The 115,343-nt window shown below is 61.9% G+C and carries 98 protein-coding genes and 5 pseudogenes (2 of these 103 running past the window's edge); 59 read left to right on the top strand and 44 right to left on the bottom strand.

Annotation, left to right across the window (positions count from 1 at the left end):
• The 6 genes and pseudogenes from KI609_RS19095 to KI609_RS19070 all read right to left on the bottom strand — a co-directional run.
• Positions 1 to 3,530: the 5' portion of a tetratricopeptide repeat protein gene (locus KI609_RS19095; RefSeq protein WP_226445121.1), read on the bottom strand. It extends 1,711 nt beyond the left edge of the window; the window shows 3,530 of its 5,241 coding nt (coding positions 1-3,530); its start codon is at positions 3,528 to 3,530; its stop codon lies off the left edge, out of view.
• Positions 3,527 to 5,410, bottom strand: a complete 1,884-nt coding sequence (locus tag KI609_RS19090; RefSeq protein WP_226445120.1) for a glycosyltransferase — start codon at positions 5,408 to 5,410, stop codon at positions 3,527 to 3,529. The genes KI609_RS19095 and KI609_RS19090 overlap by 4 nt, the downstream gene beginning before the upstream one ends.
• 108 nt (positions 5,411 to 5,518) lie before the next feature.
• Positions 5,519 to 6,367 carry a FecR domain-containing protein gene (locus KI609_RS19085; RefSeq protein ID WP_226445119.1) on the bottom strand — a complete coding sequence of 283 codons (849 nt, stop codon included), beginning with the start codon at positions 6,365 to 6,367 and terminating at the stop codon, positions 5,519 to 5,521.
• Between the two features lie 61 nt (positions 6,368 to 6,428).
• Positions 6,429 to 7,820 carry a tetratricopeptide repeat protein gene (locus tag KI609_RS19080; protein ID WP_226445118.1) on the bottom strand — a complete coding sequence of 464 codons (1,392 nt, stop codon included), beginning with the start codon at positions 7,818 to 7,820 and terminating at the stop codon, positions 6,429 to 6,431.
• 324 nt (positions 7,821 to 8,144) lie between these two features.
• Positions 8,145 to 8,267, bottom strand: a pseudogene (locus KI609_RS19075) (transposase); the annotation flags it as partial.
• Between the two features lie 89 nt (positions 8,268 to 8,356).
• Positions 8,357 to 10,246, bottom strand: a complete 1,890-nt coding sequence (locus KI609_RS19070) for a hypothetical protein (RefSeq protein ID WP_226445117.1) — start codon at positions 10,244 to 10,246, stop codon at positions 8,357 to 8,359.
• A 357-nt stretch (positions 10,247 to 10,603) separates the two neighbouring features.
• Between KI609_RS19070 and KI609_RS19065 the strand changes: the two genes are divergently transcribed.
• The 3 genes from KI609_RS19065 (at position 10,604) to KI609_RS19055 (ending at position 12,088) form a co-directional block, all read left to right on the top strand.
• The gene (locus tag KI609_RS19065) at positions 10,604 to 10,783 is read left to right on the top strand and encodes a hypothetical protein (protein ID WP_226445116.1); all 180 of its coding nucleotides are present in this window, start codon (positions 10,604 to 10,606) and stop codon (positions 10,781 to 10,783) included.
• Positions 10,784 to 10,795: 12 nt separating this feature from the next.
• Positions 10,796 to 11,779: an FAD-binding protein gene (locus tag KI609_RS19060; RefSeq protein ID WP_226445115.1), complete on the top strand. Its 984-nt coding sequence runs from the start codon at positions 10,796 to 10,798 to the stop codon at positions 11,777 to 11,779.
• A 66-nt stretch (positions 11,780 to 11,845) separates the two neighbouring features.
• The gene (locus KI609_RS19055; protein ID WP_226445114.1) at positions 11,846 to 12,088 is read left to right on the top strand and encodes an SDR family NAD(P)-dependent oxidoreductase; all 243 of its coding nucleotides are present in this window, start codon (positions 11,846 to 11,848) and stop codon (positions 12,086 to 12,088) included.
• Positions 12,089 to 12,121: 33 nt separating this feature from the next.
• Here KI609_RS19055 and KI609_RS19050 read toward each other — a convergent pair whose 3' ends face one another.
• The 7 genes from KI609_RS19050 to KI609_RS19025 form a co-directional block, all read right to left on the bottom strand.
• On the bottom strand, positions 12,122 to 12,313 hold the full coding sequence (locus KI609_RS19050; RefSeq protein WP_226445113.1) for a hypothetical protein: 192 nt from the start codon (positions 12,311 to 12,313) through the stop codon (positions 12,122 to 12,124).
• Between the two features lie 175 nt (positions 12,314 to 12,488).
• A complete protein-coding gene (locus tag KI609_RS19045) occupies positions 12,489 to 12,719 on the bottom strand; it encodes an acyl carrier protein (RefSeq protein WP_226445112.1) in 231 nt (76 codons plus the stop codon).
• Between the two features lie 98 nt (positions 12,720 to 12,817).
• Positions 12,818 to 13,756 (bottom strand): WcbI family polysaccharide biosynthesis putative acetyltransferase, encoded by a 939-nt coding sequence (locus KI609_RS19040; RefSeq protein WP_226445111.1) that lies wholly within the window; start codon positions 13,754 to 13,756, stop codon positions 12,818 to 12,820.
• 293 nt (positions 13,757 to 14,049) lie between these two features.
• The gene (locus tag KI609_RS23100; RefSeq protein ID WP_413463443.1) at positions 14,050 to 14,163 is read right to left on the bottom strand and encodes a hypothetical protein; all 114 of its coding nucleotides are present in this window, start codon (positions 14,161 to 14,163) and stop codon (positions 14,050 to 14,052) included.
• A gap of 468 nt (positions 14,164 to 14,631) precedes the next feature.
• Positions 14,632 to 14,928 carry a hypothetical protein gene (locus tag KI609_RS19035; protein ID WP_226445110.1) on the bottom strand — a complete coding sequence of 99 codons (297 nt, stop codon included), beginning with the start codon at positions 14,926 to 14,928 and terminating at the stop codon, positions 14,632 to 14,634.
• Positions 14,929 to 14,960: 32 nt separating this feature from the next.
• The gene (locus KI609_RS19030; RefSeq protein WP_226445109.1) at positions 14,961 to 15,119 is read right to left on the bottom strand and encodes a hypothetical protein; all 159 of its coding nucleotides are present in this window, start codon (positions 15,117 to 15,119) and stop codon (positions 14,961 to 14,963) included.
• 13 nt (positions 15,120 to 15,132) lie between these two features.
• Complete coding sequence (locus KI609_RS19025) at positions 15,133 to 16,554, bottom strand: mannose-1-phosphate guanylyltransferase/mannose-6-phosphate isomerase (protein ID WP_226445108.1); 1,422 nt, start codon at positions 16,552 to 16,554, stop codon at positions 15,133 to 15,135.
• A gap of 357 nt (positions 16,555 to 16,911) precedes the next feature.
• Here KI609_RS19025 and KI609_RS19020 point away from each other — a divergent pair.
• Positions 16,912 to 17,705, top strand: a protein-coding gene (locus KI609_RS19020) for an IS5 family transposase (protein WP_226445107.1) whose coding sequence is annotated in 2 segments (ribosomal slippage) — positions 16,912 to 17,203 and positions 17,203 to 17,705 — 795 coding nt in all. Because the reading frame shifts where the segments join, the coding sequence is not laid out codon by codon here.
• A 326-nt stretch (positions 17,706 to 18,031) separates the two neighbouring features.
• On the opposite strand, the pseudogene KI609_RS19015 reads toward KI609_RS19020, so the two are convergent.
• From KI609_RS19015 to KI609_RS19005, 3 genes and pseudogenes are all read right to left on the bottom strand, one after another.
• Positions 18,032 to 18,752: pseudogene (locus KI609_RS19015) on the bottom strand (glutamine amidotransferase).
• Entirely contained in the window at positions 18,749 to 19,564 is an 816-nt protein-coding gene (locus KI609_RS19010; RefSeq protein ID WP_226445106.1) for a YggS family pyridoxal phosphate-dependent enzyme, read from the bottom strand. The pseudogene KI609_RS19015 and the gene KI609_RS19010 overlap by 4 nt, the downstream one beginning before the upstream one ends.
• Positions 19,557 to 20,813, bottom strand: a complete 1,257-nt coding sequence (locus tag KI609_RS19005) for a benzoate/H(+) symporter BenE family transporter (protein WP_226445105.1) — start codon at positions 20,811 to 20,813, stop codon at positions 19,557 to 19,559. The genes KI609_RS19010 and KI609_RS19005 overlap by 8 nt, the downstream gene beginning before the upstream one ends.
• 110 nt (positions 20,814 to 20,923) lie before the next feature.
• Between KI609_RS19005 and KI609_RS19000 the strand changes: the two genes are divergently transcribed.
• Entirely contained in the window at positions 20,924 to 22,408 is a 1,485-nt protein-coding gene (locus tag KI609_RS19000; RefSeq protein ID WP_226445104.1) for a PLP-dependent aminotransferase family protein, read from the top strand.
• A 48-nt stretch (positions 22,409 to 22,456) separates the two neighbouring features.
• Positions 22,457 to 22,818 (top strand): annotated as a pseudogene (locus KI609_RS18995) (IS3 family transposase); the annotation flags it as partial.
• Positions 22,819 to 23,017: 199 nt separating this feature from the next.
• On the opposite strand, the gene KI609_RS18990 reads toward KI609_RS18995, so the two are convergent.
• The 3 genes and pseudogenes from KI609_RS18990 to KI609_RS18980 form a co-directional block, all read right to left on the bottom strand.
• Entirely contained in the window at positions 23,018 to 23,437 is a 420-nt protein-coding gene (locus KI609_RS18990; protein ID WP_226450536.1) for a cupin domain-containing protein, read from the bottom strand.
• Positions 23,438 to 23,520: 83 nt separating this feature from the next.
• Positions 23,521 to 24,348, bottom strand: a complete 828-nt coding sequence (locus tag KI609_RS18985) for an AraC family transcriptional regulator (RefSeq protein ID WP_226445103.1) — start codon at positions 24,346 to 24,348, stop codon at positions 23,521 to 23,523.
• Positions 24,349 to 25,346: 998 nt separating this feature from the next.
• Positions 25,347 to 25,682: pseudogene (locus KI609_RS18980) on the bottom strand (IS66 family transposase); the annotation flags it as partial.
• Between the two features lie 274 nt (positions 25,683 to 25,956).
• Between KI609_RS18980 and KI609_RS22935 the strand changes: the two are divergent.
• The gene (locus KI609_RS22935; RefSeq protein WP_264181391.1) at positions 25,957 to 26,079 is read left to right on the top strand and encodes a hypothetical protein; all 123 of its coding nucleotides are present in this window, start codon (positions 25,957 to 25,959) and stop codon (positions 26,077 to 26,079) included.
• 394 nt (positions 26,080 to 26,473) lie between these two features.
• Here the strand turns inward: KI609_RS22935 and KI609_RS18975 are convergent, their stop codons facing one another.
• From KI609_RS18975 to KI609_RS18965, 3 genes are read right to left on the bottom strand one after another with little or no spacing between them, the layout of a single operon-like run.
• Entirely contained in the window at positions 26,474 to 29,554 is a 3,081-nt protein-coding gene (locus tag KI609_RS18975; protein WP_226445102.1) for an efflux RND transporter permease subunit, read from the bottom strand.
• The gene (locus tag KI609_RS18970; RefSeq protein ID WP_226445101.1) at positions 29,551 to 30,729 is read right to left on the bottom strand and encodes an efflux RND transporter periplasmic adaptor subunit; all 1,179 of its coding nucleotides are present in this window, start codon (positions 30,727 to 30,729) and stop codon (positions 29,551 to 29,553) included. Before KI609_RS18970 ends, KI609_RS18975 begins: the two co-directional genes overlap by 4 nt.
• A complete protein-coding gene (locus KI609_RS18965) occupies positions 30,726 to 32,174 on the bottom strand; it encodes an efflux transporter outer membrane subunit (protein ID WP_226445100.1) in 1,449 nt (482 codons plus the stop codon). The genes KI609_RS18970 and KI609_RS18965 overlap by 4 nt, the downstream gene beginning before the upstream one ends.
• A gap of 132 nt (positions 32,175 to 32,306) precedes the next feature.
• Here KI609_RS18965 and KI609_RS18960 point away from each other — a divergent pair, with 132 nt between their 5' ends.
• A complete protein-coding gene (locus tag KI609_RS18960; RefSeq protein WP_226450534.1) occupies positions 32,307 to 33,002 on the top strand; it encodes a response regulator transcription factor in 696 nt (231 codons plus the stop codon).
• A gap of 5 nt (positions 33,003 to 33,007) precedes the next feature.
• Entirely contained in the window at positions 33,008 to 34,069 is a 1,062-nt protein-coding gene (locus tag KI609_RS18955) for an ATP-binding protein (protein WP_226445099.1), read from the top strand.
• A 199-nt stretch (positions 34,070 to 34,268) separates the two neighbouring features.
• Here the strand turns inward: KI609_RS18955 and KI609_RS18950 are convergent, their stop codons facing one another.
• Positions 34,269 to 35,066, bottom strand: a complete 798-nt coding sequence (locus tag KI609_RS18950; RefSeq protein WP_226445098.1) for an IclR family transcriptional regulator — start codon at positions 35,064 to 35,066, stop codon at positions 34,269 to 34,271.
• 162 nt (positions 35,067 to 35,228) lie between these two features.
• On the opposite strand from KI609_RS18950, the gene KI609_RS18945 reads away from it, so the two are divergent.
• The 8 genes and pseudogenes from KI609_RS18945 to KI609_RS18910 all read left to right on the top strand — a co-directional run bounded on the left by KI609_RS18945 (position 35,229) and on the right by KI609_RS18910 (position 45,930).
• The gene (locus KI609_RS18945) at positions 35,229 to 36,227 is read left to right on the top strand and encodes a tripartite tricarboxylate transporter substrate binding protein (protein WP_226445097.1); all 999 of its coding nucleotides are present in this window, start codon (positions 35,229 to 35,231) and stop codon (positions 36,225 to 36,227) included.
• 17 nt (positions 36,228 to 36,244) lie between these two features.
• Entirely contained in the window at positions 36,245 to 37,045 is an 801-nt protein-coding gene (locus tag KI609_RS18940; RefSeq protein WP_226445096.1) for an enoyl-CoA hydratase/isomerase family protein, read from the top strand.
• 5 nt (positions 37,046 to 37,050) lie between these two features.
• Positions 37,051 to 39,135: an acetate--CoA ligase family protein gene (locus tag KI609_RS18935; RefSeq protein WP_226445095.1), complete on the top strand. Its 2,085-nt coding sequence runs from the start codon at positions 37,051 to 37,053 to the stop codon at positions 39,133 to 39,135.
• On the top strand, positions 39,135 to 41,198 hold the full coding sequence (locus KI609_RS18930; protein WP_226445094.1) for a 3-hydroxyacyl-CoA dehydrogenase NAD-binding domain-containing protein: 2,064 nt from the start codon (positions 39,135 to 39,137) through the stop codon (positions 41,196 to 41,198). The genes KI609_RS18935 and KI609_RS18930 overlap by 1 nt, the downstream gene beginning before the upstream one ends.
• 205 nt (positions 41,199 to 41,403) lie before the next feature.
• Positions 41,404 to 42,609 (top strand): 3-oxoadipyl-CoA thiolase, encoded by a 1,206-nt coding sequence (gene pcaF / locus KI609_RS18925; RefSeq protein WP_226445093.1) that lies wholly within the window; start codon positions 41,404 to 41,406, stop codon positions 42,607 to 42,609.
• Positions 42,610 to 42,705: 96 nt separating this feature from the next.
• Positions 42,706 to 43,682: pseudogene (locus KI609_RS23095) on the top strand (Bug family tripartite tricarboxylate transporter substrate binding protein).
• 45 nt (positions 43,683 to 43,727) lie between these two features.
• On the top strand, positions 43,728 to 44,570 hold the full coding sequence (locus tag KI609_RS18915) for an alpha/beta fold hydrolase (RefSeq protein WP_226445092.1): 843 nt from the start codon (positions 43,728 to 43,730) through the stop codon (positions 44,568 to 44,570).
• A 1-nt stretch (position 44,571) separates the two neighbouring features.
• Positions 44,572 to 45,930: an MmgE/PrpD family protein gene (locus KI609_RS18910; protein ID WP_226445091.1), complete on the top strand. Its 1,359-nt coding sequence runs from the start codon at positions 44,572 to 44,574 to the stop codon at positions 45,928 to 45,930.
• An 85-nt stretch (positions 45,931 to 46,015) separates the two neighbouring features.
• Here the strand turns inward: KI609_RS18910 and KI609_RS18905 are convergent, their stop codons facing one another.
• Complete coding sequence (locus KI609_RS18905) at positions 46,016 to 46,912, bottom strand: LysR family transcriptional regulator (protein ID WP_226445090.1); 897 nt, start codon at positions 46,910 to 46,912, stop codon at positions 46,016 to 46,018.
• A 185-nt stretch (positions 46,913 to 47,097) separates the two neighbouring features.
• Here KI609_RS18905 and KI609_RS18900 point away from each other — a divergent pair, with 185 nt between their 5' ends.
• Positions 47,098 to 47,733: an FMN-dependent NADH-azoreductase gene (locus KI609_RS18900; protein WP_226445089.1), complete on the top strand. Its 636-nt coding sequence runs from the start codon at positions 47,098 to 47,100 to the stop codon at positions 47,731 to 47,733.
• Between the two features lie 183 nt (positions 47,734 to 47,916).
• Positions 47,917 to 48,828: a bestrophin family protein gene (locus tag KI609_RS18895; protein WP_226445088.1), complete on the top strand. Its 912-nt coding sequence runs from the start codon at positions 47,917 to 47,919 to the stop codon at positions 48,826 to 48,828.
• A 74-nt stretch (positions 48,829 to 48,902) separates the two neighbouring features.
• On the opposite strand, the gene ruvC is transcribed toward KI609_RS18895, so the two are convergent.
• From ruvC to KI609_RS18880, 3 genes are all read right to left on the bottom strand, one after another.
• Entirely contained in the window at positions 48,903 to 49,451 is a 549-nt protein-coding gene (gene ruvC, locus KI609_RS18890; protein ID WP_226445087.1) for a crossover junction endodeoxyribonuclease RuvC, read from the bottom strand.
• Positions 49,452 to 49,508: 57 nt separating this feature from the next.
• Positions 49,509 to 50,501, bottom strand: a complete 993-nt coding sequence (locus tag KI609_RS18885; RefSeq protein ID WP_226445086.1) for a phosphatidate cytidylyltransferase — start codon at positions 50,499 to 50,501, stop codon at positions 49,509 to 49,511.
• A gap of 75 nt (positions 50,502 to 50,576) precedes the next feature.
• Entirely contained in the window at positions 50,577 to 51,356 is a 780-nt protein-coding gene (locus KI609_RS18880) for a lysophospholipid acyltransferase family protein (RefSeq protein WP_226445085.1), read from the bottom strand.
• Between the two features lie 167 nt (positions 51,357 to 51,523).
• Between KI609_RS18880 and KI609_RS18875 the strand changes: the two genes are divergently transcribed.
• Positions 51,524 to 52,171: a DsbA family oxidoreductase gene (locus tag KI609_RS18875; RefSeq protein ID WP_226445084.1), complete on the top strand. Its 648-nt coding sequence runs from the start codon at positions 51,524 to 51,526 to the stop codon at positions 52,169 to 52,171.
• 126 nt (positions 52,172 to 52,297) lie between these two features.
• Here KI609_RS18875 and KI609_RS18870 read toward each other — a convergent pair whose 3' ends face one another.
• From KI609_RS18870 to cphA (KI609_RS18860), 3 genes are all read right to left on the bottom strand, one after another.
• On the bottom strand, positions 52,298 to 52,792 hold the full coding sequence (locus tag KI609_RS18870) for a CreA family protein (RefSeq protein WP_226445083.1): 495 nt from the start codon (positions 52,790 to 52,792) through the stop codon (positions 52,298 to 52,300).
• Entirely contained in the window at positions 52,792 to 55,371 is a 2,580-nt protein-coding gene (gene cphA / locus KI609_RS18865; RefSeq protein ID WP_226445082.1) for a cyanophycin synthetase, read from the bottom strand. The genes KI609_RS18870 and cphA (KI609_RS18865) overlap by 1 nt, the downstream gene beginning before the upstream one ends.
• 101 nt (positions 55,372 to 55,472) lie before the next feature.
• Positions 55,473 to 57,677, bottom strand: a complete 2,205-nt coding sequence (cphA, locus tag KI609_RS18860) for a cyanophycin synthetase (protein WP_226445081.1) — start codon at positions 57,675 to 57,677, stop codon at positions 55,473 to 55,475.
• A 228-nt stretch (positions 57,678 to 57,905) separates the two neighbouring features.
• On the opposite strand from cphA (KI609_RS18860), the gene KI609_RS18855 reads away from it, so the two are divergent.
• The 3 genes from KI609_RS18855 to KI609_RS18845 all read left to right on the top strand — a co-directional run bounded on the left by KI609_RS18855 (position 57,906) and on the right by KI609_RS18845 (position 61,657).
• Positions 57,906 to 60,212 carry an ABC transporter ATP-binding protein gene (locus KI609_RS18855; RefSeq protein ID WP_226445080.1) on the top strand — a complete coding sequence of 769 codons (2,307 nt, stop codon included), beginning with the start codon at positions 57,906 to 57,908 and terminating at the stop codon, positions 60,210 to 60,212.
• A gap of 18 nt (positions 60,213 to 60,230) precedes the next feature.
• Complete coding sequence (locus KI609_RS18850) at positions 60,231 to 60,725, top strand: DUF1854 domain-containing protein (RefSeq protein ID WP_226445079.1); 495 nt, start codon at positions 60,231 to 60,233, stop codon at positions 60,723 to 60,725.
• Positions 60,726 to 61,225: 500 nt separating this feature from the next.
• Complete coding sequence (locus tag KI609_RS18845) at positions 61,226 to 61,657, top strand: hypothetical protein (RefSeq protein WP_226445078.1); 432 nt, start codon at positions 61,226 to 61,228, stop codon at positions 61,655 to 61,657.
• A gap of 229 nt (positions 61,658 to 61,886) precedes the next feature.
• On the opposite strand, the gene KI609_RS18840 is transcribed toward KI609_RS18845, so the two are convergent.
• The 3 genes from KI609_RS18840 to gspF all read right to left on the bottom strand — a co-directional run bounded on the left by KI609_RS18840 (position 61,887) and on the right by gspF (position 64,813).
• Positions 61,887 to 62,279, bottom strand: a complete 393-nt coding sequence (locus KI609_RS18840) for an EF-hand domain-containing protein (RefSeq protein ID WP_413463442.1) — start codon at positions 62,277 to 62,279, stop codon at positions 61,887 to 61,889.
• A gap of 158 nt (positions 62,280 to 62,437) precedes the next feature.
• Positions 62,438 to 63,355 carry a 5'-nucleotidase gene (locus KI609_RS18835; RefSeq protein WP_226445076.1) on the bottom strand — a complete coding sequence of 306 codons (918 nt, stop codon included), beginning with the start codon at positions 63,353 to 63,355 and terminating at the stop codon, positions 62,438 to 62,440.
• Between the two features lie 225 nt (positions 63,356 to 63,580).
• A complete protein-coding gene (gene gspF / locus KI609_RS18830) occupies positions 63,581 to 64,813 on the bottom strand; it encodes a type II secretion system inner membrane protein GspF (RefSeq protein WP_226445075.1) in 1,233 nt (410 codons plus the stop codon).
• Positions 64,814 to 65,060: 247 nt separating this feature from the next.
• On the opposite strand from gspF, the gene KI609_RS18825 reads away from it, so the two are divergent.
• Entirely contained in the window at positions 65,061 to 65,810 is a 750-nt protein-coding gene (locus KI609_RS18825; protein WP_226445074.1) for an SDR family NAD(P)-dependent oxidoreductase, read from the top strand.
• Between the two features lie 64 nt (positions 65,811 to 65,874).
• On the opposite strand, the gene KI609_RS18820 is transcribed toward KI609_RS18825, so the two are convergent.
• Entirely contained in the window at positions 65,875 to 66,909 is a 1,035-nt protein-coding gene (locus KI609_RS18820; protein ID WP_226445073.1) for an LLM class flavin-dependent oxidoreductase, read from the bottom strand.
• A 200-nt stretch (positions 66,910 to 67,109) separates the two neighbouring features.
• Here KI609_RS18820 and KI609_RS18815 point away from each other — a divergent pair, with 200 nt between their 5' ends.
• From KI609_RS18815 to groL, 3 genes are all read left to right on the top strand, one after another.
• Complete coding sequence (locus KI609_RS18815) at positions 67,110 to 67,595, top strand: CZB domain-containing protein (RefSeq protein WP_226450532.1); 486 nt, start codon at positions 67,110 to 67,112, stop codon at positions 67,593 to 67,595.
• 238 nt (positions 67,596 to 67,833) lie between these two features.
• Positions 67,834 to 68,124, top strand: coding sequence for a co-chaperone GroES (locus KI609_RS18810; protein ID WP_226445072.1), 291 nt, complete (start codon positions 67,834 to 67,836; stop codon positions 68,122 to 68,124).
• 96 nt (positions 68,125 to 68,220) lie between these two features.
• Positions 68,221 to 69,873 (top strand): chaperonin GroEL, encoded by a 1,653-nt coding sequence (gene groL, locus KI609_RS18805; RefSeq protein WP_226445071.1) that lies wholly within the window; start codon positions 68,221 to 68,223, stop codon positions 69,871 to 69,873.
• Between the two features lie 128 nt (positions 69,874 to 70,001).
• Here groL and KI609_RS18800 read toward each other — a convergent pair whose 3' ends face one another.
• Together KI609_RS18800 and KI609_RS18795 are read right to left on the bottom strand one after the other, a co-directional pair.
• Complete coding sequence (locus KI609_RS18800) at positions 70,002 to 70,301, bottom strand: DUF805 domain-containing protein (protein ID WP_226445070.1); 300 nt, start codon at positions 70,299 to 70,301, stop codon at positions 70,002 to 70,004.
• 225 nt (positions 70,302 to 70,526) lie between these two features.
• Positions 70,527 to 71,564, bottom strand: coding sequence for a bifunctional nicotinamide-nucleotide adenylyltransferase/Nudix hydroxylase (locus KI609_RS18795; RefSeq protein ID WP_226445069.1), 1,038 nt, complete (start codon positions 71,562 to 71,564; stop codon positions 70,527 to 70,529).
• 469 nt (positions 71,565 to 72,033) lie between these two features.
• On the opposite strand from KI609_RS18795, the gene KI609_RS18790 reads away from it, so the two are divergent.
• Positions 72,034 to 73,275, top strand: a complete 1,242-nt coding sequence (locus tag KI609_RS18790) for a diguanylate cyclase (RefSeq protein WP_226445068.1) — start codon at positions 72,034 to 72,036, stop codon at positions 73,273 to 73,275.
• A 61-nt stretch (positions 73,276 to 73,336) separates the two neighbouring features.
• Here the strand turns inward: KI609_RS18790 and KI609_RS18785 are convergent, their stop codons facing one another.
• From KI609_RS18785 to metK, 3 genes are all read right to left on the bottom strand, one after another.
• The gene (locus tag KI609_RS18785) at positions 73,337 to 73,795 is read right to left on the bottom strand and encodes a hemerythrin domain-containing protein (protein ID WP_226445067.1); all 459 of its coding nucleotides are present in this window, start codon (positions 73,793 to 73,795) and stop codon (positions 73,337 to 73,339) included.
• 91 nt (positions 73,796 to 73,886) lie between these two features.
• Positions 73,887 to 74,072: a DUF1328 domain-containing protein gene (locus KI609_RS18780; RefSeq protein ID WP_226445066.1), complete on the bottom strand. Its 186-nt coding sequence runs from the start codon at positions 74,070 to 74,072 to the stop codon at positions 73,887 to 73,889.
• Positions 74,073 to 74,641: 569 nt separating this feature from the next.
• Complete coding sequence (gene metK / locus KI609_RS18775) at positions 74,642 to 75,823, bottom strand: methionine adenosyltransferase (protein ID WP_226445065.1); 1,182 nt, start codon at positions 75,821 to 75,823, stop codon at positions 74,642 to 74,644.
• Between the two features lie 132 nt (positions 75,824 to 75,955).
• Here metK and KI609_RS18770 point away from each other — a divergent pair, with 132 nt between their 5' ends.
• Positions 75,956 to 76,810 (top strand): lysophospholipid acyltransferase family protein, encoded by an 855-nt coding sequence (locus KI609_RS18770; RefSeq protein ID WP_226445064.1) that lies wholly within the window; start codon positions 75,956 to 75,958, stop codon positions 76,808 to 76,810.
• On the top strand, positions 76,807 to 77,673 hold the full coding sequence (locus KI609_RS18765; RefSeq protein ID WP_226445063.1) for a lysophospholipid acyltransferase family protein: 867 nt from the start codon (positions 76,807 to 76,809) through the stop codon (positions 77,671 to 77,673). The genes KI609_RS18770 and KI609_RS18765 overlap by 4 nt, the downstream gene beginning before the upstream one ends.
• Positions 77,674 to 77,786: 113 nt before the next feature.
• Here the strand turns inward: KI609_RS18765 and KI609_RS18760 are convergent, their stop codons facing one another.
• Both KI609_RS18760 and yihA read right to left on the bottom strand, forming a co-directional pair.
• A complete protein-coding gene (locus KI609_RS18760) occupies positions 77,787 to 78,692 on the bottom strand; it encodes an alpha/beta fold hydrolase (RefSeq protein ID WP_226445062.1) in 906 nt (301 codons plus the stop codon).
• 50 nt (positions 78,693 to 78,742) lie between these two features.
• Positions 78,743 to 79,444: a ribosome biogenesis GTP-binding protein YihA/YsxC gene (gene yihA / locus KI609_RS18755; protein ID WP_413463441.1), complete on the bottom strand. Its 702-nt coding sequence runs from the start codon at positions 79,442 to 79,444 to the stop codon at positions 78,743 to 78,745.
• Positions 79,445 to 79,582: 138 nt separating this feature from the next.
• Between yihA and KI609_RS18750 the strand changes: the two genes are divergently transcribed.
• From KI609_RS18750 to KI609_RS18730, 5 genes are all read left to right on the top strand, one after another.
• Positions 79,583 to 80,212, top strand: a complete 630-nt coding sequence (locus tag KI609_RS18750) for a c-type cytochrome (protein ID WP_226445060.1) — start codon at positions 79,583 to 79,585, stop codon at positions 80,210 to 80,212.
• Between the two features lie 132 nt (positions 80,213 to 80,344).
• Entirely contained in the window at positions 80,345 to 82,498 is a 2,154-nt protein-coding gene (locus KI609_RS18745) for a cytochrome c biogenesis protein ResB (protein ID WP_226445059.1), read from the top strand.
• Positions 82,495 to 83,835 (top strand): c-type cytochrome biogenesis protein CcsB, encoded by a 1,341-nt coding sequence (gene ccsB / locus KI609_RS18740; protein WP_226445058.1) that lies wholly within the window; start codon positions 82,495 to 82,497, stop codon positions 83,833 to 83,835. The genes KI609_RS18745 and ccsB overlap by 4 nt, the downstream gene beginning before the upstream one ends.
• A 127-nt stretch (positions 83,836 to 83,962) precedes the next feature.
• A complete protein-coding gene (msrP, locus tag KI609_RS18735; protein ID WP_226445057.1) occupies positions 83,963 to 84,958 on the top strand; it encodes a protein-methionine-sulfoxide reductase catalytic subunit MsrP in 996 nt (331 codons plus the stop codon).
• Between the two features lie 61 nt (positions 84,959 to 85,019).
• Entirely contained in the window at positions 85,020 to 85,682 is a 663-nt protein-coding gene (locus KI609_RS18730; protein WP_226445056.1) for a sulfite oxidase heme-binding subunit YedZ, read from the top strand.
• 170 nt (positions 85,683 to 85,852) lie between these two features.
• Here KI609_RS18730 and KI609_RS18725 read toward each other — a convergent pair whose 3' ends face one another.
• Positions 85,853 to 86,680: an MBL fold metallo-hydrolase gene (locus KI609_RS18725; protein ID WP_226445055.1), complete on the bottom strand. Its 828-nt coding sequence runs from the start codon at positions 86,678 to 86,680 to the stop codon at positions 85,853 to 85,855.
• A gap of 142 nt (positions 86,681 to 86,822) precedes the next feature.
• Positions 86,823 to 87,032, bottom strand: a complete 210-nt coding sequence (gene lptM, locus KI609_RS18720) for an LPS translocon maturation chaperone LptM (RefSeq protein WP_226445054.1) — start codon at positions 87,030 to 87,032, stop codon at positions 86,823 to 86,825.
• 12 nt (positions 87,033 to 87,044) lie between these two features.
• On the opposite strand from lptM, the gene cyaY reads away from it, so the two are divergent.
• Positions 87,045 to 87,374 carry an iron donor protein CyaY gene (gene cyaY / locus KI609_RS18715; protein WP_226445053.1) on the top strand — a complete coding sequence of 110 codons (330 nt, stop codon included), beginning with the start codon at positions 87,045 to 87,047 and terminating at the stop codon, positions 87,372 to 87,374.
• A gap of 33 nt (positions 87,375 to 87,407) precedes the next feature.
• Here the strand turns inward: cyaY and KI609_RS18710 are convergent, their stop codons facing one another.
• Positions 87,408 to 89,804 carry a penicillin-binding protein 1A gene (locus KI609_RS18710; RefSeq protein ID WP_226445052.1) on the bottom strand — a complete coding sequence of 799 codons (2,397 nt, stop codon included), beginning with the start codon at positions 89,802 to 89,804 and terminating at the stop codon, positions 87,408 to 87,410.
• Between the two features lie 268 nt (positions 89,805 to 90,072).
• On the opposite strand from KI609_RS18710, the gene KI609_RS18705 reads away from it, so the two are divergent.
• The 23 genes from KI609_RS18705 to murA all read left to right on the top strand — a co-directional run.
• Positions 90,073 to 91,152, top strand: a complete 1,080-nt coding sequence (locus KI609_RS18705; RefSeq protein WP_226445051.1) for a pilus assembly protein PilM — start codon at positions 90,073 to 90,075, stop codon at positions 91,150 to 91,152.
• A complete protein-coding gene (locus KI609_RS18700) occupies positions 91,149 to 91,769 on the top strand; it encodes a PilN domain-containing protein (protein WP_226445050.1) in 621 nt (206 codons plus the stop codon). The genes KI609_RS18705 and KI609_RS18700 overlap by 4 nt, the downstream gene beginning before the upstream one ends.
• A 1-nt stretch (position 91,770) precedes the next feature.
• Positions 91,771 to 92,433, top strand: a complete 663-nt coding sequence (locus KI609_RS18695; protein WP_226445049.1) for a type 4a pilus biogenesis protein PilO — start codon at positions 91,771 to 91,773, stop codon at positions 92,431 to 92,433.
• Positions 92,433 to 92,975, top strand: a complete 543-nt coding sequence (locus KI609_RS18690) for a pilus assembly protein PilP (protein WP_226445048.1) — start codon at positions 92,433 to 92,435, stop codon at positions 92,973 to 92,975. The genes KI609_RS18695 and KI609_RS18690 overlap by 1 nt, the downstream gene beginning before the upstream one ends.
• Complete coding sequence (gene pilQ, locus KI609_RS18685; RefSeq protein WP_226445047.1) at positions 92,972 to 95,110, top strand: type IV pilus secretin PilQ; 2,139 nt, start codon at positions 92,972 to 92,974, stop codon at positions 95,108 to 95,110. Before KI609_RS18690 ends, pilQ begins: the two co-directional genes overlap by 4 nt.
• 21 nt (positions 95,111 to 95,131) lie before the next feature.
• A complete protein-coding gene (locus tag KI609_RS18680; protein WP_226445046.1) occupies positions 95,132 to 96,268 on the top strand; it encodes a hypothetical protein in 1,137 nt (378 codons plus the stop codon).
• A 75-nt stretch (positions 96,269 to 96,343) separates the two neighbouring features.
• Positions 96,344 to 97,435, top strand: a complete 1,092-nt coding sequence (gene aroB, locus KI609_RS18675; RefSeq protein WP_226445045.1) for a 3-dehydroquinate synthase — start codon at positions 96,344 to 96,346, stop codon at positions 97,433 to 97,435.
• Positions 97,436 to 97,504: 69 nt separating this feature from the next.
• Positions 97,505 to 98,680, top strand: coding sequence for a deoxyguanosinetriphosphate triphosphohydrolase (locus KI609_RS18670; protein ID WP_226445044.1), 1,176 nt, complete (start codon positions 97,505 to 97,507; stop codon positions 98,678 to 98,680).
• A gap of 257 nt (positions 98,681 to 98,937) precedes the next feature.
• Positions 98,938 to 99,558 (top strand): DUF1415 domain-containing protein, encoded by a 621-nt coding sequence (locus KI609_RS18665; protein ID WP_226445043.1) that lies wholly within the window; start codon positions 98,938 to 98,940, stop codon positions 99,556 to 99,558.
• Positions 99,555 to 100,505: a class I SAM-dependent methyltransferase gene (locus KI609_RS18660; RefSeq protein WP_413463341.1), complete on the top strand. Its 951-nt coding sequence runs from the start codon at positions 99,555 to 99,557 to the stop codon at positions 100,503 to 100,505. Before KI609_RS18665 ends, KI609_RS18660 begins: the two co-directional genes overlap by 4 nt.
• 102 nt (positions 100,506 to 100,607) lie before the next feature.
• A complete protein-coding gene (locus tag KI609_RS18655) occupies positions 100,608 to 101,309 on the top strand; it encodes a transposase (RefSeq protein ID WP_226450528.1) in 702 nt (233 codons plus the stop codon).
• 174 nt (positions 101,310 to 101,483) lie between these two features.
• Positions 101,484 to 106,217, top strand: coding sequence for a glutamate synthase-related protein (locus tag KI609_RS18650; RefSeq protein ID WP_226445042.1), 4,734 nt, complete (start codon positions 101,484 to 101,486; stop codon positions 106,215 to 106,217).
• Between the two features lie 48 nt (positions 106,218 to 106,265).
• Complete coding sequence (locus KI609_RS18645; protein ID WP_226445041.1) at positions 106,266 to 107,744, top strand: glutamate synthase subunit beta; 1,479 nt, start codon at positions 106,266 to 106,268, stop codon at positions 107,742 to 107,744.
• Positions 107,745 to 108,093: 349 nt separating this feature from the next.
• The gene (locus KI609_RS18640) at positions 108,094 to 108,912 is read left to right on the top strand and encodes an ABC transporter ATP-binding protein (protein WP_226445040.1); all 819 of its coding nucleotides are present in this window, start codon (positions 108,094 to 108,096) and stop codon (positions 108,910 to 108,912) included.
• Positions 108,909 to 109,691 carry a lipid asymmetry maintenance ABC transporter permease subunit MlaE gene (gene mlaE, locus KI609_RS18635; protein WP_226445039.1) on the top strand — a complete coding sequence of 261 codons (783 nt, stop codon included), beginning with the start codon at positions 108,909 to 108,911 and terminating at the stop codon, positions 109,689 to 109,691. The genes KI609_RS18640 and mlaE overlap by 4 nt, the downstream gene beginning before the upstream one ends.
• A 36-nt stretch (positions 109,692 to 109,727) precedes the next feature.
• Positions 109,728 to 110,216 carry an outer membrane lipid asymmetry maintenance protein MlaD gene (mlaD, locus tag KI609_RS18630; protein ID WP_226445038.1) on the top strand — a complete coding sequence of 163 codons (489 nt, stop codon included), beginning with the start codon at positions 109,728 to 109,730 and terminating at the stop codon, positions 110,214 to 110,216.
• Positions 110,213 to 111,013 (top strand): VacJ family lipoprotein, encoded by an 801-nt coding sequence (locus KI609_RS18625; protein ID WP_226445037.1) that lies wholly within the window; start codon positions 110,213 to 110,215, stop codon positions 111,011 to 111,013. Before mlaD ends, KI609_RS18625 begins: the two co-directional genes overlap by 4 nt.
• A gap of 170 nt (positions 111,014 to 111,183) precedes the next feature.
• On the top strand, positions 111,184 to 111,855 hold the full coding sequence (locus KI609_RS18620) for a phospholipid-binding protein MlaC (protein ID WP_226445036.1): 672 nt from the start codon (positions 111,184 to 111,186) through the stop codon (positions 111,853 to 111,855).
• A 22-nt stretch (positions 111,856 to 111,877) separates the two neighbouring features.
• Positions 111,878 to 112,162: an STAS domain-containing protein gene (locus KI609_RS18615; RefSeq protein WP_226445035.1), complete on the top strand. Its 285-nt coding sequence runs from the start codon at positions 111,878 to 111,880 to the stop codon at positions 112,160 to 112,162.
• A gap of 120 nt (positions 112,163 to 112,282) precedes the next feature.
• Positions 112,283 to 113,221, top strand: a complete 939-nt coding sequence (locus KI609_RS18610) for an ABC transporter ATP-binding protein (RefSeq protein ID WP_226445034.1) — start codon at positions 112,283 to 112,285, stop codon at positions 113,219 to 113,221.
• The gene (locus tag KI609_RS18605; RefSeq protein WP_226445033.1) at positions 113,218 to 113,973 is read left to right on the top strand and encodes an ABC transporter permease; all 756 of its coding nucleotides are present in this window, start codon (positions 113,218 to 113,220) and stop codon (positions 113,971 to 113,973) included. The genes KI609_RS18610 and KI609_RS18605 overlap by 4 nt, the downstream gene beginning before the upstream one ends.
• 12 nt (positions 113,974 to 113,985) lie before the next feature.
• Complete coding sequence (locus KI609_RS18600) at positions 113,986 to 114,228, top strand: BolA family protein (protein ID WP_226445032.1); 243 nt, start codon at positions 113,986 to 113,988, stop codon at positions 114,226 to 114,228.
• Between the two features lie 93 nt (positions 114,229 to 114,321).
• Positions 114,322 to 115,343 carry the 5' portion of a UDP-N-acetylglucosamine 1-carboxyvinyltransferase gene (murA, locus tag KI609_RS18595; protein ID WP_226445031.1) on the top strand. Its footprint extends 265 nt past the window's final position, so only the first 1,022 of its 1,287 coding nucleotides appear in the window; the start codon lies at positions 114,322 to 114,324; its stop codon lies off the right edge, out of view.

Here is a 115,343-nt window from a genome sequence, read left to right as displayed (position 1 = left end):
GCCTCATTCACGGCGCGCAGAAAGCCCAGGTTGTGTCCGTGGGAGACGATGTGCGCCCCCCGCACCCGCTGCAGCAGGGCCGCGGTTTCGTCGCTGGATGCGTTGTCCACGATGAGGGTCTCGAACGACACACCGCGCTGGTCGGCCAGGGCCTGCAAGGTCTTGCGGGTGAGGCCGGCCTGGTTGTAGAGCACCACGATCACGCTCAGGGCCGGTGGCTCCCCGTTCGCTGCAGGCGCCGGCAATGCCAGGATCGCGTCTTTGTCCAGCCAGTCGTGCAGCGCGCGCCGGGCCTGGGCGCGCACGCGGTCCTTGGGGTCGTCACCGGTTTCTTCGGCGGTCAGGCTGCGCACGAAGGCCTCGCACCGGCGCTCGATCTGGGCCGCCACGCGCCGACCATCCACCGACGGTGAACCCCGCATGCGGGAACGCAGGTCCGCGCGGTGCTGGCCCAGCAAGGGCAGGTCACGGACGAGCGCACACGCCGTCTGCACGTACGTGGGCACATCGGTGGCGGTCCAGTGCTCTAGGTCCATGGCCGCCAGGATGGAAAGCGCTTGCCGTGCCCCGGCCCATTCGCCCGACAGCGTGACCACCGGCACCCCCATCCACAGCGCGTCCAGCAGGCTCAGGCCGCCGTTGCTGGGGAAGCTGTCCAGCAGCAGGTCGATGCCTTCAAACCACGCCAGCAGGCCTTCGTAAGAGCGCGTCGGGTCAAAGGCCACGCGCGACGCGTCCACGCCTTGCTCACGCATCGTGGCCAGCACACTCGTGCGCTGGGGCCAGTCGTGGGCCAGTTCGCCAATGAAGCGGATGCTCGACCCGGGCGTCGCCAACAGCACCTGCGCCCAGGCCTGCAGGCTCGCCGGGTTCAACCGCAGGCCGCGCGTGGGCACGCCGAAGGTGACAAAACCGTTCGCCAGCGCCGGCAACGGCCCCACCGGTGGCGCGTGCACCGGCGGGTCCCAGCACCACTGGCCGCCCTCGATGCGCCACAGCGCTTCTTCGTACCGGGCCTCGTGCGCGGGAGGAATGGAAGCGAAGTCGGTCAGGTAGGCATCGAACAACCCGCCTGATGTACCCCAGCAGCCCAGCCAGCCCACCTGCAACGGGGCCAGGCGGCGCGCATACAGCCGCAGCAAGTCCATCTGGCCTTCGAAGGGATGCAGGCCGCCGGTGTCGATCAGCACATCGATGCGATGCACCGCACAGGCAGAAGGCAAGGTGTCGATGTCCAGCGGTTCGCAGTGGATGTGGCCCGGCAGCGGCGGCAGTGGCCGGTTGCTGAACACGAACACCTCCACCGCTTGCGCGTCGTGGCTGGCCAGCGCCCGGCGCAGCAGGCTCACATGCAACTGGCTCACCACGTAGCCGATGCGAGGCCGCGCGCCCTTGCGCGGCTGCGCGGGCGAGCGAGGGCTCAGGTCCATGCCGGCGCGCAGCTTGAGTTCGCGGTACCGCAGGCGCGCCAAGCGGGCAAGGTCTTCGGGCTGTGAGGCTTCGCAAAGGGAGGCGCTGTGGAGCGCCGCCCAGCCGGCCCAGGGTTCGTGCGGGAAGTCTTGCGCCGCCAGGTTGGCCAGGCGCACCAGGGGGGCGTGCCCGTGGCGGGTAGATGCCTCCGCAATCGCCTCTTGCAGCAGGGCGCGCCGCAGCGAAGGCGCGAGCAAGGCCAGCGCGGTCTGGGCCCCGGCCTCGCCCAGTCCCGTCAGCCGCACCAGCACCCGCGCCGCTTCGCCCACGCGCTCCTGTGCGGCCAGCAAGCGCTGGCACAGGGCCAGGGCGCGCGCGTGGCCGTCAGGGAAATGGTGCGCGCCTTCGGTCAGCAGCCGGGCCTTGAGCAGCATGGCGCCCGCATGGTCGGGCTGGCGCGCCAGCAGTTCGTCCACGGTCTCCATGCCTGCCGCCCACGCGCCGCCGCGCAGCTGTGCCTCGGACAGCTCCAGCAGGCACACCGGGTCTTCAGGCCGCAGCGAGCGTGCGCGCAGAAAGGCCAGCTGGGCCTGTGCGAAGCGTTGGTCTGCGAGCAGGATCCAGCCGAGCTGGCGCAGGCTGTCCAGCCGGTCCGGCTGCAACTGCAAGGCCATCTCCACCGCCGCTTGCGCCTCGCTCAGGTGGCGCTGCCGGTGGCGCACCGCCGCCAGCGCCCGCCAGGCCTCTGCGTCTGCTGGCGCTTGCGCCACCGCGCGCTGGGCCAGCGCCTGGGCCGTGGCGATCTCGCCGGCCGCCACCAGCACGAACGCGGCCTGGCACATCACAAGCACGTCGTCGGGCCGCAACCGCAACAGGCGTTGCACCACGGCCTGTGCGCGGTGCAGATCGCCATCTTCCAGCAGGATCCAGCCCAGCGTGCCCAGCGATGCCACGTGGTCTGCGTCGAGGCGCAGCGACCGCTCCAGCGCGCGCAGCCCGGCCGCCCGGTGCCCGCCCTGCAAGCGCGCCACGGCCAGCAGGCGCCACAGCTCGCTTTGCCGAGGCGCTTCGCGCAACATGGGCATCAACAGGCGACGGGCTTCTTGGTGGCGCTGCAGGTCGATCAGCACCTGCGCCATCAGGCCCTGGGCGGCGGGCAGCCCGGGTTGCTGGTTCAGCACCTGCTGCAACAACCAGAGCGCATCGGTCGCATGGCCCCAACCGGCTTGAATCTGTGCGCGGCGCAGCAAGCCATCGGAGTGGGTGAGGTCGCGCTGCTGCACTTCGGCAAAACAGGCGTCGGCGGCCACCAGGTTGTTCGATGCTTGTTGCAGCACACCCAGCAGGTACCAGGCCTCGGTGCGGTCCGGGTGGGCCTCGGTCTGGCGCCGCGCCAGTGCGATGGCCGCAGAGCGTTGGCCCATGCCCCAGTGGTGCCAAGCCAGCGCCGGCGTCAGCTCGGGGTCGAACGCCAGCCTGGCCAGCCCCGCTTCCAGCGCTGCCTGGGCCTCGCGCGGGCGCTGGAGATCGACCAGGCACTGTGCCAGATGCAGGTGCAGACGGCCTTGTTCAGGCGCGTCGAAAGGCAGGGTAGCGATCGCCTCCCGGTATAGGGGCACGGCGGGCTCCAACTGCCCTTGCCGCTGATGCAGCCAACCCATGAGCAGCAGGCGTGCGGGCTCGCGCGATGCCCGCAGCGCATGCTGTGCCCATTCGGCGGCCTCCGGCAACTGCCCCATGTCGTGCAGCGTCCAGGCCAGCGTGACGGCGGCTTCATGCAAGGAGGCGTCGAGCTGGCAGGCCCGGCGCAGGTATGCAGCGGCCAGGGCCAAGTGGGGGGGCTGTGTCTGCGACGTCTGGCGGCACAGCAGGCCCATGTACCAGTGCGCGGTCGCGTGGTGGGGCCATTGCGCCAGCGCCGGTGTCAGCACCTGCGCAGCGGCCTCGGGCTCGTTGGCATCGAACAGAAAGTAGCCCAGCGCGGCGGCCGCCTGAGGGGTGGCCTGTGCGGCCAGCGATTGCCTAGCCAGTCGCAGGGCATTTGCCCGATCCCCTTCCCCGAAGCGCTGCCATGCCAGGGCCAGCAGGTCCTGCGGCGTGGAAGAAGGGACTTCGCTCACGCCAGGGAACCGCCCGCAGCGGGCGCGGGCCTTTCAGCGACCACGGTGAAAAACGGCACGTCGCGGTCATAGGCCGGTTGCAGTTGCCGGTGGAAGGTCACGCGGCATTGCGTGAAACCCAGCAAGCCCAGGGCCGACGTGAAGAACTGCGGCGTGAACTGCCACCAGGTGTCGATCTGATCCACCCCCCGGTGCGGCAGCAGCTTGGCCAGCGGCTCGTCGCCCAGCGAAGGGTCGTGCATTTCGGTGATGACCATGGTGTGCCGCACCCGGTCCGCCACGCTCTGCAGCAGGTCGAACGGGCGGCGCGTGTGCAGCAGCACCGACGCCAGCACCCCCATGTCAAACGGGCCGAAGTCCGCCGGCAGCGCGCAGGGGTCACCCTCGAACACGCGCACGCGGGACTGGTGCTGCTGGTGCAGGTACCAGAAGCTGTTGCGCACGCCTTCGATCGCGGACACGAAATTTTCCCGCCAGCCTGGTGTATCGAAACCCTGGTGCGGTACCAGGTCCCATAGGTGCTCCATGGTCGGTTCCACGCAGGTCACGGCAGCACCCGCGGTCTCCATGTAGAACGACAGGTATCCGCTGGCCGGCCCCACTTCCAGCACGGAACGGCCGGTTACCTGGGTCTCGCCCAGGTACTCGAAGGTGTTGGGCCGCAGGTCCCATTCGCCGCTCACGTCCTCTCCATCGTCCAGCGTGCAGGCGTGGTAGAAGCGGCAGTCTGCCCGGCGCGGCGAGCGCGGCGCCACCTCGCGCAGCGTGGCCATAGCAGGAACATCGGCCGCTCCGTTGGCAGTGTTCGGCACCCGCAGGGCCTGCTGTTCCCTGTTCTGCGCGGTCTGCTGGGCGTGCAGGGCCAGGCGGCCGAGCATGTCGCCCACGATCAGCGGCGTGGAGGCCACATGGGCGAACGACTGCTGCAAGGCAGCCTGGCGGTGCGGCTCGCTGGTCACCGGGTCGTACAGAAAGCGCAGCGCCTGTGCCCACAGCGCCACCGGCGCTTCAGGCGCCAGCGTGAAACCGGCCTCACCCACCAGCGCCGGCAGGTGGCCGCGGTCGCTGGCCAGCACGGGCAGTCCATTGAGCTGCGCTTCCAGCGCCGTGCGCCCAAACGACTCTTCCCACACCGAAGGCATGAGCAACACCCGCGAGCGGGCGAACACCGCGCGCATGTCGCGGCTGGGTCCCTGCCATTCGATGTTGCCCAGCCGTGCGGCCCGCTGCCGGCACCAGGCGCTCCAGGCGGGGTTCAGGTGCCAGCTCTCCATCACCAGAAAGGGCAGGTCCGGGCAGGCTTCGGCCAGCGCGAAGAGCATTTCCACACCCTTGATGGGCGCGGGGTTGACGAACAGCACGTGCTCGCCGGTGTGCCCGGCCACATAGGGCTCTGGCGCCACCACCGGGGGCACGATGGCGCAGTCGATGCCGTAGAGGGCGCGCCAGCGTTCGGCGGTGAAGGCTGAATTGGCGAAGTACAGCAGCGAAGGATCGGGCGCCAGGTTGCCCCCCAGCTGGTGGGTTTCCACGTTGTGCAGGTAGGCCGCCGTGGCGCGCCCGGTGGACAGGCTGGCCAGCAGCATGGGCGCCAGCGCGGTGCCGCTCTGCACCACGATGGCGTCCGCCCCCCAGGCCGCAGCGGCCATGGGCAGGGCCTGCTCGGGCGCGTCGGCCCGCAGCACCAGGTAGCCCAGGCTGTCGTCGCTGCTGGTGCCCGCTGCGGGCGGGCCGCCCGGTTCGCCGGCCACGCGGCCGCACAGCACGGCGGCTTCGGCCCCCATCGCGCGGATGGCTAGGCACAGGTCGTGGGTGGTGGTCTGAAGCCCGCCGGTGATGGCTGGCAGGTGGGCGTAGTTGGAAGCCAGCAAGACGCGCATGGGTCCGATCGTCCGGTGAGAGGTGAAGGCACTTCACCTGCCGTGCCCTGGGGCAGGGCACGCCGGTCGCTGGCGGGCCGGGGCAGGTGTCTGGCGCTGGGGGAGGGATCAGGACTGGTTCGGTGTCTCACCGGAGCCCAGAATGGTTCGCAGCGTGTTCGAAGGGTTGTTGCCAGCGTTGGTATCGACCACGTTTTTCAACCGGTCGTTGGCCAGCGTGTCGCTGGGGTTGGAGGCGCCGCCCGGTACGTTGCCCGTGCTGAGCAACTGGCCAGGGGGGGCTCCACCGGGTTGCTGGTTGCTGGGATTGCCGCCCGAAGGGGTTTCCAGCCGTTGCAGCCTGCTGTTCAACTCGCTGATCGGCATCCGGAAGGGCGTGGCGGGAGGTTGACCCGAACCGAAGTTGGTTCCAAAGCCTGCGCGGGTGACGGTCTGCGTGTTGCCGTTGTTGTCGGTCGCCGACATGCTCTGACCGAAAAGAAAAACGCCACTGGTCTTTTGACCGTCGGTCTCTGCAATGGTGATCCCGCCCTGGATTGCCAGCTTGCCGTGCGGCGTGCTCACCACCGTGGGCTGGGTCTTGCTGATCTGGCCGCCCACCACCCGCACCATGCCCTTGTTCAGGCTCAGGCGGATCTGGCCCTGGCGCGTGGCTGGGTGGAACTGGAAGGTCTCCAGCACCAGTTCAGAATCCGGCCCCAGTGTGACGGCCGACTGGTCCAGGAACAGCAGGTGCAGCTGGCCGTTGGGGCCGGTGGTGAACTTCTGGCCAGGCACCACCTGGTTGCCCACCATCAAGGTCTGGGCGTTGCTGGTCACCAGTGCGCCGGTCGACACGCCCGTGACCACGCCCGCACGGGGTGCGGTGGTCTGGGCGGTCTGTGCCACAGCGGCGGGCACCGCGGCGCTGGACAGGGCGGCGGCCAGCCACCAGTCTTTGGAAATGGGAGGACTCATTGCGGGCTCCTGGGGCGTTCGGTTCGGTTCACGGGTTCGGGTCTTGCGGGGAACAACAGGCTCAGAGCCGGTATGACAGGGCCAGCAGCAGCGAGGTGTTCTTCAATCGGTGGTTGGGCAGGTTGGAGCGCGTTCGGGCGTGTTCCAGCTGCATCAGCAGCGACCACTTGTTGGTCAGCGGCACGGTGTTGCCCACGCCCAGGCGCCAGTCGGTGTCGCTGCGTTCCTTCAGGGCGTCGACCGCCGGATCGGGCGCGGCGTAATCGCGGTTTTGAGCGCTGCCCCATGCCCAGGTGGTCCAGGGGGCGGAGCCCTTGCCCAGCGGGCTGGCGTAGGTGGTGGAATAGGTGACGCGCGCCTCGTAAGCGTCGTAGTCGAGGTAGGCGCGGTCGGTGCGGTGGGCGCGGGCGCGCAGTTCACCGCTGATGACCCGGCCCGGGCCCAGTTCGCGGCTCAGGCGCGCGCGTAGCAGGTTGTCGGGGCCGCCCAGCACATTGGCGTCGGGCACGTCCATGCGGGTGGCGTAGCTGTACTGGCGGTGTTCGAAGCCGGCTTCCAGCAGCAGGCGCTCGCTGATGCGGTAGGTCACGTCCAGCCCCAGCCCGCCGATGGTGAGGAAGTCCTTGCCTTGCAAATTCAGTGCGGCGGCGATCACGTGGGGCCGCAGGGTCAGGCCGCCGGAAGCATCCCGCAGCGGCTTGAAGCGCACGCCGCTGGTCACTTCGGCCAGCGCCAGGTTGTAGGGGTCGACCTGGTTGGGCTGCAGCCGGCTGCCGGAAGACGAGCTGTACTTGATCACCTGGGCCACCAGCGAGCTCACCACGGTAGCTTCGCTCTGGGTGCTCAGGTCGTATTCGTGGTTCAGTTGCAGGGTCACCTGCACGTCGGTGTCAGACTTGGGGCGGTAGGCCGGGTTCACTGGCACCACGGTGCCTGCGGCCAGCACCTGGGACTCCAAGGTGCGTGAAGCGGGGTTGGTCTGCGCCCGCAGGCCCAGGGTCACCTGGCCATCGAGCCGGGACACCTGGTTGCGCATGCGGGTGTCGCGCAGCAGGTTTTCGGCGAACTGGCGCTGTTCGCCCACCAGCCGCGCGTCTTGCAGCGCGTTGTTGAGCATTGACTCTGACATGGCGTAAGAGCCCAGGCGGAAATAGAGCACCGCCAGTTCCAGACGCACGCTGGGCGATGCGTTCGGGTCCAGCAGCAGGCGTTCCAAGGCCGCCACGCCGCCTTCGTAGTTGCCAGCCTGCACCAGCAGTTGCGCATAGCGGTAGGAGCGCCCCAGGTCGCCGGGGGACTCCAGCACCTGCCGGAAGGCATCGTCCACCTGACGCTCCATGGGCAGGCCGGGCGTGCCCTGTGCCAGGGCCGATGCGCTAGTGACCGTGCCCAGCAGGGCCACGAGCCAGTGCACAGGCTTTGGCAGGGGAAGTGCGGTTTCCTTTTTGTGCATCAATGGAGGCTCCTAGGTGGTGCGATCAGGAAAGAGTCTACACAACGGTTTGCAATTGGAAACAACTGGTCTGTGCTATTCGGCACATTTGAGACAGTTCTTATTCCTTGGGGCTGTCTGAAGCGAAGTGCTCAGTGTGCGCGACCACGAGCACAACTCTTGGGGTAGCGACTTAAGTCCAGCCGACATGCAGCGTGCGCAGCGCCATGGCTTTCACTGGCCTTCTGGCTAAACCCAGCATCCAGGCCGGCGCCTTTCCTTCTCCAAGCCCCGTTGAGAACTCCACCCGGCGGGAGTACGCTCATGTTGAGTCGGACCGCCGCTCCACTTGTGGAAGGTCGCGTCACTGAAACCGCCGTTGCGGCAAAGCTCCTTGATCGGCGTACCGGCTTCGGCTCGCTTGAGGAACCCGATGATCTGTTCCTCTGTGAATCTGCTCTTCTTCATGTCCGTCATTCTCCTGGTGGTTGACGGACTTCACTAGCTTCAGAATGGTACGGCTGGTGGGGAGCAGATCACGTCCGCACCCCCGGTCCTCACTGGCCCGCTTTGTGTGCCGAATCCCAGGAAAGCACGCACAGTTTCACGGTGATCTTTTCATCAAACCACGGCATGGCTGCGCTGGGCTGGTGGATCGAAAGACCCAGAACGTTGTCTTCCGGGCGGCTCTCGCCATTGAAAAAATTCGCGGCCGCTTCGGTGGAGACCAGCGCGGGTGACAACAGGAAACCGGTCTTGCCTGCCTCGCGCAGGTACCGGAAATCGGTGCTTCCCATCGGGGTGGCAATCGTCATGCGCAGAATCGGGGGGCCGGTCAACACGCTCACGATCCGTCCGAGCCAGGTGGTGGAGACGTCCATCTCGGCCCAAACCGCCTGATCCGGGCCCACCCAGGGAATCAGCAGGGGCAGATCGAACCCCACTTCAGACGTGCGGCACAGCGCAGACTGGGCCAGTGGCGATGCACGACGCGTCAACAGCAATGCGTTCGGCGTCTGCCTGTCAACCTGGTAGTGTTGTCGGTAGGCTCTCAAGGTGAGCGGATCCTCCAGGGCGGCGTAGCGGCCATCGATGGGCGTGACGCTGAAAACCACCGACCGCGGGGCCTGCGGACTGGCGAGGAAATCCGCGTTGTGCGCCGACATATGGCGGCTGGTGGCGTAGTAGGACTGAAATGCGGGCCGCGTGGCGATCGGCAATCCAGACGCGTACGCCAGACTGAACTCGAAGGGGAAGATGTCGATGGGCCCTTCCATGTCGACAAACGGAATGGCTGAGCGTGCCTCCGTGAGCGCCATCCCGTAGCGACGGCGCGACTCGGCATCCTGGACGGCCCTGTATCCCGGGTCCACGACATAGCGGATGCGATGCTCCACCACGTGCACATAGCCCTTGATGACCGCTCCGTGCGGTAGCAGGACCGCCAGGATGTAGGTGACCAGCGAAGCTGCTGCAACCGCCACAGCAGCCAACACGCGCCGTTTGTTGCGGGCCAGCAAGTCGCCGCCCGGGCCCCAGAGATGGACGACGCACACGAAGGCCAGGGCGAGAAACGCGGCGCCAGGGTGCGCGCCATGCCGGACAAAACCCATCTTGTAGGCCACCAGCAGATACCCCAGCGTGAGGAGGCCGAGCACGGTGCTGGCAGGATGGGTCACCCGCAGCGTCGTGGCGACAACGGCGGCTGCGCCTACGATGAAGGCCGCGTGCAGCGCGAACGGCGCGGGCAGTCCCATGTCCGCGCCGTAGGCCAGCGAGACGTCCAGATAACCGCGCACAAAGCCGAAGAAGCCGGAGACATGCTGGCCAGACAGCCAGAACAGCAGGACGATGGACACCGCAAAGCACACGGGGACGATGGGCCGGTAGTCCCGCACCGTGAAGCGGTAGATGCTCGCTAGGACAATGGCGGGCAATGTCAAGAACATGGCATTCGCCTTGACCAGGCAAGCAAACGCAGCGCCGAATGCGAGCAGCAAGGAAATCGCGAGTTGCGCAGCGTTGCCCTGCTCTCTGCGGCATTCGTGGTGGCACAGCAGCAAGGCCGGCAACAGCAGGTACACATCCCGCCACATGATCAGGTGCAGGGTCAGGCCGCACCATGCCAGCAACGCCCATGCACTCCGGATGTGCAAGACCGCTAAACACCCGATGCCCACGATCAGCAGGTAGGCGGCCCGGTAGAGCAGTTTTTCCCGATGGGTGTGCTCGAAGTAGATACCCGATTCGATGAAGGACAACGGCCCGTAGTTGAAAATGATCTGGCTGCCGTGCTGAAGCCTGTTTTCGTGGGCGTACCCCAGCATCGCATGCCAGGACAGGTCGAGCCCGCGCATGGACGATTCGTACCCCACGTCGAGCAGGTAGAAAAACATGAAAAGGGCTGCGGCAAGCGGCACTGTGAAAGAGAAAATTCGGGCTTTCATTGCATGGATGTCGGTCTGGGGTGCGCGTGATGTGGACGACACCCGTTGTAGCATTGCCGCCATGCGCCGATCCTGCCTCCCGGCCACGCCGATGTTCCGGGGCATCGGGCATCAGACCATATTTCCCTGCAATTTTGCGAGCGACCCCATGCGATTTTCTGGTGGCGCCGTCAGCCGGGCATGGGCCCACACCATCACATGTGTTCCGGCCTGGCACGTCGTCTTCGTCCTCCGCGAAGGCGTTGCACCTGAGGCGGCCTGATGGAGTTGCATGGCTGGGGTCGCTATCCGAGGCAGGAAGCCCATGTGGCCGAGCCGTCGTCCAGACAGCAGTGCATGCGTGCTGTGGCCAGCTCCTTGCCACTGATCGCTCGCGAACTGGGTCGCAGCTACGGCGACAGTGCGCTGGGCCCACAGGTGCTGTCAACACGCTACCTGGATCGGTTTCATGACTTTGATCCGGCGAAGGGTCTGCTGTCCTGCGCTGCCGGTGCGTCGATTGACGACATTCTGCGAACCTTTGTGCCTTGTGGCTGATTCCTGCCGGTCATGCCCGGCACAAGCTTCATCATCGTTGGCGGTGCCATTGCCAGTGACGTTCACGGAAAGAACCACCACCGTGATGGCACCTTCAGCGCGCACGTTTCCTCGATGCAGATTCTTCTGGGTAACGGGGAGTGCGTCGATGCTTCCCCGTCGGAGAAGGCCGAGCTTTTCCACGCCACCTGTGGCGGGATGGGACTGACCGATGTCATCGTGTCCGCCGTGTTGCGACTCAAGGCCATCACCGCGAGCGACATCCTGGAGACAAGGATCAAGGCACCCAGCCTGGACGCCGTGCTCGAGGCATTCGACGCGAATGCAGCCAGCTCCTATCCGGTCGCCTGGATCGACTGCATGGCGCGTGGCACCAGACTGGGTCGCTCCGTTCTGATCAGGGGTAGAGCGTGCTCCGAGGGACCGCTGGCTGTGCAGCAGGTCAAGGCCCTCGAAGTGCCTGTCGAGAGGCCCTCGGGCCTGCTCAACCGGACGGTGGCCAGGGTGTTCAATGCCGCGTACTACGGCCGTGCCTGTTCCGATGCGCACCCGTCGCGCAAGTCGTTCGAATCGAATTTTTCCCCGCTGGACGCGATTGCCGGCTGGGCCAGCTTGCATGGTCGACCCAGATTCCTTCAGTACCAGTGTGCCCTGCCCAAGAAATCCGGCCAGGCCGGCTTGCGGGACATCCTCACACGCATTGGCCAGTCGCAGCTCGGTGCCTCCCTGGCGGTCCTGAAATTGTTTGGCGACGCGAATGCGAACCCGGTGAGTTTTCCCATGAGGGGCTACTCGTTGGCGGTGGATTTCAAGGCGGAAGCCGCTGCATTTGCACTGCTCGATGTGCTGGACGGCATCGTTGCAGCGCATGGCGGTCGATCGCATCTCGCCGAGGATGCCCGGATGAGCGAAGCCACGTTCAAGGCGGCTTACCCCCGGTGGCAGGAGTTTGAGGAGGTGCGTGCGCGCGGGCATGCGCACGGCAGATTCATGTAGCCCCAGTCCCGTCGACTGGGTCTGGCCTGAGCGAAACACGGCAACCGCGTTCTTGAAAAGCGAATCATGACCAGAATTTTGATCATCGGTGCGACTTCAGTCATTGCGAAAGCGACGGCGCATCTCCGGGCCCGCGAGGGACATGCGCTCCATCTGGTCGGGCGCGACACGGATCATCTGCAGGAGATCGCGGGCGACTTAAGGGTTCGCGGCGCTCAGTCAGTCCAGCATGCGCCGCTGGACGTGAACGACGTTGTACAGCATGCCGCCGCGATCGACGCCGCCGATGGCGCGCTCGTGGGGGCTTGACGTGGCCCTCATTGCCCAGGGAATGTTGGGGGATTAATAGCCTGTGAGCAAGATGTCCAGGCCGCACTCCAGGAACTGAACACCAACGCCATCAGCGTCATTTCGTTGCTCACGCACCTGGCCTGCCGGTTTGAGGCGCAACAGCATGGCACCCTGGTTGTTCTCGGTTCGGTGGCCGGCCGCATTCGACAAGAAGGTGCCGCTCTGGAGCGCTCCAGATGTCATCGCCCGGGCGACTCTTCGCGGAATGGCACAGCGACGCGATGTCGTTTACGCGCCGTGGTTCTAGTGGGGCGTGACGGCCATCATCAGGTCGATTCCAGAGCGCGTCTTCAAGAGGTTGTCGCTCTGACCCGCCCCGATCAGAGGCGCGCGACGGCCAGGACGCGGGTTCCAGTGCTCACATGCTCAGGCCACGGCGAGCCAGGAGCTCGCGCACGGCGATCACGGAAGTGATCTGTTCGATTTCGCTGGCCTCGACGGTGATCTCATGGATGATTTCGATCTCGCAAGCCAGCATGACGGCCGTCAAGCTGTCCCAGTTTTCGAGGGTCTCGCTGGTATCCTCGTCTTTGACTCGGGCGGGATCGATTCGCAGCACGGAGGCAATCAGGGCACGGACTTGCGGCATTGGCGGGCTCTTACAAAAGCTGGGGTGCGGGAAAGCATGTGGGAGGTGGGTGGCGCCGCACCAGTTGCGGCCATCAAGGCGCGCGCCGGCGCCGGCCCTCACCAGTTCATGTCGTATTCGATGTAGCGCTGGACATATTCATACAAGGTCCAATGCTGCGTCTGCCAGAGGTAGGCGTAGTCCGCCTGCCAGAACTTCAGGCCCAGCACCTCGGCCACCACGGGGTGGATAGGGCTCTGGTGCTCGCCCATGCCACCGTAGTGCGAAGCCGCGGCCAGGCAGGCCGCTGCGCGCTCGTTGCTGCCGCCGAGCACCGGCCGGGCGACCTCGGCCACGCGGCGCGTGAGCTCGGCCATCGCCGACGCCGACACGTGCCCGCTGGTCCAGAACAGGTGTTCTTCACGAAAGCGCGCCAGCACGTAGTCGGCCAGCTTCACGTCGCTGCGTGCGTCGTAGCGCTGCATGCGTTCGATGTCGCGCTGCAGGCGCACGTGCAGATTGGGCATCTTGCGCTGCGACAGGTCCATGTAGGCCGCCACGGCCAGGGGCCCGCTCAAGCCCGACCGAGCGATCTGCAGGCCCAGCATGTCGCCCAGGGGATAGCGCTTCCACATCGGGTAGGCCGGGTCATGCGGGTTGCGCGGCTCCATGGTCTCGAAGGGCCACTGGCAGTACATGTTGAAGCTGGGGTAGCGGATGACGGGGCAACCGGCGGGCAGGCGCGAGGTCAGGGCCTCCAGGGCCGGGTTGTGCTTCGCTTCCTCATACTGGCGAATCAGCAGCGCCACGTCCTTCATGTCCTCGGCAGGAATGGCCGGGGCTCGCGCCTCGCCGGGCAGGGCATAGCAGAGTGCGGCCGCAAAGCGGTAGTCGTCGTTCAAGTCGTCCAGCGTGGCGAGCATCCGCGCCAGGTACGGCGCCTGGCAGTTGCCATAGACCAGCACAGTGCGCGCCTTCGGCGTGCGGCCACCGTAGACCATGGCATAGGGCGAGCGTTGCGCGGCATCAACAGAAGGTTCGGTGGTGGAGGCAGACACTGTCAATAAAAAAGCAATAAATGCCGATGGAACATGGGCCGCCCGCGCATCCAGAGAGGCTGCACTGCTCTCATTTGCAAGGTGGCACTGCTGAACAACTGTGTATTATCCGGCGCTTTTGTATGGCCGTACCACCCAAAGAGTGGCCCCGCTTCTCTGAACAGTTTTACCCCGAGAGATAAAGAGACTGCGTACGGGTTGAAGAGGTGCAGAATTGTCCACGGCGGCGGTGGTCGCTTTGCGATAAACCGACCGACGCGGTGGGCAACTCGGGGCGCACCGGGGTCGTCATTCTAGGCAGCTACAGCCAACTCGGGCAGCAGTGCCCAGTAGACCTGCTCGGACGTGCGGTCCTCTATGCGCGAATGCACGCGCTCGCGGTTGTACCAGTCGATGTAGGTGTCCAGGTCTGAGCGCGCAGCGCTAATAAAGATGGTCGGGCCTCAATCCAACTTTGTTACAAGAGAGTTGCCAACCCGGGAGACGCCTTTTGTCAGAGTACGCCGTCAGGAAACCCGCCGCCAAAATCCTCAGGCCCAATCTACGGAATGCCCGTAGTGCAGCGGTTGCTGTCGTTCGCCATGCCAGCACGAATATCACTTTTATTGTGGATTGCCGTCACCTCCTGTCGGAGCACGGGCAATCTGCGAAAGGCTAGCTGGCATTGTTGTTCATTCCACATTCGAAACCCTAAATTTCATCGGCCCCGTCTCAGGGGCTGGTCTCGTTGGAGGCACCTGGGCGAGTGTCATTCATTGAAAGAACAACTCTTGCAAATGGGTAACAGGTTCTTAGGATCGACTCCGTATAGCGGGTACATGTCTTTTGCCAGAAGGTGGTTGCAAGGGCCGCGCCACTGCTCGTTGTCGTTCTCGTCAGCCCGAACCTGAGCAAGGTATTCGATCCCGCAAACGCAGCACACATTGCCATTGCCTGGAGCGTTGCAATGCCCGGTAAGGGGCTTCAGCTCTTTCAGGATGGCGCTCCGGTGTGTTGTTGCGCGTGTCTACGCACTCGAAGGGCCACAAACAGGGCAGGAAGAAGCTGGGAAAGGTCACCACCGGCACCCCGGCCGGCAATCTCTGCTGCAGCGCGACCAGGGCGGGAACGCACGCACGCTCTTCATGCTGCTGCACCACGAGTGCCACATCCTGCAGCCAGGCATCGGGCACCGCGGCCAGCTCCTGGCCGGGGGGCGCGTGGTTCAGAGCGCACACAAAGCGAAGTCTTCGTGCAGATCATCCAGCGTCGCAAGACTCTGGGCGGCGGAAGGTGCCTGGCAGTTGCCATAGACCAGTACGGTACGTGCCTGCTTATTCTGGCTGCCGTAGACAACAGGGTAGTGCGGGGTTATCTGCTCCATGGCCCTGGCACGCCTAGTCCTCGAACCGGACGATGTCGTCCTCGCCCAGGTAGCTGCCGGACTGCACCTCGATGAGTTGCAGCGCAATGCTGCCCGGGTTCTCTAGCTGATGCAACTGGCCCAGCGGCACGAACGCTGACTGGTTCTCGGACAGCAGCCGCTGGACCCCATCCACAGTGACCAGCGCGGTGCCACTGACCACAACCCAATGCTCGGCGCGGTGGTGGTGCATCTGCAGCGATAGCTTCTTGCCGGGGTTAACCATGATTCGCTTGACCTGAAAGCGCTCGCCGCGATCGGTCGATTCATACCAGCCCCAGGGCCGGTGCACACGCACCTGGCGCACCAGCTCGCTCCTGCCCGCGGCTCGCAACTGCTCGACCACGGCACGGATGTCCTGGGAGCTGTCTTTGTTCATCACCAGTACGGCGTCGGCTGTCTCGACCACGGCCACGTTGTCCAGCCCGATCACCGATACCAGCCGGTGCTCGGCGCGCACAAAGCTGTTGCGGGTGTCGTGCAGCAGCACATCCCCGGCCACGCTGTTGTGGTTGGCGTCCTTGGGCGATGCCTGCCACACGGCATCCCAACTGCCGACATCGCTCCAAGGGAAACTGGCAGGCACCACCACGGCTTTCGCCGTGGGCTGCATGACGGCGTAGTCGATGGAAATGCTGGCACATGCCATGAACGCTTCGGCTTGCGGGCGCAAAAAAAACATGTCCTCGCTGCGGCCCTGCCAGGCCACCGTGGCGGCGGCCAGCACATCCGGTCTGTGTGCCTTCAGCTCATCCAGAAACGCCCGCGCGGTGAAAAGGAAGATCCCGCTGTTCCAGAGGTATCCGCCCTCGTCAAGCAGGCGGCGGGCTTGGGCGAGATCGGGCTTTTCGACAAAGCGGCTCACGTGCATGACGTGCGGCGCATCCGCCAGTGCCGCGCCCACCTGGATGTAGCCATACCCCGTCTCTGGGTAGGACGGCGCGATGCCGAAAGTGCACAGCCACCCCTGGCGAGCGGCATGCTGCGCGGTGGCTACCGCCTCCGCAAACGCAAGCTGGTCGTCCACCACATGGTCGGCAGGCAGCACGAGCATGAGCGAATCGGGGCTGCTTGCTGCCAGGTGCAGCGCGGCCAGGGCAATGGCAGGCGCCGTGTTGCGCCCCTCGGGCTCCAGATAAATGTGCGCCGGGGCACACCCTGCCTTGAGCAACTGGTCCCGCACAAGGAAGCGGTGCTCGTCGCCAGCGATCACTATGGCCGACTGCGCACCGGGCAGTGACGCCGTCCTGCACGCTGTGGCTTGCAGCAACGTGTTGTTGCCAGTGAGCGCCAATAGCTGCTTGGGGTACTCGGCACGTGACAGCGGCCACAGCCGTGTGCCGCTGCCGCCAGACAGGATCACCGGGTGAAGTGGTGCAAGAAGATCCGATGGCATTGGTAGAGCGGCCAGACGACAGCGAGTGAATTGACCGAGAAGCATACTTCGTTCTGCACCGGTGAACCTACCGATTACGCCGCCAAAGAAGGCCTGTTTTGCGCCCTTCATGGCTCAGATTTCCTCAACGCGTCAACTCAATGAGCGCATCCAAACACCTGGCGAAAACCGGTCGAAGGGTGCGTGCTCAGAACCGGTGACGCATCCCTACCACAAAGCTGGTGCCTTGCGCGCTCACCATCGTGGTTAGCGCGGGGAGCGTACGGGTCTGGGTGCCATTGCGCATCCCCATCGCGTACAGGTCCGTCCGCTTGGAGCCTGTTCAAAGTCTCCCCGATGATGTGAGAAGCTCGGGGAGTGAGAAAGAGCTATCCGAGCGACATCAGTCGCGAACAATTCGAGACCATCAAGCCACTATTGGAGAGCGCGCGCAGGAAGACCGCGCCGCGCAAGGTGGATCTGTACGAGGTTTTCTGCGCAGTGCTCTATTTGCTGCGAACCGGCTGCCAGTGGCGGGCGTTGCCCAGCGACTTCCCCAAGTGGCGCACGGTGCATGCGTACTTTGCCATCTGGAGCGAGCCGCGTGAGGGTGGCAGCCTGCTGGAGCAGGCTTTAAAAAAATCAGGTTGGCGCGGCCCGAGAGAGACTTCGGAAGCAACGCCTCAAGCGCGTTCTTGATCGTGGACGCGCAGAGCGTGAAGAACACGGACACCGCAGCCTTGAAGGGCTATGACGCGGGCAAGAAAGTCTCGGGCATCAAGCGCCACATTGCGGTGGATACGCAGGGGCTGCCGCACGCAGTTGCAGTGACCACGGCACAAGTGACAGATAGCAAAGAGGCCTTGCAAGCATTGCAGCGCTGCAAACCTGCTTTGAGCCGGGTGCAAGCGCTGTTGTGTGACAGCGGCTATGTGGGCAAGCCGTTCGCACAGGGCGTCCAAGAGATTCTGGGCGGGCACATCAGCGTGCAAATTGCCAAGCGCAGTGAACTGCATACGTTCAAGGTGATACCCCAGCGTTGGGTGGTGGAGCGCAGCTTTGCGTGGCTGGAGAAGAACCGCCGACTTTGGAAGAACTGCGAGAGGTTACTGAACACCAGCTTGCAGTTCATCCACTTGGCATTCTTGGCTCTGTTGCTCAAAAGACTTTGAACGGGCTCGTAGAGTTTACGACTTTAGATTGACCGCCACTTGGCCGAGTAAGACGCTAGACCGCATGGATACTGGGTCGGGGTTTACGACTTTAATTACCCAGAATACTCTTATTCCTGGTGCTTAAAGTCGTAAACCCCGCTCTCGCATCCATGGGCTTCCCCCAGTTTCCCGGACGTATCGAATGACGTGATGTGTTTAGGAGGCAAACATGCCAAGGACGAGAAGAGCGTTTAGGAGCGCTGTTTCTTTGGATTTATGACGAAACGTGGCGCTGCCAAGCTATGTGTCAATGCGCACACCATGCTGTCCAAGGCAGGCTTCGCTCATGAAGCCTCCCTGGGAGGGACTGTCTCCACCTCGTTCAGCCACGCGGTAAATACAGCCCGGGCCACCTGCGGCAAGCCGGATTGCAGAGCTTGCGCTTCGCTGCGCAAGGCACGCGCGTCGATGCCAGCCTGCGCCAGTTCGCAGGCATGACCAACGAGCCAGCGCTCGATTTGGCGCGGGTTGGCCTCCAGATGGCATTGCAGGGCCAGCACATTGCGCCCTATGCTGAAAGCTTGATTGGCGCAGGTTTGTGTCCCCGCCAGTCTCGTTGCTCCGTCGGGAATGCCGAAGTGGTCGCCATGCCAGTGCAGCACCGGCGTTTGGCCCAGCGCCGCCAATGGTGACCCCTCGCCATCCTGGGTCAGTGTCAGTGGCGCAAAGCCGATTTCCTTGACACCCATGCTGGCAACACTTGCACCAAGTGCGCGGGCAATCAGCTGTGCCCCCAGGCAGATCCCCAGCAGCGGGCGCCTGCTTGCCAGCCGCTGCAGAACTACCGCCAGTTCGTCGCGGATGAAAGGGTAGATGTGGTCATCGAAGGCGCCTATGGGACCACCCAGTACCACCAGCAGATCAGCTGCTGCCATGTCAAGGGCATGCAAATCATCGGTGGTGGCTATCTACATAGCGCACCGCATAACCGCGCGCCACCAGCAGGGGCTCGAGCGTACCCAGGTCTTCAAAATGCAGATGTCGCAGGGCAATGACGGTTTTCACGGGCGTGGCTCCTTGGTACTGGGCTCGCCGGGCCAATAGTAGCTATCCGGCAAGGGGCGAGCGCCAAAGATGGCTTGGCCAACACGAACCACCGTGGCGCCTTCCTCGATGGCGATCTCGAAATCGCCGGACATGCCCATGGACAGCTCCTCCAAGGCGATGCTGGCGGGCGCACTCTGGCGCAACTGGTCGCGCAAAGTGCGCAGCAGAATGAAGCACTGGCGCACCCGCTCAGCATCGGAAGAAAACAGCGCGAGCGTCATCAGCCCTCGCACGCGCAGTGCCGGGAAAGCGGGCAGCGCGCGCAGGAAGGCCGGAACGTCCTCGGGCGACAGCCCGTACTTGCTGATCTCGCCCGAGGTGTTGACCTGCACGAACACATCCAGCGCGCGGCCCTCGGCCTGCAGGCGTCGCTCCAGCGCCTCGGCCACGCGCAGACTGTCCAGTGCCTGGAACTCACTGGCGAAGCGCGCCACCAGCCTGGCCTTGTTGGTCTGCAGATGGCCGATGACCGACCAGTGCAGATCAGTCAGATCCTGCATGGCCTCCCATTTGCCGAAGGCTTCCTGCACCTTGTTTTCACCCAGCACGCGGCAACCGGCCGCGTAGGCCAGGCGCAGGCTGGCCTCGGGCTTGGTCTTGCTCACTGGCAGCAGGCGGACCCCGGAAGGATCACGCCCAGCGCGGTGGCAGGCGGCATCCATGCGAGCCCGTACTGCTGCCAGGTTGTGTCGGAAGTCCTCGACGGAGGCTGCCTGGGGATAGTGGCCATGCTGGTCGTGACGGGTCAGTGTGTGGGACGGCTCAGGCATTTGCTCTCTCCCCGTTGATCGCGGGTTTGGCAGTCGGTGCCGCGATGGCCTGTCGCCCACGGTGCGGCCGTTGTCCGTTGAGCGCGGCATGGGCCACCAATCCAATTACCAGGCCCCAGAATGCGCCACCGATGCCCAGCAATGTGATGTTGGCCGCCGAAGCCAGGAAGGTGATCAGAGACGCTTCTCGCGTCTTCATGTCGGCCAAGGCGGTGGCCAGGCTACCGCCAATGGTACCCAGCAGCGCCAGGCCCGCCAGCGTCGTGATGAAGGTCGCCGGAAGGGCCATGAAGACAGCGGCCAGTGTCACGCCGAATACGCCCACGAGGATGTAGCACAGGCCTGCGGCGATGCCTGCAATCCAGCGCTTGGACGGATCTTCGTGCGCTTCCCGGCCCGTTGCGATGGCTGCCGTGATGGCAGCAACGTTGAAGGCGTGTGAGCCGAACGGCGCCATCAGCAGCGATCCCAGCCCGGTCAGCGTCACGATGGGATTGGCGCTGGTCTTGAACCCGTCGTTGCGAAGCACCAGCATGCCCGGCATGTACTGGCCGGTCAGCGTGATGAGGAACAGCGGCAGTGCGACGCCCAGCAAAGCACTGAGCGAGAACACCGGCATGGTGAAGACCGGCGCGGCGGGCTTCAACGCCAACCCCGACAGGTCTACCCGATCCTGCGTCAGCAGAAAGAGCAGGCCCAGCACCAGAATGCCAACGACGGCATAGCGCGCACTGAACCGCTTGAGCACCACATAGGTCACGATGAGCAAACCGGCCAACAACGGGTCGATGTTCATGCCGCCGAAAGCCTTGATACCAAATTGCAGCAAGATGCCTGCGAGCAAACCTGCCGCCACACCATGTGGAATCAGCCGGATCAGGCGCTCGAACCATCCCGATAGGCCTAGCACCACAAAAGCAGCGGCTGAAATCAGATACGCGCCCACCGCTTCGGCATAGGGAGTGGTCGCCAGCGCCGTCACCAGGAACGCTGCAGCCGGCGTGGACCACGCGGTAATGATCGGCTCGCGCGTCAGCCAGCTCAGGATGATTCCCGTGGCGCCCACGCCAATCGAAATCGACCACACCCACGATCCCGTCAACTCCGGGCTCAGGCCTGCCACCTTGGCCGCCTGGAACACCAAAATGAAAGTCCCGCCATAGTTGACGATGACCGAAATGAGACCCGCGACGATGGGATGGGTGAGATCAAGCAAACGGGAGGATGGGGAGGACGAGGCGGATGACATGGTTTGTATCGGGCTCTTGAGAGTGATCTATTGGGCTGAACCTGGTAAGGATTTATAGATCTTGAATGGCATACTGCGCCCCACCAATTTTTTGATGCGATACCGGCCAATTGTTCAAGCATGCACAACTCGAATCCGTAAAAGCCTGGGTCCTTGATCCGGCAAATGGGGCGTTGCCCTTGCACGCGCGCATTCAACGCGCGATTCGGCAACTGATACTCGACGGTGCACTCGATGTCGCCACACCGCTGCCTGCTTCCCGCGCCCTGGCGAAGTCGCTGGACGTGTCACGCGACACAGTGGAGTCGGCATACAGCCAGTTGCATGCTGAGGGTTTTATCGAGCGACGCGTGGGCAGCGGCAGCTTCGTTTCGGAGCGGGCTTTGCGTTTGCCTGGATGTGGCACGGCGCGGCGCCTTGGACCACAGCGGGTACCTCTGCAGCTGAGCCAGCGCGGTGCGGCCATGTACCGTGCTGGCGGGGTACGAGACTTTCTGACGCCTCGCCCGTTCGCTCCTGGCGTGCCGGAAACGCGCACTTTCCCACTGCCCACCTGGGAGCGGCTGGAGCGGCAGGTGTTGAAGGACTGGGGCACCACAGCACTGCTGCACAGCCCCCCGCAAGGACTGGAGCCGCTACGGCGCGCGATTGCCAATTACGTCAACCTCGAACGCGGCGCGCATGCGACCCCCGAGCGTGTGCTGGTGGTCACCAGTTCACAGCAAGCCTTGACCCTGTGCGCTACCGTGCTGCTGGATGCTGGCGATCGCATCTTCACCGAAGACCCCATGTACCACGGCGCGCGCAAGGCGTTCGACGCCGCGGGGCTGGAATGCGTGCCCGTCCCGCTGGATGCCGAGGGAATGCAGGTGGGGCACCTGCGCAAGGTGCGACAACCGGGCAAGGCGGTGTTTCTTACGCCTTCGCACCAGTTTCCAACCGGAGTCACGTTGGCACTGGACCGGAGGTTGGACGTCATCGAATGGGCCCAGCAGCACCATGCCTGGATCATCGAGGATGACTATGACAGCGAGTTCCATTACGCGGGCAAACCCACGGCCTGCGTACAGGGGCTGGACCCGCAGCAGCGAACGATCTACATCGGCACGTTCACCAAGTCGATGTTTCCGGGCTTGCGTATTGCCTTCATGGTGCTTCCGCCTGAGCTTGTGGCGCCAATGACCGCCGCACGCACCTTGCTGGATGGACACAGCGCGCCAATTGCGCAACTGACCCTGGCGCGCTTCATGGAGGGCGGGCATTTCGGGGCGCATGTGCGAACCATGCGTGCCGTCTATTGTGAGCGGCGCGATGTCCTGGCGCAGCTCGTACGCGAGCACCTGACAGACTTCGTGGAATCAGAAGTGCCGGACGGCGGCATGCAAATGCCTTGTCGGCTCATTCGCGATATTCCCGAACTGGAAATCATGGGCGCAGCGCAGCGTGCTGGTATTGATTTGCTGGGGCTTACGCCATTGCATGCATCGGGCGCGTGCCGGCCGGGGTTCCTCATGGGCTTTGCCGCGTATGCGCCGAAGGAACTGGAGATCGCGGTGAAGAACCTCGCGGTTGTACTGCGTGCGCTAGACCGCTGAATGCCGATCCTGCATTGACCATCGGCTGCTATCGCCAAATGGAGTGCTGACAGCCGTCTTCGCATGGAGCGTGACATCGAAAAAAAACCGCCGCACTTCGCGCAGGAAACGCTGCGAGGTACGCCTGGATTGACCAGATGAGAAAACTGTACCCAGTGAGCGTGTCGTGCGGGGTGCTGGAGGTCAGCGCCAGCGGCTACTTCAACTGGTTGCGTCGGCGAGAGGATGGTCATGGCCGCAGCGGTCCCGGTCGACGTCACAGCGACGAGGCTGTGCTGGTGCACATCCGCGCCATCCGCGCCATCCACGCCGAGGTCAAGGGCGAATACGGTTGGCCACGCATGCACAAGGAACTGCTGGCGCGTAGCATCCGGGTGAGCGAAGACCGGGTTAAGAACTACGCGAAACAGGGGCAAGGTCAACTGTGGTCTGCACTCGCGATGCGCACTTGCGCGCTAGAGAGGTTCCGAACGGCCTGGCCCACGGACATGGCCGGCCGCGCGCTTCATGCCGCATCGCTTCCCCCAACGGTCTGAACTCCCATTAACCCCATTGCTGGGCCGCCAGTCATTGCGCGCGAGGCGGAACAACATATGCGCGGGTCTCGGTTCAGATCCACTGATCATTCTCTACCGTGCGTGCCCCCGGCGCGCCATCACCCGTGTTCACCACGCCTCGCGGCTCTATCAGTAGCATTTTCACTTCCGCAATTGCAGATGGTTTGTGCTCAATACCCTTGGGAACCACCGCCATCTGTCCCGCGCGCAACACGATGACCCCTTCGCCGCCAGTGCTAGCCCGATGAGCGATCCTCAACTCGCCTTCCAACACGACGAATGTCTCGTCGGTCTCGGCATGCACGTGCCATGGAAACTCGCCTTGTACCTTTACTACCTTGAACTGGTAGTCGTTCATTTCAGCGACGACGCGCGGTTGCCAGTGACCATCGATGCTGTCGATCTTCTGGATCAGGTCAATTGCTTGGCATTGGCCGCGCCCGGCAGGCGCTGCAGTTGAGTTGAGGGGCATGAACATGGATCGCTCCTTCCTAGTAAAAGAAGGCGAATCTACCCAGAGCTTTAAACCCTGTATTGAACGTTCTTGGCCGATAGCTAAGCAGCACGTCCACCGGATGCCATTCGAAGCCACCGCCCAGGCGTCAGTCCGAAGGTCTTGGTGAAATGGCGGGTCATGTGGCTCTGGTCGGCAAACCCAGCTGTCGCAGCAGCGTCCGCCAGAGATGCACCGCTCGTCAACATGCGACGCACCGCGTCAAGTCGCCTCATCGTCTGAAAACGATAAGGGCTCGTACCGTAGAAGATGCGAAAGTCATGCGACAGGCTCCACCGGTCACGCCCCGCTGCTGCCTCGAGCTCGCCCAGCGCAACGACTTTTTCCTGATTGGCGTGCAGGTAGTCGTATGCACGTTGCGCGGCAAGAAAGTCGCCCTTTGGCAGACGTGCAGGAGCGCCTGCCCCGGCTTCCAGGGCGAACGCTAGCTCGGCAATTGCATTGCTGTGTTCAAGGGGCTCCGGCCGCGTGTCTATGTGCCAGAGCAAGTTTTGGGCCGCAATCGCTAAGCGCGGGTCCGTGGTCACGCCCCCCTCGATGAAGGGCAATGCTTGCCCCTGGAGCACCGCTTGGATGAGGGCGGGCTCAACATAAACCATGCGGTACTCGAAACCCTCGTCAGTACCGGCCTGACCGTCGTGGGGTTCATCGGGGTGCAGCACCATTGTGTGGCCAGGCAAGCTGTCACGTCGGGTGCGTCGGTAATTGAAGCTCTGAACGCCGGCCAGGGTGCTACCGAACCCATATGTGTCGTGGCGGTGCATTGCATACGCCTTGCCGTGAAAACGAGCCTCGATGCGCTTCACGCCGTCGATGGGTTCGGCGTGCCTTACCCACTCAACGGGTGCTGATGCAGATGGCCGACTCATGACGGCATTGTATTCAAGGCATCGCTGCCAGCGATCTCGACAACAAAAATGAAACGAATATCGCACGCGATTGGGCGCCGCCATCGCTTCCCATTTCGTATGTGCCCATCCCAAATAGATTTTGTTTGAACTTGGGCCAAACGCCGCCGCTGTCGGCTCCGCAGGGCGGATTCAACCGGTCGATGCAACCCACTAGACGGGGTAAGAACTTGATGACAATGCATCGTGCGAGACCCAATCGAGGCCGCATATAGTAAGGAGTTAATTTTTAATGCTGACGCAGACGCTGCAAGACGGAGTGGATTCATTCAAGGTGTCAGTGCAGGAAGCCGCCACCGGTGCTCCTGTGGTTCTTTTCGCAGTGGGCGCGGGCGGCCAACCAGAACGTCACGCTACTCTCCTCAACGCTTTGGCCGAGTCTGGCTGCATGGTCGTTGCGCCGCATTTCGAGCGTCTTGCTTCGAGTACTCCAAGCGAGGACGAACTGACTCTCCGCGCAAGACGTCTCTCCCTCGCACTCGACGTATTCATTGCGCCCACGGCGAAGGCGATAGGTGTGGGGCATTCGATTGGCGCGGCCACCCTCGTCGCCATGGCGGGGGCTCACATGTGGTTAGAGCCAGGTCGACGCATCTGGATTGCACCGGACGGTCGCTTGTCTCGTCTAGCTCTCTTGGCTCCCCCAACCGGGTTCTTTCGAGCGCCCGCAGCACTTGATGCCGTGCGAGTTCCAGTCCTTACGTGGGTAGGTTCGGCGGATAGCATCACTCCTCCAGCCCAAACCGAATGGATGGCGAGTGCCATGCGCGATTCGGTTTCCGTGGACGTTCGCGTCACAAAAGGGGCTGGTCACTTTTCATTCATGGACACCCCCCCGCCCCATGCAACAGAGCCACTGCCCAACAAACATACGTTTCTCCAAGAGTACTCGCGCGAGATTTGCAAGTTCGTGATTGGTTAAGGCGTGGATGGCGACAAGCGGCGTACGTGCCTCTGGTTCATCCCCATAAACCCGGCTGCCAGCGGTGCGGCAACAGCTCATGTACCAAGCTGGCCTGTTGGGTTGGCAGGCACGTCAGAACATCTGTGAGGTAAGCGTAGGGGTCGCGACCATTGAGTCGAGCGCTTTGAATCAGGCTCATCACAGCGGCACCGCGTTGGCCCGCGCGAAGCGAGCCGACAAACAACCAGTTGTTGCGCCCAATGGCAATCGGTCGGATTTGGTTCTCGATGTGGTTGTTGTCGACGGGCAATTGCCCGTCATCGACAAAGCGGGTCAACGCCTGCCAACGCCGCAGGCTGTAGACGGTGACCTGCACCATCACCGACGACGACGCAGGCGACTCGGACCTGACCCCGTGCCGTATCAGCGACCCGTTTGCACTGGCAGCGGGCCCTCTTGGAGGCGGTGCAGTGTCCATCCATCCCTGTGGATGCGCTTCGGGCGCTGGGGCTGCTTTGTCGGCTGTGCTGGGATTCCTGGGTTGGCGCAGGCAGCGGAGTCTGGCCAAGGGTTGATGTATGCCAGGGGGCGTGGGTAACGTGTGAATGGAATTCAAGACGTCGCCCGTGCCACCCACGAGCTATCCTTGCGACGAGAGTCAGCACGTGTCACACGAGACCATCTACCGTAGTCTGTTCATCCAAGCGCGTGGCGCCTTGAAGAAGGAGCTGTTGGAGCACCTCACACCCGCTGAGATGTTCAGCGAATGTGTTGCATCGACCGCTTGAATCCGCCGCCTCAACCAGCCTTTCCTAAAGGATTCAGGGATTTGACTCTATGTCTGGACATCTGGCCGGAAAATAGAAGCAGGAAGGTTCTCGCTGTCAGCTGATATCCGTCAAGGCCTTGGCATCCAAGACGAGTGGTCGCGTTCAAGCCCGGATCTTGGACGCAGATGCTTGGCATGCAGCAGTAGTAGAAAGGCTTCGTTGAACCTGCCGCAAGTCCGTATTTGAGTGGTCGCTGCAGCGCACCTGGATGAGTTACGACTTTAGATTGACGGCTACTTGGCGGATCAGTGCGCTAAGCCGCATGGATGCTGGACTTGGGTTTACGACTTTAACTAACCAGAATAGCTGGCGGCAACACGCATCTCCTTCTATCGCAGAGCGGGCGAGTTCGTCATGCGTCAGGGGCCGCTCTTGACCGCCCCGGCAGCTTGCTGCGCAGCCACTCCAGCAGATCATCGACATAGGTGAACACCACCGGCACAACGATCAAACTGAGGACCGTCGAGGTGATCAGCCCACCAATCACAACGATTGCCATCGGCTGGCGAAAGCTGGGCTCGGCGCCCAGCCCAAGGGCGTTGGGCATCATGCCTGCGCCCATGGCGATGGTCGTCATGATGATCGGCTGGGCGCGCTTGTGGCAAGCGTCCATAATGGCGTCAAAGCGGCTCATGCCGTGTTCACGCCGCGCCATGATCGCGTACTCCACCAGCAAGATTGAGTTTTTCGTCACGATGCCCATCAGCATCAACAGCCCGATCACCGCCGGCATGGAGAACGATTGATTCGTCACCAACAACGCAAACAGTGCGCCGCCCAGCGCCAACGGCAGCGCGCACAGAATGGTGGCGGGTTGCAGAAAGTCGTGGAACAACAGCACCAGCACTGCGTAGATGCAGAAAATCCCGATGGCCATGGCGACGCCAAAGCTCTGGAACAACTCCGACATGCGCTGCAGCTCCCCTTGCTCGACCCTGTGCACGCCGGCAGGCAGCGACTTGAGGGCCGGCAATTCGGACGCTTCCTTCTGCACATCTCCGATCTGCCGTCCAGCCAGTTCGACTGACAGGGTGATGTTGCGCGCGCGATCCAGGCGCGTGATCTGTGATGGGCCGCTGCCCATAGAAATATCGGCAACCGAACCCAGATTGACCGTTCCATTGCTGCCCTGCACGCGCAACTGCGACACTGCGCTCAGGTTCTCCCGAACGGACGGGTCCATGCGAACGCGCACCGGAATCTGACGCTCCGACAGATTGAGCTTGGGAAGCGCATTGGAGTAGTCGCCATAGGTGGCCAGGCGCACTGCATCGGCCAGGCTCTCGGTGGTCACGCCCAGCGCCGCGGCCCGCGCCGCATCCGGATGAATCTGAATTTCTGGCCGCTGCAGGGCCGCACTCGACGTGACGTTGCCGATGCCGTTGAGTGTGCGCAACTGTGCCTCGGCCTGCGATGCTGCAGTCGCCAGGGCCGTGACATCCTCCCCAGCGAGCGTGATGGCCAGCGTTTCGCCATTGGCGCCGCTGCCCACCGCAATCCGGGCGGCAGGGATGGCGCGCAGGGCGTCTCTCATCTTGGCTTCCACTGCCGACTGCTTGAGCGAGCGGTCGCCACGCGCAGAGAGCTCTACCGTCAGCGTGGCACTGCTTACATCGGCCGTGGCACTGGAAGACGGGCCGCCGCCGGTGGTTGCCGTTCCTGCAGAAATGAACACGCTGCGTACTTCCGGCAGCTTGCGCAGCAGCTCGGACGCCTGCTTGCTTGCAGCCACCGTGTCGTCCAGGGTGCTGCCCGGGGGCAGGGTGATGCTGACTTGCGACTGGGACTTGTCCTGCGCCGGAATGAATCCGGTTGGCAGAAGCGGGATCATGGACAGTGACAGGATAAAAAACACCGCCACCGCAAGCATGGTCAGTTTGCGGTGCTTGAGCACCGATTGCACCCAACCCAGGTACCGGGTCATCACCTTGCCGTCGTGCCCGTCCTCGTCATGCGCCTTGGCCGGTTTCATCAGGTAGGCGGCCATCATGGGGGTGAGCAGGCGCGCGACCAGCAAGGAGGCCACCACGGCGACCGAAGCGGTGATGCCGAACTGGCGGAAGAACTTTCCGGGAACGCCGCCCATGAACGCGGTGGGCAGGAACACCGCCACCAGCGTGAACGTCGTGGCGATCACGGCCAGACCGATTTCATCGGCCGCTTCCATCGCGGCATCGAAGGGCGTCTTGCCCATGCGTATATGCCGCGCAATGTTCTCGATCTCGACAATGGCGTCGTCCACCAAAATACCCACGACCAATGCCAGTGACAGCAGTGTCACGGTGTTCATCGAATAGCCGATGAGCGCCATGAACCCGAAGGTGGGGATGATGGAGAGTGGCAGCGCAGCAGCGGCCACGATTGTGGCGCGCCAGTCCCGCAGAAACCACCACACCACCAGGATGGCGAGCACGGCCCCTTCCAGCAGCAGGTCCATCGAGCCGTCGTAGTTCTCCTGAATCGGCGTGACGGACGTGCTGGCCTCGATGATTTTTTCGGCAGGATGCGACTGCGCAAACTGTTGGATGGCGGCGCGCACGTCGTCGACCACGCCCACGTCGGAATAGCCTTTCGAGCGCGTGATCTGAAAACCGATGACCGGCACGCCATCCCGGAACGCGCGCGTGCTGCGGTCGGCATAGGTGTCGGTGACGCGGGCGACCTGGTCCAGCCGTACATAGCGACCCTGGCCAAGTGGAATACTGATCGCGGCGATCTCTGCGGCCGTGCCTACCGTGGCGATGGTGCGGGTCGATTGGCGTTGCGCGCCAATCTGACCCAGACCGCCCGAGCTTTCCTTCTGAACAGCCTTGAGCTGAGACGACACCGCAGAAGGCGTGACACCCAGCCCCGCCATGAGCGATGGGTCGAGGTCCACGTGCACCTCGCGGTCAATGCCGCCAACGCGGGCTACCGACGCCACGCCCTTGACAGCCAGCATCGCGCGCGAAACGTCGTTGTCCACGAACCAGGAAAGATCCTGCTCGTCCAATCGGCTCGATTCAAGGGTGTAGGTCAGGATCGCCGAGCTCGCTGACGTCTGCTTGGACACCGTGGGCGCCGACATGCTCGCAGGCAACTCGGCCCGTGCGCTGTCCACAGCGTTGCGCACTTCGCTGAGCGCCACCTCGCTGTCTTTGTCGATTTCAAAGCTGACGCTGATGCTGACCGAACCATCGGTGATGGTGGTGGTGATGTGGTCCAGCCGTGTGAGTGATGCGAGCTTGTCCTCGATCTTGCGCGCGACCTCTGTTTCGAGCTGCGAAGGCGCGGCCCCCTCCAGAGATGCCGTCACTGCGATGGTGGGCAGATCCATGTCCGGAAAATCCTGGATCTCCAGCCGGTGAAATCCAATCGCGCCCAGAACCGTCAGTAGAAGAAAAAGGAGGATCGCCGGAACAGGATTGCGGATCGACCAGGAAGAAATGTTCATCGATTACCTCCGGTCTTCGCGTCGGCTGCCGCGCCAGCCGTTTCGGCGGCATTCGCCGATAAGACCGTTACCTTCGCGCCATCGGACAGGAATCCGCCACCGCTGGCCACAACGCTCCAGTTGGGATCAAGACCAGTGACGATTTCCACACGGTCGCCTTGCCGCCGCCCAGAAACCACCACCCGGCTAGACACCTGCTGCCCCTCACCCAGGACATACACGTACGAGCGGCCATCCCTCAGAACAATGGCGGATTGGGGCAAGGTGAGTGCAGGCGTGCTCGCCAAGTCAATGCTCCCGCTGGCAAATTGCCCTGGCTGAGCGCCCTGACCGGCAACCAGGCTGACGTACGCCATTCCGCGACCCGTTGCTGCATCCAAGGTGGGCGATACCAGGCGCACCTTTCCCTCTACCGTTTTCCCGTTGGGCAAAACCACATGTGCGGGTTGGTCTGCCGCTACGCTCGCCAGCTGGGCCGCGTCCAGCTCGGCGCGCCATTCCACGCGGCCCTGACGAATCAACCGAAAAAGCTCGGCGCCAGCAGTCACCACGGCCCCCAGAACGGCGGACTTGGAGGACACCACGCCATCGTCCGCAGCCACAATTTTGGTATGCGACAGTTTCAGCCGGGCGCTCTCTAGGTCTGCCAGTGCAGATGCGAGAGACGCCTCGGCGGTCGCCTGATTGGCTTGGTATTCATCCAGTTTTTGCGGTGCCAACGCGCCGACAACGTCCACGGCTTTGGCCCTTTTCAGATTCATTTGGGCTTGCACAAGGCTGGCGCGGGCTTGCGCCACCAGCGCTTCCTGCTTGCGCAGTTCGGCCTTGACCGTGCTGTCAGACAGCTGCACCAGGACCTGACCGCGCCGCACGGTGCTGCCCACATCCACCAGCAACTTTTCGATGCGCAGTCCACCCGTCTCAGGGCTGACAACCACCTCTTGCCATGCGGTCACAGCGCCGTGGGCCTGGATTTGCTGGGGCCAGGTCTGCGTCTGCGCCTTGACGACGTTCACCGTCAAAGCCGCTGCGCTCGACGGATCCTTTGTTGGGGTGGCGGCCTCGCCAGGCTTGCCGGGGCGAGGGACCCACATTGCGTATGCCGCGGCGATCAGGATGAGCACAACGAGGCCTACGATCACCCATTTTTGATGGGACTTGAGATTGCTGGTCATGGGGAGGTCTTTGAAAGGGAATCAAGGTCTTCAGGGGACATCGCCGGGGTGTGTGATTGCCAGCCCCCGCCCAATGCCTTGTACAAAGCGATCCAGTACTCCACGCGGTCTCGCTGCAGTCCGATCAGTTCGATCTGGGCGGCCAATGCCTGCCGCCTCGACTCTTCCAGGTCAAGCAGGCTGGCGGAGCCAGCACGCCACTGCGCCTCGATCCCCACTACATGCAGCCGGTATTCTTGTGCCGCGCGCTCCGCCTGCTCCGTACGGCTCGCGGTACTGTTCAGCCGAACCAGCGATTGCTCGACTTCTTTTACGGCGGTTCGAACGCTCTGGCGCCAGTCGGCCATTGCTGCGTTGTATGCGGCCCGTGCACTGTCCACTGCGGCCTTGCGTTTACCACCGTCGAATAGCGGTAGCGAGAGCGTCGGTCCAAATGACCAAGTCGTCTGCGACGAGGCCATGGAAACCGAAGACACATTGATAGAACCCGAGAGCGAAATACTCGGATAAAGGTCTGCTTGCGCAACACCGATCTCGGCGCTGGCGGCCGCCAATTCGCGTTCCGCCGAGGCCAGATCGGGCCGCTGCCGCAGCGCCTGGGCCGGAACGCTTTGTATATCGATAGCACCGGGCTGCGGAATACGGTTGGCGCCGCTGGCCAACCGGTCACGCAGCTGCGGCTCGGCCCGCCCCGTCAGGTCCACCAGCGACTTCACCAGCAGCTCGCATTGCGCGCTCTGCGCAAGCCCTGCGGAAGTGGTGCTTGCTAGGCTGGCGCGGGCCAGCGAACCGTCGGAGCTGGCGTTCAGTCCGGCACGCACCAGTGATTCGGTTGCCTTCACAGTCTTGCCAATGGAGGTGAGTTCCTGGGCATGGGCGTCTGCCAGCAAGCGGCACGCTCGGTATTGCACATAGGTGTCGGCCACCTCTGCGGCCAGAGAGATGCGCGCGTCGTGCCAATCGTCCTCGCGCGCCTGCGCCCGCGCCTGAGCAGATTCAGTGCTTCTGCGGATCTTGCCGAACAGGTCGATCTCCCACGACGCATCGAGACCTGCGCTGCGCGCCGTGGCGACCTCGCCGGTTTGCTGCGTGCCGCGCGTCACCGAGGCTTGTCCGTTCATGGCCGGAAGACCTGAACCCCGCGCACTGGTCAGCGTGGCGCGTGCTTTTTCGATGTTGGCCCAGGCTTTGGCAAGCGTAGGGCTATCAGATTCAGCGGAGCGCTGAAGCCCGGTGAGCTCGGGGTCGTTGAACTGGCTCCACCAGTCGCCGAGTGCTGCCACTTGGCCCCCATGAGGCAGCGGCGCCTGCCATGCCGAAGACGTCTTGGTTTCCAGCTGCGCATGGTTGGGGCCGACGACAGCGCAACCACCCAGCGCGATGGTGAGGCCAATAGCACATAGGCGTAAGGTGGTTCGCCAAAGGGCGCATCGTGAGGTATACATACTGTCCTGAAAGGTCAGTCTGGATCGTATGGGCCGCGAATGTTTGGCAGTGTGGACGAGCGTTAAGCTGGGTAAAATTCTGAAGCGAACTCGTCGGTGCAGGGGGCTTTCGGGAGATACTGCTTGTCACCCATGATCCCTGTGCTACTCGTAGACGATGACCGCGAACTCACGACGATGCTCTCGCAGTATCTTGTCCGTGAGGGCTTTGACGTGCATGCTGTGCATGACGGTCAGGCTGGCGTCGTGGAGGCTACTTCAGGGCGCTACGCAATAGCGGTGCTCGACGTCATGATGCCGCGGCTGTCTGGCATGGAGGCGTTGCGCCGTATCCGTGCCAGCAGCAAAGTTCCGGTGCTGATGCTTACGGCGCGTGGCGATAACGTCGATCGCATCGTTGGACTGGACATGGGTGCCGATGACTATGTGCCCAAACCCTGCACTCCCGGTGAACTCGTCGCTCGAATCCGCGCCATCCTGCGGCGCACGCTGGCCCGGGAAGACGCAGCGCCGAACTCAGGCCTTCGAACCGTGAACGTAGGCGCGTTGACAATGGCACTTGGCACCCGTCAGGCCACTTGGTTAGGGACACCCCTAGAACTGACGGGGACGGAGTTCAGTTTGCTCGAAGTGCTGGCTCGGCAAGCGGGGCAACTGGTGAGCAAGCAAGAGATTTCGCAACAGGCGTTCAACCGTCCACTGGGAAAATTTGATCGTCGTATCGATGTGCATATCAGCAGCATTCGCCAAAAGCTTGGACTGCGGCCCGACGGAGAATCCTGGATCCAGAGTGTGCGCGGCCTGGGCTACCAACTGCTCAAGGACTGACACAGATGGCCGCACGCCGCATTGGGCGATTGTTCTGGAAACTGCTGCTGGCCTTGTGGCTGAGCATGGTCCTTTCGTTCCTGGGCACGTTGGCGTACATCACGCTCATCGGGCGCCCACCGCCACCCGACGATGTCGGTTCTTTCGGATTCATTCCCCTCGTGCCCCTGATTTCCGCAATGGCGGCCGTGCTCATCATCGGCCCAGTGCTGGCTTGGTATTTGTCTCGGCCATTGCGTCACCTGCGCTGGGCCTTGCGAAGGGCCGCTGAGGGCAAATTCGATACGCGAGTGCAACCGCTGATGGGCGGGCGGCGCGACGAGATCGCGGACCTGGCGCAAGAGTTCGACAACATGGCATTGCAGCTGCAGCAGATGACGGCATCGCGCCAGGTGCTGTTTCATGACATATCCCACGAGCTGCGCTCCCCGCTTTCCCGGCTGCAAGCCGCCATTGGCCTCTTGCGGCAAGACCCGCCCAGTACGGAGGCGATGGTTGATCGCATCGAGCGGGAAAGCGAGCGCCTCGACATCCTGATCGAAGAACTGCTCACGCTGCACCGTTTGGAGGCGCCCGCTGGCCTGGCTCACGAAAAAGTGGACGTCATCGAATTGCTGCATGCGATTGCCGAGGATGCCGACTTTGAGGCAAGGTCACAGTCGGCGCGCCAGGTTCGCATCGATGCGCCGGGGCAATTTGTCGCACAGGTCAATGGAGAACTGCTTTGCCGCGCCTTTGAAAACGTGATTCGCAACGCAGTGAAGTACACAGCGCCTGGTACTGCGGTCGATATCGTAGCGAGGGTCAACTCGGAGAGTGGTCAACTGACGATCACTGTCCAGGATCACGGGCCAGGTGTTCCGTCTGCCATGTTGCAGAAAATCTTCGAACCCTTTACCCGTGTTGAAGGAGGCGAGTCTGTGCGTGGCGTGGGTCTTGGGCTTGCCATCGCGTTGCGGTCCATGAGGCTGCACGGCGGCAATATCGAAGCAAGTTCACGTGAAGGCGGCGGTTTGGTCGTAAAACTCTCGCTGCCTGCAGCGCCAGACCCTATAGGCAGGATGTAGCTCGTGAGCTTGGTTTGCTGCAGTCGAAGAGCCATGCATTTCTGCCCATCGCCTAAGAACGGATCAGATTTTCTCAATGGTTGTTGTTGCCCCGCACATTGCCGTTGGAAGAGGTGGTGCCAAGACTTTGGCAAAAACAACTCGATTTCGCCTGCCTGGCGCACAACCGCAAAGCTGCATGCGGCTCTACTACGCTACGTCAATCACGCCGCCGAATTGCTTCGGTGATTTTCTCGGCAAGGGCCTTGAGGGGCGTGCTGAGTTCAGCCTCAACCTCCTGCGCGCTCTGCTGTGTGGTGACACTCATGTTGAGCACATAGATGGCCCCAGTAGGCGTGATGATGGGGATCGCGATAGCGACCACCTCGGGCTGCCAGGAGGCGGTGCAGTAGCCTTTTCTGCAGAACACTTGCACCGCTGCGAGTATCTCTTCACGAATTGCCTTCCAGCCGGATAGACGCTGCTGCCCAAGCTTGGTCATCAGCTCCCGTCGCTGTGTTTCTGAGGTGGCGCACAGATATGCGCGCCCAAGGGATGTGAGTTCGATCGGCACGCGCTGGCCCGCTACCACGCTTCGCAGCGATACCTTCCTGTTGTAGCGTATGGACTCCAGATAGACCATCTCCTCGCGGTCCGCCACGGCCAGCCCTACATTGACGCGCAGCTTCTCCGCTGCGGTGCGCATCAATGGGGCCGCGCACTGCAGCACGGGTGACCCTGATCGCATGGCGTGAGCGAAGCTCAATACCGGGGCTGCAAGTCGGTATGCGCGCCGCGCGCCGTCATGCTCCAAAAGACCGCACTGAACCAGCGTCTGCGTCAGTCTGCTGACGGTTGCCCTGGACAGGCCGGTGCGCTCCGCCAGATCGCCATTTCCCAGCAGATCGGCGCCTGGCCGAAACGCTCTGAGTATCTCTACGCCACGCTCCAATGACCGGTTCAGCGTGGGCTCCTCATGGTTCTTGCGTCTGGCAGCGCTGCTGGTAGGTGAAGTCATAGTGGGTCTTGTGGAAGGTATTTCATTTCCAATCAGTGGAATTTAGGGGGTGCACAGGAGAGGGCGTTCTCTTAATCTAACCCTGTGAGTGAGGCGGCCGATCATGCCGCTCCTTGAGGTCACTTGCCGTTAGTCAATTCCCTAATAAATGGAGACAAAGAAATGCACAAACACCTGCTTTCTGCGCGTTCGCGCATCGCTGCGGTCATTGCGGCTACGGCGGTCCTGAGCGGTCTATATGCCGCTCCTGCCAACGCGGCATTCCCTGACAAACCTGTCCGCATCATCGTGCCATTTGCACCGGGTGGCGGTACGGATCTGGTCGCTCGTTCCATGACAGTGGTCATGGGCCAAGAGCTCGGTCAGCCCGTCATCATCGATAACAAGCCGGGCGCTGGAACCCTCATCGGAACCGATGCGGCAGCCAAGAGCGCGCCTGATGGATACACCATGGTGATGGCGACTGTCGCGCATGTGGTCAATCCCAGTATTCAGCCCAAGCTGCCCTACAACCACGACAAGGACTTCGCGCCTGTGATGCTGGTGGGTGTGTCACCCAATGTGCTGGTCGTGCGGTCCAGCAGCCCCTATAAATCCGTCAAGGACGTCATTGCCGCTGCCAAGGCAACTCCGGGCAAGCTTTCGTTTGCCTCACAAGGTGCGGGAACTTCTGCCCACCTCGCAGGTGAATTGTTCAAGAACCTCATCGGCACCAACCTCATTCATATCCCCTATCGCGGTGCCGGACCTGCGCTCACAGATTTGCTGGGAGGACAGGTCGACGTGATGTTTGCAACCGCCGCTGCGGTCGGAAGCATGATTGAAAGCGGCAAGCTGCGCGCTCTGGCCGTGACAACGGCCACCCGATCGAGCTCGCATGTCCTCTCCAAGGTTCCCACTGTCGCTGAAAGCGGCGTGCCCGGGTATGTGGCCGACAGCTGGTACGGGCTCTTTGCCCCAGCAGGCACGCCTGCTGATGTGATCGAGAAGCTCAACGCTGCAGCAAAGAAGGCCGTCTTCACCGACGCCTTCCGCAAGAGGATGGAAGCCGAGGGCCTCATTGTCAAAGGCGGCACCCCTCAGGATTTTGGCACCTATGCCAAGGGCGAAGAAGCCCGCTGGCGCAAGGTCGTCAAGGACAACAACATCACCAATGACTAGCCTTTCGAAAGCAGAAAATGACCACAGAGCTCATTGAACTGACCGTCACCAATGGCATCGCGACGCTCATGCTGAATCGCCCTGACAAGCGCAACGCGATGAGCGACGACATGCGTACCGAGTTCATCGCAGCGCTGGAGCATGTCAGCGCGAACAAGTCTATACGTGCGCTGGTGCTCACTGGCAATGGCAAGGGTTTCTGCGCTGGAGGAGATATCTCCGGCATGGAGCGCCGCATGAATGCGCCAGCCGGGGAGATTGCCTTCAACGGCTGGCATCGTCAGCAGCGCGTGCACCACACGCAGACCCTGCTGCACACGATGCCTAAGCCCACCATCGCAGCCGTCAATGGCGCAGCGTCGGGGCTGGGCGCCGACACGGCGCTTGCATGTGACTTCATCATCGCCAATGAGTGGGCCCATTTCTCCTGGTCCTACATCCACCGCGGCATCATTCCCGATGGGGGCGGTATGTACTTCCTGCCCCGCCGCGTCGGGCTGCCCAAGGCCAAGGAACTGATTTTCACGGGCCGCAAGGTCAATGTGAACGAGGCGCTGGCCATGGGCATCGTGGACCGCAAGACCTCGGCGCAAACGCTGGTGGCCGATGCGCAGGCGTGGGCAGCGGAACTCAGCAAAGGGTCGGCAACCGCACTGGCGCTGGGCAAGACGATTCTGGACCAAACCTTCGAGATGTCGGCACAACAGGTGTTCGCACAAGGCAGCCAGGCACAAGGCATCTGCTACACGAGCACAGAGCACCGCGATTCGGTGATGGCCTTTCTTGCAAAGGCTTCGGCAACGGCCAGCAAAGAGTAATTTCCATGAACGTCATCTCCCGCCTCCTCCAGCCCCGCAGCGTGGCCATTATTGGTGCATCCGCCGATGCAGCGAAGACCGCAGGCCGCCCCGTGTCCTATCTGTTGAAACACGGCTTTGCCGGCGACATTTACCCCGTCAACCCCAAAGTAGATCGGATCGGCGACCTGGTCTGCTATCCGGACATCGCTTCGCTGCCTGCGGTGCCTGATGTCGGTATCGTCCTGTTGGGCGCAGAGCGGGCCCACCTGGCCGTGCGGGATCTCGCAGCCCGGGGCACTGCAGCGGCCATCGTCCTGGCCAGCGGCTACACCGAAACCGGTGAGGAGGGCGCACGCCGGCAGCAGCAGCTGATCGAGGCCGCAGGCGACATGCGCATCCTGGGCCCCAACACCATCGGTCTTGTCAATTTGACCGACCGCATAGTGCTGTCGGCTACCGGTGCGCTGGAGATGGAGCATTTCCCAGTGGGCGGTATTGGTGTTGTCTCGCAGAGCGGTGGCATCCTGGGCGCGCTGCTGTCGCGTGCAGCGGCGCGTGGCGTCGGTTTGTCAAAATTGATTTCCACCAGCAATGAGGTGGATCTGGAACTGGCCGACTTCATCGACTACCTGGCCGATGACGAGGCTACCAAGGTGATCGCGCTCTACGTGGAGACTGTGCGTGACCCTGCCAAGTTCCGCAGCGCCTGCCTCAAGGCGGCTCGCGCGGGCAAGCCTGTGGTGGCGTTCAAGATCGGCCGCTCCGAAGCCGGCGCGAAGGCTGCCGTGTCGCACACCGGCGCATTGGCTGGCGCCGATCGCATGTACGACGCGCTGTTCAAACAGGTCGGCGTGATCCGCGCGCAAACCTTCAGCGACCTGCTGGACATCCCGGCCGCGCTGGCCACCGGCCGCAAGCTGCATGGCAAACGCGTCGCCATCCTGACCTCTACCGGTGGTGCCGGCACGCTGGTGTCAGATGATCTGGGCATGGCCGGTTTCGACACACCTGCACCTGATGCGGCCACAGCCGAGGCCCTGCGTGCGCTCCAGACCGGCGACCATGCTGTGCTGGACCGCAACCCCATCGACGTGACGCTGGCGGGCCTCAAGCCCGATCTACTGCGCGGCGCCATCAACGTGCTGCTCAAGAGCCCGAGCTACGACGCGCTGACCATCATTGTGGGCTCCTCCAGTCTTGCAATGCCCGAGCTGTTGGCCGGTGCCATTCAGGACTGTCTGCCCAACTCTGACAAGCCAGTGATCGCCTACGTCAGCCCGCATGCGCCTGAAGTGGGTGCGCTGCTGACGCAACGTGGCGTGCCTGCATTCGCAGCTGCAGAAAGCTGCACGGCGGCGCTGCGCGCCATGTTCCAGGTGGCGGAGTTGAAGCCGCAGGTCGAGTCCAGTGCGCCTGTTGCTGCGGTGGCGGTGGACGGTTTGCCGACAGGCTCTCTGGATGAATACCAGGCCAAGCAGCTATTTACGCGCTTCGGCGTGCCTTGTGCGGGCGAACGCATCGTTGGGTCACCCGCCGAGGCCGAGGCAGCAGCGCGCGAACTGGGTGGCCGCGTGGTGCTGAAGATTCTCTCGTCCGAGATCACGCACAAGAGCGATGTGGGCGGTGTGGCTGTGAACCTGTCGGCCGAGACCATCGGCGCGCGTCTCACCGCCATGGCGTCGGAAGTCGAGACCAAGGCTGGAGTGCTTCCCAAGCACTTCCTCGTGCAAGAGATGGTCAGTGGCGGCACCGAGCTGATCCTTGGCATGCACCGTGACGCGCTGGGTACCGCCATCTTGCTTGGCATGGGCGGTGTCACGGCCGAACTGTTCAAGGACACGACCATGCGCCTGCTGCCACCCACCGGCGGACTGCCGCGTGCCGATGCGCTGGCCATGGCGAAGGAGCTCAAGACCTGGCCGCTGCTGGACGGCTTCCGTGGCCGCCCCCTGGCCGACGTCGATGCACTGGTCACGGCCATCGTTGCCTTCTCGCAGATGGCGGCCCAACTCGGCGAGCGCTTGGTCGAGGCCGAGATCAACCCGGTGTTCGTATTGCCGAAGGGGCAGGGCGTTCGCGCGGCCGACGGCGTGGTGGTGCTGGCCTGATGGCGATCAACCCAACGGCCCAGGTCCGGCTGGAGCGCGACGGCGACGTAGCCGTCATTTGGATCGACAACCCACCGATCAATGCAGGCTCCGCCGCAGTACGTACCGGACTGTTGCACGCTATCAACGAAGTGGCGCACGACGAGCGCATCGTGGCCGCCGTGCTGATCGGTGCGGGCACCACCTTCATCGCAGGATCTGACATCCGCGAATTCGGTCAGCCCCTGGCAGAGCCGCAGTTGCCCACGGTGATCGCGGCCCTAGAAGCCTGCCCCAAGCCCTTCGTGGCCGCGCTGCACGGCGCAGCACTGGGCGGCGGCTTTGAGTTGGCGCTGGGCTGTGATGCCCGCATCGCAGCGACGGGGACGGTCGTGGGCCTGCCCGAGGTCACACTGGGCATCATTCCTGGAGCGGGTGGCACACAGCGGCTGCCACGCCTCGTCGGTGTGCCGCGCGCGATAGCGATGGTGTGCAGCGGCGAACGCCTGAAAAGCGCTGCCGCGCTGGCCGCCAGCCTCGTTGACCTGGTCGCCACCGGTGACTTGCGCTCCGCAGCCGTAGTACATGCGCGAAGCCTGGCTGGGCGCAAGCAGAGGGTGCGCGAACTATCCGTGCCTGCGACGGAACCTCAGGCTGTGGCTGATGCCGCCACTGCGGCGTTGAAGGCAGGCAAGAACCGTCCGGCCGTGGTTGCGGCGATTGAGTCCATCAAAGCGTCGGCCTTGCTGGACTTCGACACGGCGCTGGCCGATGAACGCGCCGTGTTCCAGCAACTTCGCTCTTCGCGCGAGGCCACGGCTCTGCGCCACCAGTTTTTCGCCGAACGCGACAGCGCCAAGCACCCGCAGCTGGCTGGCGTTGCACCTCGTGCGATGCAGACCATCGCAGTGATCGGCGCTGGCACCATGGGCTCGGGCATCGTGATCGCTGCGCTGGACGCCGGCTACGACGTGCTGCTGCTGGAACAGGATGGGGAGGCGCTCGATCGCGGCGGTGCACGCATTCACGACCACTACGCAGGCCGCGTACGCGCCGGCAAGATGGCGCCTGAAGCTGTGCAGTCGCGCCAGGACCGCATGCGCACCAGCCTGCAGTGGGATGACCTGGCCGAAGCCGACCTTGTGATTGAGGCCGTGTTTGAGGATATTGAGGTCAAGCGGCAAGTGTTCGCGCGTATCGATGGCCTGGCCCGTCCTGGGGCTGTGCTGGCGAGCAACACCTCCTATCTTGACCTGGACGCCATCGCCGCCGCCACATCGCGCCCGCAGGACGTAATCGGGTTGCACTTCTTCAGCCCTGCCCACGTCATGCGCCTGATCGAAGTGGTGCGCGGCCAGCCTACGGAGTCCGATGTGCTGGCCACGGGCCTGGCGGTGGCAAAGAAGCTTGGCAAACTGCCGCTGCTGACGGGCAACGCGTTCGGTTTCGTCGGCAACCGGCTGTACGCAGCCTACCGGCGCCAGTGCGAGTTCCTGGTCGAGGAAGGTGCCTGGCCTGAGCAAGTGGATGCGGCGCTGCAGCGCTTCGGTTTTGCCATGGGGCCCTTCGCCGTGGCTGATTTGTCGGGCCTGGACATTGCTTGGCGTATGCGCCAAGCCCAGGTCGGCACGCGCGACCCAGCGGCGCGCTACGTGCACATCGCCGACCGGCTGTGCGAAGCCGGCCGCCTGGGCCGCAAGACCGGCGCAGGCTACTACCGCTACACCGAGAGCGGCCAGCCCATGGTGGATGAAACCGTGCACGTGCTGATCGAGCGAGCCCGCGCCGACAAAGGTATCGCGCCGCGTGCCATCCCCGATGAAGAGATTGTGCGCCGTGCGCTGCTGGCTTTGGCCAATGAGGCCGCCCTGCTGCTGGCCGAGGGCGTGGCCGCCCACGCCACCGATGTGGATGTGGCCCTGGTCAATGGCTACGGCTTTCCCCGTTGGGAAGGCGGCGTGGTGTTTTGGGCCCGCGAACGTGGCGAGGCAGCGCTGCGTGCCGACTTCGCGTGGCTGGCCGAGATCAGTGGCCCTGGCAGCAAGGCAGGCGATCCGGGCGCTTTGCTCGCACTCCCAAGCTGATGCTGCAAGCCCGTGGTTGCATCGCCGGTGAAGCTCACGCCCCGCGTACCACCGTGGGCGTGATGGCCGATGCGGCGCCAATGGCCCGCACAAAACAAAAAAACTACCCGGGCGCTTGCATTGCGCACTGCGCACTGCGCACTGCGCATGTTTTCGGACAGCACCGTGAGTGCGTCCTCTTAACTTCCATAAACCTGGAGACACGATGACCCGCCATGCCTTCATCTGCGATGCCGTTCGCACCCCTTTCGGACGTTACGGCGGCAGCCTGTCCTCGGTGCGCGCCGACGACCTGGGCGCTGTTCCGCTCACCGCCCTGATGGCGCGCCACCCGAGCCTGGATTGGGAGGCCGTAGCCGATATCGTCTATGGCTGTGCCAACCAGGCTGGCGAGGACAATCGCAATGTGGCTCGCATGTCGGCGCTGCTGGCTGGCCTGCCCGTGGGCTTGCCTGGCAGCACCATCAACCGGCTGTGTGGTTCGGGCCTGGATGCTCTTGGCACAGCTGCACGGGCCATCAAGTCCGGGGAGGCCAGCCTGATGCTGGCCGGTGGCGTGGAAAGCATGAGCCGCGCGCCCTTCGTGATGGGAAAGGCAGAGAGCGCTTTCTCTCGGGCCGCAAAGATCGAGGACACCACCATCGGCTGGCGCCTGGTCAACCCCAAGATGAAGGCCTTGCATGGCGTGGACAGCATGCCCGAGACGGCTGAGAACGTGGCCGCGCAATTCGGCATTTCTCGCCAGGACCAAGACCTCATGGCGCTGGCCTCGCAGCGCAAGGCGGTCGCGGCGCAGCAACGCGGCTTCTTCGACGCCGAGATCGTGCCTGTCACGGTGCCGCAGAAGAAAGGCGACGCGCTGGTGGTCGCACGCGACGAGCACCCACGCGAGACGAGTCTGGAGGCGCTGGGCCGTCTCAAGGGCGTGGTGCGGCCCGACGGTACGGTCACGGCCGGCAACGCCTCGGGCGTGAATGACGGCGCTTGTGCATTGCTGTTGGCGGACGAGAAGGGTGCAGCCCGGCATGGGCTTGCCCCGCGCGCCCGCGTCGTTGCCATGGCCACCGCTGGCGTGGCACCGCGCATCATGGGCATGGGGCCCGCGCCAGCTACACGCAAGGTGCTGGCACTGGCGGGATTGACCCTGGAGCAGCTTGACGTGATCGAGTTGAACGAAGCCTTTGCAGCGCAGGGCCTGGCCGTGCTGCGCGACTTGGGCCTGAGCGACAACGACCCACGGGTCAACCCCAACGGGGGCGCCATTGCTCTGGGGCACCCACTGGGAGCCTCCGGCGCCCGGCTAGCCACCACGGCCATCAACCAGCTTCACGACACGGGTGGTAAGTACGCACTTTGCACGATGTGTATTGGCGTGGGACAAGGTATCGCGCTGATCCTTGAGCGGGTATGAGGCTCGCCCTGTCCAGATGCCGGCAAGCAGCAACGGCAGCCCGACTGTGATGCGTGGGGCAAGTCCGCAGTGACAAGACAAGAACAAGGAGACAACATGACACAGATGGTCCGTCAATGGACGTTGGGTTTCGCCGTGCTGTGGCTGGCTTTGGCTGCTTGCGGTGCCATGGCACAGGCTTTTCCCCACAAGCCCATCCGCCTGGTGGTGCCGTTTCCGGCAGGTGGAGGCACGGATGCCATGGCGCGTACCCTGGGCGAGGCGCTATCCCGAGAACTTGGGCAGCCCGTGTTGGTGGAGAACAAGGCGGGGGCGGGTACCGTGATCGGTAACGACTTCGTCGCAAAAAGCGCCCCCGACGGTCATACGCTCTTGCTCAACACCAGCGCCATCGCGATCGTGCCAAGCCTGTTCGCAAAATTGCCTTATGCGGCAGACTCTGCGTTCTCGCCCATCACGCTGTTGGGCGCGCACCGAATGTGGCGGTTGTTCGGGCCGACAGCCCGCTCAAATCGGCGGGCCATTTCCTGGCGCAGGCCAGGTCCCATCCAGGCCGGGTGGCCTATGGGTCAGCGGGTAACGGCACCTCCACGCACCTGGCGGCCGAGTTACTCAAGAGCATGGCCCACATGTACCTCATCCACGTCCCGTACCGAGGCGCGAGCCCGCTGGTGACGGACCTTCTGGCCGGCCAGATCGATGTGGGATTCGGCACATTGCCCAGCGTCGCCCCTTTCATCGCCAGCGGAAAACTGAGAGCGTTGGGAGTGACCAGCGGTACGCGTTCGCCGTTGCTGCCGGATGTGCCCACCCTTGCCGAGGTGGGCGTTGCGGGCTACCAGGCGGATGTCTGGTATGGCATTTTTGTGGCCGCCGGCACTCCCACAACTGTGGTGAACCAACTCTACGGAGCCTTCAAGCGCGCTTCCGGAACAGACGCATTCCGCCAACGGGCCCAGGCGGAGGGGTTGGTCGTGACGCTCGACCCTCCCGAGGAAACCGCGCGCATCGTGCGCGCCGAAGTTGCCAAGTGGCGCAAGGTCGTCAAAGAGCAATCCATCAAGATGGATTGAGCGATGAGATCCGGTCTTTCAAGCACCGCACAAGATGCGCCTCTGTTGGGCGATTTGGAGCGTCTGGCAGTCCGCCACGATGTCCTTCTTGCCGACTCCGGAGTGCAATTGGCCTGGCGCCGATTGGGGCAGGGGGCGCCGGTCGTCCTCCTGCATGGCGGGCACGGCAACTGGCTGCACTGGGCGCGCAATGTGGCAGCGCTTGCCACGCGCTACACGGTGTGGGTGCCCGATCTGCCGGGCTATGGAGATTCAGCCGCACCGGCAGATCACACGCTGACGTCGATGGTGGCCCTTGTCCGGGAGTCGCTTGACCGGCTGGTGGGGCCAGACACTCCGGTGGGTGTCGTCGGCTTCTCATTTGGCGGCCTGGTCGCTGCGGGACTGGCCGCCGAGCGTTCCGCCGTTTCATGCGTGGCGCTCCTGGGACCCGCCGGTCACGGAGGCGAGCGTCGGCCCAAGGGCGAACTGCGCAATTGGAAGCCTGCCTTCGAGCGGGGAGACTGCTCGGAGTTTGACGACACCATGCGCCACAACCTGCTGATGCATATGCTCCATGACGCTCGCAGCCTCGACGCGACTGCGCTCGCGATCCATACGCAGGCATGTCTGCAGACGCGCTTTCACAGCAAACGCATTTCGCGCTCAGCGGAACTGCCACACCTGCTGGCCAGGTATGTCGGCCCTTTGCTATTGGCCTGGGGCGAGCACGATGTCACCGCCGACCCCCATGCCGCTTCATCCTTGCTCATGCAACGCCTGGGGCCCAGCAGTTCGTTGGTCATTCCCCGTGCAGGTCACTGGGTGCAGTACGAGGCGGCCGAAGAGGTGAACAGCCTGCTGTTGAAGTGGTTTGATCAATATCTGTCCCCCCATCAGGAAACCTGAAATGCACGCTACAGAAATATTTGCCCGATACGCCACTGAGTTCCAGCGGCAACCGCTTCCTGACGAAGTGATCCACCACGCCAAGCGTGCCGTGATCGATTGGTACGCCTCCCTGTTCCCGGGGCTGAATACGCCGCCCGTCGCGATCCTGGAGCAGACCCTCGCGGACGACCTCGACCGTGGGCGCGCATTTTTGGGGGGAGGGCGAGCGAGTACGGCACGCACAGCCGCACTCATCAACGGCGCTGCGGCGCACGCAGCCGAGGTGGACGACAGCTTTCGCGACGCGATGTACCACCCGGGCGCCGCTACGATTGCGGCCGCACTGGCGGCAGGTCAGGACCTTGGCGTCTCCGGCCTCGAATTTCTGCGGGGCGTGGTGCTCGGCTACGAGGTGTCCACGCGCATCGGAGTGGTGATGGGTCGACCTCACTACAAGTTCTGGCACAGCACTGGCACGGTAGGTAGCTTTGGTGCGGCGGCTGCCGTGGGCGGCATCATGCGACTGGATGGAGCTGCCTTCGCCCACGCGCTGGCAACCGCAGCAACGTTTGCGGCAGGGCTTCAGCAGGCTTTCCGCATGGACTCGATGTCCAAGCCACTGCATGCAGGGCGCGCCGCTGAGGCGGGCTTGCTCGCAGCGCAACTGGCCTCGCGCGGCCTGACCGGATCACTTGATGTGCTTGATGGGGAAAGCGGTCTGGGGCACGCCATGAGCAACGGCCCCGATTGGTCCAACGTGGGCGCAACGCTGGGTCAGGACTTTCACATCACGCGTCTGACCTTCAAAAGCCACATTGGGTGCGGGCATACGTTCGCGGCGATTGATGGCGCGCTGGAACTCCGGCAGCGTCACAACCTCCAGGCCGACCAGATCAAGAGCGTGCGGGTTGCGACCTATCGTCCCGCGCTCGACATCGCGTGCTATACCCGCCCCACCACGGCCAACGAAGCGCGGTTCAGCCTGACCTATGTGGTGGCCACCGCGCTGTCGTATGGCAGCGTTCGCCTGGCCGCCTACGAGCCCGACCGCCTGAACGACTCGGCCACACGCGCGCTGATGGAGCGTATGACGGTCGAGGTGGATCCGGCTCTTGATGCGGCCTTCCCAGGGCAGCGGGCTGCGCGCATCGACATCGAGACCGTGGATGGCCGCCGGCTCTCGCACTTTCAGCCCAATCGCAAGGGAGATCCAGAGCAGGCCCTTACGGACGCTGAGCTGGAAGGCAAGTTTTTGGAGCTCGCTGAACCAGTCATCGGCATCGCTTCGGCGCAGTCTCTATTGGCGAATATCTGGGCTCTCGACCGCACTGAGAACTTGCTTTTCAAGAACCCATTGTCTTCACATCACATTCCCTGAGGGCCTGTCGAAGTGGCTCGATGGGGACTGGTATGCCGCCAAAACCGGGCGTCCGCGAAAGGCGTCTTTCCGGTGCCCTGCTGGATCACGAGACGAGGCTACGGCGCAACTCGTCGAGCAGCCATCGCCCCGCCACCCCCAGAGCACGATCGCGTCGGTGCGCCGCGTAGATCGTCAGCCCTTCGGGAGGCGTCGGATCTTCGTGAATCTCAATCGCCGTGAGTGTCCCCGCAGCGATCGACGTCGCCACGAGGTGCTCGGGCATGCGGCACCAACCGAATCCCGCTAAAAGGAAATCGAATCGACGACCGAGATCGACGAATCGCCAGAGTCGGGTGCCAGCGACGCCGTAGTTTGCACTGCCCGGGTCGACAGGGTCCGACAGGACCAACTGGACGTGCGGCGCGAGGTCGCTCTCTGTCGCCGGACGCCCCAGCGAGGCGAGAGGATGGCCGGGCGCGACGACCGCGCGCATGGGCGCCCGCAGCAATGGATAGGCAGCAATATCCTCAGGGACGCCAGGCAGCAGCAAGCAGAGGGCAATCGCCGCCGAACCACCGCGAAGCCGCCGCAACGAACCGCCCAGCCCTTCGGTCGAAAAGTGCACCGGGAGATCGGGAAACGTTTCGCTCAGCGCGCGCAGGCTGCCAATCAGCGGTGCGGTCGGCACCAGGGGGTCGATCGCGATCGTCAACTCCGGTTCTACACCCGCCCGCGTGCTGGCTGCAACGGCCTGGAAACGGTTGGCACTTGCCAGCACCAACCGGGCTTGATCTACCAGCACACGGCCCACTTCGGTCAGGCGGGGGCGATGCCCTCGGCGGTCGAACAGTTCGACGCCCTGAAGCCCCTCCAGATTGGCAATGGCCTGGCTGACCGCCGACTGCGCGCGCCGGAGTTCGCGGCTGGCGGCTGAAAAACTCCCCGTGTCGGCGATGGTCACGAGGACGCGCAATTGGTCAAGGGTCAGGTTGCCGATCATTTTCCATCTCCAAAACAGATGAAAAATATCTTACTTTTATCTCTTCCGAAGAAGTTTTGCGGGGCCTAGATTACCGTCAACGGCCCAGCTTGTTGCATGGAAGTCTGCCAGCCGTTGAACCTTTTCCCGCCCCTCCCCCAGCAGCCCGCGTTTCGCTCACCTGCGCCGAAAGAAAGAACCTTCCGATGACCCAGCTTCTCGTTGTTGAAACCAGCCCGCGCGGTGGCCAGTCCGTCTCGCGTCAAATGACGCAACGCTTCCTCGCGGCATGGCGCACAGCACATCCGGGAGGCCGCATCGTGCATCGTGATCTCGTCGACTCCGGGCTCTCGTTCGTCACGGCTCCCTGGCTGCAGGCTTACTTCACGACGCCCGCAGATCAATCGCCAGCGATGAAGGAGGCGCTCCAATTGTCCGATGAGCTGGTCTCCGAACTGCTCGCGGCCGAGCACCTTGTCATCTCGACGCCGGTCTACAACTACAACATTCCGGCGTCGCTGAAGGCGTGGGTCGATCACATCGTGCGCAAGGGCGTGACGCTTGGCCTGGATGGCCGAGGTCTTATCAAGGGCAAGAAGGCGACCGTGCTGATGGCATCGGGCGGCGTCTATACCGAGGGATCGCCTATCCGGGATCGCGACATCGCAACGCAATACCTTCGGCTCATCCTCGGCGTCATCGGCATTGAGGACGTGACCGTGGTGGCGGGAGGCGGGGCGAAAGCCGTAGACCTGCACGAGCAGACGATGGATGAATTCCTCGCTGCGCTGGCGCCGCAGATCCAGCGCGCTGCGAGCGCTGAAATCACTCGCCAATCCTGATGTGGCGTGGTGGCAGGCTTCGAACGCATCGGCGTGGTGGGCTGGTGGGCTTGATGTGTCCGTTGGGGTGGCCTGCTGCCGCGAGGTAGATAATTCGGCACCCGCACAGAGCCCATCGCGGCGGCTGGCAGCGGGGACAAAGCTTCCGCCATCTGTCCCATCCCTCGCTCTCCCGATCTCATCGTGATCATTCGCCCACGTCCCCATTGGTTACGCATGCTCTTTGTGCTGCGCGGTTCCGTCTTGCCAGAAATCGCCGTGCAGCTGCTCATCACGGCGGCATTTGCGGTGCTTGTCACCCTGTGCCACGGGCAACTGTTGCAATGGAAGATTCAGCTCAATTTTGTGCCGTTTTCGCTCATTGGCTTGACGCTGGCGATTTTTTTGGGCTTTCGCAACAGCACAAGCTACGCCCGCTATTGGGAGGCCCGCACGCTATGGGGCGTCTTTTTGAACGAGGCGCGCACGCTGGTTCGGCAGGCCCTCACACATGTCGATGAGCCGGCACACACGCGCAAACTCGCGCTGTACCTGGTCGCTTTTGTCCATGCGGCACGGCATCAGTTGCGGGGCACTGACTGCACCCCCGATCTGCAGCGGTTGTTGTCTGCGCAGGACTGTGCCGATCTCGGCGGCCTGCGCTACAAGCCGGTGGGGCTGTTGCTGCGGGCTGGCAACTGGGTGCGCGAGCGGCGGCAGGACGGAAGCCTCTCCCCGATGCTGGTGCCGGCCATGGAGGCGTCCATGTGCCGCCTCAGCGATGCGCTGGGCGGCTGCGAGCGCATTGCCAGCACGCCCATTCCCTTTACGTATGCGGTGCTGATCCACCGGACGGTATTTACCTACTGCTTGTTGTTGCCGTTTGGTTTGGTGGACACCATCGGCGCGATGACCCCCGTCATTGCCACATTTATCGCTTACACCTTCTTCGCGCTGGAGGCGGTGGCCGCCGAGATTGAAGAGCCATTTGGCATGGCACCGAATGACCTGGCTTTGAACGCCATGTCGCAAACGATTGAAGACAGCGTGCGCGAGATGCTGGGGGAGCCGCTGCCGCCGGTCGTGGTAGACCGGGAACGCATCTTTTTGACCTAGGAGCCCGCAGGCCTGCGAGCCCTTGCGACCACCATGGTCGCCGTCGAGGGGCTGACACGCCTGTCGCACGCCACTCAATAGCTGCGCCCGTCCTTGTACATCGCATGCTGGCGGCGGTTGAGCGTGGCGGCCTCGCCCAGGCGCGCCATGGCGGTGCCCGCGTGGGCGTGGGTGATGGCCATGCCCAAGCCGTCGGCGGCGTCGGTGCCGGGCAGGCCTGGCAGGCTGAGCAGGCGGCGCACCATTTCCTGCACCTGGCTCTTGGCGGCGCGGCCATGGCCGACCACGGCTTTTTTCATCTGCAGCGCGGTGTATTCGGCCACCGGCAGGTTGCTGGCTACCAGTGCCGTGATGGCGGCGCCGCGCGCCTGGCCCAGCAGCAGGGTGGATTGCGGGTTGACGTTGACGAACACGATTTCGACCGACGCCACGTCGGGCTGGTAGCGCGCGGCCACCTCGGTGATGCCGTCAAACAGGATCTTCAGGCGCCCCGGCAGATCACCCAGCGCCAGCGTGGTGGTGCGGATGGTGCCGCTGGCTACGTAGCTGAGTTGGTGGCCGTGCATGTCCACCACGCCAAAACCGGTGGTCTGCAGGCCGGGGTCGATACCAAGAATGCGCATTGCTATATTTTATGTAGCTGCTAGCGCTTGTGGAATAAGCGCTGGAGTGTGTTTTGACTATAAACCGAAGTACCAGCGCACAGAATGGAAGAACACGGGTGCTGCAAAACATAAGGCATCCACCCGGTCGAGCAGCCCGCCCGCACCCGTGACCGACATGCCCTGCATGCCCCAGCTCGTGATGCCTCGGTCGCGTTTGAGCGCCTTCATCACCAGATGCCCCAGGCTGCCCGCCACGCAGGCCAGCAATGCCATGCCCAGCGCCTGCCCTGGTTTGAACGGCGTAATGAAGGTGAGCAACGCGCCCACCAGCCCGCCCACGCCCACCCCCGCCAGCCAGCTCGGCCACTGAAAACTCTGGCTCACCTGCGGCGCCACGGGGTGGTGCGGAAAGCGCCGGCCCAGCAGGTGCTGCACCACCATGCAGGTCTGCACCACAAACACCAGGAAGAACACCAAAAAAGCGCCCTTGTCGCGGTAACCCGGAAAGTCGAGCAGCAGCAAGGCGGGCACATGGCTCATGCCGTACACGCAGACCATGATGCCCCACTGCAGCTTGGCGTTGCGCTCCAGGAAGCGCTGCGGGTCGTTGGCCAGCGCGCTCACCACAGGCAGGGCGAGGAACACGTAGACCGGTATGAACACCGTGAACAGGTCGAAGTGTTTGCTGCCGACGATCCAGAACTGCAATGGCAGTACCACGAAGAACGCCAGCACCAGGCTGCGGTGGTCGCCGCGCCGCGTGGGCGACAGGGTGATGAATTCGCGCAGCGCAAAAAAACCCACGATGGCAAATAGCACCGTGGCCACCGTCTCGCCCAGCGCCCAGCCCACCCAGAACACGGTGGCCATGGCCCACGAGGTCTGGAGCAGCCCCCAAAACCGTTTGGCTTCCAGCGCGCTGGCCTCTGCCTCGGGGGTGTCGCTGGGCTGCTCGCGCAGGTTGCGCACAAAGGCCCAGACTGTCACGATCGACAGGATGCCGAACACGACCAGGAACAGGGCGCCGATTTGCTGCGTGGCGGTGAGGTTGCGAAGAAAATTGTTCATGTCAAAGCCGTGCACCGTGGTGTGCAGCCAGCGGTAAAGCACTGTGCGAAGGGAGCAGCGGGGCGTTTTGCACGTTCAGACATCCCGCAGCGCAATCACCGCATCGCGCGCGCGATCAAGGAAAGGGCGGCGCTCCTCGCCCGCTTCCAGCACGATGGGTGTGCCAAACGTCACCGAACACAGGATGGGCACGGGCACCACTTCGCCCTTGGGCATCACGCGCTGCACGTTGTTGATCCAGGCGGGCACCAGCACGACCTGCGGGAACATCTGCGCCAGCTTGAACAGGCCCGACTTGAACGGCTGCGGCTCGTCGGCATGGCCCCGTGTGCCCTCAGGAAAGATCACGATGGAGTCGCCGCTTTCGAGCGCACGCACCAGCGGGGCCAGTGGGTCGGACGCGGGCAGGGCGGCGCGCAGCGCCTCCGGGCTGGGCGCACGCGTTGGGGTTTTGGGCGAAGGGTCGGGGCCGCCCGCCGTTGCGGTGTCGGCATCTGCCGGGGCCGCAGGGGCGCCCGCTGGCTCCGTGGCCACGGTCGTGTTTGTAGTTGTAGTTGTGGTTGGCCGCGCGGGTGTGGCCTGGCGGTCCACATACACGGCGTTGAACACGGCGGTGGTGATCCACTGCCGGAACGGCGTTTTGGTCCAGTAGTCCTTGGCCGCAATGGGCCGGGTAATGCTGCGCAACTCTTCGGGCAACGCCGCCCAGATCAGCACCATGTCGGCATGGCTCTGGTGGTTGGCGAAATAAATACGCTGCTCGGCCTTGGGCGGGCAGCCATACCAGCGGGCCTGAGACCCGGTCAGAAACCGCACGATCCCCAGCAGGAGGAAACTCATCAACTTGGCAAGCATGGCGGGGATGATACGGGCCTGTGGGTGAGTGGTTCAGTTCGATGGGAGCCATCGCCCGTCTTCGGCTTCGGGCCCAAATCTGCCTTGCACCCTCCAGTACACCCGTCACCCTCACGGTTTTCGAACCCGTCCTACTATTCCGCATCTCTCATTAGTAGACCCCGCTCATGACCACCACCCTCAAAATCGATTTCGTCTCCGATGTCTCCTGCCCCTGGTGCATCATCGGCCTCAAGGCGCTGGAACAGGCGGCAGACCGCTTGAAGGGCGAGGTGGCGCTGGACCTGCACTTTCAGCCCTTTGAGCTGAACCCGCAGATGGCGCCCGAAGGCCAGGACATTGGCGAGCACCTGCAAGAAAAATACGGTGCCACGCCCGAGCAGAGCCAGAAGAACCGCGAGGCCATCGCGGCACGCGGTGCGGCGCTGGGGTTTACTTTCAGCATGGACAAGCGCAGCCGCATCTACAACACCTTCGATGCGCACCGGCTGCTGCACTGGGCCGAAGAAAAGGGCCTACAGGCGCAGCTCAAGCACGCGCTGTTCAAGGCGTATTTCACCGACGGGCAGGACCCCAGCAACCACGACGTGCTGGTGCGCGTGGCGGGCGAGGTGGGGCTGGACGGGGCGCAAGCGCGTGCGCTGCTGGCGTCAGACCGCTACGCCGACGAGGTGCGCGAGCGCGAGCAGCTGTATCTGCAAAACGGCATCCACTCGGTGCCCGCCATCATCATCAACGAGCGCCACTTGATACAGGGTGGCCAGCCCGTGGAGGTGTTTGAGCAGGCGCTGCGGCAGATTGCGGCGCAGGGGTAGTTTGCTCTTTATTTGATAGCTGCTTTGGCATATTGCACAAGCGCTATCGGCTTGTACGATCAAAAAAGGGGGCCCAGGCCCCTTTTTTTGATGTCTACGCGTTGCCTTGGCGGCCCCGGGCCACCGTCACTTGCGCAGCGGGATGGCGGTGGTGCGGTCCACCGGCACGGCGGTCACGCCGTTCTGGGGCGATCCGTCGATGAGTTTGTCGGAGTACGTGAGGTACACCAGCGTGTTGCGGGCCGGGTCCACCATGCGCACGATGCGCAGGCGCTTGAACAGGATGGACATGCGTTCGCTGAACACTTCTTCCTGCTTCTTCAAAGGCTCGGGAAAGCTGATGGGACCGACCTGGCGGCAGGCAATCGATGCCTCGGCGCGGTCTTCGGCCAGGCCCAGCGTGCCCTTGATGCCACCGATGCGCGCGCGCGACACGTAGCAGGTCACGCCCAACACGCCGGGGTCGTCATAGGCCTCGACGATGATGTCGTGGTCGCGGCCGATCCGCTGGAAGGCGGTGTCCACAGTGCCGATCTTTTCGCCCGATGCGGCCTGCGCGGCGCTGCCTGTGAGGGCGGCAAGCGCTACGACGGCTGCGGCTGTGAGCGTGCGCGCAGCCATCACGCGGTGGCCTCGCCTTCGGTGCAGCGCTGGGCCAGGTGGGCCAGGGCTTCTTCGACCTGGTCCACCAGCACCAGGCACAGGTCGCCGGGCGAGAGGCGCGCCAGCGCGGTGTCGATGGCGATGAACTCGCCCCGGATCTCTTCCACATGCGTGGTGCGGGGGGCACCGGCCAGGCCTTCGCGCAGCAGGGCCATCACTTCGCCGTCGGCACGGCCGCGCTGGGCAGCGTCCTGGTACAGGATGACGTCGTCAAACGCGGCGCCCAGGATCACGGTCTGCTCGCGGATGTCTTCGTCGCGCCGGTCGCCCGCACCGCTGATAACCACGCTGCGGCGATTGCCGGGCAGGGCATCCACGGCCTGCACCAGGGCGCGCATGGCGTCGGGGTTGTGGCCATAGTCCGCGATGATGGTGGCGCCCCGGTAGTCCATGATGTTGAAGCGGCCGGGGGCGTTGTCGCTGTCGTTCACAAAGCCCGACAGGCCCCTGCGAATGGTCTGCCACGGCATGCCCACGCCCCAGGCGGCGGCCACAGACGCCATGACGTTCTCAACCTGAAAACCGATCTTGCCGTTGCGGGTGATGGGCACATCGCGCAGGTGGATGGTCTCGCGCCACGAGCCTTCGGAGGCCACGATGGAGTCGCCATCCACATACACGGTGCGGTGGCCCTGGGCGCGGTGCGTCACCATCACGGGGTGGTGGCGGTCGCTGGCAAAGTAGATCACCTTGCCGGGGCAGGCCGAGGCCATGGCGGCCACGATGGGGTCGGCGGCGTTGAGCACGGCGTAGCCCGTGGGCGCCACGTTCTGCACGATCACGCGCTTGAGCACGGCCAGGTCTTCCACCGTGGTGATGTAGTTCAGGCCCAGGTGGTCGCCCGCGCCGATGTTGGTGACCACCGCCACCTGGCAGCGGTCAAAGCCCAGGCCTTCGCGCAGGATGCCGCCACGGGCGGTCTCAAACACGGCGGCGTCCACCTCGGGGTGCAGCAGCACGTTGCGGGCGCTCTTGGGGCCGCTGCAATCGCCGCTGTCGATCTGGCGGCCGTTCACATACACGCCGTCGGTGTTGGTCATGCCCACGCGCAAACCCTGCGCGGTAAACAGGTGCGCAATCAGGCGGGCGGTGGTGGTCTTGCCGTTGGTGCCGGTCACGGCTACGGTGGGGATGCGGCCGTCATCGCCATGGGCATAGAGGCGGTCCACCATGGCCTGGCCCACGTTGCGGGGCTTGCCGTAGCTGGGGGCCAGGTGCATGCGCAGGCCGGGGGCGGCGTTCACTTCGACAAAGCCGCCACCTTGTTCTTCGAGCGGGCGCAGCACGGTCTCGGCCACCATGTCCACGCCGCAGATGTGCAGGCCCACCATCTGGGCGGCTGCAATGGCGCGGGCGGCCACGTCGGGGTGCACGTCGTCGGTCACGTCGGTGGCGGTGCCGCCGGTGGACAGGTTGGCGTTGTTGCGCAGGATGACGCGCTGGCCTTTTTCGGGCACCGAGTCTGCGGTCAGACCCTGCATGGCCAGGCGTGCCACGGCGATGTCATCGAGGCGGATCTTGGTGAGCGACGTGGCGTGGCCTTCGCCACGGCGCGGGTCCAGGTTCACCACATCGACCAGCTCGCGCACGGTGTGCTCACCATCGCCCAGCACCTGGGGCGGCTCGCGGCGCGCGGCGGCCACCAGTTGGTCGCCTACCACCAGCAGTCGGAAGTCGTGGCCGGGCAAAAAGCGCTCGACCATCACGGTGCCGTAGTCGGCGGCATTTTTGTACGCTTCTTCCAACTGGGCGCGGTCGGTGATGTTCACCGTCACGCCTTTGCCCTGGTTGCCGTCTTGCGGTTTGACCACCACGGGCAGGCCCACCTTGAGCGCAACCTCCCAGGCTTCGTCCACGCTCTCGACGGGCTTGCCCAGCGGCACGGGCACGCCCGCAGCGTGCAGCAGGCGCTTGGTCAGGTCCTTGTCCTGGCCGATGGATTCGGCCACGGCACTGGTCGAGTCGACCTCGGCGGCCTGGATGCGGCGTTGCTTGGAACCCCAGCCAAACTGCACCAAGCTACCGCGCGTGAGGCGGCGGTAAGGAATGCCACGGACCACGGCGGCCTCGACGATGGAGCCCGTGCTGGGGCCCAGGCGCTCGTCTTCGTCGAGTTCGCGAAGGTCGGCGACGGCCTTGGCAGCGTCGAAACTGCCATGGCCCAGCGCTGCCTGGATGAGTTGTTGTGCATCTTCGAATGCCTTGCGGCCCACGGCTTCTTCGCTGTATTCGACAACCACCTGGTACACGCCTGCATCGGTGGTGGCGGTGGTGCGAGCAAAGGTGACCGGGCACCCGGCTTGTGCCTGCAGAGCCAGTGCGGCGGCCTGCAGCACATGGGCCAGCGAGATGTCGGCGTCCCCGCCTTCGGGGTGCAGAACACCGATGGCCGGGAACAAGGCCCTCAGCCGGGTTTCAAAGCCGGCCATCTGGCCCACGGCACGCTCGGTTTCAGTGCAGCTCACCACGGCCTCGATGGCCATGTGGCGGCTCCAGAGATTGGGGCCGCGCAGGGCCCGGGTGCGGGATACATCCATGGAAGTTTCTTTCAGTGGTCCGTCGGGGCACTGGGGCCCCGTTTCATGTCGTGGGCAGTCGTGGAATAGCGGGTCAGGGCGGGGTGCGTGCGGGCGCGCTGTTATTGGCGCAGGCCAAAAGCCGCAGCCAGATCGGGCTCGAAAGTCTTGATGCCCGCACCGATGAGGTCAGGAGCAATGTCCAGCGCCCATGCGGTGCCAACCGCCGCCAGCAGTGCGTCGATGTCGGGCACCACGGCATTGCGGCCAAACGTGAGGTCGGTCAGCGCCCCCAGCACATGTTCCGCGGTGCCTGTGGCCAGCACCACACGACCGTTTTTCACGATGACGGCGCGGCCGTTGTCCTTGGCCCGGTGTTCGACGATGGCGGGCAAGCTGCCGTCCTGCGCATACAGCACCACGGCGCCATCAGACAGCGGGGCAAGGTCTGCCACCTGTGCAATGGCGGCGTTGAGCACGGTGGCTCCTTCGGCCAGCACCACATCGACCTGGGTGCGCATCACCTTGGTCATCTGGTCCTGCTCGTGCACGTCAAACTCGGCCAGCGTTTCGACACCGTCCATGTCGGTCACCACCCCCACCTGGCAGCGGTCGTAGGCCAGCCCGTCGCGCAAGATGGTGCGCGCGTCGCTTTCGATGACAGCGGCCTGCACCATCTTGTTCATGAGCAGGCGGTGGGCAGCCTCCCAGTGCGCGCAATCGGTGGCTTCCACGCAGCGGCGGTCCAGAAACAGGCCTTCGCGGCAGGCCAGTCCCGTGTGGTGACCACTGAGGTGCAATAGCCAGGCGACCACGCGGGCAATGGTGGAGGTGCTGCGGGTTCCCGCCACGCCCACCAGTGGGATGCGGCCAGATTGCGCGTCGTCGGCGTCTACAGGAAACAGATGCTCCGCAATGGCCTGGCCGACCGGGCGGGGTGCGCCCACCGCTGGCTTCAGATGCATCAGCAGGCCCGGGCCTGCGTTGACTTCGACAATCGCGCCGCCCTGGGTGTGCAGGGGCTTGGAAATATCGCGGGCCACCATGTCGATGCCAGCGATGTCCAGGCCCACCACCTTGGCGGCGAGCTGGGCGATGTACGCGACTTCAGGGTGCACGTCGTCCGTGCAGTCCACGGCCATGTTGCCATTGCGCTGCACCACCACCTGGCGGCCAGCGGCGGGCACGGAGTCGGCGTCGAGGTCCTGGCGCTTGAGTTCCAGCTGCACCTTGGTGTCGGTTGCCAGGTCGATGATTTCGAGCGGGTACTCTTCCTCGTAGCCCCGGCGCGGGTCGGAGTTGAGCTGGGTGTCGATGAGTTCCTTGACGGTGTTGCGGCCATTGCCGGTGATGCTGACTACCTCGCCACGCGCTGCGGCCACCAGCTTGCCACCCACCACCAGCAGGCGGTGTTCGTCGCCCGGGATGAAGCTCTCCACCATCACGTCGCTGCCTTCGGGGTAGGCGACGTGGTAGGCCGCCTCGATGTCTTCCTTCTTGCTCAGGTCCAGCGTCACGCCACGGCCGTGGTTGCCATCGGAGGGCTTGACCGCCACGGGTAGGCCGATGTCCTGTGCGGCTTCCCAGGCTTCTTCGGGGCTGTGAACCACCTGGCCTTGGGGGATCGGCACGCCACAGGCCTTGAGCAAGCTTTTGGTCAGGTCTTTGTCGCTGGCGATGCCCTCGGCAATCGCGCTGGTGAATTCGGTTTCTGCCGTCCAGATGCGACGCTGGCTGGCGCCATAACCCAGTTGCACCAGATTGCCGTCATTGAGCCGGATGTGGGGAATGCCCCGGTCTGTAGCTGCCGTGACGATGCACGCGGTGCTGGGGCCAAGGTATTGGTCGTCCACCTCGGTGCGCACGCGGGCCACCGCAGTCGGCACATCGAAAGGCTCGTCATTGATCGCTGCCATGATGAGGGCATGGCCTTGGGCGAGCGCCATGCGGGCGACTTGCTCATCGCGGGCGCGGAACACCATGCGGTAGACGCCGCGCTGGGAGGTGCTGCGTGTCTGGCCAAAACCGGTGGGCATGCCCGCCAGGTTGAGCAGCTCGATGACGATGTGCTCCAGCACATGGCCACACCAGGTGCCCTCCTGCAGCCGCTGCAAAAAGCCCCCGCGTTCGCCCACGCCGCAGTGGTGTTCGACTAGCGCGGGTAGCCATTTGGTGAGGCGGTCAGTGAAGCCGGGGAGCATGTTGGAGGGATGGTCTTCCAGCTCTCCCAAGTCCAGCCAGACTTCCAGGACGGGCCGATAGGTCCAGATGTTCGGGCCCCGCAAGTAGTTGATGCGAAGCAGTTGGATGTCGTTGAGTTTCGCCATGGAGTGCAGCGGGTGTGTTTCCAGCCTTGTGAGGTCTGTGCAGGAAAAAGAGATTTTGTGGACGAAGATTGTGCGCCAGTCCGGGCTCTGTGCGCAGTGTCAGCCAAATGGCTGCCGCAAGCGTTACAGGAGGATGCCGTCGCACCATGGCGAGCAGTATCGGTGAGAATTCTCACTTTCGCGAGCGCGGTCACCGCAGGCAGCCGGTGGCGGAAAACCCAAACAAAAATGCAACATCACCATTCTGTAGACGCATCGGGTGTCTTCTCTGGCCCTTTGGGGGGCGACTTGCGGGCCATGCTCGCACCCCAAGAGAACGTGCTGGCTGCGCTGGAGGTTGACCTGAGCGCGGCACTTCGGTTTGCCTCGGGCTGGGTGGTGGTGACGTCTGCACGATTGCTGGCCTGCGATCCGGGCTCCACGGTCTGGCGCAGCTGGACGCTGAACGATGGTCTGGCCTTGCGTCTGCAAGACCATGGCGGCGTGGGAACGCTGGAGCTGCACGATGCCGCCACCCGCCTGGGGCTGTGGCGCTTTACCCTGGCCCACCATGCGCAGGCGCTGCGGCTGGTGCAGCGTTTTGATCAGCAAAGCGCCTTGGGGGGCTGTAGCCCTGAGCATGAAACGGACGAGCCGGCCTGCCCGATTTGCCACACCCCTTTGCCGCCCGATACCGACGAGTGTCCTGCCTGCGCCCGAGCGCAGCCGCCACAAACCTCGACCTGGGTGCTGCTTCGTCTGTGGCGCTTTGCGCATCCCTACCGCAAGCAGCTGGCGGCAGGGTTCGGGCTCACGTTGGCATCGACTGCCGCCACACTGGTGCCGCCGTACCTCACTATTCCGTTGATGGACGACATCCTGATTCCGTTTCAAAACGGCAAGCAGATTGAACCCGGCCTGGTGCTGCTTTATTTGAGCGGGCTGCTTTTTTCGGCCCTGGCGGCCTGGGGGCTGAGCTGGGCGCGCACCTACATCCTGGCGCTGGTGTCCGAGCGCATCGGTGCCGACCTGCGCACCACCACCTACGAACACCTGCTGCGCCTGTCGCTCGACTATTTCGGCGGCAAGCGCACGGGCGATCTGATGGCGCGCATCGGCTCCGAGACGGATCGCATCAACGTTTTCCTTTCGTTGCATGCGCTCGATTTCGTGACCGACGTGCTCATGATCATGATGACGGCCGCGATCCTGTTTTCCATCAACCCCTGGCTCGCCCTGGTCACGCTCGTGCCACTGCCATTCATTGGCTGGATGATCCACACCGTGCGAGACCGCCTGCGCACCGGTTTTGAAAAGATCGACCGCGTATGGAGTGAGGTAACCAATGTGCTGGCCGACACCATCCCCGGCATCCGCGTGGTCAAGGCCTTTGCCCAGGAAAAGCGCGAAGCGCAGCGTTTTCGCGAGGCCAACCAGCACAACCTGGAAGTCAACGACAAGCTCAACAAGACCTGGAGTCTTTTCACGCCCACCGTGTCACTGCTGACCGAAATCGGCTTGCTGGTGGTGTGGGGCTTTGGCATCTGGCTGGTGTCACGCAACCAGATCACGGTTGGTGTGCTCACGGCCTTTATTGCCTACATCGGGCGCTTTTACAGCCGGCTCGACTCCATGAGCCGCATCGTTTCTGTTACGCAAAAGGCGGCGGCGGGTGCCAAGCGCATTTTTGACATCCTCGACCATGTGAGCAACGTACCCGACCCTGTCCAGCCCGTGAAGGTGGACAAGGTAATGGGCTCCATCAGCATGCAGGGGGTGGGGTTTCGCTACGGCAGCCGGGCGGTCATCAAAGACCTTGACCTGGAGATTCGTGCGGGCGAAATGATCGGCCTGGTGGGCCACAGTGGCTCGGGCAAGAGCACGTTGGTCAATTTGATCAATCGCTTTTATGACGTGAGCGACGGGTCCATTCAAGTCGATGGCATCGATATCCGGCGCTTTGCCGTGGCCGACTATCGCCGGCATATCGGCTTGGTGCTGCAAGAGCCATTTCTGTTCTTCGGCACGATTGCCGAGAACATTGCCTACGGCAAACCTGAAGCCACGCGCGAGGAGATTGTGGCGGCTGCGCGCGCGGCCCACGCCCACGAGTTCATTCTGCGGCTGCCACATGGCTATGACTCGCTGGTGGGCGAGCGTGGCCAAGGCCTGTCGGGCGGCGAGCGCCAGCGCATCTCCATCGCACGGGCGCTGCTGATCGATCCGCGCATCCTGATTCTTGATGAGGCCACCTCGGCGGTGGACACGGAAACCGAGAAGGAAATCCAGAAGGCGCTGGACAACCTGGTGCAAGGGCGCACCACTATCGCCATTGCCCACCGTTTGTCCACCCTGCGCAAAGCCGACCGGCTGGTGGTGATGGATCGCGGCGAGGTGGTGGAGGTGGGCCCACACGACGCGCTGATGGAAAAGCAGGGTGCGTACTGGCGCCTCTACGAAGCGCAGGCGCGCCGCGCCGAAGAAGATGCGCAGGCTGCGGGCGTCCTCATTGACAGCAGCCTTTTGCACCCGGCGCATCCTGCCGGGCAGTCCTGACATTGCCGAGACCGCACCATGCAAGCAACCCTTTCAAGCTCGCCAACGCCCGTTTTCCAGCTGGCGCGTAATGCCCACGGGCGACTGGTTCTGACCCTGGCCGATGGCTCGGTGCACGAAGATGTCACGCCAGTGCGCGCGTTCCCGATCGCCGCCCCGGGCGATGGGTTATCGCTGGTGGGCAGCAATGGACATGAACTGCTATGGGTTCCTCGGCTCGAGTGGGTGGAGGCGTCCGCGCGCCAGCTCATCGAAGAAGAGCTGCAAACCCGGGAGTTTGTGCCTACTATCGAAAAAATCACGGCGGTTTCTAGCTTTTCTACTCCCAGCACCTGGAGTGTGGAAACGGATCGTGGCCCGGCCCGCCTGGTTCTCAAGGCAGAAGAAGACATACGCCGCCTGGGGGGGCGCACCCGCTTGTTGATCGCCGGGAGCGATGGCATGCAGTTCCGCGTGAAAGACACCACGCTGCTGGACCGGCATTCGCGCAAGCTGCTCGAACGCTTTCTTTAGTCCGGTAGCGGCGCGTTGGGCAGGCGCAACACACCGCTGCCAGCGCCGTAAGTCTCCAGGCGCTCCCGTCGATATCGATTCTGCGCATGGGGATCGGCCGCAGACGGGGCGTTGATTTTCGGGCCCCGATGTAGCGGGGCTTGGGCCAAATCGCTGCGAGCCGCGCACACCTCAGCTTCGGCGTGGGATGGTGGTATGCGCCTGACCCTGGCGGGCACTCCTTCCGGCGCCCGTCTCATCGCAGCCGCTTTTTGCGCCACACCGCTTTTTTCTGCAGCGTCTCCACGGCCGCTCAGGGGGCGCGGCGCGTCCTTTTGGGCTTGGAATCCTGCATTCACCCTCTGCACTTGACCTTCTGGGACTAAGTTTCTAGGTGAAAACCCTTATTTTTTGGTCAATCGGTGAAAAAGACCTTAATTTGCCCTTCTTATTGCCGTTATAGATGTACGAAGAGTCCGAAAGACCTTCGCCATTTCTTTCATTAACTACGGGCCATTGCCATGCAAATGCCACCTGTCGATCGATCGCCGACTTGGCGTCCTCAGGGCGCTGATTTGTATTCCACTGGCGCTTCCGGGGCCCCTCCTGTGCGGCCGATCAACGCCCCCCATCCCGTCGAGTCCATGGACCGGTTGGGAGCAGGCGCCATCGTGCGCGAGCCCGACAAGCCGTCGGCCCCTGATGCGCCCAATCGCGACTGGACGGCGGTCAAGAAGAAAGACACGGTCGAAGAGCCCCCTGAGCCGCCCAAGGAGCCGATTTACAAGCAATTGCTTGAGTTCATCCAGTCCATGTGGCGTGCGAGTGGCAGCGCAGTGGAAGCGGCCCAGGACATCAACAAGATGACGCTGCAGGAGCGTATGGCGCAGCAGGCCAAAAACGAGCCCTTGACCTATTCCGATCCCAAGGTCAAACGCACGGGCGGCGGTTGAGGTTGGGGTTTGCCTGGCGCAGCGCAATGCTGGGCGGTGCAGGGCGCATCCCTGTGGCGGGCATTTTTTTGTGGGCTGACCACGCCCTAGGCCATGTTGTCGGCCGCGTGGGATTCAGCACTTGCTCCTGATTTCATAGCTGCTTGCGCTTGTGCAGTAAGCGCTAGAAGGCAATTTACCCTGATTTCTCAGGGGCCGGTGGCGGTTTCATTCCGTGGTGCATCAGACCTCAAGGATGCGATTCTGCGGCGGGGGTGGATGGAGACGCCACGGCCGCAGCCTGTTGCGCCCTCTGGCGGTCGCGCTCGGCGCGGTATTTGGCTGCAAAAACCTTCACTTCCTCGTACGACACGTAGCCGTCGCCGTCCGTGTCCGAATCATCAAACGCAGCGGCCAGGCGTGGGAACAGCTTGACCTCCGTGCGGCTGAGCTTTCCATCGCCATTGAAGTCCAGCATCTTGAACTCGCGCAGGGCCTTGATTTCACCCTTGGTGGGTTCGGTGGGTGACGTCGAGCCGGCAGAAGCTACGGCCGTAGAGGGCGTGGTGGCCGTGGGAGACTGTGCGGCGACCGAGCCCCAGGTGCAAAGGATGGCCGTGGTCAACCCGGTCAGGGAAATCATCTTTTTGCGCAAAGCGTGCTCCTTCGGTGCAGGGCCATGATGGTTGCACAGGTGGGTGCGAGGCGGGCGATTGCAACCACATTCCAGTGCGTTTTCACGTGGTGTTGCATGTCTTTGCCGAAGCTTTGCATGGCCACCATCGGCGGCATCGAATTATTTCAACCGCCCGCAATCCGGGGCGGGTTCGAGATGCCGCTGTTGACGTGGCCAGCAGGCACGTGGAGCGCTGCAGATGCGGCATGGCCGGTCTGATCGTCGAAGAAGAAGTCGGGCTCGAATTCGCGCAAAAAAGGCCCTTTTTCCAGCCCTCCGAGGAACATGGCTTCGTCCACGGCCAGGTTCCACTTCATCAGGGTGTTGATTGCGCGTTCATGGGCCGGTGCACTGCGCGCGGTGACAAGTGCGGTGCGCAGGCGCATACCCGACACGTCGGCCTGTTGCTGAAGCCGGTGCAACGCGCTCAGAAGCGGCTTGAAGGGCCCGCCAGACAAGGGCAACGCCGCCTTGCTGGTTTCGTGCGTCTGGAACGCAGCGAGGCCTTCGGCCTGGTAAACGCGCTCGGCCTCATCTGAAAACAGAACCGCATCACCGTCGAACGCAATACGCAGCTCGTTCGGATAGTTGGAGCCTGCCGCGGCCGAATCGGTCAGCACCCGTGCCGCCGGGAAACCCAGTGCCAGGGCTTCGCTGACGTCTTTTTCGTTGGCCGACAGAAACAGGTGCGCGCCCAGTGGACGCAGGTACTTGAACGGATCGCGCCCCTGAGTGAACACGCCGCGCTCCAGCGGCAGACCGGCATCGTGGGCCGAATGGAAGATGCGCAGCGCGCTCACAGGGTCGTTGCGCGAGAGGATGACCACCTCGACGGGTCGGGCTTGGGCCGTGTTGAAGGCCAGCAGTTTGTTCACCAGCGGAAACGCCACGCCCGGCTTTGCAGGCACATGCAGCCGTTCTTGCTGCAGCTCCATGTAGGGGCGCGGGTCGTTGGGGTCGAAGATGCGGTTTTCTTCCTCAAAGTTGAAGAGGGCGCGCGAGGAAATCGCCACCACCAGTTTGTCGTCTAGCGTTACGGCCATAGAAGGCTCCGGTCTCCGTTTGTCATCGTTCCGTGCACAGCCCGCCGCAACGCACAACAAGGCGTGGCCCAGGCCGGCGGCTGCTGTGCAAGGGCCGCCTCGCCGCGCCCGGGCTGTCCATGCCCGAGCAGGCGGGCATGGCGCCGCAACCCTCGCACCCTTCCGCGTCGTGCCGCGAGGCGAGAGAGGGGGGGAATGCGCGCACCGCCTGAAGGAGGGGGTACTTCATTTCACAAACTGGTTGAGCTGGATGATGGGCAGCAGCACCGCCAGCACGATCAGCATCACGATCAGACCCATGGCCACGATGAGAAGAGGCTCCAGAATGGTGGCCAGCGCCATGGCGCGGCGCTGCACCTCGGCCGAAAGCTGGCGGGCCGCGCGCTGCAGCATGACCGGCAGCTGCCCTGTTTGCTCACCCAGGCGCGCAAACATTGACAGCAGGCCGGGGAAGCGCCTTTTCTGCGCCAGCGCGGACGCCAGCGGCGCGCCTTCGCGCACCAGCACCAGGGCATCCAGCGCATCGGCGCGCAGCGCACGGTTGTTCAGGGTTTCAGCGGCGGCTTGCAAGGCCTTGAGGATCGGCACCCCCGCGCCCGCCAGCATGGCCAGCGTGCCGGCAAACCGTGCCGCGTTGTAGCCCCGGGCCAGCTTGCCCACCAGCGGCAAGTTGAGCCAGGCGGTATCGAATTTTTCGCGAATATGCTCAATAGTGAGCGCCCAGCGTGCGCCTGCTGCTATCAAAACGAAAGCGATCAACAAAACCCATCCATAACTGCGCACAAACGCGCTGATGCCCAGCATCGCTACCGTCAAAAACGGGAGTGCCCGCTTGGTGCCGGCAAACACGCTGGCCACTTGTGGGACCACGTAGCCCACCAAAAACAGCACGATGACGATGGCCACGAGGGTGACGATGGCGGGATACAGCGCGGCACCCGCCAGCTTGGCCTTGAGCGCCTGGCGTTCTTCCAGGTCGTCGGCCAGGCGCTCCAGCACCAGGCCCAGGTTGCCGCTGTGCTCGCCAGCACCAATCACGGCACAGTAGATGTCCGAGAACTCGCGGGGGTGCTGCGACAACGCACGTGCGAAGGTGGCGCCTGCGTTGACCTCGGCGCGCAATGCTGCGACAAGATGGCGCTGGCGCTCGTCGTCGGCTTCTTCGGACAGGGCCGTGAGCGCGCGCTCCAGCGGCAGGCCCGATGACACCAGCCCGGCGATCTGGCGCGTCCAGATGGAGAGCGCCGTGGCGTTGAACACGGGCCGTGTGAACAAGCGCTGGCCCAGGCTGGCCGAGCGTCCATCCAGGGACTGGCCGGTTTGCACCAGTTCGACCATCAACGGCACGAGGGCCTGGGCCCGCAGAAGGCTGCGTGCCGCCTTAGCGGTATCGGCCTCCATGAGGCCCTTGCGGGTCTGGCCCTGGGCGTCCAGGGCTTCAAAGGAAAAAGCGGGCATGCGATGCAGTGCGGTAAGGCGGATGGGCAGTGAAACGGTTGAACCGTTGGTCGTTCAGTGATTCACGCAACAGGTGTGCAGGACACACGCGCTGAGTCCATGATGGTAGCGACTACCCGCGGCCCCGCCGGTGCCGGGGCGTGCGCGAACGCAATGACGCAAGTCAAGGTGCAGACACGCATGCCGCGCAGAATGAACAATTGGGCTTGTGGCATTTGTTGCAGGCATTCTGAACAAGGAGTTTTTCATGCTCAAGAACAAGGTAGCCATCGTGACGGGTGCATCGTCGGGCATCGGGCGTGCCATTGCGCTCCTGTGGGCGCGTGAAGGCGCCAAAGTGGTGGTGTCTGACGTGAACGTCGCCGCGGGCGAGGAGACGGTCGCGCTGGTGCACGCGGCCGGGGGCGACGCTATTTTTGTGGCGGCCAATGTTGGCGAACCCCAGGACTGTGAGGCCTTGGTGAGCCGCACCGTCGCCCACTATGGCCGCCTGGATATCGCCTGCAACAACGCGGGCATCGGTGGCCCGCAGGCGCCCACGGCCGACTATCCGCTCGACGGCTGGGCGCAGGTCATCAATATCAACCTGTCGGGCGTGTTTTACGGCATGAAGTACCAGATCCCCGCCATGCTCAAGCAGGGCGGCGGTTCCATCATCAACATGGCCTCCATCCTCGGTTCGGTGGGGTTTGCCACCTCGCCAGCCTACACGGCCGCCAAACATGGGGTGGTGGGGCTGACCAAGGCGGCGGCGCTGGAGTATGGCGCGCTGGGCGTGCGCATCAATGCCGTGGGCCCTGCGTTCATCCACACGCCGATGATCAGCGGGCTGGAGCAAGACGCGGGCGTGAACACCATGCTGGTGGCTGCACACCCCATGGGCCGCCTCGGCCAGCCCGAAGAAGTGGCGGAGCTGGTGACCTGGCTGGCGTCCAGCAAGGCCTCCTTCGTGACCGGGGCGTACTACCCCGTGGACGGCGGTTACCTGGCGCGTTGACGTGCGCGGGGAGAGAGGCCCCTCTGGCCCTCTCTCCCTCTTGTCTTGCGTCTTGCCAAGTTTCTCAGGCTGGCACCGGCGGGTTCGCAGCCTGCATGGCCCTGTGCGCCTGCGCGGCGATGTCCAGCGAGCGCAGGCGCAGTGCCGGGTCGTACACATCGCTGACCAGCATGAATTCATCGGCCCCAGTGGCATGGTGCAGCCGTTCAAGCCCGGTGCGCACGGTGTCAGGGCCGCCGATCACGGCTGCGGCCAGAAAATCATCGATGCCCGCCCGCTCTTGTGGCTGCAGCTGCGCCGCGTAATGGGCGATAGGCGGCAGCAGGCGGCGGCGGTCCCCGGTCAGGATCCCCAGCACCCGCTGATAAGTGCTGCTGGCCAGAAAGTCGGCTTCTTCGTCGGTGGGGGCTGCAATCAACGGAACACCAATCACCACATAGGGCTTGGGCCAGGCGGCGGACGGGCGGTAGAGATTGCGATACAGCTCAATGGCCTGGAGCAGAAGGCGCGGCGCGAAATGGGATGCAAATGCATAGGGCAGGCCACGCTCTGCTGCCAGCTGCGCAGAGAACAGGCTGGAGCCAAGCAGCCAGATCGGCACTTGGGTGTCGGCCCCCGGCATGGCGATGAGCCGCTGGTTGGGTTCGGCAGGGCCCAGCAGCCGCTGCAGCTCGGCGACATCCTGGGGGAAGTCATCGGCCGTCTCGACCCGGCTGCGGCGCAGCGCGCGCATGGTGGCGGGGTCGGTGCCGGGCGCGCGACCCAGGCCCAGGTCGATGCGGCCGGGGTACAACTCGGCCAGCGTGCCAAAGGCCTCGGCAACCACAAGGGGCGCGTGGTTGGGCAGCATCACACCGCCTGAGCCGACGCGAATACGCGAGGTGCCTCCAGCAATGTGGCCAACCAACACCGCTGTGGCAGAACTGGCGATACCCGCCATGTTGTGGTGCTCGGCCAGCCAGTAGCGGGCGAAACCCAAGGCTTCGGCGTGCTGCGCAGTGCGCAGCGCAATCTGCAGTGCCTCAGCCACCGTGCCCCCTTCGCGGACGGCAACAAGGTCAAGCATCGACAGGGCGGGGCGGTGGGTGGTGTGGGTCATGGTGTCATTGTCGGGCGCTGTGGACGTTGGTGCAGGCAGCGGCGCAGAGCCGGCACGGACCGAGGGGTTGCCCGCAGCAGAGCCTGCACGATGTCAATTTCTGATAGCCAAAAAGCCCATCCCGCTACAGAATGTTTCAAGCCATTTTGCGTGTCGGCATCGTTGGGTGCTCTGAAGAGATGGATAGCGAGGGATGTTCCATGGGATTTTTTAGCCGTTTGTTCAAAATCAGGGAGCAAGACCCCTCAAGCCCCGACACGACCTGGGCTTTGGAAGACAACGGCAGTGAGCTGGTGCTGGATGCTGAATACGCGGCCACGTTGATGACCGAAATCGACATTGATGCCGCCATTGCGAGCCATGAGCGCTGGCGGTTGCAACTGCAGGACATGGTCAACGGCCGGTCCGACGAGGTCATGCGACCAGAACGCATTTGCCATGATGATCGTTGTGACCTGGGCCGTTGGCTCTATGGCACGGGCCGCGTGCGCCTAGGGCATTACCCGGCGTTTGACATGCTGGTGGCCCGCCATAAGTATTTTCATCAGCAGGCGGCCGATGTGGTGACGCTGTACCAGTCGGGGGACGCGGCCAAGTCGGTACAACTGCTCAACAGCAGCTGCCGGCACGCGTCCAACCAGGTGCTTCTTCTGCTCAAGGAGCTCAAACGCGGGTTGGGGCGCTGACTGGAACTTCTGTTCCAGAGGGTGACAGCGCTGAAAACGCGATGGCACCACACACAAATTTTCACGACCGAACCACCTGTTCACCAAGGGGTCGTCTTGAAATCGACACAAATGCCCGTATCATTAGCACTCGCAGTAGTTGAGTGCTAACACCACATCGGCTGCCGGTAATTTGGTGGTGTCCGGAGGTCCGGGCGCCAAATCAGTCAGCTTTTTCACTGAAAACAGGAGCATTGCAATGAAACTTCGCCCTCTGCACGATCGCGTGATCGTCAAGCGTATCGAAAGCGAAACCACGACCGCCTCCGGCATCGTGATCCCTGACAACGCCGCTGAAAAGCCTGATCAAGGTGAAGTGCTGGCCGTCGGCCCCGGCAAGAAGAACGACAAGGGCGAAGTGATGGCCCTGAACGTGAAGGTCGGTGACCGCGTTCTGTTCGGCAAGTACTCGGGCCAGACCGTCAAGGTCGGCGGCGACGAGCTGCTGGTCATGAAGGAAGACGATCTTTTCGCAGTGGTCGAGAAGTAATTTTCGTCCTCTGAGTTACTCATCTTTTAATAGCTGCTAGCGCTTTATTAATAAGCGCCAGCGGTCAATTTGATTCAAATCTTGTAGGAGCCAAACATGGCAGCAAAAGACGTAGTTTTCGGCGGCGAAGCCCGCGCTCGCATGGTTGAAGGCGTGAACATCCTGGCCAACGCGGTCAAGGTCACGCTGGGCCCCAAGGGTCGCAATGTGGTGCTGGAGCGCTCGTTCGGCGCCCCCACCGTGACCAAGGACGGTGTGTCCGTGGCCAAGGAAATCGAACTCAAGGACAAGCTGCAGAACATGGGCGCCCAGCTCGTGAAGGAAGTGGCCTCCAAGACCAGCGACAACGCTGGTGACGGCACCACCACCGCTACGGTGCTGGCACAAGCCATCGTTCGCGAAGGCTTCAAGTACGTTGCCGCCGGCATCAACCCGATGGATCTGAAGCGCGGTATCGACAAGGCTGTGGCAGCCCTGGTCGCCGAGCTGAAGAAGGCTTCCAAGCCCACGACCACCTCCAAGGAAATCGCACAGGTCGGTTCGATCTCTGCCAACTCCGACGAAACCATCGGCAAGCTGATCGCTGACGCCATGGACAAGGTTGGCAAGGAAGGCGTGATCACCGTGGAAGACGGCAAGTCGCTGGACAGCGAACTGGACGTCGTGGAAGGCATGCAGTTTGACCGCGGCTACCTGTCGCCCTACTTCATCAACAACCCAGAAAAGCAATCCGCCATTCTGGACAACCCCTTCGTGCTGCTGTTCGACAAGAAGATCAGCAACATCCGCGACCTGCTGCCTACGCTGGAACAAGTCGCCAAGGCCGGCCGTCCGCTGCTGATCATCGCCGAAGAAGTCGAAGGCGAAGCCTTGGCTACTTTGGTGGTCAACACGATCCGCGGCATCCTGAAGGTGGTGGCTGTGAAGGCTCCTGGCTTCGGCGACCGTCGCAAGGCCATGCTGGAAGACATCGCCATCCTGACGGGCGGCAAGGTCATCGCTGAAGAAGTGGGCCTGACGCTCGAAAAGGTGACGCTGGCCGACCTCGGCACGGCTGCACGCATCGAAGTGGGCAAGGAAAACACCATCATCATCGACGGCGCTGGCGCTGCTGCTGACATCGAAGCCCGCGTAAAGCAAGTGCGCGTGCAGATCGAAGAAGCCACGTCCGACTACGACCGCGAAAAGCTGCAAGAGCGCGTGGCCAAGCTGGCTGGCGGTGTGGCCGTGATCAAGGTCGGCGCTGCTACCGAAGTCGAAATGAAGGAAAAGAAGGCCCGCGTGGAAGACGCACTGCACGCTACGCGCGCAGCGGTGGAAGAAGGCGTTGTGGCTGGTGGCGGCGTGGCTCTGCTGCGTGCCAAGCAAGCGGTTGGCACCTCCATCAAGGGTGACAACGCTGACCAGGACCATGGCATTGCTCTGGTGCTCAAGGCCATCGAAGCGCCTCTGCGCGAAATCGTGAACAACGCCGGCGGCGAAGCCTCGGTGGTGGTGAACGCTGTGTTGGCCGGCAAGGGCAACTTCGGCTTCAATGCTGCCAACGACAGCTACGGCGACATGCTCGAACTGGGCATTCTGGACCCCACGAAGGTCACCCGCACGGCCCTGCAAAACGCCGCATCCGTGGCCTCGCTGCTGCTGACGACCGAGTGCATGGTCGCTGACGCACCGAAGGACGAATCCGGCGCTGGCGGCGGCATGCCTGACATGGGCGGTATGGGCGGTATGGGCGGCATGGGCATGTAATTGCCAGGCCCCTGCGTAGCGGCCTGGTGCTGACTGCGCAGCCCACACCACAAAAGCCCGCAGGCCTTACGGTCTGCGGGCTTTTTCTTTTCTATAGGGCCAACGCGGGACGCTGGCCTGCAGTGGCTTTACTCCCCGCTGGGTTGCACCCACCAATAGATCAACACCAGGGTGCCGATACCGGTAAGCGACAGCAGCTGCCACCAGCCAGAACGGCCAATGTCATGCAAGCGACGAGCCCCCACGGCCAGCGCTGGCAGCAGCAGGGCCAGAGCGGCAACGCCGTATAGCGTCTGGCTGATCATGGTGGCAATCACCAGCACCCCGAGCTGGAACAAAGCAAACCACCAGAACTCGGAACGTGGAGCACGGCCCGAAAACCCTGCGTACTGCGCGAAGCAGCTTTTGACAGCTGAAACAAAATCCATAGCGAACTCCCTCTCTTGAACAATCGTTGCTTGGTCACGGGGTAACCCCGCGTGGCCATGATAGAGGGGCGCCGCGACAAGTCCAGCCGACTTGGCGCACGCAGCAGCCACGTTGCGCCGCCGATGCGACGGGATCGGAAATCGTTTGCTCCTATTTGACGGCTATCCGCACATATTGCACTAGGGCGCATTCGGCCGTTCTTTTTCAAAGACGGGCGGGTGCCGTCAGTCCAGCTCCGTCAGTCCCAGAAAGTGGTCCAGCATGTGGAAGTGGTCTTCGAAGAACTCCTCTTCCAGTCCCGCCAGCTGGTCAATCCGCGTCCACTGCACCAGAGCCGCATCGTCATCGGCCAGCACCGCCGGAAAGGGTGCATCTCCCAGGTCGAAGTAGTGTGCGTGGGTGATGGTGCGGCCACGCTGGCTGCGGTCGGGGTGGTCGAACACGGCGACGGATTGCAGCGCGGTGCGCATGCGGGCCTCGGGCAGGTGGCAGTGGGTTTCTTCCGCCAGTTCGCGCAGGCACGATTGCCACACGGTCTCGCGCTGTTCGATGAAGCCGCCGGGCACGGCCAGCTGGCCCTTGCCGGGTGCGTGGGCGCGGCGGATCAGCAGCACGTGGTCCTGGCAGCGCAGCACGGCATCCACCGTCACGAACACGGGCGGGTAGGGCGCGGCGGCCCAGGCGTTGCGGTAGTCGCGCAGCATGCGCCACTCTTCCTGCAGTGCGGGGTAGCGCGGGGTCTGTGCAAAGTGCTCCAGCGTGGCGATGGTGCTCTCGGGAATCTCTTCGGCCAGCGGCGCCACGGCAGCACGCGCGGTGGCGGGCGTGGCGCCAAAGTACGCGTCGCGGATGGCGGTGGCGTCGATGCTGCCCTGGCGTTCTACGTGGATGAGCTGCCAGCCAGGAAAGGCGCTGAGGTAGCCGCTGGTCGCATCCTTGAAGTGGCCCACCAAGCCAATGCGTGCGCCCGGTACGGTCATGCGCGCTACGCCCCGGCGCACGGCCTGCACCCACACGGCTTCGTTGTAATAGTCGCGCATGGGCAGCACCTGCACACGGGCGCTGTCTGCAGGGGACAGCGCCGCGCGCAGCATGGCTTCGCGCTCCTGCCAGGTGAATGGGTTCTTGGGCGAGCGGGCCTGCCATGCCGATCCCACGACCACGATGACTTGCCGTGCGCTGGCGAGCGCTCGGCGCAGCAACGCCAGGTGACCGTTGTGAACGGGCTCGAAGCGCCCGATGTAGATGGCGATGTCGACCATGTGTCTCCAGCAGTGGCACGCACCAGTGTGCGCCCGAATCAACATTGCGGATGGTTGCCGCCTCACTGGCCACGCGCAAAGCGTGATGCCCGGAGGGTGCACCGAACAATAATTTGAGTGTTTTTGGCTGCTGGCGCAATCAATACAAGCGCAAGCAGCTATCTTTTTTGTAGTGATTCTATCGTGGCTCCCGCCCCTTTCGCTGCCAGAGGGCTGTCGGGGGGGGGCTCACTGGGGTTGCGCCCCTCGCCCCGGCGGTGTTGCCTTCGCTCGGGCCGGTGGGCTGGCAGAAAAACACTGGACCTTGACTTTGGAACATGGTGACAATGCGGGCCTTGTGCTACGCATTGGTCTCTGTCGGCGGGTACGTGTGCTGCACTTGATTGCCCCGGCGATGGTCGCGTGCGTACCTGCGCAGGCCCCGCCTTCAATAACAGGCCGGCGGCATGCTGGCCGCTGAGGGAACTCCATGTCTTTGCGGTTCAAATTCAATCTGGTGCTGGCCGGCGTTTTGTTGCTGGCGGTGCTGGGCGCTGGGCTCTACGTCCACCGGTTCTTGCAGAAATCGGCCATCCAAGAGGTGCAGCACAACTCGCAGATCATGATGCACTCGGCCATGGCCATCCGTGACTACACCACCGAATTGGTGAAGCCCCACCTGGATGTGACGTTGGCCGAAAAATTCCTGCCGCAAACTGTGCCCGCCTTTGCTGCCACAGAAACACTGCGCCGTCTGCAAGACCGTTTTCCGGGCTACGAATACAAAGAGGCGGTGCTCAACCCGACCAACGTGCGCGACCGCGCCAACGAGTGGGAGGAGCGCATCATCAGCGACTTCCGCGAGGGCCGGGCCGACCTCAAGAAAGAGGCGACGGGCGAGATTGGTGAGGGTATGTACCGCGCCATGTATGTGGCCCGTCCCATCACGATCAAACAGCCGCAGTGCCTGGCTTGCCACAGCACGCCCAGCGCTGCACCGCCCACCATGCTCAAGGTATATGGCGACAAGAACGGGTTTGGGTGGGGCATGAATGAAACGGTGGGCATCCAGGTGGTGAAGGTGCCGATGTACTTCCCGCTGGAGAAAGCGCGCCAGACGTTCAACACGGTGATGACGGCGCTGGTGGCAAGCTTCCTGCTGCTGTTTGTGGTGCTTAATTTGTCGCTGTCTTCGCTGGTGATCGAGCCTATGGCGCGGCTCAACAGCAAGCTTGAAGACCTGGCCACTAGGGACTTTCTTACCGACCTAGTCAATCGCCGCCGCTTCTTTGAGCGGCTGGAGACCGAAATGGCCGACACGCGCATCCATCACAGCAGCCTGTCGGTGGTGATGTTCGACATCGATTTTTTCAAGCGCATCAACGACACCTATGGGCATGACTCGGGCGACGTGGTGCTCAAAAGCACAGCGCTGCGGGTGCGCGAGCTGCTGCGTTCTTCAGACTGCGCAGCGCGTTTTGGTGGCGAGGAGTTCATCATCCTGCTCAAGGAAACACCGGTGGATGCCGCCATGGCCATGGCCGAAGCCGTGCGGGCCCGCATTGCCGGGGTTCCGTTCGACGCTGTGGGCCATGTGAGCGCCAGTTTTGGTGTGGCCACCTGGGACCAGAAGGAAGACGCACAGGCGCTCATCAAGCGGGCAGACACCGCGCTGTATGTCGCCAAATCGCGCGGCCGCAACTGTGTGGTGCAGGCCGAAGAAGCCGCTTGAGAGTGACGGAGCGGCACAGCCTCAGAACGTGTTCACGTTCTAAAGCGCCACCGAGAAAATCTCAAGCCGCCGTGCTGACCAGGGCCGCTTCGTACTCGTCCTGGTAGGCGCGCGCCAGCGCTGTTTTCTGCTGGTCTGTCAGCAGCTTGCCCGCCATCTGAAAGAAGCGATGTTCTTCTTCTTTCAGGTGGTGCTCCACTTTCTCGGCCAGCTTCTTGGCCAAGGGCAACCAAGCCGGGCTTGATGCCTCGGTCTCTTGCAGAGATTCCACGAGTTCGTCGATCTGGTGGTGCTCCGAAATGGCATGGCGCGACAGGTCCACGCCAGCATCGTGTGCCAGCAAAGGCACATAAAAATGGCGGTCTTCTGCCATCGCATGCGCGGCCAGCTCGGTGCGCAGTTGATCAAAAATCGCATGGCGCTCTGGCGTGTCGCCGCTCGTTTCGATCAGTTGTGCGTACAACGCACGCTGGCGCTCATGGCTTTCGCGCAGGGCTTCAAAAATATTCCGTGGGCTCATGGCGATCCTGGGGTGATAGGTGGCGAAGAGGAAAGGGGCGCGTTGTGACACCTGCACGACCATGGGCCATGCGACGTGTGGGGAGCCCCGGCTACTTGAGGGCCTTGCGAGCGGCACCCACCCCCAAGGCGCCCAGCACCACAAAGATCACGGCGATGGCGAGGAAGATGAAAAACAGGATCTTGGCAATGCCGGCTGCACCAGCGGCCACACCGGTGAAGCCCAAAGCACCGGCAACGAGCGAGACCAGGGCAAAAATGATGGCGTACTTGAGCATGATGGGTGTCCTTGTAGGGGATGCAGCGTTGTGCTGCGCAGCGGTGAGTCTGAACGATAAAGGGCGAGGTGCATGGCGCGCCGTCAGCGGGCAAGGGTTGTCTTTGTAGGAGAGGGCCGCCCGGCGCGGGTGTATGAAACGCGGCGCCCATGGCAAAAAAAGCCGCAGCGCGTTGCGCACTGCGGCTTTTGCTTTTGGCTTTTGGTATGGGGCGTTGGTCGTCGCCTGCCCCGTCCGATTTGCTCCGCGGCTTGCAGGTCAGCAAGGCGGCGTGGCAGTGTTTGTGGCTGCTTTCACATCGCTTGCGCGGCGGGGTTACAGCCCTGCTGCTGCACGCAGTGCCGCCGCTTTGTCGGTCTTTTGGCCTACGCTCACATCGCTGCGCGATATGAGCTTCGTCCACGTACGGAAAGCCGCGCGATGCGCGGAGGGCTTACAGCCCTGCTGCCGCACGTAGTGCGGCAGCCTTGTCCGTACGTTGGCTGCGGCACGGGCCTTGCGGCCCTTCACATCGCTACGCGATATGAGCCTGCGCCGAAAGCCGGACAAGCTCGCTTCGCTCGGGGCCTTTACAGGCCCGCCGCTGCGCGCAGCGCAGCAGCCTTGTCCGTCTTTTCCCAGGTGAACTCGGGTTCTTCGCGGCCGAAGTGGCCGTAGGCCGCGGTCTTTTCGTAGATGGGGCGCAACAGGTCCAGCATCTGGATGATGCCCTTGGGGCGCAGGTCGAAGTGCTCGCGCACCAGCTCGGCAAGGCGCTCGTCAGACACCACGCCCGTGCCTTCGGTGTACACCGTGATGTTCATGGGCTCGGCCACGCCGATGGCATAGGCCACCTGGATCTGGCATTGGCGCGCCAGGCCGGCGGCCACGATGTTCTTGGCCACGTAGCGCGCGGCGTAGGCGGCCGAGCGGTCCACCTTCGTTGGGTCCTTGCCGCTGAACGCGCCGCCGCCGTGGGGGCAGGCACCGCCGTAGGTGTCCACGATGATCTTGCGGCCGGTGAGGCCGCAGTCGCCTTGCGGGCCGCCGATGACAAAGCGGCCCGTGGGGTTGATCAGGTAGCGGGTGTTCTGCAGCCATTCCTTGGGCAGCACGGGCTTGATGATTTCTTCGATGACGGCTTCGGTGAAGCTCGCCTTCATCTTGGTCTGCGATTCGCTCTGGTCGGGGTGGTGCTGGGTGGAGAGCACCACGGTGTCGATGCTGTGGGGCTTGCCGTCCACATAGCGCATCGTCACTTGCGACTTGGCATCAGGGCGCAGGAAAGGCAGGCGGCCGTCCTTGCGCAACTGGGCCTGGCGCTCGACCAGGCGGTGCGCGTAATAGATGGGCGCGGGCATCAGCTCGGGCGTCTCGTCGCAGGCGTAGCCGAACATCAGGCCCTGATCGCCGGCGCCGGTGTTCAGGTGGTCGTCCGAAGCGTGGTCCACGCCCTGTGCGATGTCGTTGCTTTGTTTGTCATAGGCCACCAGCACGGCGCAGCCCTTGTAGTCGATGCCGTAGTCGGTGTTGTCGTAGCCGATGCGCTTGATGGTGTCGCGCGCCACCTGGATGTAGTCCACGTGCGCGTTGGTGGTGATCTCACCTGCCAAGACCACCAGGCCGGTGTTGGTCAGCGTTTCGGCAGCGACGCGGCTGCGGGGGTCTTGCTTGAAGATCGCATCGAGAATCGCGTCCGAGATCTGGTCGGCCACTTTATCGGGATGGCCTTCGGAGACGGATTCCGAGGTAAAAAGAAAGTCGTTCGCCATTTGAATAAACTCCTGTGTTCCGGCATTTGGGGCGTTGCCCTCACCCCGAAGGAGCTTTGGCGAACGCTTTAGCAGATTTTTTTAACGTCGCCCTGCAAGTTGCTCATTTAACTCAGCGACCTCTTTATTTTAATGCCAGTCGTCTTTCGTTTCTTTTCCGTGTTTCCACTGTGGTTGCTCCATGTCATAGGGGCGGCTATGGGCTGGGTGGCATTTGCTGCATCGTCCACGTACCGGCGCCGGTTCATGGCCAACCTGGCGCGGGCTGGGTACTCCTTGGGCGCGGTGCACGCCGCTGTGGGCCATGCGGGCCGCATGGTGGCTGAATTGCCGCGTTTGTGGCTCGGGGCGCCGCTGCCTTGCCGCATTGAAGGGGAGGCCTGTGTGGAGCAGGCCTACGCAGCGGGGCGCGGCATCCTTTACCTGACGCCGCACCAGGGGTGTTTCGAGCTGTCAGCCCAGGCGGCGGCCCGGCGCTGGAGCGCAGAACGCGGCCCGATCACCGTGCTGTACCGGCCTGCTCGCCAGGCTTGGCTGGCCAAGGTGATGGAAACCGCGAGGAATCGGCCCGGCATGCTGGCGGTGCCCACCACCTTGGCCGGTGTGCGGCAAATGATCAAGGCCTTGCGCCGTGGCGAAGCCGTGGGTCTTCTGCCAGACCAGGTGCCGCCTGCTGGGCAGGGGCATTGGGCCCCTTTTTTTGGCCGTGATGCCTACACCATGACCCTGGCGGTGCGCCTGGCCCAGCAGACCGGTGCCGCCATCGTGCTGGCGCGCTGCGAGCGCCTGCCCTGGGGGCGGGGGTTTGTCACGCATTTCGAACCGCTGGCGCAGCCTTTGTCCGATCAACTGGAAGTTGCCGTCTTGCAGATCAATCAAGCCATGGAACACCTTATTCGCCAGTGCCCCGAGCAGTACCTCTGGGGCTATGCCCGTTATAAGCAGCCGCGTGCCGAGGCGCTGCCTGCTGAAGGGGCTTCGGCATGACGGGCCGCCTGGGGGTGTGGTTCATGCGGGTGCTGGCCCTGTTGCCGCTGCGCGTGCTGCGCGGGATGGGCTGGGCGATTGGCCGCATCCTTTTTGTGCTGGCCGCGCCGCGCCGTCGCGTGGCGTTGCGCAACCTGGCGTTGTGTTATCCCGATGTGCCTGAGAAGCAGCGGCGTGTGTGGGCCCAAGAGACTTTTGTGGTGTTTTGCCAATCGTGGCTGGACCGCAGCTGGTTGTGGTTTGCACCGCGTGAGGTGGTGCTTGAGCGGGTGAAGCTCACGGGTGCGCTGGGCGAGCTCGAAGGCGACACACCCACCATCATCTTTGCGCCGCATTTTTATGGCATGGATGCCGGTGGGTCGGCGCTCACGCTGCATACATCGCGGCCGTTCACATCGATTTTTTCCACCCACCCCGACCCGGCCGTGGATGCGTGGTTTCGTGAGGGGCGCCAGCGGTTTGGCGATGTGCGCATGCTCAACCGCAACGACGGCGTCAAGCCCATCATCTCCAACCTGCGCAAGGGCGGGCTGCTGTATCTGCTGCCCGACATGGACTTCGGGCGCAATGATTCGCTGTTCGTGCCGTTTTATGGCGTGCAGGCCGCCACGGTGCCGTCGCTGTCGCGTTTTGCGCGGCTGGGGCGCGCCAAGGTCATTGCGATGGTCACGCGCCTTACGCCTGGCGGCTACTGCGCCGAGATCACGCCCAGCTGGCCCGGCTACCCCTCGGATGACGTGCAGGCGGACACAGCACTCATGAATGCGCGTTTGCAGAGCTACATCGATGCGTCACCCGGCCAGTATTACTGGGTGCACAAACGCTTCAAGACCAGGCCGCAGGGCGAGGCGTCGGTGTATTGACGCTCGGTGGCCTCCACCGGTGGCCGTCTGCTGGTGGGCACTGCCTGGCTGTGTGGCCAGAAAAATATGGAGAAATTGGCCTCTAGCGCTTACCCATAAAGCGCTGACAGCTATTATTTTGATTGCAAAAAGCGCTGCAGGTCCAGCGCCACACGTTCGGGGTGCTCGTGCACGATCCAGTGCGAGGCCTTCTCCACCTGCCGCAACTGCAGCTGCGGCACCCATCCCGGCAGGCCGTCGAGCAGGCCGGGCAGCAGGGCCGGGTCGTCCATGCCCCACAGCACCAGCGTGGGCACCGTCACTGCCAGCATGGATTCTGGCAGGGTGATGGCTTGGGCCGCAGGATCGCCATCGCGCGGTGGGCGCAGCGGGCTGGCGCGGTAGTAGTTGCAGGCGCCGGTCAGGCCCTGCTGCCAAAGGGCGCGGTACTGGGCGCGTACGCTGTCGGTCAGCCACGCCGGGGCGCTGCCATCGGGCGCGTTGAAGAAAGCGAACAGGCGGCGGAAGTCGTCTTCGGCCAGCAGTGCCTCGGCATCGGGCCTGCACAAAAAGTGCATGTACTGGCTGCCCGCCTGCTGGGCTGGGTTGTGCTGCAGCTCGCGCAAAAAGGCGCCGGGATGCGGGGAGTTGATGATGGCCAGCCGCTTCATCAACTGCGGCTGCTGGTTGGCCAGGTTCCAGGCCACGGCGCCGCCCCAGTCGTGCGCCACCAGGCATTCCAGCGCACCGTCGGGGCACTCGTGGGCGATCAGCGCCGCCAGGTCCTGCACCAGGTATTTGGCGCGGTAGGCATCGACCTCGACCGGGCTGCTGGACGGGCCAAAACCGCGCAGATAGGGCGCTATGCAGCGGTAGCCGCCGTTTTCAGGGCGGGAAAAGTGCGCCAGCTGCTCGTCCCAGATGAAGGCGCCCTCCGGGAAGCCGTGCAGAAACAGCAGCACCGGGCGGCCTGCCACGCCACTGACGCGGCATTGCAGGGTGGTTCCGTGGGGAAGGAGGACAGAGCGGTTTTGAATCATGGCGCTACGCATTTAATAGCTGGTAGCGCTTGATGGATAAGCGCTAGGGCCTAGTTTTGTTGAATATCCTCGGAGTCAGCCGATGTGGGGGCATCGGTGGCGGCTGTGCCTGTGGTGCCTGTGTCTGGCGTCGTGTCAGCCGCAGGCAGCACCGGGTGCGCCCATTGCCAGAGCAGTTGTGCCACTTCGTCCACGCCTTGCTTCTTGAGGGCCGAGAACATCTTCACCTCGCCGCCGCCCGCGTGCAGTCGCGTAATCGACAGGATCTTGGCCTGTTCAGCACGCGTGAGCTTGTCGGCCTTGGTCAGCACGATGAGGAATTTGAGGCCTTCCTCGACGCGCGGGCGCACCACCTCGAGCAGGGCTTCGTCCAGCTCGGTCAGACCCAGGCGGGGGTCACACAGCAGCACGATGCCGGTGAGGCCGGGGCGGCTGACCAGGTAGTTCACCATCACCTGCTGCCAGCGTACTTTGTCCGAGCGTGATACCGCCGCATAGCCATACCCGGGCAGGTCGGCCAGCACGGCGTCCGTCACGCCCTGCTTGCCCAGCGAGAACAAATTGATGTGCTGGGTGCGCCCGGGTTTCTTGGACGCAAACGCCAGCTGTTTTTGCTGTGTGAGCGTGTTGATGCACGTGGATTTACCCGCGTTGGAGCGGCCCACAAAGGCGATTTCGGGCACGTCGATGGGCGGCAGGTGGTGCAGCTGTGCGGCCGTGGTCAGGAACTTTGCGGTGTGCATCCAGCCCATGGCGATCTTGGCGTCGGGTGCGGGCGGAAGGGAGCCAGCAACTGGCGCGATAGTGGAGGTCGTCATGAGAAATTGGGATGCGATGGAGCCTCATTGTAGAATCGCGAGGTTTTGCGGACATAAATACACACCCTCGATATGAAGTTGCTCGCCTATTTGCTGACGGCTGCCGCTCTGGCAGCACCTGTTTTCTCGGCCTTTGCGGCGGGCGATGCCCCCAAAGCGGCCAAGCCGGACCTCGTCAAAGGCGAGGCCACCTTCACTGCGGTGTGTGCGGCCTGCCACAACGCAGACGGCAATTCATCCATCGCTGCCAACCCCAAGCTGGCGCAGCAGCATCCCGAGTACCTCGTCAAGCAGTTGCAGGAGTTCAAATCCGGCAAGCGCAACAACGCCATCATGAAGGGGTTCGCCAGTGCCTTGTCGGATGACGACATGCGCAATGTGGCGTATTGGCTGACCTCCAAGCCTGCCAAGGCCGGGTTTGCCAAGGACAAGGATCTGGTGGCCATGGGTGAGCGCATCTATCGCGGTGGCATTGCCGATCGCCAGATCGCAGCCTGCGCAGGTTGCCACAGCCCCAACGGCGCTGGCATTCCGGCGCAATACCCGCGTCTGTCGGGCCAGCACGCCGACTACACCGTGGCGCAGCTCAACACCTTCCGCGACGGCACACGCGCCAACAGCATCCAGATGACCCAGGTGGCCGCCAAGCTCAACGACAAGGAAATCAAGGCCGTCGCCGATTACATCGCCGGGCTTCGTTGATCTTTGTCAAACCCGTCACCCGGTTGTCCGGGTGGTACGGAACCAACCGCCAATAACAATCCCCAAAAAAGGGCGGGTCCATCGTACAGATGGTCCCGCCCTTTTTCTTTCGCGCCCACCACCTTTTTCCTCATGTCCGACAACACCCAGGGCCTTCGCATCCAGTCTGGCTCGCAGCCCGTGCGCGCCACGGTTGAATTGCTGTCTTCGATGCGATTCGCCATTTCACTGCTGACGGTGATCTGCATCGCCTCGGTGATCGGCACAGTGCTCAAGCAACACGAACCGGCGGTCAACTACGTCAACCAGTTCGGGCCATTTTGGGCCGAGGTTTTTGGCGCCATCCACCTCAACGCGGTATATAGCGCGTGGTGGTTCCTGCTTATCCTGGCTTTTTTGGTGACCAGCACCTCGCTGTGCATCGCCCGCAACACGCCCAAAATCCTGGTCGATCTCAAGTCGTACAAGGAAAACATCCGCGAACAGAGCCTGAGGGCCTTTCATCACAAGGCGCAGGCCAATCTGCCGGAGTCCGCCGAGACCGAGGCGCGGCGCATCGGTGCGCTACTGGTGGGGGGTGGCTGGAAAGTGCGCCTGCAGCAGCGTGACACCGCTGCGGGCCCTGGATCGGGCTGGATGGTGGCGGCCAAGGCCGGCGCGGCCAACAAGATCGGATACATCGCAGCGCACAGCGCCATCGTGTTGGTCTGTCTCGGCGGTCTGCTCGATGGTGACCTCATCGTGCGCGCCCAGATGCTGCTCGGCGGCAAGACGCCCTATCAGGGCGGTGGCCTGATTGCCGATGTGAAACCCGAACACCGCTTGTCTGAGCGCAACCCCACCTTCCGTGGCAACCTGCTGGTGGCCGAAGGCACCCAGTCGAGCACGGCCATTCTGAGCCAGTCCGATGGCGTGTTGCTGCAGGATTTGCCCTTTGCCATCGAGCTCAAGAAATTCATCGTGGAGTACTACTCCACCGGCATGCCCAAGCTGTTCGCCAGCGAGATCATCATCCACGACAAGGTCACGGGCGAAAAAATGCCGGCGCGCGTGGAGGTGAACCACCCCGCGAGCTACAAGGGCGTCGAGATCTACCAGTCGAGCTTCGATGACGGTGGCTCGCAGCTGAAGTTGCATGCCATCCCCATGGTGCCCGGTGCGAAGGGTTTTGATGTGGAAGGTGTGGTGGGCAACTCCACGCAGCTCACCAACAAAGGCGGTGGACCGGGCAGTGAAACCCTGACGCTGGAGTTCACCGCATTGCGCACCATCAACGTCGAGAATTTTGGTGACACCGGCCCTGCAGCCGGTGGGGTGGATGTCCGCAAGGTGGACTTGCGCGACTCGGTGGAATCGCGCCTGGGCGCGGCCAACAAGACAACCACCAAAAAGGAGCTGCGCAATGTGGGCCCGAGCGTGAGCTACAAGCTGCGCGATCAGGCAGGCCAGGCGCGGGAGTTTCACAACTACATGTTGCCCGTCGACACGGGGGACGGCGTGCCCGTGTTTTTGCTGGGAGTGCGTGAGTCGCCCGCCGAACCCTTTCGCTACTTGCGGGTGCCCGCCGACGACAAGGGCAGCATGGACGGTTTCATGCGCATGAAAGCTGCGCTGGCCGACCCGGAGGCGCGTGACGAAGCGGTGCGCCGCTATGTAGCGCAGGCCATCGACACATCGCGTACCGAGCTGGCTGTGCAATTGCAGCAATCCGCGTCGCGTGCATTGGCACTGTTTGCGGGCCATGGCCTGGTCGATGGCAAGCCCACGGGCGGGCTGCAGGCGGTGTCCGATTTCATGGAGGCCAACGTGCCCGAGGCCGAGCGCGCACGCGCTGGCGAGGTGTTGGTCCGCATCCTCAACGGTGCGTTGTTTGAGGTGGCGCAACTCTCCCGCCAGCGCGCAGGGCTGCCGCCGTTGGCGCAGAGCGCACAGACGCAGAGTTTCATGACGCAGTCCGTGCTCTCGCTCAGCGATGCGCAAATCTACCCGGCGCCGCTGGCTTTTGAACTCAAGGACTTCACGCAGGTTCAGGCCAGTGTGTTCCAGGTGGCGCGAGCCCCTGGCAAGAACATTGTCTATTTGGGCTGCGCCTTGCTGATTTTGGGCGTTTTTGCCATGCTTTATGTGCGCGAGCGGCGCATATGGGTGTGGGTGGCTCCGAAAGATGGCCAGACCCACGCCACCATGGCCTTGTCGACCAATCGCAAAACGATGGATGGCGATCAAGAGTTTGTAAAGCTCGCACAAAAACTGATCGGGGCTTCGCCCCGCGAAGGCTCCGCATGAACACCGCCACAACCACTACGACTATTACCCTGAACGAGGGGTTTTTCTCTCGCCGCAACTGGTTTGACTGGTTGTTTGCCGCCATCGTGGCGGTGGGGGCGCTGTATGCACTGCAGCGCTATGGCAGCTACATGGATGTCTATGAAAAGGGCATTTTGCTGGGGGCTATTCCGTTCACTGTCTGGTTGGGATGGTTCTGGCGCCCCTTGCGGGTTCTGATGCTTGTGGTGGCGGCCGTGGCGCTGATGGCGATCGGCTTGTACCAGCAGGATGGTGTTGGCAATTTGGTGCGCGCCGAAACGGTGTTTGGACTCAAGTACTTTTTGTCCAGCCAGTCTGCCATTTTGTGGATGAGCATGCTGTTTTTCATCAGTACCGCGTTTTACTGGGTTGGCATGTTCTCGCGGGGCGAGGGCAAAACCATGAGCATGCTCGGCTCGCGCATCGCGTGGCTGGCCGTGGCCATGGCGCTGATCGGAACGATGGTCCGCTGGTATGAAAGCTACCTTATCGGCGCGGACGTTGGCCATATCCCGGTGAGCAATCTCTACGAAGTGTTCGTGCTTTTTTGCTGGATGACGGCCGCTTTTTACCTGTACTACGAAGAGCAGTACGACACCCGCGCCCTCGGTGGTTTTGTGATGCTGGTGGTGAGTGCAGCGGTCGGGTTTTTGCTGTGGTACACCGTGGTGCGCGAAGCACATGAGATCCAGCCACTGGTGCCCGCGCTCAAAAGCTGGTGGATGAAGCTGCACGTGCCAGCCAATTTCATCGGGTACGGCACCTTTGCGTTGTCGGCCATGGTGGCCTTTGCGTACCTCATCAAGCAGCAGGCCACTGAAAGCCGTTGGTACAAGCTGGCGCCGCTGTGGCTGCTGGGGATCGTGCTGTGCTTCGAGCCCATTGTCTTCCGCCCGGGAGCCACCGAAAACGGCGGCAGCTACTGGATGATTTATTTCGGCATTTCTGCGTTCATCGTCGCCAGCATCCTGCTGGGGCGCAAGCGCATCGCCGCGCAGCTGCCGGCGTTGGAGGTGCTGGACGATGTGATGTACAAATCCATCGCCGTGGGTTTTGCGTTTTTCACCATCGCCACGGTGTTGGGCGCGCTGTGGGCGGCCGAAGCCTGGGGCGGATACTGGAGCTGGGACCCGAAGGAAACCTGGGCACTTATCGTGTGGTTGAACTATGCCGCGTGGCTGCACATGCGCCTGATGAAGGGGCTTCGTGGGACCATGTCGGCATGGTGGGCGCTGGGCGGGTTGGCTGTCACCACCTTCGCGTTTCTGGGGGTGAACATGTTCCTGAGCGGCTTGCACAGCTACGGCACGCTGTAGGGACGCCAAGGACGCGGCCTGCAACTATTGCGTCTTCGGTGTAACCTGCTGGGTTCGTGGAACGAATTGACAGTTATTGCGCTCTACCGAGCAGCTGTCACATCGCGAGAACGACCGGAGACCTTGTATGCTGATTCCATCCCGCCAACTGGGTGCAGGCCACCCACGCTCCTCCGAAATCACCCCCCGGTCGGTGTATGAAGACCGCCGCCAGATACTTCGGGCCATGGCGGGCGGCGCTGCTGGCGCCGCGCTGGCCTCTTGGGCGGGGCGTGAAGCGCTGGCCCAGGTGCCGCGCCCTGGCAAGCTCTCCGCCTTGGCGGGCGTGAAGTCCACGGTGCCAGGGGCGCTGTCCATGGAGAAACTCACGGACTACAAAGACGCGAGCACATACAACAATTTTTACGAATTTGGCACCGACAAGGCAGACCCCGCCCGCAACGCCCACACCTTGAAAACCACGCCATGGACGGTGGAGGTAGAGGGGTTGGTGAAAAAACCTGGCAAGTACGGCATCGAAGACCTGCTCAATCTCAGTGCGCAGGAGGAGCGCATTTACCGGCTGCGCTGCGTGGAAGGCTGGTCCATGGTGATTCCATGGGTGGGCTATTCGCTGGCCGAGCTGATCAAGCGCGTGGAACCCCAGGGCAGCGCCAAGTACGTGGAATTTGTGACCTTGGCTGACAAGGCCACGATGCCGTATGTGGGCTCACGTGTGCTCGACTGGCCTTACGTGGAGGGCTTGCGTATGGATGAGGCCATGCACCCGCTCACCCTGCTGGCGTTTGGCATGTATGGCGAGGTGCTTCCCAACCAGAACGGAGCGCCCGTGCGCCTGGTGGTGCCGTGGAAATACGGCTTCAAGAGCGCTAAAAGCATTGTGAAAATCCGCTTTGTCGAGAAAGAGCCCGGCACCGCCTGGAACAAGGCTGCCCAGCAGGAATATGGCTTTTATTCCAACGTGAACCCCACTGTGGACCACCCGCGCTGGAGCCAGGCCACCGAGCGGCGCATTGGGGAAGATGGCCTGTTCGCCAAAAAGCGCAAAACGCTCATGTTCAACGGCTACGAGGCCCAGGTGGGCCAGCTGTATGCGGGCATGGACCTCAAGAAGTTCTTCTGATTGCTGAGGTCGATTCGACTGGGCGATTGCACTGCAAACGGACGAACGGCCGCTCTTCCCCATGCGAAAACTTCTGCTCCACCCGGCCGCCAAACCCGCGGTTTTTATGGCGTACCTGCTTCCGCTGGCGTGGCTGATCTATGCAGCGGTTGCGGATCAACTGGGAGCCAACCCCGCCGAGGCACTGATCCGTGCGACCGGTGACTGGACACTGCGGTCGCTTTGTCTGGTGCTGGCCGTTACCCCCTTGCGTGTGCTCACGTCCACGCCACAGTTAGCGCGCTTTCGGCGCATGCTGGGCTTGTTCGTGTTCTTTTATGGCGTGCTTCATCTGCTCAGCTATAGCTGGTTCGACATGGGTTTTGACCTGGCCGAGATCGCGCGTGACATCGCAAAACGGCCGTTCATCCTTGTGGGGTCTCTGGCGCTGCTGTTGTTGGCGCTGCTGGCCGCCACCTCGTTCCATCGAGCCATCAAGGTGCTGGGTGGCAAGCGGTGGCAGGCACTGCATCGCGCCGTGTATGGGGTGGCCGCGCTGGCCATCCTGCATTTTTTCTGGATGCGTGCGGGCAAGAACAATTTTGGTGAAGTTGCGGTGTATGCCGCCATCCTCGGGGCCCTGTTGGGATGGCGAGCCTTGCGTGCGCTGCACAAGCACACCAACGGGAACAAGGCCCCTAGCGGGACGGCCGCCTTGAGGGGATCAGCCACGGACTTGCGTTAGTGCCTATTTGCTATTAAATATATAGCTGCTTGCGCTTGTGAATAAAGCGCTAGAGGCCAATTTGGCTGCTATTTTTGCCAAAGGCGTTGTTGAGCAATGGTCGCGTGAGTGAAACCAGGTTTCCTCGAAATCCGCTCGCGATGTGTGCCGCTGCGCCGCTGGAGTTATTCTCAGCCGTTGACTGCGCGCAATGCGGGGCGCATTTGGCGCGTGACCGGATCGATGTACCCCTTCGGAATCTGATACGCCCGGTCGTCGAATACATCAATGCCACACATCAGGTTTTCGATCCAATCAAAAAAGTCGTTGATGGCCTGTTTACCCATGATCGGGGCGCCGTGCTGGGGCACCAGCATGGAGATGTCGAGCTGCCGAGCCATGCGCGCCCACAGACGCAGGATCTTGTTGGACACCATGTAGCGGCGGTGAAAACCTTCCATGAACGGAATGTGCGGGGCAAGGTCGGTCACGGGCACGCGCGCTTGTGCGCCAGACATCATTGACACGGCAAGATCTCCCGTAAACAGGATGCGGCTCACAGGGTCGTAGAACTGGAAATTGCCCTCTGAATGCATGAAATGGGCGGGCACCAGAATCAGCTCATTGCGCCCCAGCGGCAGACGGCCGCCGCTGTCCGGCACGCTGATGATGCGGTTTTCTGTTTTACCAACCTTGGTGAAATGCGGCACAAAACGCTCCCAGACGCGCGAGATCACCAAATTGGCCCGGGTGCTGGTCAGCCACCGATCCAGCGAGGCAATGATGTCCGGGTCGGCATGGGATGCGAGCAAATACGACAGCTTGTGCGGCGGGAAATGCTGGGTCATTCCCATGAATAACTCGTTGAATGCGAGGTTACCGCCCGGGTCGATGATGGCGCCGGTATCGTCGTCCACGATGAGAAACTGATTGGCCTGCACGGCCATGCCATCTTCCTCAATGAGGTCGGTGAACATCAGGCAAGCGTGATTCTTGTCGCGGTAGAGTTCCAGGGCCATGGCCGTCCTGCAGTGCAATAAAGCAGGGACTTTACGATTGACCCTAAATCTTGTGCTTGATAGATATCAAGCAACGCTGTTTTGTCGATACCAAGCGCCGACATGTTGCCGAGGTATCCGCGAAAGGCGTCTTTTGCTTTGGTTAGCGTGGCGTCGAGGCCGTACCGGCAGACGGTTGTGCTGGCGGTGCCGTGGTGTTGCCCGGTGTAAGGGTTTGGGGCAAGGTGGCGCGCTGCTCTGCGGATGGGGTCGTGGGAAGATATAACGGCCCACGTTGCCCACAACCGGCAGCGGCCGCCGTGCTGGCGGCAAGGACAAACGTCCTGACTAAAATTTGGGAAGATTTCAACATGGGCAAATTGTAATGACCGACCTCGAATTCATGGACCACGCCGAACAACTGCTGCTTGCGGTCGAACGCAGCTGCGACCGTTTTAACGACACGACGGATGCCGATGTGGATAGCCAGCGCTCGGGTGGGATGGTGACGCTTACTTTTCCCAACCGCAGCCAAATCGTGATTAACCTGCAAAAACCTCTGCACGAAGTGTGGATGGCTGCGCAGTCGGGCGGATATCACTTTCGGTTCGACGGGTTTGCGTGGCAGGACACCAAGGGCGCGGGGGAGTTCTTTTCGCGCTTGACCGATGACGCTACCCGGCAATCAGGATTCCCGCTTGGTTTTGTGGCCTGAACGAATTTTGCCCAGCTTCGTTCAGGCCGGTCGTCAATTGCGGAACAGATCGAGAATGCGGCTGCGCTCTTCCGACGGCGGTGGCGCCTGCGGTGCACCGGCGGAACCCGTCGAACGATCCTCCATCCCCACGCTGGAAACACCCGCATTGCGGGCATATTCCTCGTAGAACCACTCGCCACCTACATTCACGAGGCCCGGCGGAACCGTAGGCTCCATCACGGGCACGCCTTTGAGTGCACGCTCCATAAAGCTGATCCATACCGGCAAACTGAGGCCCCCACCTGTCTCGCGGCTGCCGAGATTGCGAGGTGTGTCGTAACCAATCCACGTGATGGCAGCGATGGAGGGCTGAAAACCGGCAAACCACGCATCCACGGAATCGTTGGTGGTTCCGGTCTTTCCATACAGATCGGGACGCTTGAGAGTGGCTTGTGCTTTTGCTGCTGTTCCGGTGCGTGTCACCTCCTGCAGGAGGCTGCTCATGATGAACGCGTTGCGCGCCTCGATCGCACGCGGGTTTTCGCTGGTGGCGGCGGTCGGGGTTTCGGAAATCACGCGGCCTTTGTGGTCCGTCACCTTGGCGATCAGCCAGGGGTTGATGCGATAGCCCCCATTGGCAAACACTGAGTAGGCTGATGCCATCTGCAGCGGTGTCACGGAACCTGCACCCAGCGCCATGGTGAGGTATGGCGGGTGTTTCTCGGGATCAAACCCAAATCGGCCCACCCATTCTTGGGCTGTCTTGGGACCTACCGCCTGCAGGATTCGGATGGAAATCATGTTTTTTGACTTTGCCAATCCAGTGCGCATCGTCATGGGGCCATCGTACTTGCCATCGTAGTTCTTGGGCTCCCAAGGTTGGCCTCCCGTGACGCCGGCATCGAAGAACAAAGGGGCGTCGTTGATGACCGTGGCGGGGGTAAATCCTTTTTCCAAAGCCGCAGAGTAGATGAAGGGCTTGAAACTGGAGCCGGGTTGGCGCCACGCCTGCGTGGCGTGGTTGAACTTGTTCTTATCAAAGTCAAAGCCACCCACCAGTGCGCGAATGGATCCATTGCGAGGGTCGAGTGCAACGAATGCGCCTTCAACTTCCGGCAACTGGGTGATCTCCCACGTGTTTTTTGGTGTCTTCACTACCCGGATGATTGCTCCACGCCGAATTTTGGTGTTCGGCGGCGCTTTGTCGCTCAGGCCCGATTGTGCGGGTTTGAGTCCATCACCGGTGATCTCAAGTGTGTCCCCATTGGCGCGCGCAGCGACGATCTTGCGCGCAGTTGCTTCCAGCACAACAGCTGAAAGCACATCGCCGTTGTCTGGATGGTTTGCCAGGGCATCGTCAATGGCATCTTCCACCTCTTGTGCCACAACCGGCAGGGGGACAAATTTTTCTGGCCCCCGGTAGTGTTGGCGCCGCTCATAGTCCATGATCCCGCGGCGCAAGGCGGCGTAAGCGGCTTCCTGTTCTGCGGCATTGAGTGTGGTGTACACATTCAGCCCGCGTGTGTAGGCCTCGTTGCCATATTGACTGAAGATCAATTGGCGCACCATTTCTGCGACGTACTCTGCATGGACCCGGGTCGTATCGGGGCCTGTGCGAATCCGCAGCCCTTCTTTCTTGGCCTCTGCCGCTTGCTGGGCGGTGATGAAGCCATTTTCTTCCATGCGTTCAATGATGTACTGCTGGCGAATCCGGGCCCGTTTGGGATTGCTGATGGGGTTGTATGCAGACGGGGCTTTTGGCAAACCCGCCAGCATCGCTGCCTCTGCGATGGATATTGACTTGAGCGGCTTACCAAAATATGCCTCGGAAGCAGCAGCAAAACCGTATGCACGATTTCCCAAGTAAATCTGATTCATGTAAATCTCAAGGATCTGATCCTTGGAAAGCATGTGCTCCAATTTAAATGTAAGTAAGATTTCGTAAATCTTTCGAGTAAATGTTTTTTCCGACGAGAGATAAACATTACGTGCCACTTGCATTGTGATAGTAGAGGCGCCCTGGCTCTTAACTCGCCCTAGATTGGCCAGACCTGCACGCAACACGCCTTTGTAGTCCACGCCACCGTGTTGAAAGAAGCGCGCATCCTCAATGGCAAGAACGGCGTCTTTCATGACCTTCGGTATCTCGCCGATCGGGGTGAGATTGCGGCGTTCTTCGCCAAACTCCCCCAGCAGCGCGCCTTCTGCAGAGTAGACCCGAAGGGGGAGCTTGGGCCGGTAGTCTGCGAGATCCGAGATGTCAGGCAAGTTGGGATACGCCACTGACAGGGCAATCGCCACTGTGACGACGAGCCCGAGCGCTGCTGCGGTGGCTAAGCCAACGAGCCACAAAATGATACGTAAAACCCAGCGAAGCCAAGTCGGCCGAACGCGAGAAGAGCGAGTGTCAGATTGGTCGGGAGACTTCGATGGGGAGGGCCGAGGCATATCGCTCCGAGTGGGTAAGGCCGCCCATTATAAAAATGTCTGCGCTTGGCTACCGAAAATATTGATTCTCGGCCCTATTGAGGCCGTCGAAAGGTGCCGGGCTGCGGCTAAGCGGCATTGCAGACGCCTTGAATTTCGTCTGCTTTTGGCAACGCTCCAAACACGTTACTCCCGGAAAAATCTTTGCTGGAGAACTATCTTACTGATAGCATTCAAGTGAAGTGTTAAGTTTTGTTGCCTCATTTTGGCAAGTTACAGGGGACCAATCTTGATCTCAATGGGGTCTTTGTTCAATCGCCAGTCAGCACCGCTGCTGGGAATCGACATCAGTTCTTCCAGCGTCAAGCTGGTGGAGTTGGGCCGCGATAAGGCGGGTAGTCTCGTTCTGGAGCGTTGTGCCATCGAGCCGTTGGAACGCGGCTGGATTACAGATGGCAACATCGAAAAATTTGACGAAGTTGCCGACGCGCTGCGTCGACTTGTAAAAAAGAGTGGCACGCGAACCAAAAATGTGGCGCTGGCGCTGCCGCCGTCTGCAGTCATCACCAAGAAGATTACGCTTCCGGGTGGGATGACCGAGCAAGAACTTGAAGTTCAGGTTGAATCCGAAGCCAATCAATACATTCCGTTTTCTTTGGACGAAGTCAGCCTAGATTTCTGTGTCATTGGGCCCAGCAAGAATGCGCCCGGTGATGTGGATGTGCTTATTGCGGCGTCTCGCCGTGAAAAAGTGCAGGACCGCCAAGGGCTTGCCGAGGCGGCTGGCCTTAAGCCAGTGGTTGTAGACATTGAATCTCATGCGTCGCGTCTTGCCGCAGGTCGGCTCATTGAGGCCTTGCCCGGCAAGGGGGTGGATGCCATGGTCGCATTGTTCGAGGTGGGTGCGCTTACCACTAGCATGCAGGTCATCCGAAACGAAGAAGTTCTCTATGACCGCGACCAAGCCTTTGGCGGCGCTCAACTGACGCAACTCATTGTGCGGCAGTACGGCTTCTCTGTGGAAGAAGCAGAAAGCAAAAAACGCAATGGTGATCTCCCTGAAGATTACCAGTCGGCGGTACTTCGTCCTTTTGTCGACAGCATGGCTCAAGAAATCGGGCGGGCATTACAGTTTTTCTTTACAAGTACTCCCCACAACCGTGTGGACCACATCATGTTGGCTGGTGGGTCAGCCCCGTTGCCAGGACTGACGGAAGCGGTAACCCAGCAAACAGGCTTTGCGTGCAGTGCCGTGAATCCATTTGATGGCATGGAAATAGGAAGTTCCGTCAGATTGAAAAAAATGGTGCGTGAAGCGCCGTCTTACTTGACCTCTTGCGGTCTGGCTATGCGGAGGTTCTTGCAGTGATCTTGATTAACTTACTTCCACATCGTGAGGAGGCCCGCAAACGTCGAAAAGAGGCCTTTCAAGCCACGATGTTTGCGTCCTTCCTTTTGGGATTGGTGATTGCTGGCGCCATTTATTGGTGGTTCCAGATGATGATTACGGATCAGCAAGCCAAGAACACCTTTCTTAAGCAAGAGATCACAGTTCTTGAGGGGCAGATCAAGGAAATTGCGTCGATCGAGGATGAAATCGCTTCTTTGCGCGCTCGTCAAAAAGCAGTGGAAGACCTCCAATCGGACAGAAATCTCCCTGTGCATTTGCTGAGCGAACTCGTGACGCAATTGCCTGATGGTGTCTACATCACGGCGATCAGACAGGCTGGGCAAACCATCACGATGCAGGGCATGGCTCAATCAAACGAACGCGTTTCTGAGTTGTTGCGCAATCTTGCGACTAACACTCCGTGGCTGGCAAAGCCCGAGCTGACTGAAATTGTCGCGAATACGGTGGCCCTGACTCCACGAGACCAGCGACGAGTGTCTTCCTTTAACCTCAGGTTTCAACTTGTCCGCGCGAGTGAAGCACAAAAAACCATAGCAGCAGCTGCAAGTGCCGCTGGGTCGCCAGGAGGAAAGTGACATGGCGAAGAAAAAAGAAAATTCAGTCAGCTTCTCTGAGAGGATGGAAGTTGTTCAGCGGCAGTTCAAGAATCTGGATACAAAAGACCCATCGCTTTGGCCGGTTTTGCCCAGAGTGTTGCTTTGCATTTTTATTGCCGTAGTTGTCGCCGTTATTGCGTGGTTTGCTTTTTTGCAAGACTACCAGGTTCAGTTGGATGATGAGCGCAATAAAGAAGTCGTGCTTCGTGCTGACTATCAGAAGAAATTGGTTAAAGCGGTCAGTCTGGATGCGCTTAAAAAACAAAGAGAGCAAATTCAGCAATATGTGATTCAACTGGAGAAGCAATTGCCCAGCAAGGCGGAAATGGCTGCGTTGTTATCGGACATTAACCAATCCGGTTTGGGTCGTAGCTTGCAGTTCGATCTTTTTAGGCCGGGGCAAGTTGTTGCAAAAGATTATTATGCAGAATTGCCCATATCGATACGGGTGACCGGTCGATACCACGATATAGGTGCTTTCGCATCAGATGTGGCACATCTGTCCCGCATTGTGACTCTTAATAACATAACGATTACTCCGGGCGCTCGCGATGCTCTGACCATGGATGCCACTGCCCGTACGTTCAGATATCTCGACCCTGAAGAGATCCAGGCGCAAAAGAAGGCGGGAGGCGCAAAGTGATGAAGATCCAATCACCGCTACTTTTGATTGGGCTCAGTTTGGCGCTTGCAGGCTGTGGGCCAACGGGTGAGGATGAGTTACGCATCTGGATGGCAGATCAGCGGGCCAACACAAAACCCAGCGTCACCCCGTTGACGGAACCGAAAAAATTCGTCCCTGAGCCTTATGCCGAAGATGGGGCTATTGAGCCCTTCAATCAGGTTCGGTTAACACAAGCATTGCGTCGGGATTCCACTCAGGTTGCGTCGAATGCAGCTTTGATTGCACCCGAAATGGCTCGCCGCAAAGAGCCTCTGGAGGCTTTTCCTCTCGATTCAATGGCAATGGTGGGAAGTCTTAACAAAGAAGGTGCCCCTACTGCCTTGCTGAAGGTTGATAACTTGATTTATCAGGTCAAGGTGGGTAATTACCTGGGGCAAAACTACGGGAAGATCACTAAAATTTCCGAAAATTCCATTCAGTTGCGCGAAATCGCTCAAGATGCGACTGGAGATTGGATAGAGCGCACAGCATCGCTTGATCTGCAAGAGGGAAAGAAATGAAACATAATGATGGCTTTTTTGTAAATTATTGCCGTAGCGCTGCGATAGGCGTTTCTCTTGCGGTTCTTTCTTTGGGCGTGGCAGCCCAAGGCAATATCAATGGTGTTTCTGCCAGCGTTCAAGGCGGTGTCGAAACGTTGAAAATTGATTTTTCTGATGCTGTTGTCGCACCCCCTACGGGTTTTGCAACACAGTCTCCTGCTCGTATTGCGCTTGATTTTCAAGGGGTTGGTAATTCTTCTGGAAAATCTGCTTATGAGGTGAATCTAGGTAATTTGAAATCCGTCAATATTGTTCAGGCTGGTGGGCGCTCGCGTGTTGTGTTGAATCTTAAATCACCAACTTCGTACAGAGCGGATGTTCAAGGGCAATCTGTGTTGTTGTCGCTTGACCCTGTTGCTGGATCAGCATCTATGTCGGCTGCTGCTCCAGTTGTTTTTTCGGAAAATCACAACAGCGATGTTTTGGCGCTGAAAGATATAGACTTTCGCCGCGGGGCAGATGGCTCTGGGCGTGTGGTTGTCAATCTCGCCAACAATCAGGTGGGTGTAGACCTTCAGCAGCAAGCCAAGGGTATTGTTGTCGAGTTTATGCGGTCGTCGCTGCCCGAGGGGTTGCGCCGCCGTTTGGATGTCACTGATTTTGGAACACCTGTTCAAACCGTGACCACCACACAGGCCGGCGAGCGCGTTCGCATGCTGATTGAATCCAATGGTGATTGGGAGCACAGTGCGTATCAAAGCGACAACCAGTTTGTTGTCGAAATTCGGCAAAAGAAAGTTGATCTCAGCAAGCTCACGCAGGGACCTGGATATTCCGGGGAAAAGCTTTCGCTGAATTTCCAAAATATCGAGGTACGTTCGCTGCTGCAGGTGATTGCAGATTTCACGAATTTTAATATCGTGACGTCAGATACGGTGACTGGTGCACTGACTTTGCGGCTTAAAGATGTGCCTTGGGATCAAGCACTTCAGATCATCATGGATGCCAAAGGTTTGGGAATGCGGAAAACTGGTTCCGTTCTTTGGATTGCTCCGAAGGACGAAATCGATGCTCGCACCAAAAAGGATTTTGAAGCGGTCCAGGCAATACAAAAACTGGAGCCTCTGAAAACGCAGGCATTCCAGCTGAACTATGCAAAGGCAGCTGATATCGTGACGCAGTTAACGACATCATCAGGCTCAGGGGGAAGTGGTAGTTCAACTCGATTTCTTTCAGAGCGTGGAAGCGCGATTTCAGAACCCAGAACAAACCAGTTGTTTGTAACGGATACGCCTAGCAAGTTGGAAGAGGTTCGTCTTCTGTTGGCTAGCTTGGATGTCGCGGTTCGCCAAGTTTTGATCGAAGCGCGTATTGTTGAAGCGCGTGATTCTTTCGGCCGTTCGCTTGGTGTCCGCTTAGGGGGAACTGATTTGCGTGCGAATCGCGGTGGTGATGGTGGTTACGGAATTGGCGGTAATAATCGCGTAGCGCTTGGTACCTCTTACGATAATGCGGTGGCATCCAGCGGAGCAGGTGGAACGACAAGTACCAGCGGAAACTTTGTTAACCTTCCTGCCAGTCTCTCCAATGTTTCGGGAGTAGGTAGCTTTGCGCTGTCCATTTTTAATTCTGCTGCAAATCGATTCTTGACGCTGGAATTATCGGCGATGGAGGCCGATGGTAAAGGGCGCATTGTCTCTAGTCCCCGAATTATTACAGCGGATCAAACAAAGGCAATTATTGAGCAGGGAACGGAGTATCCGTATGCTGTAACTGCACCTAATGGTGCAACCACATTGGCCTTCAAGAAGGCAGTGTTGAAGCTAGAGGTAACTCCGCAAATAACTCCAGAGGGAAATATCATTCTGGATCTAGATGTGAACAAAGACAGTCGTGGAGAAACGACAACCCAAGGGGTGGCAATCGACACCAAGCACGTTAAAACTCAAATTTTGATTGAGAATGGTGGAACGGTGGTCATTGGCGGTATTTTTGAAATGGAAGAAACCAATCAGGAAAATAAAATACCATTATTGGGTGACGTTCCTGTAGTGGGTAATTTGTTCAAGAGCCGCACGAAGGAGTCGACCAAGCGCGAGATGTTGGTGTTTATCACGCCCAAGGTGATTTCAGATGCTGGTCCAAAACGATAGTTTATAAACTGCGTGGTAATTATGAAGAATATATTCAAAATCTTATTGGTAGTCGTTTCTAGCGCTTTAATCGCAGCATGTGGCGGTGGCGGTGGCGGTGGCGGTACTCCTAATGGGCCTTCGGCTACGCTCAGGGTATACCCACCAGTCGATGCGATCAGTTTGCCGGTCGGCGCTAGTGGCTCTACGGGAATTGAAGTACGAGGGGGCACAGGGCCCTATGGAGTGATTAGTTCCGATGCATCTGTCAGTGCAAAGCTGTCGTCGGAAGGGGTCCTGTATATCTCTGGAAACAGTGACGGAACTTCAACCCTCACGGTATACGACGAAAGTCTGCCGGTTCAACAAGTTAAGATTACTGTCACCGCGAAGGCTGTTCCTCTCGTCAGTAGTGCAGGGACCGCTGTTACTTTGAGGCCAAATCAGTCGACCCAGTTTAATATTCGGGGTGGTGTCGCTCCATACTCTGTTAATAGTTCAGATACCAGCACGGTTAATGCAACGATATCTGGCTCAACCGTCACAGTGACGGGCTTGCCTAAAGCTGGAAGTTCTACCGTCTTGATTACAGATGCTGCGGGTGCAACACTCAGCGTGACAGTCACGGTTCAGGTTGGTACGTTGTCTGCCTCCCCCGCTTCGATCACTGGAGCTGCTGCCACTACAACTACCGTAGCTATTAACGGAGGCGTGGCTCCCTACACAGTGAGTTCTACCAATATGTCGGTTGCTACAGCTACTGTGTCCGGCTCTTCTGTGTCGGTTGGGTTGGTTGCTTTGGGTTCCTCTAATGTCACCATCACTGATGCTGCGAATCAGTCTGTGGTAATTTCTGTGACGGTCAATAGTAGTGTTTTGCAAGTTTCGCCTGCAAACCAAACGGTGGATGAGAAGAGTGCAACGCCCACTACACTGACCTATCTGATCGCTGGCGGTACAGCACCCTACACGCCGTTGGTTAGCCCTGCAGATCAAAGCTTTTTTACAACGCTCTCGGTAACTGCAAACACTCTCACGGCTACGCTTCCCATTTCCTCCGCCACGGTGAGGTGTGTGACTGCCGATAAGGTAATTCCAATTGACATTTATGACTCGAAGCTTGTTAAGCAAACTGTGTCGGTCACCATCAAAGATGGCGGTGCTGTAGCTTGCCCATAACAAGGTGATGTGTTAACTTGAAAGGCCAATTTTCGAATTGGCCTTTTTTGCTATTGAATCGAGATATTTGTGATTATGAATTCGGTTCGGATTGAATTGCCTGATAGGGAATACGATATCCTAATTGGAAGTGATGTTGAGCTGACTCTGAACTCTCTGCGGCTTAGTGCACTTGGTGGTGTTGCGGTTGTTGTGACTAACACTGTTGTAGCTAAATTGCATTTGCCGCGGGTTTTGAAATCTCTAGAGAAATTGTTTAAAAAAATTCACGTAATTGAGTTGCCTGACGGGGAGATTCACAAAAACTGGGATTCTTTGAATCGAATATTTGACTCGATGCTGCAGTGGGAGTGTGATCGAAAAACTGTTTTGTTCGCTCTTGGCGGTGGCGTCATTGGTGACATGACAGGTTTTGCTGCTGCTACCTATATGCGGGGCATTCCATTCGTGCAGATACCAACTACCCTGCTTGCGCAAGTAGATTCCTCTGTGGGGGGGAAAACTGCCGTCAATCACCCTATAGGGAAAAACATGATTGGGGCCTTTTATCAGCCGCGATTGGTGGTTTGTGACTTGAATACGTTAGAGACTTTGCCGGCCCGAGAGCTCAGTGCGGGGCTGGCAGAAGTCATCAAATACGGTCCCATTGCAGACATCGCTTTCATGGGCTGGCTCGAGAGTTCTATGGATGCAGTATTGGCAAAAGACCGAAATGCGCTTGCTCACGTCGTCCAGCGCAGTTGTGAGATCAAGGCATTGGTCGTTGGCCAGGATGAAAAGGAAACCGGCCTGCGTGCCATTCTTAATTTTGGCCACACCTTCGGTCATGCCATCGAGGCAGGCATGGGCTATGGCGTTTGGCTGCATGGTGAGGGGGTGGCCGCCGGCATGGTGATGGCTGCCGAGTTGTCCCGTCGTTTGGGTTTGATCGACGAGGCATTTGTTCGGCGACTCACAACACTTATTCAGCGCGCTGGTTTGCCTACCAAAGGCCCGATCCTTGACGCTGCAGATAACGCTGGACGCTATCTTGAGCTGATGCGCATCGACAAGAAATCTGAAGGGGGAGAGATTCGCTTTGTGCTGATTGATGGACCTGGCAAGGCTGTGGTGCGCTCTGCGCCAGACGCGCTGGTTCGCCAGGTCATTGATGCTTGCTGTGAATGAGTGAAGTATTGGCTTTTGCTATAAATTTAATAGCTTTTGGCGCTGATTAGATAAGCGCTAAGGCCTGTTTTGAACCAAAATTCCAATCTGACGTCCTATGCGTCGCATGCGGCGGCGACCCGGGGGCGGCGCTATCCGGAAATCGATGCGCCTACGCGCACCGATTACCAGCGTGACCGCGACCGCATCGTGCACTCTACGGCGTTTCGGCGCTTGGTCTACAAAACGCAGGTGTTCCTGAACCACGAGGGAGATCTGTTTCGCACGCGGCTCACGCACTCGCTGGAGGTGGCGCAGCTGGGGCGCTCGGTGGCGCGCTCGCTGCGTATCAACGAGGATCTGGTCGAGGCGATCTCGCTGGCCCACGACTTGGGGCACACCCCGTTCGGGCACGCAGGGCAGGATGCCCTGAACGTCTGCATGGCGGACCATGGCGGTTTTGAGCACAACCTTCAAAGTCTGCGGGTTGTCGATACGCTGGAAGAGCGGTATCCCCAATACGATGGCCTGAACCTCACCTTTGAAACCCGCGAAGGCATCTTGAAGCACTGCTCGCGCGTGCATGCGCAGCAACTGGAGCAGCGGGAGCCGAACGGCGTGGGGTTGCGGTTTCTGCGTCGCGAGCAACCCAGTCTCGAAGCGCAACTGTGCAATTTGGCCGACGAGATCGCCTACAACGCCCACGATATTGATGACGGCGTGCGTTCGGGGCTGATCTCGATGGAGCAGTTGCAGGACGTGCCCTTGTTCGATCAATACCGCACCGCCGCGCTGAATGAGTTTCCCGAGCTGGCCCAATCCTCGATGCAACGGCGTTTGCTGTACGAGGCGATCCGGCGAATGCTCAGTGCCCAGGTTTACGACGTGATTGCCGCAACCGGCGCGGCGCTGTCGCAGCATGCGCCGGGCACCGTGGATGATGTTCGCCGTTTGCCCCCTCTTGTGCAGTTCAGCAATGGCATGCGAGACAGCTCCACGGTGCTCAAACAATTCTTGTTCAAGCACCTGTATCGGCATCCGCAGGTCATGGAAACAACGGGCCAGGCGCAGGAAGTTGTGCGCGCGCTTTTTTCCGCTTACATGGCGGTCCCCACCGAGATGAAGGCGTCGTTCACACACCGGGCTTTGAGCGGCGATGACACCGCTCGCGCACGTGCTGTGGCTGATTTCATTGCCGGAATGACAGATCGCTTTGCCATGCGTGAGCACGAACGGCTCACGGGCCGTCGCTTGTTCAGTGAATAGTTGAGGTCGCAGCCTACAGCCTAGGGATGTCCTGCATAACCTTCGCGAGTCGGTGCTAGTGCGGATCGGGACAGGCCGCAAGGCGTCTTTTTGCAGCCAATAGCCGAGCTATTGGCAAGAAAAGCAACGCAGCGGACTGCCCGAGGCCGCGCTATCACAGACCGCAGGGAGTTATGCAGGACATCCCTAGGGGAGGGCTGGTGGGGGCGGGTCGGTAAAATGCCCCGTTCTCCGTCACTGTGCCTCGCACGCGTTCCATGAATTCAACTACCTTCGCCATTGACCACGGGGCGTCCGGCACCTCCAACCCTTATGTCGATGACACTGTGAAGTGGCTGGAGCGGGCAGTGATCGGGCTGAATTTGTGCCCATTTGCCAAGGGCGTGCATGTCAAACAGCAAATCCATTACGTGGTGGCGCAGACGCAAAGCGTGCCGGAGGTATTGGACCTGTTGCGGCATGAGCTGGTCGCGTTGACCGAGACACCTGCGGAACTGCGTGACACCACGTTGCTGATACTTCCGCACTGCTTGGCGGATTTTTTGGATTTCAACGATTTCCTCAAGCAGGTGGAGGATGTGCTGGAATCCATGAACCTCGCGGGCGTTCTTCAGGTGGCGAGCTTTCATCCACAGTTTCAGTTTGCCGGAACGACCGTGGATGATGTGACGAACTGCACCAATCGAGCGCCCTATCCCACCTTGCATTTGCTTCGCGAGGCCAGCATTGACCGGGCGGTCGCGGTGTTCCCTGAAGCGGAGGTCATTTTCGAGCGGAACATGGAGGTTCTGGAATCGTTGGGCATGCAGGGCTGGCGAGCGCTCGACGTGGGGCCTAGCACGGCCGAGACCGACTCGACCGAGCAAGGGGGCGCATGATGAAACCGCATCAGAGCGCACGCGTGTCGACCAGCAAGCCCCCGAAGAGGTCCGCAGTACCGGAGGCCGGCGTTGGCGAGTTGGCCGATTTGCGCCCTGGGCAGTCCGTGGAGTTGCTCAAGGAGTTGCATATCCTCACCCGCGAAGGGCGGCTCAACCAGGATTCGCGGCGCAAGCTCAAGCAGGTGTATCACCTCTTCAATTTCATTGAGCCCATTCTGGCGGAGCTGTCAGGCAACGAAAGCGCGCCCAGCCTGGCCGACCACGGTGCCGGCAAGTCGTATCTCGGATTTATCCTCTACGACCTTTATTTCAAGAGTCTCGGGCGTGGCCATATCTATGGCGTGGAGACCCGTGCTGAACTTGTCGAAAAATCTCGGGCGCTGGCGCAGCGCCTGGGTTTTGATCGCATGTTATTTCTCAACCTGTCCGTGGCGGAGTCCACAGATGCCCAGGAGTTGCCCGTGCAAATCGATGTGGTGACAGCCTTGCATGCATGCGATACCGCGACGGACGACGCGATTGCGTTTGGCTTGCAGAAAAAGGCGCGCGCCATGGTGCTGGTGCCTTGTTGCCAGGCAGAAATGGCGGCCTGTTTGCGCCAGGGAAAGGCCTTGCAACTGGCCCGCACCCCCTTGGCCGAGTTGTGGCGTCACCCTTTGCACACGCGGGAGATCGGCAGCCAGGTCACCAACGTATTGCGATGCCTTTATCTGGAAGCCCGCGGTTACCAGGTCACGGTCACCGAGCTGGTTGGCTGGGAGCACAGCATGAAAAACGAGTTGATCATCGCGCGCTACACCGGTCAGAAAAAGCGGGCTGCAGCCGAGCGCTTGCGAGCCCTTCTGATCGAGTTTGGCCTCGAAAAAGAACTGGGCCCGCGCTTTGGGCTGGCCGCACCTGGCGTTGATCTGCAAGGCGCAGCGGCCGATGGGGCTGGGGCGTAGCTTTGCTTTGGTGGATGTGGCGGAGGGCCTGCGGATGAAAAGCGGGCTTTGATTGAATTGGGGACGGGTTATTATGGCCGTCCTCCTTCTAATCGCTCCCCCATGGCACGACTCCCTCGCCTGACTTTGCCGGGCTACGCCCACCATGTGATTCAGCGTGGCAACAACCGGCAAACCATCTTCATCGATGACGAAGATTTTGAGATGCTGCATGCGCTTTGGGTTGAAAACGCCCAGAAATCAGGAGTGGCGGTGCATGCCTATGTGCTGATGGACAACCATTTTCATCTGCTCGCTACGCCGTCCACAGAATCCGCCTTGCCGCAAATGATGCAAGCAGTGGGACGCCGCTACGTACAGTATTTCAACCGCCGCCACGGGCGCAGTGGTACCTTGTGGGAAGGGCGCTACCGTTCCACCATCCTTCAGCCAGACCGGTATTTGCTGCCATGCATGGTGTACATGGATCTCAACCCCGTTCGGGCAGGGCGGGTTGCGCATGCTGCGGACTATCGCTGGTCAAGCCACGCCCATTGGCTTGGTGTGCGCAATGACCGGCTCCTCACGCCGCATGCGCAGTTTTGGGATCTGGGCAATACACCATTCGCCCGCGAGGCGGCCTACGCAGAACTCGTTCAAGCGGGTCTGGGCGCACAAGAGCAGGAGGCGCTGACTGCGTCGGCCCTCAGCGGCTGGGCGCTGGGGGATAGTGACTTCATCCAGCAACTGCAAAAACAGACTCCTCGCCGTGTGGTGCAGGGGCGTGCTGGTCGTCCGTCACTCAATAAAACCAGTAAAAACTGACTATAGCGCTTATGCATAAAGCGCTAATAGCTATAGTTTTTGATGTGTCCCTTATAAATTGATTGGTAAAAATTGCCCTTGCAAAAATAGGATCTGACCCCGAATAATTTTCTTGCCAAAATATGTTGCAATGCACTAATCTCTGACTCCCTGCGAAAAATATAGGAGTGCGCCATGACCACGGCTGCCGAGATCCAGCATCTGCAACAACACGGTTTGTATTCATCGGGTAACGAACACGACGCCTGCGGCCTCGGGTTTGTGGCCCACATCAAGGGCATCAAGCGCCACGACATCGTGACGCAGGCTCTGAAGATTCTGGAAAACATCGACCACCGTGGCGCGGTCGGTGCTGACCCGCTGATGGGTGATGGCGCCGGTATCCTGATCCAGATCCCGGACGCGCTGTACCGTGAAGAAATGGCCAAGCAAGGCGTGACCTTGCCAGCAGCCGGCGAATACGGCGTGGGCATGATCTTTTTGCCCAAGGAGCACGCCTCGCGTCTGGCTTGCGAGCAAGAGATGGAGCGCGCCATCAAGGCCGAAGGCCAGGTGCTGCTGGGCTGGCGCGATGTGCCGGTCAATGTGGATATGCCCATGTCGCCCACCGTGCGCAAGAAGGAGCCCATCCTGCGCCAGGTGTTCATCGGCCGTGGCAACGACGTGATCGTGCAGGACGCGCTGGAGCGCAAGCTGTACGTGATCCGCAAGACGGCCAGCGCCAACATCCAGGCCCTGAAACTCAAGCACAGCAAGGAATACTACGTACCAAGCATGTCCAGCCGCACCGTGGTCTACAAGGGCCTGCTGTTGGCCGACCAGGTGGGCGTGTACTACAAGGACCTGTCGGACGAGCGCTGCATCTCGGCCATCGGCCTGGTGCATCAGCGTTTTTCCACCAACACCTTCCCCGAGTGGCCGCTGGCCCACCCCTACCGCTATGTGGCGCACAACGGTGAAATCAACACCGTCAAGGGCAACTACAACTGGATGAAGGCGCGCGAAGGCGTAATGGCCTCGCCTGTGCTCGCGGCCGACCTGCAAAAGCTGTACCCCATCAGCTTCGCCGACCAGTCCGACACCGCCACGTTCGACAACTGCCTCGAACTGCTGACCATGGCCGGCTACCCCATCAGCCAGGCCGTGATGATGATGATCCCCGAGCCCTGGGAGCAGCACACCACCATGGACGAGCGCCGCCGCGCCTTCTATGAATACCACGCCGCCATGCTGGAGCCCTGGGATGGTCCCGCCTCCATCGTGTTCACCGATGGCCGCCAGATTGGCGCCACGCTGGACCGCAACGGCCTGCGTCCCTCGCGCTACTGCATCACCGACGACGACCTGGTCATCATGGGTTCCGAATCGGGCGTGCTGCCCGTGCCCGAGAACAAGATCGTGCGCAAGTGGCGCCTGCAGCCCGGCAAGATGTTCCTGATCGACTTGGAACAAGGCCGCATGATCGATGACGACGAGTTGAAAGCCAACATCGTCAACACCAAGCCCTACAAGCAGTGGATCGAGAACCTGCGCATCAAGCTCGACAGCATCGAAGCCGGTGCCGAGGCGGCTACGCCACAAGCGGCTGATCTGCCTCTGCTCGACCGCCAGCAGGCTTTTGGTTACACCCAGGAAGACATCAAGTTCCTGATGGCGCCCATGGCCAAGAACGGCGAAGAAGGCATCGGCTCGATGGGCAACGACAGCCCGTTGGCCGTGCTCTCGGGCAAGAACAAGCCGCTGTACAACTACTTCAAGCAGCTGTTTGCGCAAGTGACCAACCCGCCGATCGACCCGATCCGCGAGGCCATCGTGATGTCGCTCAACAGCTTCATCGGGCCCAAGCCCAATCTGCTGGACATCAACCAGGTCAACCCGCCGATGCGCCTCGAAGTGAGTCAACCGGTGCTCGACTTCGCGGCCATGGCCAAGCTGCGTGATATCGAGAAATACACACAAGGCAAGTTCAAGAGCGTCACCATCGACATCACCTACCCGCTGGGCTGGGGCCGTGAAGGCGTGGAGGCCAAGCTGGCCTCACTGTGCGCACAGGCCGTGGACGCCATCAAGGGCGGCGCCAATATTTTGATCATCAGCGACCGCGCCGTGAGCGCCACGCAAGTGGCCATCCCTGCGCTGCTGGCGCTGTCGGCCATTCACCAGCATCTGGTGGGCGCTGGCCTGCGCACCACGGCTGGTCTGGTGGTCGAAACCGGTACGGCCCGTGAAGTGCACCACTTTGCGGTGCTGGCAGGCTACGGCGCCGAGGCTGTGCACCCCTATCTCGCCATGGAAACCCTGGCCGAGATGCACAAGGACCTGGGTGGCGACCTGTCCGCCGACAAGGCCATCTACAACTACGTCAAGGCGATTGGCAAGGGCCTGTCCAAGATCATGTCCAAGATGGGCGTGAGCACCTACATGAGCTACTGCGGCGCCCAGCTGTTCGAGGCCATCGGCCTGAACACGGAAACCGTGGGCAAGTACTTCACCGGCACCGCCAGCCGCGTGGAAGGCATTGGCGTGTTCGAGATTGCCGAAGAGGCTATCCGTATGCACAAGGCCGCCTTTGGTGACGACCCCGTGCTCGAAACCATGCTGGACGCCGGTGGCGAATATGCCTGGCGCACCCGCGGTGAAGAACACATGTGGACGCCCGATGTGATTGCCAAACTGCAGCACAGCACGCGATCCAACAACTGGAACACGTACAAGGAATACGCTCAGCTCATCAACGACCAGAGCAAGCGCCACATGACGCTGCGCGGCCTGTTCGAGTTCAAGATTGATCCTGCCAAGGCCATCTCCATCGACGAGGTCGAGCCCGCCAAGGAGATCGTCAAGCGTTTTGCCACCGGTGCCATGTCGCTGGGCTCCATCTCCACCGAGGCGCACGCTACGCTGGCCGTGGCCATGAACCGCATTGGCGGCAAGAGCAACACCGGTGAAGGCGGTGAAGACGCTGCGCGTTACCGCAACGAACTCAAGGGCATCCCGATCAAGAAGGGCGACACGCTCAAGAGCGTGATCGGCGCCGAGAACGTCGAGGTTGATTTGCCCTTGCTGGACGGCGACTCGCTGCGCAGCCGCATCAAGCAGGTGGCTTCGGGCCGCTTTGGCGTCACGGCCGAATACCTGTCGTCGGCCGACCAGATCCAGATCAAGATGGCCCAGGGTGCCAAGCCGGGCGAGGGCGGTCAGCTGCCCGGTGGCAAGGTGTCTACCTACATCGGCAAGCTGCGCCACAGCGTGCCTGGCGTGGGGCTGATTTCGCCTCCACCGCACCACGACATCTATTCGATCGAAGACCTGGCCCAGTTGATCCACGATCTGAAGAACGTCGCGCCCCATGCCGGGATCAGCGTCAAGCTGGTGTCTGAAGTGGGCGTGGGCACTATTGCCGCAGGCGTTGCCAAGTGCAAGAGCGACCACGTCGTGATCGCCGGGCACGATGGCGGCACGGGCGCATCGCCCTGGTCGTCCATCAAACACGCCGGTGGCCCCTGGGAAATCGGCCTGGCCGAAACCCAGCAGACGCTGGTGCTCAACCGCCTGCGCGGCCGCATCCGTGTGCAGGCCGATGGCCAGATGAAGACCGGCCGCGATGTCGCCATTGGCGCGCTGCTGGGCGCCGACGAGTTCGGCTTTGCCACGGCACCGCTGGTGGTCGAAGGCTGCATCATGATGCGCAAGTGCCACCTGAACACCTGCCCCGTGGGCGTGGCCACGCAAGACCCAGCGCTGCGCAAGAAGTTCTCGGGCAAGCCCGAGCATGTGGTGAACTACTTCTTCTTCATCGCCGAAGAAGTGCGTCAGATCATGGCCCAGCTGGGCATTCGCAAGTTTGACGACCTGATCGGTCGCACCGACCTGCTCGACATGCGCCATGGCCTGGAGCACTGGAAGGCACGTGGCCTGGATTTTGGCCGCCTGTTTGCCCAGCCCAATGTGCCTGCTGATGTGCCGCGCTTCCATGTGGATGTGCAAGACCACAACATCGAGCACACGCTCGATCGCAAGCTCATCGAGCGCAGCAAGCCCGCCATCGAAAAGGGCGAGCGCGTGCAGTTCATCGAAGTGGCCCGCAACGTCAACCGCTCCGTGGGCGCCATGCTTTCGGGCGCGGTGACGCGTGTGCACCCCGAAGGCCTGCCCGACGACACCATCCGCATCCAGCTTGAAGGCACGGGCGGCCAATCCTTTGGCGCGTTCCTGACCCGTGGCATCACGCTGTACCTGATTGGCGATGCGAACGATTACACGGGCAAGGGCCTGTCGGGCGGCCGCATCATCGTGCGCCCCAGCATCGACTTCCGGGGCGATGCGGTGCGTAACACCATCGTGGGCAACACCGTGATGTACGGCGCCACCACCGGTGAAGCCTTCTTCAGCGGCGTGGCGGGCGAGCGCTTTGCGGTGCGTCTGTCGGGTGCCACTGCCGTGGTGGAAGGCACGGGCGACCACGGCTGCGAATACATGACCGGGGGCACAGTGCTCGTACTGGGCAAGACCGGTCGCAACTTCGCTGCGGGCATGAGCGGCGGTGTCGCCTACGTCTACGACGAAGACGGCCAGTTCGACACCCGTTGCAACATGTCCATGGTGACGCTGGAGCGCATTTTGCCCACCTCGGAGCAGGAGGCCACGGTGCCACGTTCGATCTGGCACAACGGCCAGACCGATGAAGCCCAGCTCAAGAAGCTGCTGGAAGACCACAACCGCTGGACGGGCAGCAAGCGTGCACGCGAGCTGCTCGACAACTGGGCGGCATCGCGCAGCAAGTTCGTCAAGGTCTTTCCGACCGAGTACAAACGTGCGTTGTCTGAAATTTATGAGAGAAAAGTGCTGGAGGAGTCCGCTACGCCTGCGGTAGCTGCTACCAAAAATGAAGCGACTCCCGCCAAGTAAGGCGACACCGCAGACATCCGCACCGCATTCATAAACAAGGACATCGTCATGGGAAAAACTACCGGCTTCATGGAATACGAGCGCATCGAAGAGGGCTACAAGCCCGTGCCCGAGCGCCTGAAGCACTACAAGGAATTCGTCATTGGCCTCGATGAGAGCCAGGCCAAGGTGCAAGCTGCGCGCTGCATGGACTGCGGCACGCCGTTTTGCAACAACGGCTGCCCGGTGAACAACATCATTCCGGACTTCAATGATCTGGTGTATCACGCCGACTGGAAGAGCGCGATCGAGGTGCTGCACAGCACCAACAACTTCCCCGAGTTCACCGGCCGCATCTGCCCCGCGCCCTGCGAGGCGGCATGCGTGCTCAACGTGAACGACGACGCGGTGGGCATCAAATCCATCGAACACGCGATCATCGACCGTGCCTGGCAGGAAGGCTGGGTGCAGCCCCGTGTGGCCAAGCACAAGACCGGCAAGAAGGTGGCCGTGGTGGGCTCCGGCCCCGCCGGCATGGCGGCAGCCCAGCAGCTGGCGCGTGCAGGCCACAGCGTCACGCTGTTTGAAAAGAACGACCGCGTGGGTGGGCTGCTGCGCTATGGCATCCCCGACTTCAAGATGGAGAAGTCGCACATTGACCGCCGCGTCAAGCAGCTCGAAGCCGAAGGCGTGGTCGTTCGCACCAGCGTGTTCGTGGGCGCTGCCAAGGACGGCCTGGGCAAGGATTCCAAGGTCACCAACTGGGCCAAGGAAACCATCACGCCTGAGCAGTTGAACAAAGAGTTCGACGCCGTGCTGCTGACCGGCGGCGCCGAGCAGTCGCGCGACCTGCCCGTGCCCGGCCGTGACCTGGATGGCGTTCACTTCGCCATGGAGTTTCTGCCCCAGCAGAACAAAGTCAACGCGGGCGACAAGCTCAAGGGCCAGCTGCGCGCCGACGGCAAGCATGTGATTGTGATTGGTGGCGGCGACACGGGCAGCGACTGCGTGGGCACCAGCAATCGCCACGGCGCTGCCAGCGTCACGCAGTTCGAGCTCATGCCTCAGCCGCCCGCAGTGGAAAACCGCCCCATGACCTGGCCTTACTGGCCGATCAAGCTGCGCACCAGCTCCAGCCACGAAGAAGGGTGTGAGCGCGAGTTCGCCATTTCCACCAAAGAGCTCGTCGGTGAAAAGGGCAAGGTCACCGGCCTCAAGACTGTCCGGGTGGAATGGAAAGACGGCAAGATGGTCGAGGTCGCGGGGTCCGAGAAGATCCTCAAGGCCGACTTGGTTCTGCTGGCCATGGGCTTCGTGAGCCCGGTCGCTGCGGTGCTTGAGGCCTTTGGTGTGGATAAGGATGCCCGAGGCAATGCCCGTGCCACCACGGAGTTCGACGGTGGTTATGCCACCAACGTACCCAAGGTGTTTGCTGCCGGCGACATTCGCCGGGGCCAGTCGTTGGTGGTCTGGGCGATTCGCGAGGGGCGCCAGGCTGCGCGTTCAGTGGATGAGTTCCTGATGGGCTATTCCGACCTGCCGCGTTGATGGGCCGCAGGCTCGCCCGCTGACGGCGGGTCTGTCCATTCAGAACGGCGCCTGCGGGCGCCGTTTTTTTATGCGACTGGGTTCTTCTTGCTCGGAACCTGTGGGTCTGGCGCATCAGCCCACAAGACCCCGCAAGCCGAGTTTGTGCTTTGTTGGCACAATCGGTAGCTCTGTCAATTCGGGGTTGCCTGCGGTCAGGGCGCCCGGCTACGTCGGATGACGATGCGATAAATTACAAACATACATGTATGTATGTATATCTCTTCGGCTACCATCGCTGCTGTTTTGGGCTTGCCATGGTGGGTGAGCGAGCCGTTCAAGTCCCGAAATTCCCGAACCTTTTCTTTGCATGCCTGAGTCCTCTCTTCTCGCCGAACTGCGCAACGTCACGTTTTCTTACGGTGACCGCGTGGTCTTGCGTGACCTCAGCCTGGCGATTCCCCGCGGCAAGGTGACTGCGCTCATGGGCGCATCGGGTGGGGGTAAAACCACGGTGCTGCGCCTGATTGGCGGACAGTACAAGGCCCAGGGTGGCCAGGTGCTGTTTGACGGTCAGGATGTGGGGCACATGAATGGGACGCAACTGTATGCCGCCCGGCGGCGCATGGGCATGTTGTTCCAGTTTGGCGCGCTGTTTACCGATCTCAATGTGTTCGAGAACGTCGCGTTTCCGCTGCGAGAGCACACAGATCTGTCTCCCGCGTTGATCCGCGATGTGGTGCTGATGAAGCTGCATGCCGTGGGGCTTCGGGGGGCGCGAGACCTGATGCCGAGCCAGATATCCGGCGGCATGGCGCGTCGCGTCGCCCTGGCTCGTGCGATTGCGCTGGACCCGGAACTGGTCATGTACGACGAGCCATTTGCGGGCCTTGATCCCATTTCGCTGGGCACTGCGGCGCAGCTCATTCGCCAGCTCAACAATGCCATGGGGCTCACCAGCATCGTGGTGTCGCATGATCTGGAGGAAACCTTCCGGTTGGCAGACCACGTCATCATTCTGGGGCCAGGCGTTGTCGCGGCGCAAGGCACGCCCGACGAGGTGCGCGCCAGCCGCGACCCCCTGGTGCATCAGTTTGTGAATGCGCTACCCACCGGGCCCGTGCCTTTTCATTACCCTGGTCCGGGGCTGGCAGAGGATTTTGGACCGGTAGGAGGGCGTACACAGTGAGCTGGTACAAACCTTCCGATGCAGGGTTTGCCGTGCGCCAGAAGTTGGCTGACATCGGCATGGCTGCCCGCCTTTTCGCCCGGCTCGTGCGCATGGGTGGTGCCGCCTTCCTGCGGCCCGCGCTAGTGCGTGAGCAAATTCATTTTCTGGGCAACTACTCGCTGGCCATCATTGCGGTATCAGGCCTGTTTGTGGGCTTTGTGCTGGGGCTGCAGGGCTACTACACGCTGCAGCGCTACGGCTCGTCCGAGGCGCTGGGGCTGCTGGTGGCCTTGTCACTGGTGCGTGAGCTCGGGCCTGTGATCACTGCCCTGCTGTTTGCGGGCCGTGCGGGGACGTCGCTCACGGCAGAGATCGGGCTGATGCGCGCGGGCGAGCAATTGAGTGCGATGGAAATGATGGCGGTGGACCCGGTCCAGCGCATTCTGGCCCCCCGTTTCTGGGCCGGTGTCATCGCCATGCCTGTCCTGGCCACGGTGTTCAGTGCGGTGGGGGTGATTGGCGGCTGGGTGGTTGGCGTGCTCATGATCGGCATTGACGCGGGGAGCTTCTGGAGCCAGATGCAGGGCGGTGTGGATGTCTGGAGTGATCTGGGCAATGGCGTGGTCAAAAGTGTGGTTTTCGGATTCACGGTGACCTTTGTGGCGTTGCTGCAGGGGTATACGGCCAAACCCACGCCCGAAGGTGTGTCGCGCGCCACCACACGCACGGTGGTGATGGCCTCCCTGGCGGTGTTGGCGCTGGACTTTGTGCTCACCACCCTGATGTTCAGTATCTGACGCCAGCGATGCGCGCGTCTGAAGGAATCAAAAACAATGCAACGTTCCAAAAATGATTTGTGGGTAGGGCTTTTTGTCTTGTTGGGGGCCGCTGCGCTTGTTTTTCTGGCGCTGCAGTCGGCCAATTTGCTGAGTCTTAACTTCCAGTCGGGTTATCAGATCGTGGCCCGCTTTGACAACATCGGGGGGCTCAAGCCCAAGGCTGCCGTGCGCAGCGCCGGGGTGGTCGTGGGGCGCGTGGAGTCGATTGCGTTCGACGACAAGACTTTCCAGGCCAGGGTCACGCTGTCCATGGAAGACCGCTATCAGTTTCCGAAAGACAGCTCTTTGAAGATTCTCACCAGCGGCCTTCTGGGCGAGCAGTACATCGGCATCGAAGCGGGTGCAGACGAGAAAAACCTCGCCGCTGGCGACGTGGTCACCGCGACCCAGTCGGCGGTGGTGCTCGAAAACCTCATTGGACAATTTCTTTACAGCAAAGCCGAAGACGGCGGGAAGCCTGCGGGGGCAGGGAGCAATAAATGACGAACTCGAATGACACCGCCCGCGCCCATCGCGCGGGCAACGCCGTGTTGGCGCAACGCTGGTTGGCGTGGGGTGGCCTGCTTTTGGGCGCTGCGCTGCTGGCAGGATGCGCCACCGTCGCCCAGCCCGACCCGAACGATCCGCTGGAGTCCTACAACCGGAGCATGACGAACTTCAATGAGCAGGTGGATGCCATGGTTCTCAAGCCGGTGGCGACGGCTTACAAGGAGATCACGCCTGCCCCGGTGCGTACGGGCGTCAGCAACTTTTTTGCGAACATTGGAGACGCTTGGTCTTTTGTGAACAATGTGCTGCAGTTGCGGGGCGAAGCCGCCGCATCCAGCTTCATGCGCGTCAATGTCAACACGATCTTCGGCCTTGGTGGTGTGCTCGACGTTGCCAGTGAGCTCGGGATTGACCGCTACAAGCAGGACTTTGGCCTGACGCTGGGACGCTGGGGCGTGGGAACGGGCCCGTATGTGGTGCTGCCGATTCTGGGGCCCTCCACACTGCGCGACACGTTGGCATTGCCGGTGGACATGAAAGGCAATCTGGTGCGCTACGTAGACCCGGTTGCCGCGCGCAATTCGCTCTATGCCTTGCGGGCCGTGGATGTGCGAGCCAACCTGCTGCGGGCCGGCTCGGTGCTCGACAGTGCGGCGCTCGATAAATACAGCTTTACGCGCGATGTGTACCTGCAGGTGCGCGGCAGCCAGGTAGACGCAGCACAAAGAGGCAACGGCCAGATCGATGTGGACTCCCATGACGGCGTGTTGCCTGAAGAGCCTGCGCGCTGACCCATTGCCTTGCAGCCGGTGGCGCCGTGGCCGCACAAGCCGTGGTGGCCACCGCAGAGCGTGTTGCACTTGCTTGCAACACGCAACAGCGGCGACGCAACGCGCCGCACCGTTGCTACCACAATGAATTTCAGGGGCCAGGCCCCGCTACGGATGGAGAGCAAAAAATCATGATGAATCGACGTAACTTGGGGCGTGTTGCCCTGTGCACCGCCGCTGTGGTGTCGCTCGGACTGCCGTTTTCGGCCTTTGCGGCCGATGAGGCCCCCGACGCGCTGATCAAGCGCCTGTCCATCGATGTGCTCAACACGGTCAAATCCGACAAAGCCATCCAGGCCGGTGATTTGTCCAAGGTGATTGCGCTGGTGGACAAGACCGTGATGCCCAACGTGAACTTCCGGCGGATGACGGCAGCCGCTGTGGGCCCGGGCTGGCGAAAGGCCACCCCTGAGCAGCAAAAGCGGCTGCAGGAAGAATTCAAGGTGTTGCTGGTGCGCACCTATGCAGGCGCGCTGGCGCAGGTCAATGATCAGACCATCCAGGTCAAACCCCTGCGTGCTGCCGCCGAAGACAAGGACGTGCTTGTGCGCACCGAGATCGTGGGTCGGGGCGATCCGATTCAGCTTGACTACCGCCTTGAAAAGACGCCGGGCGATGGTGCTGGCTGGAAGATCTACAACCTCAACGTGTTGGGTGTCTGGCTGGTGGAAACATACAAGGGGCAATTCGCGCAGGAGATCAACGCCGCCAATCCTGCCGTGAACGGCTATGACAAGGCCCTGGACCGGCTGATCGAAACGCTGGCGGCTCGTAATAAGACCAATGCGACGGCCAAGGGCTGAGGCCACGGTGCCGGTTGTCTCCATGCTGGTACTGCCCGCCGAACTCACCCATAACCAGGCCACCGCAAGCCTGGGCATGCTCATGCACGGCCTGCGCGCAAACCGCGAGCCGACCGTGGTGGTCGATGCACGGGCGCTCACGGTGTTTGATTCCTCGGCGCTGGCGGTGCTGCTGGAGTGCCGGCGCGAAGCGCTGTCCGAAGGCAAACAATTTGCGGTGCAGGGTCTGCCGCAGGCACTGGCCGCCATGGCAACGCTTTATGGGGTGGACGTTCTGCTCGCCCCCCCCCCTGCGGCCCACGCCTGAGTCTCGGTGCGCAGGGCGCGCGCATGTGCACATTGGCACCGAGCGTTTGGAGCGGCGCCTGGGGGCTTCTTGGGCCGGGGCCCGCGTGGCGCTGGGCAAGGCCTTAAAATCAAAGGCTTCATGCCCGCAGTCTCATTCCAAGCCATCTCCAAGACCTTTGCCACACCCAAAGGCCCCTTCAAGGCACTGAACCAGGTCAGCCTGGACATCGAAGAAGGCGAATTCTTCGGGCTTCTCGGTCCCAACGGGGCAGGCAAAACCACCCTCATCAGCATTTTGTCGGGCTTGGCGCGCGCTACGCAAGGACGGGTGCTGGTGCAGGGCAGTGACGTGCAGGCAAACTTTGCCGATGCGCGACGCAAGCTGGGCGTGGTGCCCCAGGAGTTGGTGTTCGATCCGTTTTTCAACGTGCGCGAGGCACTGCGTTTCCAGTCCGGTTACTTCGGTGTCAAGAACAACGATGCCTGGATCGACGAGTTGCTGGAGAACCTGGGCCTCACGGACAAGGCCAATGCCAACATGCGGCAGCTTTCCGGCGGCATGAAACGTCGGGTGCTGGTGGCCCAGGCCCTGGTGCACAAACCCCCCATCATCGTGCTCGACGAGCCCACGGCCGGTGTCGACGTGGAGCTGCGCCAGACTCTGTGGCACTTCGTTGCGCGCCTGAACAAGCAAGGCCACACGGTGCTGCTGACCACCCATTACCTCGAAGAGGCTGAAGCCCTGTGTGGCCGCATTGCCATGCTCAAGGCCGGGCAGATCGTGGCGCTCAGCCGCACGTCTGATTTGCTCAAGGCGGCGTCTGGCAGTGTGCTGCAGTTCAAGACCGACGCCGTGCTGCCCCCGGCGCAGGCTGCGCTGGCGCGGGTGACGGGCCGCATTGTGCAGTTGCCCGCACACGATGCCGTTGACATCGAAAACCACCTTGCTGCGCTGCGCGTGGCCGGGGTGGAGGTGCACGACATGGAAATCCGCCGCCCTGATCTGGAGGACGTGTTTCTGCAGGTGATGGCCGGTACGTCCGAATCCAACCTGGCCCATCGTGGGGGTGCAGCATGACCGGCTGGAAAACACTTTTCTACAAGGAAGTCCTGCGGTTTTGGAAAGTGGGCTTTCAGACCGTGGCGGCGCCGGTGGTCACTGCGGTGCTCTACCTGCTGATTTTTGGCCATGTGCTCGAAGGCCATGTGACGGTGTACGACCGCATCAGTTACACCGCTTTTCTGGTGCCGGGGCTGGTGATGATGAGCGTGTTGCAGAACGCGTTTGCCAACAGCTCATCGAGTCTCATTCAGAGCAAGATCATGGGCAGCCTGGTGTTCATTTTGCTCACTCCGTTGTCGCACTGGGCGTGGTTTGTGGCGTATGTGGGTTCTTCGGTGGTGCGTGGTCTGATGGTGGGGCTGGGCGTTTTCATCATCACGCTGGCTTTTGCGCGTCCTGAATTTGCCGCGCCCGTGTGGATTCTCGTTTTTGCGTTGCTGGGCGCTGCCTTGTTGGCCACGCTGGGTCTGATTGCCGGGCTGTGGGCAGACAAGTTTGACCAGATGGCGGCGTTTCAGAATTTCATCATCGTGCCCATGACCTTTCTGTCGGGTGTGTTCTATTCCATTCAGTCGCTGCCCCCGTTCTGGCAGGCTGTGAGCCATCTCAACCCGTTTTTCTACATGATTGACGGATTCCGCTATGGCTTTTTTGGCCAGAGCGACACTTCGCCCTGGCTGAGCCTGTCCATCGTCGGCATGGCGTGGCTGGCCGTGAGTTTTCTCGCCGTGCACCTGTTGCGCACGGGTTACAAGATCCGCAACTGAATTTTTATCGCCATGACCGCAGAAGACCTCAAGAACCTCATCGCCGCCGGGCTCGTATGCGACCACATCACGCTCGAGGGCGATGGGCGCCACTGGTATGCGACCATCGTGTCGCCCGAGTTTGAGGGCAAGCGCCCCATCCAGCGGCACCAGCGCGTGTATGCCACGCTGGGCGCCAAAATGCACACCGATGAAGTGCATGCCTTGTCGATGAAAACCTTCACGCCGGCTGAATGGGCATCGCAGGCGCCCTGAGTGTTGGCAATGTTTGCTCATTAATTGATAGCTGCTTACGCTTGTGGAATAAGCGCTAGCGGTGTTTTTTGCTCTTATTTTTGGTGATCTGAGATGGACAAACTCCTGATTCGCGGCGGGCGCGCTTTGCACGGCGAGGTGCTGGTGTCTGGCGCCAAGAACGCAGCCCTGCCGGAGTTGTGTGCTGCGTTGCTCACGGCAGAGCCCGTGACCTTGCTCAACGTGCCCCAGCTGCAGGATGTGAGCACCATGCTCAAGCTCATTCGCAACATGGGCGTGGCCGCAGAGCGCGCCAGCGACGGCACGGTGCGCATCGACGCGAGCGGCCTCAATACCCCCGAGGCCCCTTACGAACTCGTCAAGACCATGCGTGCGTCGGTGTTGGCCTTGGGCCCGCTGCTGGCCCGTTTTGGCGAAGCTACCGTGTCGCTGCCTGGCGGTTGCGCGATTGGCTCGCGCCCGGTGGATCAGCACATCAAGGGCATGGCTGCCATGGGGGCCGAGATCGTGGTCGAGCACGGCTACATGATTGCCAAATTGCCCCAGGGCTGGACGCGCCTCAAGGGCGCCCGCATCACCACCGACATGGTCACCGTCACAGGCACTGAAAACCTGATGATGGCCGCCACGCTGGCAGAGGGCGAGACGGTGCTCGAAAACGCGGCGCAGGAGCCTGAAATTTCGGACTTGGCCGAGATGCTGATCGCCATGGGCGCACACATCGAAGGCCATGGCACCAGCCGTATCCGCATCGAAGGCGTCGAGCGCCTGCATGGCTGCACCCATCGCGTGGTGGCCGATCGTATCGAGGCCGGCACCTTTTTGTGCGCCGTGGCTGCTGCAGGCGGTGACGTGGTGCTGCGCCACGGCCGGGCCGACCACCTGGACGCCGTGATCGACAAGTTGCGCGAGGCTGGTGTGCAGGTGCAGGCCGTCGAAGGCGGCATCCGCGTGCAAAGTGCGGGCGGCAACACCCTCAAGGCGCAAGGCTTTCGCACCACTGAATACCCAGGGTTTCCTACCGACATGCAGGCCCAATTCATGGCGCTGAACTGCATTGCGCAAGGCATGGCCACCGTCGCCGAAACGATTTTTGAAAACCGATTCATGCACGT

Source organism: Acidovorax radicis, assembly GCF_020510705.1.
Taxonomy (GTDB): domain Bacteria; phylum Pseudomonadota; class Gammaproteobacteria; order Burkholderiales; family Burkholderiaceae_C; genus Acidovorax; species Acidovorax radicis_A.
The sequence above is the reverse complement of the archived record's forward strand: the minus strand, read 5'-3'. Positions and strand labels throughout refer to the sequence as shown.

Coding starts and splice junctions, on each gene's coding strand:
- KI609_RS18850 (WP_226445079.1), top strand. CDS start 60,231: ATGCAAGCAACCCTTTCAAGCTCGCCAACGCCCGTTTTCCAGCTGGCG.
- KI609_RS18765 (WP_226445063.1), top strand. CDS start 76,807: ATGACGGGCCGCCTGGGGGTGTGGTTCATGCGGGTGCTGGCCCTGTTG.
- yihA (WP_413463441.1), bottom strand. CDS start 79,444: ATGGGCTGGATGCACACCGCAAAGTTCCTGACCACGGCCGCACAGCTG.
- KI609_RS18625 (WP_226445037.1), top strand. CDS start 110,213: ATGACGAACTCGAATGACACCGCCCGCGCCCATCGCGCGGGCAACGCC.
- KI609_RS18965 (WP_226445100.1), bottom strand. CDS start 32,174: ATGTATACCTCACGATGCGCCCTTTGGCGAACCACCTTACGCCTATGT.
- KI609_RS18800 (WP_226445070.1), bottom strand. CDS start 70,301: ATGGATTTTGTTTCAGCTGTCAAAAGCTGCTTCGCGCAGTACGCAGGG.
- KI609_RS18885 (WP_226445086.1), bottom strand. CDS start 50,501: ATGAACAATTTTCTTCGCAACCTCACCGCCACGCAGCAAATCGGCGCC.
- KI609_RS18935 (WP_226445095.1), top strand. CDS start 37,051: ATGAACGTCATCTCCCGCCTCCTCCAGCCCCGCAGCGTGGCCATTATT.
- gspF (WP_226445075.1), bottom strand. CDS start 64,813: ATGCCCGCTTTTTCCTTTGAAGCCCTGGACGCCCAGGGCCAGACCCGC.
- KI609_RS19025 (WP_226445108.1), bottom strand. CDS start 16,554: ATGCCATCGGATCTTCTTGCACCACTTCACCCGGTGATCCTGTCTGGC.
- KI609_RS18985 (WP_226445103.1), bottom strand. CDS start 24,348: ATGAGTCGGCCATCTGCATCAGCACCCGTTGAGTGGGTAAGGCACGCC.
- KI609_RS18695 (WP_226445049.1), top strand. CDS start 91,771: ATGGCGAAGAAAAAAGAAAATTCAGTCAGCTTCTCTGAGAGGATGGAA.
- KI609_RS18745 (WP_226445059.1), top strand. CDS start 80,345: ATGTCCGACAACACCCAGGGCCTTCGCATCCAGTCTGGCTCGCAGCCC.
- KI609_RS19090 (WP_226445120.1), bottom strand. CDS start 5,410: ATGCGCGTCTTGCTGGCTTCCAACTACGCCCACCTGCCAGCCATCACC.
- KI609_RS18640 (WP_226445040.1), top strand. CDS start 108,094: ATGCCTGAGTCCTCTCTTCTCGCCGAACTGCGCAACGTCACGTTTTCT.
- KI609_RS18725 (WP_226445055.1), bottom strand. CDS start 86,680: ATGGCCCTGGAACTCTACCGCGACAAGAATCACGCTTGCCTGATGTTC.
- KI609_RS18665 (WP_226445043.1), top strand. CDS start 98,938: ATGAATTCAACTACCTTCGCCATTGACCACGGGGCGTCCGGCACCTCC.
- KI609_RS18950 (WP_226445098.1), bottom strand. CDS start 35,066: ATGACTTCACCTACCAGCAGCGCTGCCAGACGCAAGAACCATGAGGAG.
- KI609_RS18780 (WP_226445066.1), bottom strand. CDS start 74,072: ATGCTCAAGTACGCCATCATTTTTGCCCTGGTCTCGCTCGTTGCCGGT.
- KI609_RS18970 (WP_226445101.1), bottom strand. CDS start 30,729: ATGACCAGCAATCTCAAGTCCCATCAAAAATGGGTGATCGTAGGCCTC.
- KI609_RS18840 (WP_413463442.1), bottom strand. CDS start 62,279: ATGATTTCCCTGACCGGGTTGACCACGGCCATCCTTTGCACCTGGGGC.
- KI609_RS18870 (WP_226445083.1), bottom strand. CDS start 52,792: ATGGCTGCGCGCACGCTCACAGCCGCAGCCGTCGTAGCGCTTGCCGCC.
- KI609_RS18790 (WP_226445068.1), top strand. CDS start 72,034: ATGTCTTTGCGGTTCAAATTCAATCTGGTGCTGGCCGGCGTTTTGTTG.
- mlaD (WP_226445038.1), top strand. CDS start 109,728: ATGCAACGTTCCAAAAATGATTTGTGGGTAGGGCTTTTTGTCTTGTTG.
- KI609_RS18820 (WP_226445073.1), bottom strand. CDS start 66,909: ATGACCCACACCACCCACCGCCCCGCCCTGTCGATGCTTGACCTTGTT.
- KI609_RS18875 (WP_226445084.1), top strand. CDS start 51,524: ATGACCACCACCCTCAAAATCGATTTCGTCTCCGATGTCTCCTGCCCC.
- KI609_RS18615 (WP_226445035.1), top strand. CDS start 111,878: ATGCTGGTACTGCCCGCCGAACTCACCCATAACCAGGCCACCGCAAGC.
- ruvC (WP_226445087.1), bottom strand. CDS start 49,451: ATGCGCATTCTTGGTATCGACCCCGGCCTGCAGACCACCGGTTTTGGC.
- cphA (WP_226445081.1), bottom strand. CDS start 57,677: ATGGCGAAACTCAACGACATCCAACTGCTTCGCATCAACTACTTGCGG.
- ccsB (WP_226445058.1), top strand. CDS start 82,495: ATGAACACCGCCACAACCACTACGACTATTACCCTGAACGAGGGGTTT.
- lptM (WP_226445054.1), bottom strand. CDS start 87,032: ATGTTGAAATCTTCCCAAATTTTAGTCAGGACGTTTGTCCTTGCCGCC.
- KI609_RS18605 (WP_226445033.1), top strand. CDS start 113,218: ATGACCGGCTGGAAAACACTTTTCTACAAGGAAGTCCTGCGGTTTTGG.
- KI609_RS18770 (WP_226445064.1), top strand. CDS start 75,956: ATGCCAGTCGTCTTTCGTTTCTTTTCCGTGTTTCCACTGTGGTTGCTC.
- KI609_RS18955 (WP_226445099.1), top strand. CDS start 33,008: ATGGCCGCACGCCGCATTGGGCGATTGTTCTGGAAACTGCTGCTGGCC.
- KI609_RS18650 (WP_226445042.1), top strand. CDS start 101,484: ATGACCACGGCTGCCGAGATCCAGCATCTGCAACAACACGGTTTGTAT.
- KI609_RS18680 (WP_226445046.1), top strand. CDS start 95,132: ATGAAGAATATATTCAAAATCTTATTGGTAGTCGTTTCTAGCGCTTTA.
- KI609_RS18930 (WP_226445094.1), top strand. CDS start 39,135: ATGGCGATCAACCCAACGGCCCAGGTCCGGCTGGAGCGCGACGGCGAC.
- KI609_RS18960 (WP_226450534.1), top strand. CDS start 32,307: ATGATCCCTGTGCTACTCGTAGACGATGACCGCGAACTCACGACGATG.
- KI609_RS18645 (WP_226445041.1), top strand. CDS start 106,266: ATGGGAAAAACTACCGGCTTCATGGAATACGAGCGCATCGAAGAGGGC.
- KI609_RS18600 (WP_226445032.1), top strand. CDS start 113,986: ATGACCGCAGAAGACCTCAAGAACCTCATCGCCGCCGGGCTCGTATGC.
- KI609_RS18620 (WP_226445036.1), top strand. CDS start 111,184: ATGATGAATCGACGTAACTTGGGGCGTGTTGCCCTGTGCACCGCCGCT.
- KI609_RS18845 (WP_226445078.1), top strand. CDS start 61,226: ATGCAAATGCCACCTGTCGATCGATCGCCGACTTGGCGTCCTCAGGGC.
- KI609_RS18795 (WP_226445069.1), bottom strand. CDS start 71,564: ATGGTCGACATCGCCATCTACATCGGGCGCTTCGAGCCCGTTCACAAC.
- KI609_RS18855 (WP_226445080.1), top strand. CDS start 57,906: ATGCAACATCACCATTCTGTAGACGCATCGGGTGTCTTCTCTGGCCCT.
- KI609_RS18835 (WP_226445076.1), bottom strand. CDS start 63,355: ATGGCCGTAACGCTAGACGACAAACTGGTGGTGGCGATTTCCTCGCGC.
- KI609_RS19060 (WP_226445115.1), top strand. CDS start 10,796: ATGCCCGGCACAAGCTTCATCATCGTTGGCGGTGCCATTGCCAGTGAC.
- KI609_RS18760 (WP_226445062.1), bottom strand. CDS start 78,692: ATGATTCAAAACCGCTCTGTCCTCCTTCCCCACGGAACCACCCTGCAA.
- groL (WP_226445071.1), top strand. CDS start 68,221: ATGGCAGCAAAAGACGTAGTTTTCGGCGGCGAAGCCCGCGCTCGCATG.
- KI609_RS19045 (WP_226445112.1), bottom strand. CDS start 12,719: ATGCCGCAAGTCCGTGCCCTGATTGCCTCCGTGCTGCGAATCGATCCC.
- cphA (WP_226445082.1), bottom strand. CDS start 55,371: ATGGATGTATCCCGCACCCGGGCCCTGCGCGGCCCCAATCTCTGGAGC.
- KI609_RS18610 (WP_226445034.1), top strand. CDS start 112,283: ATGCCCGCAGTCTCATTCCAAGCCATCTCCAAGACCTTTGCCACACCC.
- KI609_RS18690 (WP_226445048.1), top strand. CDS start 92,433: ATGAAGATCCAATCACCGCTACTTTTGATTGGGCTCAGTTTGGCGCTT.
- msrP (WP_226445057.1), top strand. CDS start 83,963: ATGCTGATTCCATCCCGCCAACTGGGTGCAGGCCACCCACGCTCCTCC.
- KI609_RS18910 (WP_226445091.1), top strand. CDS start 44,572: ATGCACGCTACAGAAATATTTGCCCGATACGCCACTGAGTTCCAGCGG.
- KI609_RS19030 (WP_226445109.1), bottom strand. CDS start 15,119: ATGGAGCAGATAACCCCGCACTACCCTGTTGTCTACGGCAGCCAGAAT.
- metK (WP_226445065.1), bottom strand. CDS start 75,823: ATGGCGAACGACTTTCTTTTTACCTCGGAATCCGTCTCCGAAGGCCAT.
- KI609_RS18785 (WP_226445067.1), bottom strand. CDS start 73,795: ATGAGCCCACGGAATATTTTTGAAGCCCTGCGCGAAAGCCATGAGCGC.
- KI609_RS19080 (WP_226445118.1), bottom strand. CDS start 7,820: ATGCACAAAAAGGAAACCGCACTTCCCCTGCCAAAGCCTGTGCACTGG.
- KI609_RS18905 (WP_226445090.1), bottom strand. CDS start 46,912: ATGATCGGCAACCTGACCCTTGACCAATTGCGCGTCCTCGTGACCATC.
- pcaF (WP_226445093.1), top strand. CDS start 41,404: ATGACCCGCCATGCCTTCATCTGCGATGCCGTTCGCACCCCTTTCGGA.
- KI609_RS18990 (WP_226450536.1), bottom strand. CDS start 23,437: ATGCCCCTCAACTCAACTGCAGCGCCTGCCGGGCGCGGCCAATGCCAA.
- cyaY (WP_226445053.1), top strand. CDS start 87,045: ATGACCGACCTCGAATTCATGGACCACGCCGAACAACTGCTGCTTGCG.
- KI609_RS18900 (WP_226445089.1), top strand. CDS start 47,098: ATGACCCAGCTTCTCGTTGTTGAAACCAGCCCGCGCGGTGGCCAGTCC.
- pilQ (WP_226445047.1), top strand. CDS start 92,972: ATGAAACATAATGATGGCTTTTTTGTAAATTATTGCCGTAGCGCTGCG.
- KI609_RS19085 (WP_226445119.1), bottom strand. CDS start 6,367: ATGAGTCCTCCCATTTCCAAAGACTGGTGGCTGGCCGCCGCCCTGTCC.
- KI609_RS18660 (WP_413463341.1), top strand. CDS start 99,555: ATGATGAAACCGCATCAGAGCGCACGCGTGTCGACCAGCAAGCCCCCG.
- aroB (WP_226445045.1), top strand. CDS start 96,344: ATGAATTCGGTTCGGATTGAATTGCCTGATAGGGAATACGATATCCTA.
- KI609_RS18880 (WP_226445085.1), bottom strand. CDS start 51,356: ATGCTTGCCAAGTTGATGAGTTTCCTCCTGCTGGGGATCGTGCGGTTT.
- KI609_RS18750 (WP_226445060.1), top strand. CDS start 79,583: ATGAAGTTGCTCGCCTATTTGCTGACGGCTGCCGCTCTGGCAGCACCT.
- KI609_RS19005 (WP_226445105.1), bottom strand. CDS start 20,813: ATGTCATCCGCCTCGTCCTCCCCATCCTCCCGTTTGCTTGATCTCACC.
- KI609_RS19050 (WP_226445113.1), bottom strand. CDS start 12,313: ATGACATCTGGAGCGCTCCAGAGCGGCACCTTCTTGTCGAATGCGGCC.
- KI609_RS18710 (WP_226445052.1), bottom strand. CDS start 89,804: ATGCCTCGGCCCTCCCCATCGAAGTCTCCCGACCAATCTGACACTCGC.
- KI609_RS18810 (WP_226445072.1), top strand. CDS start 67,834: ATGAAACTTCGCCCTCTGCACGATCGCGTGATCGTCAAGCGTATCGAA.
- KI609_RS18945 (WP_226445097.1), top strand. CDS start 35,229: ATGCACAAACACCTGCTTTCTGCGCGTTCGCGCATCGCTGCGGTCATT.
- KI609_RS18975 (WP_226445102.1), bottom strand. CDS start 29,554: ATGAACATTTCTTCCTGGTCGATCCGCAATCCTGTTCCGGCGATCCTC.
- KI609_RS18940 (WP_226445096.1), top strand. CDS start 36,245: ATGACCACAGAGCTCATTGAACTGACCGTCACCAATGGCATCGCGACG.
- KI609_RS18730 (WP_226445056.1), top strand. CDS start 85,020: ATGCGAAAACTTCTGCTCCACCCGGCCGCCAAACCCGCGGTTTTTATG.
- KI609_RS18825 (WP_226445074.1), top strand. CDS start 65,061: ATGCTCAAGAACAAGGTAGCCATCGTGACGGGTGCATCGTCGGGCATC.
- KI609_RS19010 (WP_226445106.1), bottom strand. CDS start 19,564: ATGCCTGAGCCGTCCCACACACTGACCCGTCACGACCAGCATGGCCAC.
- KI609_RS19055 (WP_226445114.1), top strand. CDS start 11,846: ATGACCAGAATTTTGATCATCGGTGCGACTTCAGTCATTGCGAAAGCG.
- KI609_RS18815 (WP_226450532.1), top strand. CDS start 67,110: ATGGGATTTTTTAGCCGTTTGTTCAAAATCAGGGAGCAAGACCCCTCA.
- KI609_RS18655 (WP_226450528.1), top strand. CDS start 100,608: ATGGCACGACTCCCTCGCCTGACTTTGCCGGGCTACGCCCACCATGTG.
- KI609_RS19070 (WP_226445117.1), bottom strand. CDS start 10,246: ATGAAAGCCCGAATTTTCTCTTTCACAGTGCCGCTTGCCGCAGCCCTT.